The organism is Ochrobactrum sp. BTU2 (assembly GCF_024539785.1).
Taxonomy (GTDB): domain Bacteria; phylum Pseudomonadota; class Alphaproteobacteria; order Rhizobiales; family Rhizobiaceae; genus Brucella; species Brucella anthropi.
Window position 1 is genome coordinate 114,000 of record NZ_JAHWRG010000005.1, and the last position, 115,343, is coordinate 229,342.

Below are 115,343 nucleotides of genomic sequence, written 5' to 3' on the forward strand. Positions count from 1 at the left end.
TACTGAAAATGACCTGCTTTCCGCATTGATGCATTTCGCATCGTCGGCGTCACCGGTCGTCATTCCCCGTTTGAAGCTGCATGCAATTGGCCCGTTCTTCGCGCTCGTGCCGGAAGAGCCGGTTGCTGAGCTGAACCAGCTCGCCAATGATGTTGTCGTTGCCTTCGACCGGTTTCGCGCACCGCTCACTGAGGCGGAAATTGCAAAGCGGCGGCCGGAGCGTCTCAGCGAGACACAGCGGCACAACATCGAACGCTGGGGCTATCCTTATGTTTTCGAGGAGTTCCGCTTTCACATGACCCTGACCGGCCCGGTTGAGGAGAAAGACCGCGCTCGCGTGGAGCGGACGCTGGACGAATTCTTTACGCCGCTGCTGGACGACGCCGTAGAGGTTGCGAATCTCGCGCTGTTCGTGGAACCTGAGAAAGGGGCTCCTTTCGAGATTCATTCGCTGCATCCTCTGACCGGTGGCAAGGTTGCGTCTGCTCGGGCCTCACGAGCGGTTGGGAGGCCGTAAGCAATGGGAAATGAAACGGTTCTGCGCAACGCCCGTATCGTGCTCTCCGACGATGTCGTTCTCGGTTCGCTGAAGCTCGTCGACGGCAAGATCGCCGATATCTCTACCGGCACCTCCAGTGTCGGCGAAGATATGGAAGGCGACTTCCTGACGCCGGGACTGGTGGAACTGCACACAGATCATCTCGAAGGACACTATGCTCCGCGCCCAAAGGTGCGCTGGAACCCTATTGCCGCCGTACAGGCGCATGATGCCCAGATTGCCGCCTCAGGGATTACCACCGTTTTCGACGCATTGCGCATTGGCTTTGATGACGACGCCGAAACGGGTATCGACGATATGCGCAAGCTATCGTCGGCAATTGCCGAAGGCCGCGATGCGGGCCGTTTGCGCGCCGACCATTTCCTGCATTTGCGTTGCGAGGTTTCCGCACCCGACTGCCTTCCTGCCTTCGAACAGTTTGGCAATCAGGCGCTGGTCAGGCTGGTGTCGCTGATGGATCACGCGCCGGGGCAGCGTCAGTTCACGGATATCGAAACCTACAAGACATATTTTATTCGCAAGCTGAAATTCTCGGAAGAAGAATTCCGGCTCTATTGCGAGCGGCGTATCGGGCAGTCCCAGCAATATTCCGCGCCGACACGCAAGGCGATTGCCGAATTGTGCCACCAGCGCGGGGTTATTCTGGCGAGCCACGATGACGCGACGACAGAGCATGTCGCGGAAGCACAGGCACAGGGAATACGCGTCGCGGAATTTCCCACGACACATACAGCTGCGAAAGCGTCAAAAGATTCCGGAATGTCGGTGCTTATGGGAGCGCCGAATGTCGTACGCGGCGGTTCGCATTCGGGAAATGTGTCTGCGCGCGAGCTGGTCGAAGCCGGGCATCTCGATATCATATCGTCGGATTATATCCCGGCCAGCATGATGCAGTCGGCTTTTTTTCTAGCTGATGTCGTCGAGAATATCTCGCTGCCGCAAGCCATTCGTCTGGTTTCCGCCAACCCCGCCAAAGCGGTAGGGCTGGATGATCGCGGCGAGATTGTTGCCGGCAAACGGGCTGATCTGGTTCGTGTGCAGATTGCCGATCACGTTCCGATCATCCGCACCGTCTGGCGAGAGGGACGGCGGGTTATTTAGAGCATCGATCTGATTGGATCAGACCGACGCTCTAAATATTTCTATTTCAAGCATAATCTTATCGATCCTCGTTTCACTCCGGTCGGATTATGCTCTAACCCACCGAGATGGGCGTGGTCGGTTCGAGCACCAGTCTGCCATCATCCAGAATATCGAGCCGCAGAGAGCGATAGCTTTCAATGCTCAGATGGGATGTCTTTGGGGAGTGCGGATGCGTTGCGGTGACCACGACAACGCTCGCACCGGCAGTTTCTCCGGCAACGATACCGGCTGGCGCATCCTCGAACACAAGGCAATTGTGCGGATCGAAACCAAGTCGTTTCGCGCCAAGCTGGAAACATTCGGGGCTCGGCTTGCCACGCTCTACATCTTCGGCGGAAACGATGGTCTTTGGCATCGGCAGTCCTGCCGCGGCGACGCGGCGGGTAGCAAGTTCAAGTGGCGCCGAGGTCACGATTGCCCAACGGTCTTGCGGCAATGAACTGAGAAAGTCATACGCGCCGTCGATAGGTGCAATGCCGTCCAGATCGGCCATCTCGGCCTGAAACAATATCTCTGCCTCGCGGATCGGGTCCACGCCCGGCAGAGCAAGGCGGCGGACGGTTTCGACTGCCCGGACACCATGGATCGTCGGCAGGAATGTGACTGGATCAATGCCATGACGTATCGCCCATTCGCTCCACACACGTTCGGTCGCTTCAATGGAACTCAATATCGTACCGTCCATGTCGAAAAGAAACGCATCGAATGATTTGCCGAAAGGGGAAAAGGAGGTCACGCTGAATGTCCTTTAACTACGCAGATGAGAATCGGGAGAATGCTTCCGTGATTGATCATAATGTTTATTGGGTGAGAAGACAGTCTTTGGAGCAGCCAGAGTCCCCACATCGGGTATGAAAATTCGCTTCGGCTCACTATATTGAGGAGCGACTGCAATATTGGCGAAACTTGATCATTTCGATCAATTGTGGCTTTTGGCACCCTTCCGAATTCAAATAAATGCCGAAAGCGCCGATTGCGACTGAATCGCATTCTCAGGATTGTTGTATAAATGACTGAAATAAAATCAAAAACACGCAACTATCCGGATGTGCGCTTTGCTGTTGCGCCCATGATTGACTGGTCGGACAGACATTGCCGCTACTTTCACCGGCTCTTTTCGAAGCAGGCATTGCTCTATACTGAAATGGTCGTGGCGGATGCCATCATTCACGGCCCACGCGACCGGTTGCTGGGTTTCGACACTGCTGAACATCCTGTGGCGCTGCAGTTAGGCGGTTCCGATCCGGTGAAGCTGAAAGAAGCTGCGAAGATCGGCGCCGATTACGGCTATGATGAAATCAATCTCAATGTCGGTTGCCCGTCGGATCGCGTGCAGTCAGGTACATTCGGAGCCTGCCTCATGCAGACCCCGGATGTGGTGGCGCGTTGCGTCTCTGCAATGAAAGAGGCCGTTTCCGTGCCCGTTACCGTCAAATGCCGTATTGGCGTTGACGATCAGGATGTGGAAGTTGCACTCGATACTTTGGCCGATCTGACACTTGATGCTGGTGCTGATGCGCTTTGGGTCCATGCCCGCAAGGCCTGGCTGAAAGGACTGTCGCCGAAGGAAAACCGCGAGATTCCACCGCTCGACTATGATCGCGTCTATCGCCTCAAGGCGCGGCTTGGTGATGTTTTCGTCGGCATCAACGGGGGGATCAATACACTGGACGAAGCAGAGCAGCACTTGCAGACGGTCGATGCGGTGATGCTCGGTCGCGCCGCTTACCATAACCCCGAGATTTTGGCGGAGGTGGATGCGCGCCTTTATGGCGGCGATCAGGCAGATACCTCGATCGCTGATATCATCGATGACATGTGCGCTTACACTGATCGCCATATCGCGACAGGCGGCAGGCTTTCGCATGTGAGCCGCCATATGGTCGGGCTTTTTACCGGACAGCCGGGCGCGCGGCGCTGGCGGCAAATCCTTTCGACAGACGCCACCAAGCCGGGCGCAAACAGCGACGTGCTGCGTCAGGCCTATGCCGTCGTGACTGAAGCGGCAGCAGAAGCTGCTTAGAATACGTTTCGATCTGATTGGATCAGATCGGCGCTCTCAGTATTTGTTTTGACGCGCATCTTATCCGAAAACCGTTTCACACTTTTCGGGATGCGCTCTAATCAATCAGAATAAGCTGGTCGCCGCGGACAGTGAACCCGCCGAGGGTTTGCAGGAAGTTCATGCCGAGCAGGCTGCCTGTCATCAGGCCTTCCTTCGTCACCATGGCGCGCACATTCTGGCGTTCGATATCGCCAATCTGCAATGTAGCAATATTGATGACTGCTGCACTTGCCGTGCCATTGGCCGTCATGATCGGAACGGAATAGTTGAGCGAGGCCGTGTCTATGCCCGCGCGCTCTGCATCTTGTTGGGACAGGACGACCGAAGATGCGCCGGTATCGACCAGAAAGTGAACGCGTTCGCCGTTTACGCGCCCGTTGACCTCGAAATGACCGTTTGCAGCCTTTGCAAGCGTGACAGTCAGGGCACCATCGGCATTGCGGCCTGAAATAGGACTGCCGGGGATTAGCCCGGCCGTGACCCGGCTCGCGACATCCTGCAGCTCATAACGATACTGGTAGCCAGCGACGAGACCGAGGATAATTACGGCCCACATGGCCATATTGCGCGCGAAGTCGGTCAGCTTGATGCCGGAGCCGAGCAAGCCAGCGGCAAGCACGACGCCCCAAATGCCCAGATAGGCTGCGCGGGCAAACACGTCATTGTCCATGCCAAGCGTTGAGCCGCTGTCATTGTTGGACATCAGCAGCAGGACAACAATCGCGACTGCCGCAATAATGAGCCAGAAAAAGCGCCCCATCAGCCAATTCTCTTTTCTACAATAATCTCATGCCTGTCGGCGAGAAGCGCCCAGACGGCCATTCGCTCTTCTGCACTCATGCTGGACCAGCGTGCGATTTCATCCAGCGTCCGGGCACAGCCGAGACAGAAGCCGGTTTCCGTATCTATCGTGCAAACCAATATGCACGGGGATTCGATGGTTGTCGTGTCCATGAATGCAATGTGGTTGCATCAAAGGGCCATGACAAGCCCGGCGAGGACGGCAACCGAACCGATCTGCTGCGCCGCGCCTAGCGTGTCACCCGTCTGCCCGCCGATTTTTGCGATGCAAAGTCTGGCAAAGCCGAAAAGCAGACCCGTCGCCAGCACAAGCGCATTGATGAGCGAGAGAAATCCGCCCGCTGGAATGAGCGTGAAGACAAGAAAGGCCAACCCAATCCCGAAACCGCAAACTACGGTCTCCCATTGTGGCTGGCCAACACTGTCAGACAGTCCACCGGGACGCGCGGAAGGAAGGGCGTGCCAGAATGCCAGCATGCCTGATCGGCTTGCCGCCTCGCAGCCGACCAGCGCAAGTGCTGCGTATCCCGCGCCTGCGCGGTCGATGATTGTCATCAGTAGAGCCGCTTTCAAACCGACGAAGACAATCAGCGTCAGCGCCGCGAAAGTCCCGATGCGGGAATCTTTCATGATATCCAGCCGACGATCAGGCGAAGAAGCACCGAAGAAACCGTCAGCAGTATCGCCCAGACCGTCTTCATGGAGCGCGCCGGTCATCGCCGCCAGAGCGCCAATTGCGAGCATCGCGCAGGCAAGGGGTGGCAGGTTCACTTTATAGGCCATGAAAAGCACCGCGCCTGCCAGCAGGCCCAGAACCGCTCCCGCGAGCGGAAAGGCACGGGCATTGCGCGGCAACGAATCATCGCCATCCTCGAACCATCTCTGCGGAAGCGGCAGGCGGCTTAGAAAGCCCAGACTCCGGATCGTGTCGCCAATGAGACTATTTCGCTGCAAGTGACTGTTCCACTTTGTTTCCCGAAATGGATTTCCGCGATAATTCGCCTCAATGTTGCTTCAACTCAAAGAGGTGATTTGAAAATTCGCGTCAGTGCTTATAGGACGAGCCCAACGAATTTACACCTCCCATCATTGATTGGACTGAACTTATGAGCGCCAGCGGCCTACCTTTTGACGATTTCCGAGAATTGATCCGAAATCTACCGGGGCCTGATCTCGGAGCGGAAAGGGCCGTTCGCGAGCGTGAGGCTACACTAACCAAGCCCGCCGGTTCGCTCGGACGCATGGAAGACATCGTGGCATGGCTTGCCGCATGGACTGGCAAGCGCACACCGCAGATCAATCGCCCGCTGGTCGCGGTGTTTGCTGGCAATCACGGGGTTACGGCCAAGAACATCACGCCATTTCCGCCAAGTGTCACGGCACAGATGGTCGAGAATTTCGCCGCCGGTGGCGCAGCCATCAACCAGATCTGCATTGCCAACGATCTTGGGCTAAAGGTTTTCGATCTGGCGCTGGAGCATCCAACCGGTGACATTACCGAAGAACCGGCCATGGATGAGCGCACCTGCGCCGCGACTATGGCTTTCGGCATGGAAGCGATTGCCGGTGGAACCGATCTCCTATGCATCGGCGAAATGGGTATCGGTAATACCACGATTGCCGCAGCGATCGCGCTGGCGCTCTTCGGTGGTACGGCGGAAGACTGGGTAGGGCCGGGCACGGGCTCAACGGGTGAACTGCTGCAGCGCAAGCTCGCCGCCGTTCGTCAGGCCGTAGCCCTCCATCAGGCACACCTGCAGGACCCGCTGGAAGTGCTGAGCCGTCTCGGCGGTCGTGAAATCGCAGCCATGGCCGGTGCAATTCTGGCGGCGCGCATGGAGAAAATTCCGGTCATCGTCGACGGTTTTGTGGCAAGCGCTGCCGCAGCTGTTCTCTATGCCGCCAATCCGGAAGCCATCGACCATTGCCTGTTTGGCCATGTTTCTGCCGAGCCGGGCCATCGCAAGCTTCTGGAGAAGATGGGCAAGCAGCCGCTTCTTGATATGGGAATGCGCCTTGGTGAAGGAACCGGTGCGGCGCTCGCAGCCAGTATCGTCAAGGCGGCAGCGCTGTGCCACAGCGGCATGGCCACGTTCGAACAGGCTGGAATATCCGGTTCGAAATAACGGTCACCGCATCGTCAAAAAGCCCGCCATTTGGCGGGCTTTTCTTTTAAATCAATAGCTTAAAAACATCAGTTGTTGTCTTTGTCGAGCACCATGTAGTCGAGCGGCAATTCGGTGGTGTACTTGATCTGCTCCATGGCGAAGGACGAAGACACGTCGCGAATTTCGATCTTGCTGATGAGGCGCTTGTAGAAAGCGTCATAAGCGCCGATGTCCGGCACGGCTACACGAAGCAGATAATCCACATCACCGCTCATGCGGTAGAATTCGATGACTTCAGGGAATTCCTGAACCACTTCAGAAAAGCGCTTCAGCCATTCATGGCTGTGGGAGCTTGTGCGCACCGATACGAACACCGTCACCCGCGCATTGACGCGGATCGGATCGAGAATGGCGACACGGCGCTTGATGACGCCATCTTCTTCAAGTTTCTGGATGCGGCGCCAGCATGGCGTCGTGGAAAGGCCAACTTTCTTGGCAACGTCTGCCACCGCAAGTGTCGCGTCTTCCTGCAATAAGCGCAGTATCTTCCTGTCGAGCCTGTCCATGCGTTTCCGTTCCCGGTTTTAGAAATCGTTTCCCGAACTGTGCGAATAGGTGAAACGTCATACCTTATGGTTCGCAATGATCCGAAGTTACAGGAAAAATATTCTGATGAAAACGAATGGAGTAAAAATTATTTATCGTCTTGGATGAGGTCTCGCACTTTTGCCTGAAGAACGGGCACAACTTCAGCATCGAACCATGGATTTCGCTTGAGCCAGCCGCTGTTGCGCCAGGATGGGTGCGGCAAGGGCAGGGCGATTCGACCCGCCGGATTGGGTGTCTCCAAGAAATACCGCCAGTTCCTGACGGTTTCAGTCAGATTGCGGCCCCGATAGTCGGGCAGATGATAGGCAAGAGCGTATTGTCCTACGACCAGAATGAATTCCAGCTGCGGCATTGCCGCGAAAACACGGTCATGCCAGGTCTGGCGGCATTCGCGGCGCGGCGGGAGATCACCGCCATGCTTGTCATAACCGGGAAAGCAGAAGCCCATCGGGACGATGGCAAAGCGTGACGGATCATAAAACTCTTCACGTGAGACGCCGAGCCATTGCCGCAGGCGATCGCCAGACGGGTCGTTGAACGGCAGGGAGGTGTTATGCACGCGAATGCCGGGAGCCTGACCGCAAATGGCAATTCTCGCTGTATCCGAGACGATGCAGACGGGATTGGGCTCGTGCGGTAGGGGCGGCGGAAACTGCGGTGTGTCGCGACAGATGCGGCAAGCCCGGATCGAGTGACTGAGTTCGTCCAGTTTTTCCATGAATACTATCAGTTTCGGGGCAGGATCATTTTGATGAAGGTTCGAATATGTTCCCTAATATAGGTAAAGCCATCGCCGATTACAGCCAGCAACGGTTCGCGGCCGGACGGCTGTTCAACTTCAAGATCGCGATGGTCCTTGCGCCATAGGGACGGTTGCTCAAACTGACCGGCCCAGATACCGCGCCGGTTGCGGCGGGCGTCGCGTTCCTCGCGCTGATAATCGCCGTAGGAGACGGCCCAGCCCTGTTCAACCATCCAGCGGTTGAGGTCGGTTTCCCCAAGATAACAGCGCGCCAGGTCGCGATTATACTGATCTCGTCCCTCTCTCTCACACCGAATCGAGGACTTCCCGATTCTGGCCCGCAAGATATTGCGGGCTTCCTTGCCGCAATCGTAAGGGGTTCTTGCCCGAACACACTGCTGTTGCATCTCCGGTGCGTCGATACCCTTGAGACGTATATGTTTCTTGCTGAGAACGACAGTATCGCCATCAATCACATAGACCGGCCCGTTCAATGCCGCTTTAGGCGCTGATTGGATTGGCAGATAGGCGATAAGCACGGCTAAAAAAGAAAATAGTAATATAGTCAATAAGATACTGCGAAAGCTTATGCTGTTGCTTTTGCGAGCCGGACGATAGGGACGTCTGTAAGGGCGACGGTATTTGCTCATAGATAGCTTCGCGACTCCCCGGCATCCTTCATTTTGCGCAGACTGCGAGCTCCTGTCGCTGACGTCAACAAGAGCAGATTGTTGATCGGAACAACAGTCAGTTTGTTGTCAATTAGCAACAGTCTTTACCGTTGCTTTAGGTTAGAAAGAGCTCAGGCACATTTTGCCCATTTCCCGCCACAAACTGGCGTCACCGATCATGGAAAGGCAGAAGCCACCAAAGTATTGAGAGCTGTCAGGCTCCAGCAGGATAGGCAGGAATGACGAAGGGCGCGTTGTTGCACAGCAAACGGATTGGGAACAGGATCACCCCTGTTCGCGCACCCTTTATTCTTTCCAATGATGGTAAGGCTTTTTTCGGCCAAGATCGGGTCTCAGTCTTGACGAAAACAGCGTGCATTCTGTCCTCTATGAATGTTTCCTCTGAATGTGAAAGACCAGCGTTGTGATGCGTATCCGCAGTTTTTCATATAGCGCCCTTGCTATGGCTCTCGGCTTGGCCATTGCCTGTAACAGCGCCTTTGCTTTCGACCTTAATGACGATTCCGAAAAGTCGAGAAGCCCGTTTGAACTCTTCAAGTTCGGCTTTTCCGCATACAAGAATGGTCACAAGGACGAAGCGATCAAGGCACTGCGTTATGCTGCGGATCGCGGCCATCAGGGTGCGAAGTGGAAACTGGCCCGCATGTATGCCGATGGCGACGGCGTGCCGGAAAATGACTATGAAGCCTATAAGATTTTCGAAAAGATCGTTCGCGAAGGTTCTGAACCGGGTTCGGAAAACGACTCTTATGTGGCTGACGCTCTCGTGGCGCTTGCAGGCTATGTGAAGCGCGGTATTCCGGGCTCGCCGGTCAATGCCAATCCGGGTATGGCACGCAATCTCTATGTGCAGGCCGCCTCGAATTTCGGTGATTCCGCTGCCCAGTTCGAGCTTGGCAAAATGCTGCTCGACGGCGACGGCGGAGAACGCAATTCCATTCAGGCCGCACGTTGGTTCCAGCTTGCCGCCAAGAAGGGTAATGCCGGTGCGCAAGCCATGCTCGGCAACATGCTGTTTCAGGCAGGCAAGACCGTTCGTGGCCTCGCTATGATGACCGCAGCTTTCGAACGCTGCCCGACCGAAGATTGCCCATGGATACGCGATATGCAGGAACAGGCATTCTCGATTGCCGGCGAAGCGGACCGTCGTAATGCGATTGCACTCTCCAGTGACTACGTCACCAAAGGCGACTTCTGATTTAACTGGAAACGCTATGGTCTTGATTTAGCGTCAGTTCTCAGACCGAAAGCGTTATCGTCACCGGCACATGGTCGGATGGCTTTTCCCACGCACGGACGTGCTTTTCCACATCACTCGATATGAAACGATTGGCCGCCTCCGGCGACAGCATGAGATGGTCGATACGGATGCCGTTGTTCTTCTGCCAGGCACCAGCCTGATAATCCCAGAACGAGTAAATCCCGCTATCGTCGGTTGACGCACGGATTGCATCGGTAAAGCCCAGATTTTCAAGCCTGCGGAATGCCTGGCGCGATTGTGGCTTGAAGAGCGCGTCGCCCACCCACTGCTCGGGATTCTTGGCATCGTCCGGCTCGGGAATGACGTTATAGTCACCGGCAAGCACTAAAGGTTCTTCAAGAGCAAGGCGATCTTTCGCCCAGAGCTCAAGCCGCTGCATCCACGAAAGCTTGTATGGAAATTTCTCCGTATCCACGGGATTGCCGTTCGGCAGGTAAAGTGAAACGACGCGGACAACGCCCTTGTCCGTCGAGTAGACACCTTCGATAAAGCGCGCCTGCTCATCGCCATCGTCGCCGGGAAGACCGCGATTGACCTCATCCGGTGATTTCTTGGACAGAAGTGCGACACCGTTGAAGCCCTTCTGGCCGTGTGTTTCCACATGATAGCCAAGCGCTTCAATCTCCAGACGCGGAAACTGGTCATCGACCGACTTGATTTCCTGCAGGCAGGCAATATCGGGCGAGGACTCCTTCAGCCAGTGTTGGAGGTTCTCGATACGGGCTTTGACGCCGTTGATGTTCCAGGTCGCGATTTTCATATCGCTATGATTATGCGCTTGGGGAGGTGAGGGCAAGCAGGGCGCAATCGCGCGTCACAGCTTTTCATCGGCCACAATTTCGGTATCCGGGGAAAAATCGGCTCAAGACTATTTGTATTGGCGGTTTTGCATTCCTATTTGCTCTGGACAGGAGCCAAACAGGAGATATTCGAATGTTCGACGCCAAGAAACTTCTCGAGCAGTTTCTGGGATCACAAGTACCCGGTACATCGGGAAGTGTCCGCGACAAGGCCGGGCAGGTGACAGACCTGGCAAAGAAGAACCCGCTTGCAACGGGAGCCATTGCCGCCGCCATTCTTGGCACGAAGACCGGGCGCAAGCTCGCAGGCAATGTGGCGACCGTCGGCGGCATCGCTGCCATCGCCGGATTGGGATATCTTGCCTACAAAAATTACAAGTCCGGTCAGGCACCGCAGACGGCTGAACAGCCGGTTGCGAAGGAGCCCGAGCTTCTTCCTCCGCCCCCAGCCGATTCTCCGTTTCACCCGCAATCTCCCGCTATGAGCAACAGTTTTGCGCTGACACTCGTGCAGGCGATGATTGCCGCCGCGAAAGCCGACGGTCATATTGATGATGCCGAGCGGGCTCGCATCATGGAGAAGGTGAAGATTTCCGGTCTTGATGACGAGGCGGAAGCCTTCCTTGAGAAGGAGCTTGCCGATCCCGTTGATCTCAATGTTCTGGTTTCAGCCGCGCAGACTGAGGAGCAGAAGGTCGAGCTTTATACGGCTTCGCGTCTTGCAATAGACCCCGATAACAGGGCTGAACGTGGATATCTGGATATGCTGGCTGGTCGTCTCGGCCTGCCGGATGCCTTGGTGGATCACATCGAAGCGACGGTCGCTTCGGTAAAGGTATGAGGCCGGTTGTTTTCCGGCAGCCATGAAAAAACCGGCCGCCACATGGCAGCCGGTTTTAAATCTTCTATTCGCGTATTCGCGCGCCCGTCAGATGGCGAAACTGGTTCCGCAGCCGCAGGCCGAAGTGGCGTTCGGATTGCGAATCTGGAACGACTGTCCCATCAGATCATCGACGAAATCGATTTCTGAACCATCCATATAGGGAACCGAAATGGAATCGATCAGCACCTTGGCGCCGAGCTTCTCGATGACGATGTCGTCGTCGGTCTGCTCATCAACCAGATCGTATTTATAGGAGAAGCCGGAACACCCGCCGCCCTCGACAGAAACGCGAAGGGCAGTCTTTCCCGGTTCCGATCCGAGAATCTTGGCGATCCGCTTTGCTGCGGAATCTGAAACGGTAATGCCTGTCATCTGCCTTGTTCCGTTTGCAATTGCGAATATCGAACCGGGTGATTTCTCCAGATTTCCGATAGCCGCATACTTGCCTTCATGATTAGCTGATAGCTATGAACGCGAACTGCGGAAGTCAATATTCGCACCAGTTTTGTGTAATCATATTACAGTGAAGGATGCATCGCAATGTCGCTGGAAGGAATAGGCTTCGGTTATCGCGAACGCGCGCCCTATGCCTGTGATCCTGCACGGAGCCGTGGTCGTCTGGTGCCAGAGCCGGAAAGCCCGACCCGCACGCCATTCCAGCGCGATCGCGACCGTATCATCCATTCCACAGCATTTCGTCGTCTGAAACATAAAACGCAGGTTTTCATCGCTCATGAAGGCGATCATTACCGCACGCGGCTTACGCATACGATAGAGGTCGCCCAGATTGCGCGTGCGTTGGCGCGCGCATTGCGGCTCGATGAAGATCTGGCCGAGGCGGTAGCGCTTGTCCACGATTTTGGCCACACACCCTTTGGCCATACGGGCGAGGAAGCGCTCAACGATCGCATGAAGGCGTTCGGCGGGTTCGACCATAATGCACAGTCGCTCCGGATCGTGACCAAGCTCGAACATCGATATGCCGATTTCGACGGGCTTAATCTCTCGTGGGAAACGCTGGAAGGGCTGGTCAAGCACAACGGGCCGCTGTTGGGCGCTCATGCAGCACATCCGGATGCCGCTGTTCCGTTGCCGATCCTCGACTTCAATGAACGCTATGATCTGGAGCTCACGCGGTTCGCCAGTCTCGAAGCGCAATGCGCGGCGATTGCCGACGATATTGCCTATAACGCTCATGACATCGATGACGGCTTGCGAGCAGGGCTTTTGAGCCTTGATGCGCTTGACGAAGTACCGTTGACAAAGCGGTTGCTCGATCTCGTGCGGACGCGTTATCCCGACCTTGATCCCGTGCGAACCGGACATGAGCTGGTGCGCAGGCAGATCACCATCATGGTGGAAGATGTGATCGAAGAGGCCCAGCGCCGTCTGGCAGCGGCAAAGCCGCAGAGCGTGGAAGATGTGCACGGCCAGTCGCATGCACTGGTGGCGTTTTCCGATACCATGCGCACCGACGAAAAAGTGCTGAAGCGATTTCTGTTCAAGAACCTCTATTTCCACGACAGCGTCGTGGTGCGCAGACATGCCGCCGACAAGATATTGCAGGACCTTTTTGATACCTGTTTCGCCAATCCGTCGATCATGCCGTCAGAGTGGCAATCGGGCTGCGAGACGCTGGATGAGGCGGCGCGGGCGCGGCGGGTCGCTGACTATCTTGCCGGGATGACTGACAATTATGCCGTGCGAGAACACCGACGATTGTTTGACCACACACCCGATTTAGCTTAATCGGGGGCCAAACGAAGCGGCATCTATCGGCAGTTTGACCGGATTCCGTACAGGATTAGAGCATTTCCAGCAAAAGTGCGAAGCGGTTTTGCGTAGGACAATGCGACAAAACAAAGCCCGGCGTAAGCCTGACAGGACAGACCATGAATATCTTTGCAGATTTCGACGCACGTATCAAAAAGACGTTGCAAGATATTGATCTGAAACCGAAAGACGGTGGCGATTTAGACCTTTCGCGCATCGGTGTCGAGCCACCGCGAGATTCTTCCCATGGTGATATCGCAACCAATGCTGCGATGGTGCTCTCCAAGGCTGTCGGTCAGAACCCGCGTGAACTTGCCGGTCGCATCGCCGAGGCTCTTGCCTCGGATGCCGACGTCGAAACGGTTGATGTCGCCGGTCCGGGCTTCATCAATCTGCGTCTGAAGGCCACTTACTGGCAACGCGAACTCTCGGCGATGCTGAATGAAGGTAAGGATTTCGGTCGCTCCAAACTTGGCGCAGGATCGAAGGTCAATGTCGAATATGTTTCGGCAAACCCGACGGGCCCGATGCATGTGGGCCATTGCCGCGGCGCAGTTGTGGGCGATGTTCTGGCCAATCTGCTGAAATTTGCAGGCTATGATGTGGTCAAGGAATACTACATCAACGATGCCGGTGCGCAGATCGATGTGTTGGCGCGGTCCGTCATGCTGCGCTACCGTGAAGCGCTCGGTGAAAATATCGGTGAAATTCCGTCTGGTCTTTATCCCGGCGACTATCTCGTTCCGGTCGGGCAGGAGCTTGCCAAGGAATTTGGTTCGAAGCTTCTGGAAATGCCGGAAGCCGAAGCGCTTGCTCTCGTAAAGGATCGCACGATCGATGCCATGATGGCGATGATCCGCGCCGATCTTGATGCGCTCAACGTGCACCATGACGTGTTCTTCTCCGAGCGCAAGCTGCATGTTGATCACGCACGGGCGATTCGCAATGCAATCAACGATCTGACGCTCAAGGGCCATGTCTACAAGGGCAAGCTGCCGCCCCCGAAGGGTCAGCTTCCGGAAGACTGGGAAGATCGCGAGCAGACATTGTTCCGTTCGACGGAAGTGGGTGACGATATCGACCGTCCTCTGATGAAGTCCGATGGCGCTTTTACCTACTTTGCAGGCGACGTGGCCTATTTCAAGGACAAGTACGACCGCGGCTTCAACGAGATGATCTATGTGCTGGGTGCCGATCATGGCGGCTACGTCAAGCGTCTGGAAGCGGTCGCAAGGGCTGTTTCCGACGGCAAGGCGAAGCTGACGGTGCTGCTCTGCCAGCTGGTCAAGCTGTTCCGCGATGGCGAGCCTGTGCGCATGTCGAAGCGGTCAGGCGAATTCATCACGCTGCGCGATGTGGTGGATGAAGTCGGCCGCGATCCGGTTCGTTTCATGATGCTTTACCGGAAGAACGATGCGCCGCTGGATTTCGATTTTGCCAAGGTGACGGAGCAGTCGAAGGATAATCCGGTCTTCTACGTGCAATATGCTTCCGCGCGTTGCCATTCGGTTTTCCGTCAGGCTGCCGATCAGCTTGGTCTCGCCGATCTCGACCGGGTCGGTATGGCTGCGCATTTCGACAAGCTGACCGATGAGAGCGAAATTGCACTCGTTCGCAAGCTCGCCGAATATCCGCGTCTGATCGAGGCTGCGGCCATTCATCAGGAGCCGCATCGGCTTGCTTTTTACCTCTATGATCTCGCCAGCGCGTTCCATTCGCAGTGGAATAGAGGCACAGAGAACCCGGACTTACGTTTTATTAAGGTTAACGATCCAGACTTGTCATTAGCCAGGCTAGGGCTGGTACAGGTTGTTTCCGATGTGCTGACTTCCGGATTGACGATAATCGGTGCGGATGCTCCAACGGAAATGCGCTAGAGTATAGTTCGAAGGTGAAAGCCTTTTGAGATGGATTATACTCGAAGAATGGTCTCCGCAGCTCACGGGCCGCACTATGTGGTTCGAGATGACTTCGGAGGTCAGGCGACTGTCACGAAGCTTTTCAGGTCGAAAGACTGATTGAAGGCAAAAGTTGGCAAGTCGAACAGGTGGAAGGCCATAATGAACGCAAGTCATTGGTCTTCCTTCTGGCGCAGGAAACTTCCGTCAACTTTTGCCCACATTGCCTCGCTACAAAGCAATGTATGGAGACGTCTTGCGACGTCCAGGGTTTGAGTTAGGAACACGCTATGACGGACAGCAGTGCAAATCCCCGTAATTACGGCGAGCGTCCGTTGCACGAAGACGATCCACTGATGGAACTGTCGCGGATCATGGACTTCGGCACGCCTGCTGATGACAACGTCGCTTGGAATGAGCGCCGACCTAGTTACTTTGAAGATAACCGGACAGAGCCGGGCTTCGATCCATCGCTGGATCTGGAGCGCGAATTGCTCGGTGACTTCAATGATTATTCTCAGCCTACGGACCCGTCACAGTTCGCAGCGACCCCTGCACAAGATGATTCTCATCTGTTGGATGAGCCTCTGATTCATGAGGAAGAACTTGCTTCGGCTCTGGAAGACGAGCTTGATCTTCAAATGGATGAAGATGAGCAGGCGCCCGAATTAGAAACGCCCTCATTCGAAGCACTTGAGTTCGAAGAAGCTGACCGCACTGAACCTGTGCCGCAATTCGACTACAGTGATTATTCGACTGCACGCGATTCGAACGAAGAGACCTATGCCGCATCGTCGTCGGTCTACGCTCGCCGGGAAACTGTCGAGCCGCTTCATGTCGATCAGACCGATTACGATCCGACCATCTATCAGCCAGCCATAGAGCCGCATCAAGAGGCTTATCAGCCTGCGCGCGATCATGACTGGAACGTTCAGGCTGTTGAGCCTGCCGAACAGTCCTATGCCACCGCTGCGCCGGTTTCGCTTGAGGACGAGCTGGAAAATCTCCTTTTCGGCGATGAGCCGCAGCCAGTGTCTCACGACGAGACCCGGTTTTCCCATGTCGCGTCCCATGTCGCGTCCCATGTCGCGCCTGCAGAGGAGCCCTACGTCCACCACGACGTGGTGCCGGTGCAGAATGTTGGATATCAAGACGAGACCGAGCTTGCAGATTTGCATTTCGATGATCTGCAGCTCGATGAGCCGGCTTACGATGCTGCACCACAGACGGCTGCACCCGTTGAAACCTATGCGCCTCAGCCTCAGGTCGTGCCTGCAGGATATCCGTACTATACGCGGAGCAATTTCTCCTCGGGCATCGCAGGGCAGGACGCAGTGGCGACAGCCCCGCAGGCCGACTATGCGCCGGTTACAGAAACTGCGCCTTCTCTTGGCGACGACGACGATTTCTCTTTCGACGACGATTTTTCGTTCAATGTTGAGGAAACAGCCGCTGCAATCGCTGCTGAAGGAACCGAAGACGACCTTTCGGAGCTGGATGAAATCAGCCTTTCGGAAGATGATTTCGGTTTCGAAATGTCCGGCGATGTTTCCAGCATTCAGGATGAGAACGCTTTCAGCGAAGATGATTTCTTCACGGAAGATGATCTCGATCTGAGCTCGGAACCTGAAGAAGAAGCCACCGCCTACGCACATGCGGTGCGTCCGGACGACGATTACCGTTCTTCATCGACTTCGTTCCAGCAGTTCGGCGGTGCTCATACGGCTGCGGTCAGCGCCCCGGCGCCCGAAGTCGAAACCTTGAGCGTGGCCGAAGAAAAGGTTGAGCAGACGCATTCCCTCGATTTGCCGGAAATCAACTACGGCGAAGAAGAAACCAACGCCGGTTTGACTGATCTCGAAGCCGAATTCGCCGAGGTCTTCAACACGGTTGGTGTGGATGAATCGGCAAAAACAGACGCACAGAGCGAAGCTGACAGGGCTTTTGAGGACATATTCCGCGAAAGCGCTTCGAGCTATCTGCCAAACTCCGGTGCCAGCCTTGGTGCTGCTGTCGGTGCTGCAGCAGTGGGTGTCGGCGCTGCCGCAGCTGCGGGAGCGTATGGCCGCTCACAGGCAACAGCCCAGGCGCCAGCACAGCCAAAAGCCTCCAATCCGTTGGGCAATGAAGACGACTTCTATAACCATTGGGCAGCCCAGGGTGCACAGACCCTTGAAGGAGGCGACTTTGGCGAACGCGCTGCGATGCAGGCGGACGATGATCTTGGCAGCGCTGCCGAAGCTTATCGTAATCGCCCGGTTCGTGGCCGTCGTGGTCTTATTCTGGCCAGCGTGGCCGGTGCGGCGGTGCTTCTTGGCGGGATCGGCTATCACTTCCTCGGAGGTAGCGGTTCCGGTGAGCCGGTCGTGATTCGTGCCGACAATCAGCCGATCAAAATGCAGCCGGAAAATCCGGGCGGTGCCACGGTACCGAACCAGGACAAGGCGGTTTATGACCGCGTTGCCGGTACGCTGCCGAACAATCCGGAACAAAAGTCTCTGATTACTTCCGGTGAAGAGCCAGTGGACATTTCCGGCACGGATGACAGCGAGAACATGGCGGACAATACGCCTGACGAGCCGCCAGTGACGAATAATGCTTCGGCCGAGAATCAGAACACGAACCACAATGCGCCATTGGTCCAGCCGCGCGAAGTGGAAACCATGATCGTTCGTCCAGACGGCTCTATTGTCCAGCCTTCTCCGGCTCCGCAGGAAACAGCCTCGCAGCTGCCACCAGCAAACACTGCTCAGCCGGCGGCTCCCGCCGGTGGTGATGAAATTGCTGCGCTGGCCGCTGGCAACGTACCGGCAGAACCGGCTGCGCAAACACCTGCACCGGCTCCTGTGACACAACAGCCTGAGCCGGCTGCGGAAGCGCCGCGTCTTCCTGTCCGTGCTCCGGTGGTGCCATCACGGCCTGCTGAACAACCGGTCAACATCGTCGGCAATGTTCCGCAGCGCACGCAGGCTCCGGCTGCAACCAATCCTGCTCCGGCAGCGTCGCAGGTTGCATCGGCAGCAGGTGCAGGCGGTTATTTCATCCAGATTGCTTCGCAGCCATCTGCCGAGCTGGCACAGAAGTCCTATGCCAATATGGCCCAGAAGTATGGCAGCGTAATCGGTGGCCGCAGCGTCGACATCAAGCGTGCCGACATTCCGGGCAAGGGCACCTACTATCGTGTCCGCGTTCAGGGTGGTTCCAAGGAAGATGCATCCGCACTTTGCGGACGCCTTAAGTCCGCTGGCGGCAGCTGCTTCGTAACGCAGTGATTTGTCGGACATTGAATATGGAAAGGGCGGCCTCGGTCGCCCTTTTTCATGGTCCACTACCAAGCCTTGTTCTTTTCGGTTAAACCGGGGCAGGGTTGTTTGAGTACAGCATTTCCAGACAATTTTGGGGAAGAGCGCATGAAAGAGTGCAAGGCATGGATTGCCGGTGTGTCGGGAACGAAACTGACTGAGGACGAAATCGCGTTTTTCCGCGATGAAAGACCTTGGGGCTTTATTCTTTTTGCACGCAATGTCGAAAGTCTGGAACAGGTTTCCGAGCTGACGGCGCACATGCGCGACCTGACGGGGCGGCACCAGACGCCGGTTTTCATTGATCAGGAAGGTGGACGCGTGCAGCGCCTTCGCCCGCCGCTCGTTCCAAACTATCCTTCGGCCTCGGAAGTCGGTGCGATCTATGCGCGTGATCGCGAAGCAGGTCTGCGAGCTGCGTGGCTTCATGCCCGCCTGCATGCATTCGATTTGCTGAAGGTTGGCGTCAATGTGGACTGCCTGCCGGTTCTGGACGTACCCGTCGAAGGCGCACATGATGTTATCGGCGCGCGAGCCTATTCCAAGAACCCGCAGGCGGTTGCAGAAATGGGGCGAGCTGCTGCTGAAGGCTTGCTTGCCGGTGGTCTGCTGCCTGTGGTCAAGCATATGCCGGGGCACGGCCGTGCGTTTGCCGACACCCACAAGGAGCTGGCGCGTGTCACGGTTCCCCTGAATGAGCTGGTTGCGCATGATTTCGTGCCGTTCAAGGCGCTCAATGACCTGCCAATGGCAATGACGGCGCATGTCGTATTCGATTGCATCGATCCGCAGCGCCCTTCGACATTGTCACCGACTGTCATCAACACGATCATTCGCGATGTCATCCAGTTCGATGGTCTTGTCATGAGCGACGACATTTCCATGAAGGCGCTTTCGGGCGAACTCGGTGACATTGCGGACGGCATCATCGGTGCCGGTTGTGATATGGTCCTCTATTGCGCAGGTGTGATGGAAGAACTGAAGCAGGTTGCAGCGCGTGTGCCGGTTCTTGAAGGCAAGGCGAAGCGCCGTGCCGATCTGGCCGAAGTTTATGCAGGCGATCCCGATCTTTCCGATGAGGACGAACTGCGTGCAGAATTCAACGCCATGTTCGAACTGATAGCGTAATCGTCAAAACTTGGTAAACTGACTTCACCGGCGGACTGATCCGCCGGTGGACCTTATCAGCAGGGAAACGGGTTTGGCGGCATCGGGAGCAGACACAGACGGCAAAGACGGCACGCTCGTGCCGATGGACGCGCTGTGGCAGGGCGATTCCGAGCGTAGCGAAAGTGAACCGTCGCTTCTCATCGATGTGCAGGGGTTTGAAGGCCCGCTTGATTTGCTGCTCCACCTTGCGCGGAGCCAGCGCGTCGATCTCGCCCGTATTTCCGTTCTTGCACTTGCAGAGCAGTATCTGGTGTTCGTGGAACAGGCACGCGCCTTGCGCCTCGAACTTGCAGCTGACTATCTCGTCATGGCTGCATGGCTTGCCTATCTCAAATCGAAGCTGCTGATCCCGAAGCAACAGGGCGATGATGGAGCGACCGGCGAAGAACTGGCTGCTTCGTTGCATTACCGTTTGAAGAGACTTGAAGCCATGCGCGATGCGGCGGCGAAACTCGTCAACCGCAACCGGCTGGGGCGGGATGTTTTTGCGCGCGGTATGCCGGAAATGGTCATGGTGGACAGGACCAGCCAGTTTTCTGGAACGCTGTACGATCTTCTTACCGCCTATGCTTCGCAGCGCCAGCGACAGGCCGTGTCGCAGGTGCAGATTGCCAAGCGCGCAGTCTGGTCATTGAAGGAAGCTCGTGTGGCGCTCGTGCGTTTGATGGGATCGGTGGGCGACTGGATTTCTCTCGATCGCTTCCTGATCGATTATACGCTTTCGCCCCGAGAAAGAGCTTCGGCGCTCGCGAGTTCCTTCGCCGCCAGTCTTGAGCTTGTGCGTGAAGGCAAACTGGAAGTCAGGCAAAACGCTCCTTTCGAGCCGATCTATATCCGGGCGACAGGAGATATCAGCGAATTGGATGAGGACGAGGATGTCTGAGGCGGAACGTCGAAATCTGGCTGAAATCGATAGTGACGACGATCAGATCGAAACGGAAGTTTCTGTCTTGACGCAGGGGCTTGCTGATCTTGCGCGCATTGTCGAGGCCATTGTTTTTGCGTCCTCTGAACCGGTTTCCGAACGCGCATTGGCCGAACGTCTGCCTGCCAATGTTGACGTCGCGCCAGTGTTGAAACATTTGCAGAAAATATATGAAACGCGCGGCGTGCACCTTGTTCAGGTTGGCAGTGCGTGGGCGTTCCGTACGGCACCCGATCTCGCCTTTCTTATGAGCCGCGAAGCTGTGCAGCAGCGCAAGCTGTCCCGCGCCGCGATGGAAGTGCTTGCCATCATCGCCTATCACCAGCCGGTCACGCGCGCCGAGCTGGAAGATATCCGCGGTGTGGAGACCTCAAAGGGCACACTGGATGTCCTCATGGAGACCGGCTGGATCAAATTGCGCGGACGCCGTCGTACGCCCGGTCGTCCGGTCACCTATGGCACGACCGACTCGTTTCTCGACCATTTCGGCCTTCCGGAAATCCGCGATTTGCCGGGACTGGAAGAGCTGCGCGGGGCAGGGCTGCTCTCGGCACGTATGCCATCGAGCTTTGCCGTTCCGGTGCCGAATATCGACCCGGATGAGCTGACAGAAGACGAAGAGCCGCTCGAAGATATCGATCTGGAAAGCCTTGGCTTGCTCGCCCCACGCGGTGAATAGTCTCAGTATGGCCTTTGGAGCCAATTTTATTTGTCGCAAAGCCGTTCACCGTCACACTTCTGTTTGAAAGATTTGTTGAAAGCGCTTAAATCGTAACTGGCATTGCAGGAACATGCCGCACGTTCGCGGCAATGAGAGGAATAAAATGGGTAGCTTTTCCATCTGGCACTGGCTGATCGTCCTGGCGGTTGTCCTTCTTCTGTTTGGCCGCGGCAAGATTCCCGAGCTGATGGGTGATGTTGCCAAGGGCATCAAGAACTTCAAGCAGGGCATGTCCGACGAAGACGCCAAGGATGACGCGCGGGATTCGGGTCGTACGATCGACGCCAAGGCTGACGAAACCGTCAACGACGTCAAGAAAACCACCAAGTCCTGATCTAACGGATAAAGCATGCTGCGCACGTGCAAGCGCGCGCAGCATATTTTGCCATTTACAAGTGCGGTTTTCCGCCGAAAGACGGGACGCGCGCGCGAATTGCGCGGGGTATCAAGAATATGTTCGACATCGGTTGGTCTGAACTTCTGATTATTGCGATCGTGATGATCGTGGTGGTCGGTCCCAAGGATTTGCCGAAAATGCTGCGTGCATTCGGCAAGGCGACAGCGCGCATGCGTGCCACCGCCAATGAGTTCAAGCAGCAGTTCGACGAAGCCTTGAAAGAGGCTGAGCTTGACGACGTCAAGAACATCATCGACGAGACCCGCAAGCTAGACCCGCGCTCGAAGATCACGCAGGTATTCGATCCGATTCGAAGTGCGGGCGAGGATCTGCGCTCGGGCCTTCAGTCCACGTCTTCCATGTCTCCGGCGACACCCGAAAAAGTTGCTGAAGTGACGACGCCGGTTGATGCCGGTGGCGCACCGGTTCCGCCTGCTGTGGAAAAAGCCGCAGCGCCCAAGAAGGCGACCCGAAAGACTGCACCGAAGGCGGAGAATAAAGCGACCGAAGTCACTGTAGCCAAAACGAAGGCTGCGCCGAAGGCGGCTTCCGTTGCAAAGCCTGCTCCCCGAAAGCCGGCAGCGGCGAAAGCGGAAACGGCAAAGGCTGGAACGGTCAAGGCTGCTGCCGCCACAACTGCCAAGAAGACCACGAAGAAGACAGGAACCAAAGCGTGACACGCGACGAGGACGAAATCGAACAGAGCGCAGCGCCTCTGCTTGAGCACCTGATCGAGCTGCGCCGCCGCCTGATCTGGGCAATTCTGGCATTTTTCGTGGCATTTATTTTCTGTTTCGCTTTTGCCAAACAGCTCTTCAACCTGCTTGTCGTGCCTTATCAATGGGCGCTCGACTGGGCGGGCATGGATCGCTCGAAAGCGGAACTGATCTATACCGCGCCGCAGGAGTTCTTCTTCACACAGGTGAAGGTGGCCATGTTCGGCGGCATCGTGCTGGCATTTCCGATCATTGCAGCACAGATTTACAAGTTTGTGGCGCCCGGCCTCTACAAGCATGAGCGCATGGCGTTTCTGCCGTTCCTGATTGCATCGCCGATCCTGTTTTTGACAGGCGGCGCGCTCGTCTACTTCTTCTTCACGCCGATGGTGATGTGGTTCTTCCTCGCAATGCAGCAGACTGGCGGCGCCGGTGAAGTGCAGATTTCTCTCCTGCCGAAGGTATCGGAATATCTGAGCCTTATCATGACGCTCATCTTTGCGTTCGGTCTGGTCTTTCAGCTGCCGGTGGTAACGAGCCTGATGGCCCGTGTCGGACTGGTGACGTCGGCTGGTCTGAAGGACAAGCGCAAATACGCAATTGTCATTGCTTTCGTCGTCGCTGCGGTCCTGACTCCGCCCGATCCGGCGAGCCAGATCGGCCTTGCCTTGCCAACAATCCTTCTCTACGAGATTTCAATCATCGTGGCTCGCATGATCGAGAAGAAGCGGGATGAGGCGCAGGAAGCTTCCGACGCTGAAAACAACGCTTCATCGTCCTGATTTGTCACGATAATTCTGTGAGGTTGCAGGTTGTGCGGCCTCGCTTCTGTTCAATTTCACGAAACGGCTTTTCCCATGCTCGACATCAAATGGATTCGCGAAAACCCTGAAACCCTCGACAAGGCGCTTGCCAAGCGTGGGGCTCAGTCGCTGTCGTCCGAATTGATGGCGCTGGACGAAAAACGCCGCGAATATGTCGGCAAGGTTCAGGCTGCGCAGGAGCGCCGCAATGCCGCTTCGAAGGAAATCGGCAAGGCCATGGCTGCGAAGGACGCAGCAACGGCTGACAAGCTGAAGGCCGAAGTCGCCGAGTTGAAGGATTTTCTTGCGCAGGCTGAGGACGAAGAGCGTCGCCTGACCAAGGAACTGAACGACGCTCTGTCGACCATTCCCAATATTCCGCTCGAAGACGTGCCACTTGGCAAGGACGAAAGCGACAATGTCGAAGTTCGTCGCGTCGGCAACCAGCGAAACTTTGCCTTTCAGCCGAAAGAACATTTCGAGTTGGGCGAGGCGCTCGGTTACATGGATTTTGAACGCGCTGCAAAGCTCGCAGGTTCGCGCTTTACCGTGTTGAAGGGGTCGCTTGCACGCCTCGAACGTGCGCTTGGCCAGTTCATGCTCGACCTGCACACCATGGAACATGGCTATACCGAAACGATGCCGCCGCTGATGGTGCGCGATGAAGCTGTCTATGGCACCGGCCAGCTGCCGAAATTTTCGGAAGATCTGTTCCGCACGACGGATGGTCGCTGGCTGATTCCAACCGCCGAAGTTCCGCTGACCAATCTGGTTGCAGATGAAATCGTCGATACCAAGTCGCTCCCCCAGCGCTACACGGCGCTGACCCCATGCTTCCGTTCGGAAGCGGGTTCTGCCGGTCGCGACACGCGCGGCATGCTGCGCCAGCACCAGTTCCTGAAAGTGGAAATGGTGTCGATCACCGATGCCGACAGCTCGATCGCAGAGCATGAGCGCATGACCGCCTGTGCGGAAGAAGTGCTGAAACGCCTTGGCCTACCGTTCCGTACCGTCGTGCTCTGCACCGGCGACATGGGCTTCGGCGCACAGAAGACTTACGACATCGAAGTATGGCTGCCCGGCCAGAACACTTATCGCGAAATTTCCAGCTGCTCGGTCTGCGGCGATTTCCAGGGCCGTCGCATGAACGCCCGCTATCGTCCGGAAGGCGAGAAGTCGACCCGTTTCGTGCATACGCTGAACGGTTCGGGTGTCGCCGTCGGACGCGCGCTGATCGCCGTCATGGAAAATTATCAGGAAGAAGATGGCAGCATTCATATTCCTGAAGCATTGCAGCCATACATGGGCGGCCTCACGCGGATAGAGAAAACTGCGTGAATCACATTTATTGATAAATGAAGGAGTGACGACGTGCGAATTCTGCTGACGAACGATGATGGTATCCACGCTGAAGGCCTCGCAGTTCTGGAGCGGATCGCACGCAAGCTCTCCGACGATGTCTGGGTTGTCGCTCCGGAAACCGACCAGAGCGGCCTCGCGCATTCGCTGACGTTGTCGGAACCGCTTCGCCTTCGCCAGATCGATGATCGTCATTTCGCATTGCGCGGCACGCCGACCGATTGCGTCATCATGGGTGTGCGCCACGTTCTGCCGGGTGCGCCTGATCTCATTCTTTCGGGCGTGAACTCCGGCGCGAATATTGCCGACGATGTCACCTATTCGGGTACGGTTGCCGGCGCCATGGAGGGCACGTTGCTCGGTGTGCGGTCTATCGCGCTGTCGCAGGAATATGAATATGAAGGCGATCGCCGCATCGTGCCGTGGGAAACGGCGGAAACGCACGCGCCTGACCTTATAAAAAAGTTGATGGAGGCAGGATGGCCGGAAGGCGTCCTGTTGAATCTCAACTTCCCGAATTGCGGTGCGGATGAAGTTAAGGGAACGCGCGTCACAGCTCAAGGCAAGCTCAGCCATGATGCCCGCCTCGATGAACGTCGCGACGGGCGTGGCTTCCCGTATTTCTGGTTGCATTTTGGTCGGGGCAAGGCGCCGGTCGCCGACGACAGCGACATTGCAGCCATTCGTTCTGATTGCATTTCTGTAACCCCGTTGCACCTCGATCTGACCGCGCATAAGGTTCGGGCAGAATTGAGCGCAGCACTTGGGGTTGTAGAACTTGGGGGTTGAAGCATGAGGCAGGCAGCGTCTGAGCGCCCACGGCTTTCGGACAGAGAAGGATTCGCATCCTTCGTTATGCGAATGCGCGGATACGGGATTGACGATCCGCGCCTTTTTGCAGCCATCGAGTCCACACCACGCCAGAGCTTTCTCGCGTCGTCATGGTCTCATCTTTCCTACAGCTCCCGTACTGCGCCGCTTGACTGCGGCGAGTACATGGAGGGCATTGATGATCAGGCTCGCGCCATCGCCGCGCTCAAGCTGGAACCCGGCCATCGTGTGCTGGAGATCGGAACCGGCTCCGGTTTCACGGCTGCTGTTATGTCTTCGCTCGCCGGTCGTGTCACAACGGTCGAACGTTATCGCAAGCTCTGCGACCACGCCTTGCAGCAATTCGTGTCGCTTAAGCGCGAAAACATCATGGTCAAACATGCCGATGGTCGCCATGGAATGCCGGGTGGCCCCTTTGACCGCATCCTGATCTGGCTTGCCTTCGACGAAGTGCCGCGTCATTTCGTTGATCTTCTGGCAACGCATGGCGTGCTGATCGCTCCGATCGGTCCGGGAGATGGCCGACAGATCATGACACGTATCGCCAAGGTCGGCAGCCGATTCGAGCAGGAGGACCTGATGGTGGTCCGCTATCAGCCTTTCATCGAGGGCGTTTCGTCCGTTCTGTGAACGGAGCGCGTATCGATTCGTCAAAATGATGGCTATCAGGCTCTCTTTGGCAGCGCCAGGGAGGGCTTTCGGTCGCTTTGTGCGCTTATGGTATTTAATTGGTGAATCTTTTTTCGAAGATTTGCCGTTCTTAACCAGAGAGTAACATTAACGCGTTTTAATCACCTTACTGAGTTTCGAGTATGGGCGAGTTGAACATGCGTTTACAAGTTTTGCAGCACACGTCTGAACGTCTCCTGCGGAATGTCGCGATCGTTCTGATTGCCGGTTTTGGTGCCGGGTGCAGTGCCGATACGATGCGCTTCACTGATGGTATCAGTACGGGCTCTACGTCCAGTCAGCGTGTCGCACAGCAGCCGGCTGGCGATCTTTATGCATCTGCGGCTCCCGTGGCTCCCGCATCGAGCGGTTCCGTTCAGCGCAATTCATTGCCTCCGGTGTCTTCGGCGCCGATGGCAGCACCGGTCGCGGCGGCACGGCAGTCGGTTCAGGCTCCGGTCGCAGCGGCATCCAATAACATTCAGAATCAGGTCGGGCAGGCGCAGGACATGGCCGCAAACCGTGTGAACAACACGGTCAATGCAGCAGAAACCAAAGTCGCCAGCGCGGCAACGTCTACGCGCAACACCGTAAATGGTGCGCAGGAAAAGGTTCTCGGGCAGCTTCCGGCGAACCCAGCCATGCCCCGGCCAACGGATAATAATATCGCGGTTGTCCCGCAGGCACCTGCCGTCAACGGCAAGAAGCCTTCGGCGAACGATATGGCTTCGGCAGGTGCAAATGCTACGACGCCGCCGGCGCCGAACGGTACTTACACGGTTAAGAGCGGCGATTCGCTCTTCTCCATCGCGCAGAAGCACAATGTTCCTGTCGAACAGTTGAAGAAGGCAAACGGTCTGTCGAACGGCGCTATCCGCGTCGGCCAGGCGCTCGTCATTCCTTCTGCTGCAGCGGGCAATGCAACGCAGGTCGCAGCGGTTTCACAGCCTCCGGAAAACCCGGCCAAGGCTGCCGCACCAGCCGCCAACGCCGATGTGAAGCCTTACACGCCGCCGCAGGCGAGCAACAAGGTGATCGAAGATGCCGAAAAGGATCAGGCGGCAGCGCCTTCTTCCACCGGTATTTCACAGATGCGCTGGCCGGTACGCGGCCGTATTCTCGCAAGCTTCGGCCAGCGTGACGGTACATCGGTAAGCGACGGTATCGACATCATGGTTCCGGAAGGCACATCGGTGAAAGCTGCTGAGAACGGCGTCGTCATCTATGCCGGTGACGGTCTCAAGGAGTTCGGACAGACCGTTCTGATCCGCCACGACAATGGCCTCGTCACCGTTTACGGTCACAACAGCCAGATACTGGTTCAGCGCGGACAGAAGGTTCGCCGCGGTGAAGAAGTTGCAAAATCGGGCATGAGCGGCAACGCGAAATCCCCGAAGCTGCATTTCGAAGTGCGCAAAAATTCGGCCCCGGTCAATCCTTCCAAGTATCTGGAATCGTGATCAAAATCTAACAACGAAAGAAGGCGGGCCAGAAGCCCGCCTTTCTTTTTTGGTTGGTTCCGTCTTCTTTACATTGCAATCCCGAGGCGACCTGCCAGATCCTGGATATATTGCCAGGCAACGCGCCCCGAACGGTTTCCGCGCGTGGTGGACCATTCCAGCGCTTCGGTATGCATCTTGGCCGGATCGTAAGCCAGCTTAAAATAGGCCGCATAGCCATCGACCATCGCGAGATAATCGTCCTGGCTGCATTTGTGGAAGCCGAGCCAGAGGCCGAAACGGTCCGACAGCGATACCTTTTCCTCAATCGCTTCCGAAGGATTGATCGCCGTCGAGCGCTCGTTGTCGATCATGTCGCGCGGCATCAGATGGCGCCGGTTCGAGGTTGCATAAAAGATCACATTGCCGGGGCGACCTTCTACGCCGCCTTCAAGCGCGGCCTTGAGCGATTTATAGGACGTATCGTCATGATCGAAGGAAAGGTCGTCGCAAAACAGGATGAAGCGATAGTCCGTATCCTTGATGAGGTTCATCAATGTCGGAAGACTATCGATATCCTCGCGATGAATTTCGATCAGCTTGAGCGGAGCGCGATCCGCCATTTCAGCGTTCACACTTGCCTGTGCAGCCTTGACGAGCGAGGATTTGCCCATGCCGCGCGCACCCCAGAGCAGAACATTGTTTGCCGGAAATCCTTTTGCGAAGCGCCGGGTATTGTCCACGAGCTGATCACGTACCAAATCTACGCCACGGATCAGTGCGATATCCACTCGGTTGACGCGCTTGATCGGATCCAGGGTCAGTCGTTCGGGAGCCCAGACAAAGCAGTCTGCGGCATCAAGATCGGGTGTTTTGGCTTCCGGCGGCGCAATGCGTTCCAGAGCGGCGATCAAACGGTCCAGTTTCTGGCTGAGTATGTCTTCGGTCGTCATTTCATGCCCCTGATGATAGGGCTAACGGCTTAACATGTCACAGCGGAGGCGAAAAGTGTGCGACCTTGGCGCAGGCGGGATCATCGCCGGTTGCATTTGGCGCGCTAACCATTGTAATGCCGATAATAATTTGTCTTCGAGACTTCAGAGGAGTTCCTAATGTTCGTAACACCGGCTTTCGCTCAGGCATCCGGCGGCGCTGTTGGACCAGATATGCTCATGAGCATTCTGCCGTTCATCCTGATCTTCGTGATCATGTACTTCCTTATCATCCGCCCGCAGCGGACCCAGATGAAGAAGCGTCAGGAAATGCTGACCCAGGTTCGTCGTGGCGATACCGTCGTGACCGGCGGCGGCATTGTCGGCAAGGTTCAGAAGGTTGTTGACGACAACGAACTTGAAGTCGAAATCGCTGAAGGCGTGCGCATCCGCGTTATGCGCAGCACGCTGATGGATGTTCGCGTCAAGGGCGAGCCCGTCGCCGACAACAAGAACAAGTAATTCTTTTTACGACACGCAGGCCGCGGTAAGGTTTCCATAACCGGGGCCTGCGCATTATTCGGTGCGCGCTAATATACGATGCGCGTGCCACGACGCCGGAGAGCGGTTCGCAACAGGTGAACTCCGGCATGCTCTATCCAAGCTGATACGGAATTGCTGCTCTATGCTCTATTTTTCACGCTGGAAATCTGCCCTGATCTGGCTCGCGGTTCTCGTGAGTTTCATCATCGCATCCCCTAACTTTTTCTCGCGTGAAACGCTGGCAAAACTGCCAAACTTCCTGCCGAAGCAGCAGATCGCCCTTGGGCTCGATCTCTCCGGCGGCTCACGTCTGGTCCTGCAGGTGCAGAATCCCGGACGAGGGGAGCTCGAGCGCACCGCAAATATCATGCGGCAGCGTCTGGAGGAGCTTGGTTATGGCAAACCTCTCGTCGAAGAGGAAAACCGCAATCAGATTCGGGTTGAAGTTCCCGGTGTCTATGACGCGCAGCTTCTGAAAGACATTCTCAGCGTTCGCGGCAATTTCTCTTTCCGCGCCGTCGACAGCACCATGTCACCGGATGATGCCATTCGCGGTACGCCGCCCGCTGACAGTGAAATCATCTATTCCTATGACGATCCGCCTGTCGGCTATCTCGTCAAGAAGCAACCGATCCTGACTGGCGCCAATGTGACGGATGCCAAGGCGACGCTGTCGGATGACGATAGTGAGCCTGTCATCACGCTGACATTGGACGATGCAGGCCGCAAAAATCTTGCCGAAGCAACATCGCATCTGGTTGGTGGTAGCTTTGCTATCGTCGTCGACAATCAGATCGTTTCCGCGCCTGCCGTCGATGAGAAGCTCGATACGAATGAGCTGCAGATTTCAGGTGCTTTCGATCTTCAGGCGGCCAACAATATGGCCGTTGTGCTGCGTTCCGGCGCGCTGCCGCAAGATGTAACGGTTCTGGAAGAACGCACGATTGCGTCGGCTCTGGGCGAGGACTATGCCAGCGCGGCCGCACTGGCAGCATTGCTTGCGGCACTGCTCGTCGGCCTGTTCATGGTCTTGTCCTACGGTATCCTCGGTGTGATCGCCATGGTCGCACTGGCCGTCAACATCATCATTCTGACAGCCATACTCTCGCTGATCGGCGCTTCGATCAGTCTCGCCAGCATTGCCGGTCTGGTACTGACCATAGGTTTGGCTGTTGACGCCCACATCCTGATTTACGAACGTGTGCGCGAAGATCGCCGCAAGGGCTATTCCGTTGTCCAGGCGATGGAATCCGGATTCTATCGCGCACTCTCGACCATCATCGACGCAAACCTCACCACACTTATTGCAGCGCTCGTTCTGTTTCTGCTCGGGTCGGGGACGGTTCATGGCTTCGCGCTGACGGTCGCGGTCGGCATCGGCACCACGCTCTTCACGACGCTCACCTTCACCCGCTTGCTGATCGCGCAGTGGGTGCGCACAGCCAAACCGAAGGAAGTGCCGAAGCGTCGTCTGAAACTGGTTCCGACTGTAACGCACATTCCGTTCATGCGTCTGCAATTCGTGACGCTCGGCATCTCGGTGCTGGCCTGCGCTATCGTGGTCGCGCTGTTCGTCAATATCGGCTTCAACTACGGCATTGATTTCCGTGGCGGTTCGATGGTTGAACTGCAGGCCCGCAGCGGTGACGCCAATATTGAAGACATCACCGAACGTCTTACCGAACTCAATATCGACAGCGCCCGCGTTCTGCCGGCAAAGTCTCCGCGCTCTGCCCTTGTCATTATCGGCAGTCAGGAAGTCGGCGACGATGCCGAACAAACCGTCGCGGTGAAACTGCGCGGAGAGTTCGAGCCGGACTACTCATTCCAGCGCGTTGAAGTCGTCGGGCCGACCGTTTCGGAACAGCTTTCGCGCGCCGGAGTTCTGGCGGTCATTCTGTCGCTGATCGGTATCTTCATTTACGTATGGGTCCGGTTCCGCTGGCAGCTCGCGCTTGGTGCGGTGCTTTCAACCTTGCACGACGTCATCATTCTCGCGGGCATGTTCATTGTCTTCCGCATGGAGTTCAATCTTTGGAGCGTTGCAGCAATTCTGACGATCATCGGCTATTCGCTGAACGATACGGTGGTGATCTACGACCGCGTGCGTGAGAACCTGCGCGTCTATAAAAGCGCACCACTGCCTGCCATCATCGATGCCTCGATCAACCAGACGCTGTCGCGTACCTTGCTGACGTCCTTTGTGACCTTTCTAGCGCATATTCCACTCTATGCCTTCGGTGGCGCGGATATTCGCAGCTTTGCACTGGCACTGAGCGTCGGTATCATTGTTGCAAGCTATTCATCGATCTTCATCGCCGCTCCATTGTTGGTTCAGTTCGGCCTCAAGCCGCGTGGGCCGGATGAATCCAGCGATCAAATGGATGATGAACTGGCGCAATCGCTGAATTTGGAAAGCTGAAAATGGCCAAAGGGATAGAGATACGCGAGGCCCATTTTCCGGGCCGTGCTCCCATTGACGCCTATGGCGACGGTGGATTCCGCTTTGCCGAAATGTCGCATCGCGGTTCCATTCTTTGCCTGCCTTCGGGCATTCATGGCTGGGAACCTGCGACGCCGCCGACACTGGCCAAAGCCGATCTCAAGATGATCCTTGAGCAGGCATCCGATATTGAAATTCTGCTGGTAGGCACGGGCATGGATCTGCGCCGTATTCCAGAAGACGTGCGCGCTATCCTGCGCGAACACCGCATTTCTTCCGATCCGATGAGTACAGGTGCCGCCGTTCGCACCTATAATGTGCTTCTGGCCGAAGATCGTGCGGTCGCAGCGGCGTTGATTGCTGTAGACTGACATCATGAACGAGAATGAGGCACATTGCCTGGCATTGCTTCGCCAAGCTGACCGGGACCGCTATCTGTCAGTGCTTTATGCGCCGGAGGATCATCGTGGCGGTCTGGCTGCATTATACGCATTCAACGCCGAAGTCGCGCGTATCCGTGATTTGGTTCACGAACCGCTGCCGGGCGAAGTCCGGCTGCAATGGTGGCGCGATCTCATCAACGGCGAGGCGAGGGGTAGTGCGGAAGCACATCCCGTTGCCGCAGCGCTGATCAACACCATTGAAAAATATGAGCTGCCTCGAACTGCTTTCGACAATTATTGCGAAGCGCGCATCTTCGATCTTTATGACGATCCGATGCCCAGCCGCAATGATCTGGAAGGTTATTGCGGGGAAACCGCATCGGCGATCATCCAGTTAGCCGGCTTTATACTGAACAGAGATGCCGCGCAGGCACAGACGGAAATAACCGGCCATGCTGGCGTGGCACAGGCCGTAACCGGCTTGCTTCGCCTTATGCCTATTCACCGGCGGCGTGGGCAACTCTATGTGCCTGCCGATATGTTGCAGGCAGTAGGTGTGACCCGCGAGACTTTCATTGCTGGCGAAGACAAGGCTGCTGTCGAGCGAGTGATCAGCATCATGCTGGCTTTCGCGCGTGAACATCTGGCGATTTTCGAGAAGAACAAGTCACAGCTGCCGAAGAGTCTTGTTCCGGCGTTTCTGCCTTTGGCGCTTGTTCCGGCCTATCTGCGAGCAATCGAACGCCTGGGCGCACAGGCTGCGGAAAAGGTGGCGGACATTTCAGCCATCCGGAAGCAATGGCTCATGTTCAGAGCCAACTTCTGAGTAGCCAGAACCGATGGGCTTCAGTTCAATCGAACCGAAGCCCATCGCAATATCACTCAGCCGGTTCTAGCCCCGAGCCCAGCCCCAACAAGCCCAGCCATTGACGGCAGTCAGCCAGAGCACGTGCGGAAAGCGCGCGTTTCTTGGCAACAGTCTTTTCCTTGCCGCGCAGACGCTTGCCTTCCGGCTTCGGAACATCGACGGGCGGGAAAAGCCCGAAATTCACATTCATCGGCTGGAACGAACGCTTGCCCGGTTCGTCGTCGGCAACGATGTGCCCACCCGTTATATGACCGAGCAGGGCACCGAACGCGGTTGTTCCGGGAGGTGGCGTCAACGTCTGCCCCAGCTTTTCTGCTGCAGTGAAACGACCTGCCAGCAATCCAATGGCTGACGATTCGACATAGCCTTCACAACCCGTCACCTGACCGGCAAAGCGCAGTGTTTCGCGTGATTTCAGGCGAAGCGTACCGTCGAGCAGCACGGGAGAATTCAGATAGGTGTTGCGGTGAAGGCCGCCGAGGCGGGCGAATTCCGCATTTTCGAGACCCGGAATCATCTTGAAGATGCCGGTCTGCGAGCCGTATTTCAGCTTCGTCTGGAAACCGACCATGTTGTAGAGCGTGCCGAGCGCATTGTCCTGACGGAGCTGCACGACGGCATAAGCCTTCACAGTCGGATTATGGGCGTTGGTAAGGCCCATCGGCTTCATCGGCCCATGACGCAAGGTTTCCGGCCCGCGTTCGGCCATCACCTCGATCGGCAGGCAACCGTCGAAATAGGGCGTGCCTTCCCATTCCTTGAAGTCGGTCTTGTCGCCTTCGACCAATGCGGCCACAAAAGCTTCATACTGCTCCTTGTCCATGGGGCAGTTGATATAGTCTTTTCCGGTGCCGCCGGGGCCAACCTTGTCATAGCGCGACTGGAACCAGCAGACATCCATATTGATCGAATCAAAATGGATAATCGGAGCAATGGCATCAAAGAAGGCCAAAGCATCCGCTCCTGTTTGCGCCTGAATGGCCTCAGCCAGTGAAGGCGCGGTCAGGGGCCCGGTGGCAACAATGGTCGTTCCCCATTCCTCAGGCGGCAGGCCGGTGACTTCTTCCCGAACGATTGTAATCAGCGGATGGGCTTCAAGCTTGGCAGTGACGGCCTGCGAAAAGCCTTCGCGGTCGACGGCCAGCGCACCACCTGCGGGAACTTGATGTGCATCGGCGCACGCCATGATGAGCGATCCCGCAAGGCGCATTTCGGCATGAAGAACGCCGACGGCATTGGTTTCGGCATCATCCGAGCGGAAAGAGTTGGAACAGACAAGCTCGGCCAGTTGCTCGGTCTTGTGGGCGTCGGTGCCGCGTACGGGGCGCATTTCGTGCAGTATGACGGGCACGCCCGCCTGCGCGAGCTGCCATGCAGCTTCAGAACCGGCAAGACCGCCGCCGACGACGTGAACGGGAGAAAGATCGGATGTGTTTGACATGGGCCATTCCCTTATCGCCTTTGCTGAACGCCTTCAATGGAGAAGGCTCGCTAAGGATGGGAATCGAGCCGCAAAAAGAAATGGCATCCGTCGCGGGAGGAGGAGCGACGGATGCCATTATGGTAAGACCGGCATTGGGAGGAGGAGAACCGGTCTTGTTATCGCAAAACCTGGGAGGAGGATGGTTCTGCGATGAACCAAGTCTGGTGGGAGGAGGATCCAGACTTGGAGAAACCCCTATCGGGAGAAACTGTGAGGCTCGTTAATTAACGGGCCTTGGTCTGGCGAGCCACGAACGGAATGTCCGCGCGGGAGATGCCAAGATCGTTCAGCTCACGGGTGGAGAGCTGGCTGAGTTCATTGACGGTGTCGCGGTAACGGCGCCAGTTGTTGTAAGAGCGGAGGAGGTTCATCGTGCTATTCCTTCATCGTTGAGGAACTGGATTTCTGTTCAATTCATCTCGTTTGTTGCCCATGATATAAGCTATTGTTTTCGCAGGTTGCAGACCCGAGTTTGCATAGCTGCTCTGCGGGTTCTGCACGACACGTTAAATCGATTAGACTGGTATGGCACAAAATTGCCGCAAAGCGATTTGATCCACTCTTTGCCGGCAGCGCAGTTTCCTATATGTTCTCAAACGCTTACGGTTGCGACAGCAACAACTGACAGAATGACCAGGAGCTAATTTGTCATTTTCCATTTCTGTTGAACGCCTGATCGAGAGATGGCAGCGGGACGGTCTGATCGATGCGGAAACAGCATCGAAACTGAATGCCGACCTTGAAAAGCGCGCTTCGGTCTTCAGCCTTGGTTCCGTTCTGGCCACGCTTGGCGGGCTGCTTCTTGGCGCAGCCGTTATCATGCTGGTTGCCGCGAACTGGCAGGAAATGCCGCGCCTCATGCGCATCGGCCTCATATTCGTTCTTATTTGGGTGAGTTATCTCGGTGGAGCCTGGCGGCAGTCTCGTGGTGACAAGCTGTTTCCGGCTACGCTCTATATTGTGGGTGCTGCATCGTTCGGGGCAGGGCTGGCGCTTGTGGGGCAAATGTATCATTTGTCCGGCGACATCCATTCCGCCGCAATCTATTGGTCCGTAGGCGTTCTGGTTTCGGCTTTTCTTCTGCGCGCGCCGGTACTGGCGGCTTTCGGCGCCGGTGTCGCCTGCTTTTATCTTTCGACCTACGTTTTTGATATGTCGTCCTATGATGACGTGACCTATCGCTGGATCGGACCGCTGCTTTTGCTGTTCGGCGCTGCAGCGGCCTTGTTCACGCGCTCGCGACATGCAGCCCATCTGTGGGCAATGTTCTCCATTGGCTGGGCTTTGCTCGTCTATGCGGAGCATGAGAGCAATACGGTGCTGGTGCTTATGCTGGTCGTGGGAATCGGTCTGATACTGGCTGACGGTTTTGCCCATGATACGGTGCAGAGACTGACCCGCTTCGCTCATCCGCTCGCGGCATACGGGCTGGCTCTCGCGCTGTTGGCGCTTGTCACGCTTCAGATCAACCAGATGTTCTCCTATTCCAGCGTTACCGCAAATCTGGATAGGGACATATTATATAGCATCTTCATACTGGCGCTCGCGATCGGGGCGATTGCTGTTGCCGGTCGAAATAATGGCGGCCTGCGTTCCATCGCCTATGCCGCATTTTCGATCCAGGTTCTCTATCTGGCTTTCGAGACGGTTGGCACCATGATCGGAACATCCGGCTTCTTCCTGACTGCGGGCATTCTCGTGCTGCTGCTGGCTGCTTTTGTGCGACGCATGGAGAACCGGTTCGGAAGGAAAAGCAGCGTGGAGGCCCGCCTATGACTATTCGGCTCAAATGGCTCTATGTCGGGGCAACCGTCACTGCATTGCTGCAAACCGGCATTCTTTATGCAGGCATAGAAAAGCGCGCCTCTGTCCTGCGTTCGGGTGCGGAAGTGACGCTGCAGACGGAGCCTTTCGACCCGCGCGATCTGATGCGTGGCGACTATGTCGTTCTGGGGTACGAGATTTCCAGTCTGTCCCGAAAGGATATTCAGGGCGAGCGTCCTGCCGGTTCGCGAACCGTCTATGTGGCCGTGAAGCCCGATACAAACGGGATAGCGCGGTTTTCACGCGCGTCATTCGTTCCGCTTTCAGACCTTACCTCCGGTGAGGAGCAGATTCGGGGCGAGGCTGCTTATTCCATATCCGATGATGCGGAATCGAATATTCGTCTCAATTTTGGCATTGAACGGTATTATGTACCCGAGGGGCAGGGACGTGCGATTGAAGACAGCCAGCGCGAGCGGCGGATTACTGCCGTTGTGGCGGTCGATCCGAACGGAACGCCGGTCATCAAAGCCCTGCAGGAAGACGGCCGGCAGCTTTATCAGGAGCCTCTTTATTGATCCTGTCATCACGCCCTGTTTCAAAAGGGTTGGCTGATGCGACAGGATCGCTATATAGAGACGGAAAGGGTAGGAAGAGCTCAGCCTGATCGAACCTTGTAAATCTATGCAAGGAAGGCGGCTTTTTTCCTTTGAACCGGGAAAATTGGATGATATAGAGACGCGCGCTTTCGAGGGGCGGTTCAATATCTGAGACGAATAATGGTGCGTTCTGAGGAATGTGCTTCGGTTCAGAAGCGGATGTGGCGAAATTGGTAGACGCACCAGATTTAGGTTCTGGCGGGAGACCGTGGGGGTTCGAGTCCCTCCATCCGCACCAACTGCCATAAGGCAAAAGAATTTCTCTCCCGCGACAAGGCAAACAAGCCGGTGACGGCGGGACAATGACAAGAAGTGAAGGTTTGAACATGCAGGTTACCGAAACGCTCAATGAAGGGCTGAAGCGCGAGATCAAAGTCGTGGTTCCGGCCAAGGACCTCGAAGCCAAGCTCGCAGAGCGGCTGGAAACTGCGCGTGACCGCGCCAAGATCAACGGCTTCCGTCCGGGCAAGGTGCCTGCGGCTCACCTCCGCAAGATGTACGGCAAGTCCTTCATGGCGGAAATCGTCAACGAAATCCTCAACGACTCGTCGCGTTCGCTTCTCGCTGAACGTAACGAAAAGTCGGCTACGCAGCCTGAAGTCATCATGTCGGAAGACGAAAAAGAGGCCGAACAGGTTCTCGACGGCAAGGCCGATTTCGTTTTCTCGCTGAACTACGAAGTTCTGCCGGCAATTGAAGTCAAGGACTTCTCGAAGATCGCCGTTACCCGTGAAGTCGTCGATATTTCCGATGAGGAAGTTGACGATCAGGTCAAGCGCATCGCTTCGTCGACCCGCGCCTTCGAAACCAAGAAGGGCAAGGCCGAAAACGAAGATCGCGTCACGATCGACTATCTGGGCAAGCTCGACGGCGAGCCGTTCGAAGGCGGCGCGGACAACGATGCGCAGCTCGTTCTCGGTTCGGGCCAGTTCATTCCGGGCTTCGAAGAGCAGCTCGTTGGTGTCAAGGCTGGCGACGAGAAGGTCATCACTGTGACGTTCCCGGCTGAATACGGCGCTGCCCATCTGGCTGGCAAGGAAGCTACCTTCGACATTACCGTCAAGGAAGTTGCCAAGCCGAACGAACTCGTTCTCGATGATGAAACTGCAAAGAAGCTCGGCATCGAATCGCTTGAGCGTCTGCGTCAGGTTGTTCGCGAACAGATCGAAAGCCAGTACGGCCAGATCACCCGCCAGAAGGTAAAGCGTCAGATTCTCGATGCTCTGGACGGCGACTACCAGTTCGCAACGCCGCAGAAGCTTGTTGACGCTGAATTCAACAACATCTGGCAGCAGATCAACTTCGACCTGCAGCAGGCTGGCCGCACGTTCGAAGACGAAGAAACCACCGAAGAAGCTGCTCGCGAAGAATATCGCAAGCTCGCTGAGCGTCGCGTACGCCTCGGTCTGGTTCTGTCGGAAATCGGCGAAAAGGCTGGCGTTGAAGTTTCTGAAGAAGAACTGCAGCGCGCTGTTTACGATCAGGTTCGTCGCTATCCGGGCCAGGAAAAGGAAATCTACGAATTCCTGCGCAAGACGCCGGATGCCGTTGCCAACCTTCGCGCCCCGATCTTTGAAGAAAAGGTCGTTGACCATCTGCTCGCCAACATCAACGTGACCGACAAGAAGGTCTCGAAGGAAGAGCTGACGGCTGAAGACGAAGATGCAGCTTCGGAAGCAAAGCCTGCCAAGAAGGCTGCTCCCAAGAAGAAGGCCGCTCCTAAGAAGAAGGCCGACGAAGGCAAGTCCGAAGAGGCTTGATCTTCACTTCCAGCATGAATTCGGAGAGGCCGCGCATAGCGCGGCCTTTTCGTTTTGCGATCATGGAAATGGTGGCTGAAAAGCTTGCATCCGGTGGGGCTTTGCTCTAGCCAATACAACAATCAGTTTCAGCCCAATCACAGTATTGTCGAGCCAGTAATGTCCCTAATCGATACGCGTATACCTGAACCCAAACGCTTTATCTCCGGCGCGACCGGCGACTGGGAAGTCGTCATCGGCATGGAAGTCCATGCGCAGGTCACGTCAGAATCGAAGCTTTTCTCCGGCGCTTCCACTTCGTTTGGCGCGGAGCCGAATTCGAATGTTTCTCTGGTTGATGCAGCCATGCCGGGCATGCTGCCGGTCATCAATCTGGAATGCGTCAAGCAGGCGGTTCGCACGGGAATCGGGCTCAATGCTCAGATCAATCTAAAGTCGGTTTTCGACCGCAAGAACTATTTCTATCCCGATCTGCCGCAGGGCTACCAGATCTCGCAGTTCAAGCAGCCTATCGTTGGCGAAGGCAAGATCATGATTTCGGTCGGCCCGGACAATAAGGGCCAGTTCGAAGACGTGGAAATCGGCATCGAGCGCCTGCATCTGGAACAGGATGCGGGCAAGTCCATGCACGACCAGCATCCGACCATGTCCTATGTGGACCTGAACCGTTCTGGTGTGGCGTTGATGGAAATCGTATCGAAGCCGGACCTGCGTTCCTCCGATGAAGCACGCGCTTATCTGACCAAGCTGCGCACGATTGTGCGTTATCTCGGCACTTGCGACGGCAATATGGACGAAGGCTCGATGCGCGCTGACGTAAACGTCTCCGTGCGCCGTCCGGGCGGTGAATTCGGCACGCGTTGCGAAATCAAGAACGTCAACTCGATCCGCTTCGTCGGTCAGGCGATTGAATATGAGGCTCGTCGCCAGATTGCTATTCTCGAGGACGGTGGCTCCATCGATCAGGAAACGCGTCTGTTCGATCCGGTAAAGGGTGAAACCCGGTCCATGCGCTCCAAGGAAGAAGCGCATGACTATCGCTATTTTCCTGATCCGGACCTTCTGCCGCTCGAGTTCGACCAGGCATTCGTGGATGCGCTGGCAGCAGATCTGCCGGAACTGCCGGACGTCAAGAAGCAGCGCCTCGTCGAGAAGCAGGGCATCTCGATCTACGATGCATCGATTCTCGTTACCGAGAAGGCCATTGCTGATTATTATGAATCCGTTGCTGCCGGTCGTGACGGCAAGGCCGCAGCGAACTGGGTCATCAACGATCTCCTCGGCGCGCTGAACAAGGCGGGCAAGGACATTGAGGAATCGCCGGTCAGCCCGGAACAGCTCGGTGCAGTCATCGATCTCATCAAGGAAGGCACGATTTCCGGCAAGATCGCCAAGGATCTTTTCGAGATCGTCTGGAATGAGGGCGGTGACCCGAAGAAGCTCGTTGAAGAACGTGGCATGAAGCAGGTTACGGACACCGGTGCCATCGAGAAGGCCGTGGACGATGTCATTGCCGCCAACCCGGAAAAGGTTGAGCAGGCGAAAGCCAAGCCGACGCTGGCTGGCTGGTTCGTTGGTCAGGTCATGAAGGCAACGGGCGGGAAGGCCAACCCGCAATCCGTGAATGAACTGGTCAAGGCCAAGCTCGGGATTGAAGAGTAATGTGGGTCAGAAGCGCGACAGAGGCTGATCTCAAGGCAGTGCATGAGCTGCTTGTATCGACCTGGCACGCGACCTTTGACGACATCCTCGGGCGGGAAACGGTGGATTCCGTTACCGCCCGGTGGCACGGCATCGCTGTTCTGAAGGCCAATCTGAAGAAGCCTTATTCGGAGTTCATTGTCGCCGATAACGGCAATGGTGGCATCGACGGAATGGCTTTTGCCAGCCAGTCCGAAGCAGGCAAGGCTTCGTTGCATCAGCTTTATGTTCGTCCCGACACGCAGGTTCAAGGCATTGGAACGATGCTTCTCGCCGAAATCGAGATGGCTTTTCCTGATGTTCGAACGATGAAGCTTGAAGTGATCGAACGAAACACCAAGGCGGTGAATTTCTACGAGCGCAAGGGCTATACCAAAGTCGGCCGGAACGAGGATTGGGGCGATCCCAATTGCAAGGAACCGGTACTGGTTATGGAAAAGTCGCTTGAAAGCTGGAATATGTAAAGCATGTCTTCCCAAAGTGGGATCCGGTTTGAGGATCAAGGCATGCTAGAATATAAAAGCCTGACGCGCGCGGCATTTTGGGCCCATCATACTCTTGTGACAGCGGCAACTTGACCCTTGCCATGGCCGGTCGATAGGGCCATAAGCAAGAAAACCCGGTGGTTTCGGTCACCTGTGGCAATAATGGATCTGGAATAGGTCATGAAGAAATTTATTACGCAAGTTTTCACCTGGTGGAACGGCCAGACGCTCGGCACGCGGTTTCATACGTGGCGCAAGGGCGAGCGCGTCGGTGAAGACGAGTTCGGCAATATCTATTATCAGGGCGGCAAGGACTCCGAAGGTCGCACACGTCGCTGGGTAATCTTCAATGGCTATGCGGAAGCAAGTGCTATTCCTCCCGGCTGGCATGGCTGGATGCATCATCGCGTTGACACGCCGCCTACCAAGGAAGACTACAAGCCGCGCGACTGGCAGAAGCCGCATCTGCAGAACCTGACCGGTTCTCCGCTGGCATATCGTCCGAAAGGCGCCATTGCCCGTCCGGGCACGGAACCTGCGGAACGTCCACGCGTGACCGGCGAATACGATGCCTGGACACCGGGCAACTGATAATCGGTTTTGATTTTTGTCCGGCGCGTTCATCCGCGCCGGATTTATTATGTGTCCGCCTTTTGACGCTATAGCGGAAAAGGTTTGAGGATAGACGGCTCGCTTAAGACCAGCGGCAGCATTGCGGCTTGCGACTGGGCAACGAATCGTCACATTTCATGCTTAGGAATTGTTCCGGCTTAATTTAAACCCTTTGGATGCGGATCTCCGTTTTGACGAAGCAATCTCACGGCGCGGCTGGCAACGGAAAAAACCCGATAAAAAGGGCTGTTCAGGTTGCCTTGATTTCGCTCATTGCGACCACCAGCAGCTTTCAAGCAGCAATGGCCGAACGCATCACCAATCCAGTTGCTGAGTTCTCGGGTCTCGATAAAATCACCGGGCGTATTACGACGTTCGACGTCTATATCAATGAGACAGTTCAGTTCGGCGCCCTTCAGGTAACGCCGAAAGTTTGTTATTCGCGCACAGAGAACGAAGCACCACGCACCGATGGTTTCGTTGAAGTCGAAGAGATCACGCTTGACCGAAAGATTCGCCGTATTTTTACCGGCTGGATGTTTGCCGATAGTCCGGGTCTCAATGCTGTCGAGCATCCGATCTATGACGTCTGGCTGAAGGACTGCAAGCAGAAGTCGGAAGTGCCTCCGCCGGATCAGCGCAATTAACCGCAGCTACTTAGAAACGCGCGATACCATCCAGCGCGTTTTCCAGCAGCTTCTCGTATTTTTTCCTTGGAACTTCCACAGCGCCGAATCTTTCAAGATGCGGTGTGGTGAACTGCGTGTCGAGCAGCACGAAGCCTTGCTTCACCAGATGCTGGACCAGATAGGCAAGACAGACCTTTGACGCGTCCCGTTTGCGTGTGAACATGCTCTCGCCGAAAAAGGCACGCCCAAGCGTTACCCCATAAAGTCCACCGACGAGCTGTTCGTCATGCCAGGCTTCGACCGTGTGGCAATGTCCTATCTCGAACAGATTCTTATAGGCTTCGCGGATAGGTCCATTGATCCATGTGCGCGCGCGTTCACCGGTTCCGCTGGCACAACCTTCGATCACACCATCAAAATCGTTATCGAGCTTTATGTCAAAAAGGCCCTGGCGGATGGTCTTCTGGAGGCTTTTCGGCATGTGGAAGCCATCAAGGGGTATGACACCGCGCCTCTCGGGACGAACCCAAAAGACTTCGGGATCGTCGGCTTCTTCGGCCATGGGAAATATTCCCGTGGCATAGGCCCGCAGGAGTAACTCCGGTTCGATTGAATAGTCGTCCGGGGACACTCCTGCGGTCACTTTCGTCAGGCGCTTTCGCTCTTGGTTTTCTTGGCCAGATACTTTTCAAGCCAATGAATGTCGTAATCGCCGTTAGCGATATCCTGATTGGCAATCAAGTCCTGGAAAAGCGGGAGGGTGGTTTTCACACCATCCACCACGAACTCGTCCAGCGCACGGCGCAGACGCATCATGCATTCGACGCGATTGCGACCATGCACGATGAGCTTGCCGATAAGGCTGTCGTAGTAAGGCGGAATGCGATAGCCGGAATAGACGCCCGAATCCACGCGGATGCCGAGGCCACCCGGCGTATGATAATGCGTGATCAGGCCCGGCGAAGGCGCAAAAGTCAGCGGGTCTTCAGCGTTGATACGGCATTCGATGGCATGGCCGGAGAAGCGGATATCCTTCTGCTTTACCGACAGGCCGAGGCCAGCTGCAACGCGAATCTGCTCGTGAACGAGATCGATACCCGTGATGGCTTCCGTAATCGGATGTTCCACCTGAAGACGCGTATTCATTTCGATGAAATAGAATTCGCCGTCTTCATAAAGGAACTCGATCGTTCCCGCACCGCGATAGCCCAGTTCCGCACAGGCGTTGGCGCAGACCATGCCGATCTTGTCGCGTGCTTCTGCATTGAGCGCCGGTGAATTGGCTTCTTCCCAAACCTTCTGGTGGCGGCGCTGCAACGAGCAGTCGCGTTCGCCCAGATGGATGGCATTGCCGGCACCGTCGCCCATGACCTGAACTTCGATGTGGCGCGGCTTTTCGAGATATTTCTCGATATAGACCGCGTCGTCACCAAAGGCTGCACCAGCTTCGGTCCGCGCGGTTGCAAGTGCTACCGAAAGATCTTCTTCGGTGCGGGCAACCTTCATGCCGCGTCCGCCACCACCGGCCGAAGCCTTGATGATGACCGGATAACCGATTTCCTTCGCGATGCGAGCGGCTTCGACGTCATCCGTCACACCGCCGTCAGAACCAGGAACAACCGGAATGCCGAGGCGCTTTGCAGTGCGCTTGGCTTCGATCTTGTCGCCCATGATGCGGATATGCGAAGCGGTGGGGCCAATGAAGGTGATGCCGTGCGCTTCAAGAATTTCCGCGAACTTGGCGTTCTCCGACAGGAAGCCATAACCCGGATGGATTGCGTCAGCGCCCGTGATCTCGCAAGCAGCAACGATCTGATGGATGTTCAGATAGCTGTCGCGCGATGGCGGCGGCCCGATGCAGACACTTTCGTCTGCCAGACGCACATGCATCGCGTCGGCGTCTGCCGTGGAGTGAACGGCGACGGTCTTGATGCCCAGTTCCTTACAAGCCCTGAGCACGCGAAGAGCGATTTCGCCACGATTGGCTATGAGTATCTTTTGAAACATTGCGCTTTGCTGCCCGTTCATTGAATAAGCCGTAATCTGTTGTCTTATTCGATTACGACGAGCGGCTCACCGAATTCAACCGGCTGAGCGTCTTCGATGAGGATGGCCTTGACCGTACCAGCCCGCGGGGCCGGAATCTGGTTCATGGTCTTCATGGCTTCGATGATGAGAAGCGTCTGACCTTCCTTCACCTGTGCGCCGACTTCGATGAAGTTGCGAGCACCCGGAGCCGGAGCGAGATAGGCAGTGCCAACCATCGGCGATGGAACGGCGTTCTTCGACAGATCGGCCTTGGTCGGTTCGGCGGCTGCAGCAGCTGGCGCGGCAGCAACAGCAACAGGGGCTGCGGCTGGCATAACGGTTGCTGCGGCCTGAACCGTGACCTTGCGCGAAACGCGGATACGCAGATCGCCATGTTCGACTTCGATATCGGTCAGGTCGGTTTCATTGAGAATGTCCGCCAGGTCGCGGATCGTTTCCTTGTCGATGACGGAATTTTTGCTGGACATATCAGGCCCCTTTAACGCTTTGCCCGTTGTTTTCTTCTTCTTTGGCAATTGCCGCAAGCGCGCGCAGACCGAGCAGATATCCTTCCGCGCCAAAGCCGCAAATAACGCCTTTGGCGACTGCGGATACATAGGAGTGATGCCGGAAAGCCTCACGCGCATGAATGTTCGAAAGATGCACTTCCACGACCGTTACATTGGCCGAGCGGATTGCATCATGAATAGCAACCGAAGTGTGGCTGTAAGCGGCTGGATTGATGAGGACATAGGCGTTTCTATCGCCAGCCTCCTGAATCCAGGTCACCAGATCGCCTTCGTAATTGGACTGACGGAAATCGACATCAAGTCCGAGTTGTTCAGCCTCACGCTTGCAGTCCGCCTCGATATTCTCGAGCGTTGCAACACCGTATATCCCCGGTTCTCGTTTACCGAGAAGGTTGAGATTGGGGCCGTTCAAAACAAAAACCGTTTTTGCCATATCCGTCCGCGACTGATAACGCGTTACCGCGAAATTTCGGTACACTTCGCATTTCATATAGAGGGCTTGGAAGCAAGCCGAAACCCTCTAAATCATTGCAGATGTTTTGCCGAACCGGTTTTTCCCGCTATTCTTTGCAAAATAAGCAGCCGATAAGGCAATTTCTCTTCACGCAACATAAACATTGGATGCCACGGCATAAACTGTTTCACAAAAGTGATCAGTCAAGCCATGGCCGATCAGCTTATTTTTTCGCTGTAGCGCGCGCTGCTGCGATTCTCTCAACCAGACCATCGACGCCGATTGCACCTGGAACCAGTTCATCGCCGATGATGTAGGATGGTGTGCCGGTAATGTTGAGCTGTTGCGCCAGCTGATAGGTCTGCTGGAATGCGCCGGTGATGGCCGGATCTTTCATCTTTTCGCGCAGCTGTGTTTCATCAGCGCCTAGCTTTACGGCATCGGCGATGGCGGAATCTTCCGTTGCACGCTCCTGCGCGCCGAGCAGTACTTGGTGGAATTCAGCATATTTTTCCGGCATCAGCGCTCTGAATGCCTGTGCCACGATATGCGCCTTGGCCGAATCCGGGCCAAGAATCGGGAATTCCTTCATGACAAAACGGACATTCTTGTCGGTTTTCAGGATCGCTTCCATGTCGGGCAGTGCCCGCTTGCAATACCCGCAATTGTAATCAAAGAACTCGTAGACCGTCACGTCGCCGTCCGGATTGCCGAAGACTGCATCATGCTTGGGGTCATAAAGGGCAGCGCGATTGGCAGTCAGCACCTGCTTGATCTGTTCCTGCGCCGCGTGTGCCTGCTTGGTTTCCAGCGCGCTTTGCACTTCCAGCATCAGTTCGGGATTCTGGATGAGATAGTTGCGCACGACGTTTTCAATGGCCTGCTGGTTCATCGCTGCCGGGGCTGCGGAAGCAGCAGGGCTTTCCACGGCAGCTGGAGCCTGCCGGGCAGTGCCTGCATAATAACCCGCTGCAAGAGCTGCGATGCCCACAATGCCGCTGGCAACTGTTATGGAAACTATGTTCTTCATTCCAAATTCCAATCTGTCTTTAATATCGCTATCAGGCGCAAACGGCCTTACTTGCTTTTCTTGGCATTAATGATGTCCTGCGCGCGAAGCCAATCGGGCGAACGGGGCTTCATCTGCTTTTGCGCGCGGATGGCGAAGATCTGGGCCTGCTGAAGCTTGCCAGAATAGTAGTTCATATCGGCAGTGGCGAGGTCGGCCAGCGCCATATCGCCTTGCTGGCCATATGCTTGCGCCAGATAACCATATCCGCCCGGAAACTCCGGATCGGAAGCTATACCTGCCTTGATCTCCTTGATCGCCGTCGGCATGTTTGCCTTGGCACCGGTGAGCATGAGCGCACGCCCATAGCTCATGCGCAGCAACGGCGATTTGCGCGGATCGAGCGAAACCGCCTTCTGGAAAGCCTTTGCCGCTCCCGCGGCATCATTGGCTTTCAGCAAGACTTCGCCACGCATTTCCTGGAAATACGGGTTTTTTGGCTGTTCCTTGATCAAGGCATCAAATTTCGGCAGCGCAGAGCGGGCAGAGCCGTTCAGGAATGTTGTGATGGCATTGCCATAGCGGGCAGGTAGTCCGCCGGGATTGCTGCGGAACATGCGCTGCAGCGCGCCCATATTGCCCGAATAAGCAGCAATCTTCGCGCGCGCCATATCGTGCCGCATTTGCAAGGCCGGAGAATCGGTTTTGTTGAAGTACGGGCTCTTTCGTGCAAGCTCTTCCAGATTGGCAATTCGCTCACGCGGGAGAGGGTGGCTGATACGATATTGGTCGATCTGGGTGCCCGTAAGCGACAGAGCCGATGCGAAACGCTCGAACGTATCGAGCATGCCCTTGGTCGACTGACCGGTGGCATTGAGATAGTTCACGGCAAGACGATCGGCGGTCATTTCTTCCGTGCGCTGATAGTTGAGTACGCTGCGCATGGCTATTTCGCTTGAGCCCATAGCAATACCAGCGCCAGCGCCCGCGGCGTTGCCGCTGCCGCTCGCAGCGCCTGCAACGCCGGCGCCAACGCCAAGCAGCATACCAATGATCGCCATGTTGCGGGCGCGGCTGAGCTGTTCACGCAAACGCTCCTGATGCCCGCCTGCAAGGTGTCCCGATTCGTGTGCGATCACGCCAATGATTTCATTGGGCGTTTCTGCCTGCATGATTGCGCCTGTATTTATGAAAATACGCCGTCCATCAACGAAGGCATTGAAGCTTTGCGAATTGACCAGAATAACGCGAACGCCGCGACCACCCAAACCTGCAGCCTTGAGGATCGGCGCAGCGTAATCGGCAACAAGTGCCTCGATTTCCGCGTCCCGGACGATAGGCACACCACCGCCACGCGACTGCGCGAATGCAGGGAGGGCACTGGTAACGGCTATGGACATTGCGGCCACTACCGCGACCGAACGGCGAACCAAACTATGGAAAGAAAATCTCCCAGCTGGGAAAGGTGCAGTCATCGTCCCCATCGTGTTGTTCTTCCTTCTTCAAACCGGCGCGAATCTTATAACCTTTGCATTCAATCATCGATAGGCAGGCGAGACATAATCTCCATCTCGGGATTTGGTCGTAATTTCTCGTAAAGTGCTGTTGCTTTACCAATCCGGCGATTATACGGCGGATGTAGAATGCGAAACTCGCAAGTTTCTGGAGGTAAAGTTGGTCACTCTTTCCAGCCGCAGTGCGGTCGATCCCTTTCACGCTATGGACGTTTTGGCTGAGGCAAACCGTCGTCGCGCAGCCGGGCACCCGATTATTTCCATGGCGGTAGGCCAGCCTGCGGATCCGGCACCGGTGGTCGTTCGAGAAGCCGCTGAACGTGCCTTGAAGGACGGTCGCATTGGTTACACTGACGCTCTGGGGCTGATTGAACTGAGAGAGGCCATTGCTGGGCATTATGCCGATCATTACGGTGTTTCGGTCTCACCGGAACGTGTTGCCGTCACGACTGGCTCGTCTGCTGCATTCAATCTGGCCTTTGTGGTCTATTTCGATCCGGGCGACAGGGTTGCTATTACCCGTCCCGGCTACCCCGCCTATCGCAATATATTGACGGCGCTAGGCCTTGAGGTTGTGGAAATACCGACCGGCAATGGAACATCGTCGTCACTGACTGCTGAAGCGCTTGCTGCGGCACATGCCGAGAAGCCCCTGAAAGGGGTATTGTTTGCAAGCCCGGCCAATCCGACCGGCGCGATCATCGACAAGCCGGAACTGAAAACGATCATCGAAACGGCGAATGAACTTGGCATTCGGGTCATTTCAGACGAAATCTATCATCGGCTTTCCTATGAAACGGACGATGTCACGGCGTTGGAGATTTCCGATGATGTGACGGTCATCAACTCGTTCTCCAAATATTACTGCATGACCGGCTGGCGTATTGGCTGGATGGTTCTGCCCGAAGACGATATCCGCGCAATCGAGCGACTGAGCCAGAGCCTTTATATCTCCGCACCGGAGCTTTCGCAGCGCGCTGCCATCGAAGCCTTCCATGCAACGGCGGAACTTGAGCGGGTAAAGGATCGCTATCGTCAGAACCGGCTGATCCTGCGGGATCATCTTCCACGCATGGGTCTCAGCCTGGCTGCACCGATGGATGGCGCATTCTATGCCTATTGCGACGTTTCGCGTTTCACCAATGACAGTATGGAATTTGCTCGCCGCATGATTGCCGAAATCAATATAGCAGCAACACCGGGACGCGATTTCGATCCGCTGGATGGACATCGCACAATGCGTTTTTCCTACGCTGGCAAGATCGAGGAAATGGAAGAGGCTGTCCGTCGCCTTGAAGGCTGGCTGCCACAACAGAAAGCCTGAGCCGGTTCTGGTTTCTTCCAACCATTTACCAATATCGAAAGATAAAGAAAACCGGCGTTTCCGCCGGTTTTTTCATTTCAATCATGAAACAGATCTCAGAAGAAACCCTTCTTCTGCCACCAGCCAGCACGCTTAGGCTTCTGGTCTTCGCTCTCGCTTGAAGTCACAACGGGCTCAGCGCTTTTCTGCGGTTCGGCAATCGTTGCTACTTCTGCTTCGACCGCTACTGTCTCTTCGACTTCGACAGCTGGCTTCGCAGCAGCTCTGCGGGTACGCCGCTTTGGCTTCTCCGCTTCTGCTTCTGGCTCCTCAGTGACCGCTACCGGTTCAGCAGGAGCTTCTTCGGCAACCTTCTTGCGGCTACGGGTCTTGCGCGCAGGCTTGGCGGGCTTTTCCTCCGCCTCCGCGACTACCACGTCCTCAGCCGCTTCTTCAGTCTTCGCAGACTTGCGAGCGCGGGGCTTGCGGGCAGTCTTGGCAGGCTTTTCCTCGACTGTTGCTTCAATAGCCGGAACAGCAACTTCAGCCGCTTGTTCCACCGCTACCGATGCAACTGCTTCGACAACAGCTTCCTCGGCTTTAACCGGCAGAACCGGCGTGTAACCGACGAACTCCGGATCTGGAACCTTGCGTACACGCGGTTCGTCGTCGCGACGATTCTTGCGTCCGCCCCGGCGACCACGGCGACGCTTCTTGCGGCGATCTTCTTCGCTCAGCGAAGCATTCGAAGATGATTCCTGCGCGTCATCGGCGTCATCGTCTTCGTCGGAGGCATCTTCCGAAACGGAATCGGTCTTTGCAGCCTGTTCCGGGTTCTCGCGATCACGACCGCCGCGACGACGACGACGGCGACGACGCTTGCGATCACCTTCGTCACCACGATCTTCGCGAGCCTGAACGTCAGCCGTCGCTTCTTCTTCGGCTTCGTCCTCATCGACCGGGATTTCCGGGTCTTCGATATCGTCTTCGATATAGGCCATCGGCTGAACCGGAGGCTGGGTGATAGGCCGTGTTGACGGCGCGCCCTTGTCGATAACGAAATGCTGATGGCCGACGCTTTCGTCGGCGTCGATGCTGATGGCAACGCCGAAGCGGCCTTCCAGATCCGCCAGCAACTGACGCTTGTGGTTCAGCACATAAAGCGCCGAAGCCGCTGGCGTGCGAACATTGATGTCAAAGCCCGAATGACGTAGCAGATAATCTTCGATGCCGCGAATGATATGCAGCGCCATCGACGAATCCGAGCGGACATGGCCGGTGCCGCCGCAATGCTGGCACACCTGCATCGTGCTTTCCAGCACCGATGCGCGGATACGCTGGCGCGACATTTCCAGTAGGCCGAAATGCGAGATGCGGCCAACCTGAATGCGGGCGCGGTCGTCCTTCAGGCAATCCTTCATTTTCTTTTCGACAGCGCGATTGTTGCGCTTTTCTTCCATGTCGATGAAGTCGACGACGATCAGACCGGCCAGGTCGCGCAGGCGCAGCTGGCGTGCAACCTCCTCGGCAGCTTCCAGATTGGTCTGGAGCGCCGTGTCCTCAATCGAATGTTCGCGCGTCGAGCGACCGGAGTTGACATCGATGGCAACCAGCGCTTCGGTCTGGTTGATGATCAGATAGCCGCCCGATTTCAGCGTCACCTGCGGCAGCAGCATGCGGTCGAGCTGGGCTTCGACGCCGTTGCGTGTGAAAATCGGCACTTGTTCACGATAAGGCTGGACCACCTTGGCATGGCTCGGCATGAGCATGCGCATGAAGTCCTTGGCCTCGCGATAGCCGTTCTCGCCGGAAACGAGGATTTCCGTGATGTCCTTGTTATAAAGGTCGCGGATCGAGCGCTTGATTAGGCTGCCTTCTTCATAGACGAGGGAAGGTGCCGTCGACTGCAAGGTCAGCGTGCGGACATTTTCCCAAAGGCGCATCAGATATTCGTAGTCGCGCTTGACTTCCGCCTTGGTGCGATTGGCGCCAGCGGTACGCAGGATCACGCCCATGCCCTGCGGCACTTCGAGTTCCTTGACGATTTCCTTCAGGCGCTTGCGATCCTGCGGTTGGGTGATCTTGCGGGAAATGCCGCCGCCACGCGCGGTGTTCGGCATCAAAACCGAATAGCGTCCGGCAAGCGACAGATAGGTCGTAAGAGCAGCGCCCTTGTTGCCGCGCTCTTCCTTGACCACCTGCACCAGAAGAATCTGGCGACGCTTGATCACTTCCTGAATGTTGTACTGGCGGCGATTGGTACGGGCAGGCGTCGGAAGCTCCTCAAGTGCATCTTCCGAACCAACAGATTCGACCATGTCCTCTTCATGTTCGATGTCGTCCTCGTCGCCGTTATCGAGGGCTTCGGAGATCACATCGCTTTTCTGCGAAAGAGCCATGGCCGGTGTGCCGGGCACGTAATTCTCAAAAGCCGGGCCGACGGGCTCGGCTGCAGGCAATCCCTTGTCGGCTGCATTGGCCTGCGCGTCGCCATTCTGGCCGTCACGACGACCGCGACGACGGTTGCGGCGCGAACGATCGTTCCGGTCGCTGCGCTCGCTTCGTTCACTTTTGGCGCGCGGTTCGTCCTCATCGTCTTCGGCACGTGCGGCCTTAGCTTCCGCTTCGAGCAGCGCAAGACGATCTGCTACCGGGATCTGGTAGTAGTCGGGGTGGATTTCCGAGAATGCGAGGAAGCCATGACGATTGCCGCCATATTCCACGAACGCAGCTTGAAGCGAAGGTTCGACGCGGGTGACGCGTGCGAGGTAGATATTGCCTTTCAGCTGCTTCTTGTGTTCCGACTCAAAGTCGAATTCTTCAATCTTGTTGCCCCGAGTGACGATAACCCGGGTCTCCTCCGGGTGGGAGGCATCTATAAGCATTTTGTTGGACATTATTGTCTTTCCTGCCGGCGCCAAGACGCAAAACGCGTGCGCCGGACGAAACCCTGAGGGCTGTCGTGCTCACTGCGTTGCATCTGCCGGATGGTTCTGGGTTCGCCGGAAAAAAAGCTGCTGCCTCCGCGCGCGACGGCCTCGTGGCGATCACGGTCTTCAGGCTTGCAGTGGTCAGTCTTGCTTGACCCATAGCTGTTCCGAACGAAACGACCTCATATATGACCCGGAAAAGCCGGGCCGACCTCTGTGCTCTTTTCGAGCGTTGGCGACAGCGCCTAAAGATGCGCAGTCGGCCGATAGAAACGGAGGGCGGGGGAGCCACATCTCCGCTGAATTCTGTACTGGTTATCGGGGGCGACGAATGAATATGCCGCTGTTTTCACTATCATTCCTTGCGGTTCATTTTGAGAACCGGCAAACGATTCTGATAGTTCACCCAAAACCTTTCATAGCTTTTATGGCGTCGTTTGAACGATGACAAGTGCGAATATCATTTGACATTCGCATCGCAATTTCGCCGAAAGCTGAGTATAGGCCCTGTTCAAGGTCTAAATACGGCTGGAAATCCTTCCTTAACTGTAGTTTTGTACGAGTGTTTTAATGGGTATTCGGGCGAGATGGTGCAGGGGCAAGCGTGCCGGTATCGCGATTATTGATACCAGTCATTCAATGATGTTCTTGATTGTGGCAGCCGATGCATTTTCGAAGCGCTGAAAACGCTATGACACGATTGGCGAGTTTGCGATGCCTTCTGGCATTGTTCGCTCTCTTGTCGATTTTGCTGTTGCAGGCTGTATCTGTTTCCGCTGCCGATCGCGTGACGTCTCCATTATCAGCACTGACTTTCCGGATGGCCGGCGACGATCTGCGAACGCGCATTGTTGTCATGTTCGATCAGGAGCCAAAGCTGTCGACCCTGCTTCTGGATAATCCACATCGTCTGGTTGTCGACCTGCCTGAGACGCGGTTTGGTTTTGATGAAAAAAGTCTCGAAGCCCGAGGACTGGTATCCCGAGTTCGTTACGGGCTGGTGGGCAAGGGTCGTTCACGCCTCATCCTGACATTACGCGGTCCGTTCAAGGTCGAGGATCTCCGTGTTCTGAAAAATGACAGCGCATCGGGCTATCGCCTTGTGGCCGATATCGTTGCGACTTCGGATCGCGAATTTGCAGATCAGCTCAAGGGGCACGAGGAAATAACAAGTTCCACGGATCGCAGTGAAAAGCCTGTTCAGGCCGCATCCCAGAGCACGCCCGCCACGCGTCCGTTTACCGTTATGATCGATCCTGGTCACGGCGGTATCGATAGCGGTGCAGAAAGCTTGAGCGGCATCAAGGAAAAAGACCTGACCCTCGCTTTCGGGCAGGAGCTCAGAGATCGTCTGGCGCAGGACAAGAATATCAAAGTTCTCATGACGCGTGATGACGACACTTATCTGAGACTTTCAGAACGCGTGCGAATTGCGCGCCAGCACGAAGCGGATTTGTTCATTTCCATCCACGCCGATACGATCAATCAGCATGATATTCGCGGTGCGACGGTCTACACAATTTCCGACAAGGCATCGGATTCCGTTGCGCGCGCCATGGCTGAGCGTGAGAACAAGTCTGACACCCTTGCAGGTGCGGCGCCTGAGGAGCAGCCCGAGGTCACCGACATTCTTCTCGATCTGACGAGACGCGAAACGCATACATTCTCGCTGAGCTTTGCCGAGAAGGTGATTCATTCGCTGCAAGGACAAGTGAATCTCATCAATAATCCGCATCGCTTTGCCGGTTTTCAGGTGCTGCGTGCGCCGGATGTGCCGTCCGTCTTGATCGAAATCGGATATTTGTCCAATGCCGAGGACGAAAAACTGATCAGCAATCCTGAATGGCGCAAGAAGCTTGCAGAGCGGCTGGCGATTGCGATCAGGGCTTTTGAAGCATTGAAGCATCCGGCAAGCGTGAGCAAAGGGTAGGGACCTGAAAAGTGGAGATGTCCCACTTGGAGTTACATGCACTTCAGCTTATAAGATGCATGCTTGCAACAGTTTTGTGGATTTTCGTCGTGCGGACGAAAGTGACCGCGTTAAATTGGTAAAAACACGTAAACCATCTTGCCTTTGACTCATTTGCTGGTCACTAAGCCAGTAGTTGCCATACGGCATAATTGGGTTAAAGGGTTGGCTGTTCGTGCTTTGACCCTTATCATGTGAATAATCTGAAGGCAGGATTCCGCATTTATGGTAAGGCTTATCGGATATTTCTTCGGGATCGGAACGGTGCTGATGCTCCTCGTGGCAGGTGGCGTCGCCCTTTACGTCGGAAGTCTCACGAAGGATTTGCCAGATTACGAGGTGCTCGCAAAATACGAGCCGCCCGTCATGACGCGTGTTCACGCCTCGGACGGTAGTCTGATGTCGGAATTCGCGCGCGAGCGCCGTCTTTATATTCCTATTCAGGCCGTGCCGAACCGTGTGAAAGCCGCTTTCGTTTCGGCTGAAGACAAGACCTTCTACGAACATCATGGTCTCGATTTTGCGGGTCTCGCCCGCGCCATGATAACGAACGTCAAGAATATGGGCTCTGGTCGTCGCCCGGTTGGCGCATCCACGATCACGCAGCAGGTTGCGAAGAACTTTCTTCTGACGTCCAAGCAGACCTATGATCGCAAGATCAAGGAAGCCATCCTGGCGATGCGCATCGAGCAGGCCTACTCGAAGGACCGCATTCTCGAGCTCTATCTCAACGAAATCTTCTTCGGTCTTGGTTCCTACGGTATTGCCAGCGCGGCTTTGACCTATTTCGACAAATCGGTCGGTGAACTTTCCATTGCAGAGAGCGCTTATCTCGCAGCCCTGCCGAAAGGTCCGAACAATTACCATCCTTTCCGCCAGCCCGAGCGCGCTATCGAGCGCCGCAACTGGGTGATCGACCGGATGAGCGAAAACGGCTACATCACCGCCGAAGAAGCGACGGAAGCCAAGAAGCAGCCACTCGGTGTGAAGGAACGTTCAGACGCCCATTATGTGTTCGCGTCGGAATATTTCACTGAGGAAGTGCGCCGTCAGATCATCCAGAAATACGGTGTCGATGCGCTTTACGAAGGCGGTCTTTCTGTTCGCACCACGCTGAACCCGACCTTGCAGGTCGAGGCTCGCAAGTCCCTGCAGGCGGCATTGCTTCGTTATGATGAGGCGCGTGGCTGGCGCGGTCCCATGAAGAATGTCGAGCTTGGCAATGACTGGGGTACGGCCTTCGGTGACATGCAGTCCTACGCGGACGTGCCGGAATGGCAGCTTGCGATCGTGCTCAATGTTTCTGCCGCTGGCGCAGATATTGGTCTGCAGCCGCCGCTTGAGGCATCAGGCTCGCGCAGCAAGGAGCGCAAGCGCGCATTCATCGCCGCTGACGATATGAAGTGGGCCATGCGTGTCGTGAATATTGGTGGCAAGCGCACTAGCGCCAAGTCGCCGGAAGGCGTTCTGAAGGCGGGAGACATTGTCTATGTCTCCAAGGAAGGTGATTCCCGTTTCCGTCTCCAGCAGCCGCCGAAGCTTGAAGGTGCGCTCGTTGCCATGGACCCGCATACCGGCCGTGTTCTGGCCATGGTTGGCGGTTTCTCCTATGCGGAATCGGAATTCAACCGCGCAACACAGGCCTATCGCCAGCCCGGTTCGTCATTTAAGCCGTTCGTTTATGCTGCGGCTCTCGACAATGGCTATACGCCTGCTTCCGTTGTTCTGGACGGTCCGCTGGAAGTCAATCAGGGTGGTACGCTCGGCGTCTGGGCGCCGAAGAATTATTCCGGCAAGTTCTCCGGTCCTTCTACGCTGCGCTATGGTATCGAACAGTCGCGTAACGTCATGACTGTGCGTCTTGCACAGGACATGGGCATGAAACTTGTAGCCGAATATGCCGAACGCTTCGGTATCTACGACAAGATGCTGCCGGTTCTTTCGATGGCGCTTGGTGCTGGCGAAACGACGGTTCTGCGCATGGTGACCGCATATTCCATCATTGCGAATGGCGGCCAGAGCATAACGCCGTCGATGATCGACCGCATTCAGGATCGCTACGGCAAGACGGTCTTCAAGCACGATGCCCGCCAGTGCGAGGGCTGCAATGCACAGGATTGGGCAAATCAGGATGAGCCGACACTGATCGACAATCGCGATCAGGTACTTGATCCGATGACCGCCTATCAGATCACGTCGATGATGGAAGGCGTCGTTCAGCGCGGTACAGCGCAGATCTTGAAGAGCCTCGACCGTCCGATGGCTGGCAAGACCGGTACGACAAACGACGAAAAGGATGCGTGGTTCGTCGGCTTCACGCCCGATCTCGTAGTCGGCGTCTTCATGGGTTACGATACGCCGACGCCGCTCGGTCGCGGCAATACCGGTGGTGGTCTGGCAGCGCCTGTGTTCAAGTCGTTCATGGAACAGGCTCTGGTCGGGACGCCGAAAGTCGATTTCCGCGTACCTGAAGGCATGACGGTCATCGCTATCAACCGCAAAACCGGCATGCGCGCCAATCAGGGCGATCCGAATGTGATCATGGAAGCGTTCAAACCGGGGACGGGTCCATCGGACAGCTATTCGGTTATCGGCATGGATTCCTTCCGCGAAGGTTCTCCGGTTGCACCACAGTCGCCGCAGGCAACACGTGCGATCAACTCGGGATCTGGCGGACTTTACTGACCGGGAAAGCAGGGCTTTGCCCTTTACACCGCGCCGCGTGCTGACTATGGTCCGCGGCGCTTGGGCTATTCGTCCATGCCCGAAAGTCTGGGCCTCGTAACGACCGGTTCAGCTTCTCAAATAAATAGAATGATAATGAAGGAACGATTTGCCCATGCGCGCGGAAATCGAGACGCTGGTTGACGAAATCCAGCAGGCCATAAGCCTGCTGAGGAGGCATCTTTGACTGGGATCAGGCGATAAAACGTCTCGGCTATCTCAATCAGAGAGCCGAAGATCCCACGCTTTGGAATGATGCTCAGGAAGCCCAAAAGCTGATGCGCGAGCGCCAGCAGCTGGAAGATAGCATCAATGGCATCAACCATCTGAAGCAGACGCTGAACGACAGCATCGAACTTATCGCCATGGGCGAAGAAGAGGACGACAAGTCGATCATTCAGGATGCGGAAAACACCATCCGCGAACTGAAGCAAGAGATCGACCGTCGCCAGATCGATATGCTGTTGTCGGGCGAAGCCGACGCGAACGACACCTATGTCGAAGTGCATGCCGGTGCCGGTGGTACGGAAAGCCAGGACTGGGCGTCGATGCTCCTGCGCATGTATACGCGCTGGGCCGAGCGCAACGGCCGCAAGGTCGAAGTGATGGAAGTGCACGAAGGCGAAGAAGCGGGCATCAAGTCCGCGACCATTCTCGTCAAGGGGCACAATTCATACGGCATGATGAAGACCGAATCGGGCGTCCATCGCCTGGTGCGAATTTCGCCCTACGATTCCAACGCCCGCCGTCATACGTCCTTTGCCAGCATCTGGGTTTATCCTGTCATCGATGACAATATCGATGTGCAGGTTACGGAGGCGGATGTTCGCATCGATACCTATCGCGCTTCGGGCGCGGGCGGCCAGCACGTCAACACCACCGATTCGGCAGTGCGTATCACACATATTGCGACCGGAATCGTGGTGCAGTGTCAGGCGGAACGCTCACAGCACAAGAACCGCGAAAAGGCTTGGTCGATGCTGCGCGCTCGCCTCTATGAAGAGGAACTGAAAAAGCGCGAAGCAGCGACGGATGCGGCGAATGCCACCAAGACCGAAATCGGTTGGGGACACCAGATTCGCTCCTACGTCCTGCAGCCTTATCAGCTCGTCAAGGATCTGCGTACCGGCGTTGAAAGCACCAACCCCCAGGAAGTGCTGGATGGCTCTGTTACGCCGTTCATGGAAGCCGCACTTGCCCACCGAATTCAGGGTGGCGGCGAAATGATCGACGATATCGACTGATCATTCGCAAACATGCGTACAGAAAGCGAAACCCGGCCTTTGGCCGGGTTTTCTCGTTTCAGAGGCTCAGAGCAATGGTTCTATCTGTTTGCCTGCCTTGAGGAAATTGACCGGATTGATCGCCCGGCCGTTTTCGCGGACTTCATAGTGCAGATGACTGCCGGTGGAACGTCCGGAACTTCCTGCCTCGCCGACAATGACTCCCGCGGCAACCTGTTGACCGTCGCGTACCAGAACGCGGCTCAGATGGGCAAAACGGGTCGAGAATCCATTACCATGATCAATTTCGACCATATTGCCATATCCGCCAAAGCGACCTGCCTTTACAACCTTGCCCGCTGCGGTGGACTTCACCGTCTGACCGTATGCCGCACGAAAGTCGATACCGGAATGAAACGCAGCCGTACCTAGAAATGGATCACGGCGCACGCCGAACAGGCTGGTAACGGGTTTGCCCGGAGCCGGATTGGCCAGGGGCAGGGCGCTTACGCGTTTGCGTACCTGATCAAGCCGATCAAGCGCGCTGTCGAGATTGCGCAATTGCATGTCGAAATCATTGACCACCATACCGGGCGACGAAACCGGGATAAGCGGCCCGCCCATTGCAACAGCCGCATCGGCAGGCGTTTCGATACGCAGCCCGGCGGCGTTCAAAGTATCGAGGATGCTGTCGGCCTTTTCATAGGCGGCGTCAGCCAGAACACGCACCTTGCCATTCTGCTCGCTTTCGATGCGATGAAGGTTCTGGGTGATCGTGGCCAATATCTTGTCGGAAGTCTCAAGTGTCGATTCACCCGAAAGTCCGCCAGAAAGACGCAGTCCTATGGAGCCGGCATCGGCGCGGCGATCAGGCTTTCCTGCAGGTGCCTTTCCTGGAACGGGACCGGTAATGATCGGGTCGATACCTGGAAACTCGCGTCCTGCCAGCGCTTCATCGGGGATAAGCTGGCTATGCTGCTCCTGATCAGGCACGCCTTCCGTCGGCATTTCCGGCATTGGCTGCAATTGCGAAGCTCGTTCCAGCAGAGGTGCGAGTTTTCCGTCGCGCGCATTCAGCGTTTGCTGGCGCTGCATCAGTTCGGCGACCTTGTTCTCCATCACCTGCTGATCGAGCATTTGACGGCTGGTGATGCGATCAACCTCGGTGCGAAGGGCTGAAATGCGGTCCTCATAGAGCTGCTGGTTGCGGGCATGGCGCGCAATACCGGCGCTCATCAGGTCGTCGCGAAGCACCAGATAGGCAGTTGCTCCCAGATATCCGGCCGAAAGCGCCAGAAAAGCAGCACCTCCAAGAGCGGCCATCCATGGACGAAATGTGAAATGGCTGATCTTTTCGCCGCGCGCAATAATCAGGACAGGCGGTTCCTTGCGCTCTCCGAACACCTTTTTCGTCGATGTTTTTGCCTGCTTCCCAGTCATGCCAGCCGCATGCCCCTTCTCGATTCCCTTGTTTGATTACAACTTATTAGGGTTAACAGACCTTTACATTCGAGGCTTGCGCGGGCCATGCGAGCAGTTTTGTTTTTACTGAAGAGTTTAAGGAAACGACTAGATGGATACTGGTGATAAAGAGCGGTAGAAAGACGGCGTCAGCCCAGCTTCGGCACGTGCCAGTTCATTGAACGGTGGTTTGAGTTCGCCACGGAAATTGGCGCGAACCAGTTCGCGAAATCGCGCTGCCGGATCGATTTTGTTTCGGGCGCAGAAGAAACGAAACCATTTAGCGCCAACAGCGACATGGGTTTTCTCGTCATTGTAGATGACGTCAAGAATTGCTGCAGTCTCGTGGTCGCCGGTTTCGATCATCTTCTCAAGCAGAGATGGCGTGACATCGAGCCCGCGCGCCTCGAGTATGAGCGGCACGACAGCGAGACGGGCCTCTAGATCGTTGCGGGTCTGGTGAGCAGACTGCCAAAGCCCATCGTGGGCAGGCATATCGCCATAGTCTGCGCCAAGTGATTTGAGACGATCACGCAGCAGCGTGAAATGCCGCGCTTCGTCGTCGGCGACTTTCATCCAGCCATCGAAGAAACTGCGCGGTATTGGTTTGGCCGCAAAACGGGCAACGATGTCGAGCGCAAGATCGATGGCGTTCAGTTCGATATGGGCGAGCGCGTGCATCAGCGCAATGCGCCCGTGTTCCGTGTTGAGCGACCGCTTTTTCAACATGCGGGGAGGCACGAGTTCCGGCTTTTCAGGGCGTCCGGGACGCTCAGGCAAAGGCGGATCGAGAGGGCTGCGAACCGACAGCGTGCGACCGAACCAGCGAGCAGCGGTATCTCGCGTCAGCCTGACCTTTTCGTCGAGATCGCTGGCGGATATGGCGCGGATGGCATTACCGCGCAGTGTCTGGTCGTATGATGGCTTGCGTGTCATCGCTCAAAGCGCGCGTGCGGCGTCCAGAACCGCCTCGGCATGGCCGTCGACTTTGACCTTGTTCCAGACTTGAGCGATGCGTCCTTCTGCATCGATCAGGAATGTCGTGCGTTCCACGCCCATATATTTGCGGCCATACATGCTTTTTTCAACCCACACGCCATAGGCTTCGAGCGCTACACGATCTTCATCGGCAGCAAGGTCGACGGTCAGATCGTGCTTCTTGCGAAATTTTGCATGTTTCGTCGCGCTATCGGGAGAAAGACCGATGACGCGAACGCCGACCTTGTCGAACTCCGGCTTCAGCAGCGAGAAAGCAATCGCTTCCTTGGTGCAGCCGGACGTGTCGTCTTTCGGATAGAAGTAGATGACAACCGGCTTGCCTTTGAGAGACGACAGGGAGATTTCGCCATTATCCGAAGGCAGAGTGAAATCGGGTGCCGGATCGCCAACTTGGGGATGAGCCATATCTGCGCCTTTCTTTTATGGATTAGGATGGAAACCACCTGTTACAGTCTGAGCTATCGCATTCAGGCAGGGCTTGTGCAACCATTGATGCTGGCGTCACCGCGATGTCGGTTGAAAGGCGCAAGGCTGCCTATGCATGTATGCGATGCGGACAGGAAGCAATTATAAAACAGATAATTACGATCACTTAATGAAGTAAACTCTGAAGGGTCGTATGGAATGGCACTCTTTTTCTGGCTGGGTTGTTGACAGAGAAACCGCAGAAGATCCGCTTCAGCAAGCGGGACATGAAAAGAATCGAGCGTCTCGCCGCTGACGGCGAGGGTGGCTTTTTGCCCGGCCCGGCCCGTCCGAGCCGTTCTTTTTTATCGCGCTGTTCCCATGCGATTTTGTCGATCTGTATCCTTCTGGTTCTCATAGTAGGTGCCGGTTTTGTCATCCTTCGCAGCGGTGTCGATAGCAATCTTCTGCGTGACGAAGCACAGAAAAGCCTGACGCATATTCTCGGTGAAGGTGCGTCCGCCTCCATCGGGAGTGCGGCGCTATCGCTGGATCAGGATAGTCACGTTGCGCTCGAAGCCCGTGACGTATCGATCGCTGATCCGAAGCAGGGCGTCGAAATCAGCGGAATCAAATCTGTGCGCCTGGGGCTGGCGCCGTTGCCGCTTTTGACCGGCAAGGTACGTGTTGCTCAGCTCGAGGTGGATGGCGTTTCCTTTGAAATGCCAGAAACGAAAGGTCCGGGATTCTGGAAGTCCTTGCCTTACGACGAACATGGCATTGTCGATTTCGATGCGGTTTCGGGTGAGCTTTTCGCCGCCATGCGCCGCAGTCTGGAGCTTTTGCGTGCGCAAGACACGCATGTCATAGGCATTTTCAACAGCACCGTTGCATTCAAGGTTGGCGATGAACAGCAGGTTCTGGATATCGAGCAGGCCCGTCTCATCGAAAATGGTGGGAAGATCGACATCGCCGGCAGCGTCATCTGGAAAGGCAAGAAAATTGCACTGGATGGCAAGATCGACCGGCATGCAGGTGACAACAGTCTGGCCGGCTTCGAGCTGAATGTCCGCGATATTCCCGTTGCATTGGGTTCCCCGCCAGAAGTTTCTCCCGTCATAAATGGCAATCGTGTCAATCCGGCCCATTTCGAACTGGAAGCATCGGCACGCTTGTCCTTGACAGGATCGGCTGCCGATGGCGATCGGCCGGAACGTCTTGCAACAGAACTCGCTGTCGACGGCATAGATATGCAGCTCGGCAAGGTTGAAGACGTGCGTGGTGGTATTCGCCTTAATCTTGAACATACGGTAGGAAGCCGCAAGATCGAGATCAAGTCGTCCCGGCTGCAGCTTGGCGGGATGCAGGCACAGTTCAATGGGGCATTTGGTCCGGAACCGGAAGCTGAAAACAATACGGGCGGTCCGACATATCGCTTCGAGGTTCTGACCACTTCGGCGACGAGTATGCCATCGGAATCGACCGATCCGCCGCTATCCTTCGCAACACGGATAGCTGGGCGCTATATGGCCGACCAGCAACGCATCCAGTTTGCCAATCTCGACGTACAGACGGAAACCGGGCAACTCTTTGGCCAGGGAAGCATGGGCTTCGGTGCCGGTTCGCCGGAGATGATCTTCCTGCTGCGCATTCCTCAAATGCCGGTTGCAGACGCCAAGCACCTATGGCCCATCGATGTTGCGGATGGTGCACGCGAATGGGTGCTTAAAAACCTCTTTGGCGGAACTCTCAAAGACAGCCGCATCGATATTTCGCTGGCAGGTGGTCGTTTTAACGGGCCCGGCCTTCCTCCACCGCTGACGGGCGATGAAATCAAAGCTGATTTCAAGGTTTTCGATACACGTTTTGATGTCGTTGGAGAACTGCCGCCCGTGCGCGATGCCGATGGTGAGATATCGGTTCGTGGCGCCTATACGACCATCAAGCTTTTGAAAGGCGTGGCCTACACGCCAAACAACCGTAAAGTTGATGTGTCTGACGGCACGCTCATCATTCCATGGGGGCCACAACGGCCGGTTATCGCGGAACTGGATCTCGGTGTTTCCGGTGAGGCATCGGCAATCGCTGAAATTGCCGGAAACAAGCCTATCGACGTTTTGAAGAATGTGCCGTTTCTGCCCGGCGACGTGACCGGTGATGTGAAGTCGCGCGTCAAGGTGAACTTTGCCGTTTCCAAGGATCCGCCGCCCGGCACGCTTCGCTGGAACGCTGACATTGGCTTCACCGGTCTCGACATTTCGAAGCCGATAGCCGGATCGTCCGTCAGTGATGCGACAGGCAGTATCAAAGTAGATCAGTCGGCGGCCATTATTACTGCCGATGCAAAACTGGATGGTGTTCCTGCAAAAATCAGCATGGTCGAGCCCGTCAATCGCTCGGGACCGGTCAAGCGCGAGCAGAAGGTCAAGCTGGATATCGACGACAAGACCCGTGATGCAGTCTTTCCCGGTTTGAATTCCATCTTCTCCGGCCCCATGTCTGTTGATCTTGGGATGGATGATGGCGGCAAGCGCCATGTTTCAGCCGATCTCGGCAAGACGCAGATCGATCTGCCATGGCTCGGATGGCGCAAAGGGGCAGGCATACCGGCGAAGGCAACCTTCGATCTGGTCCAGAGCGCGGACGACAAGAGCAAGATGGACATCAATAATCTTGTCTTCTCTGGCGATGCCTTTGGAGCGAAGGGCGATCTTTCCATTGCGAAAGGCGATTTTCAATCGGCGAGTTTCAGCGAGATACGCCTGAACCGAAACGATAATCTTGCAGTCAAAGCGACCAAGAGCGGCGGCGGCTATCGGGTTAATGTGCGTGGTTCGCAGTTCGATGCGCGGGCTCTGATCAAGCAGGTTTCCGACCTTGGCGAGAAGGGCAGCGGCGGCGGTAAAAGCAATAATCCGCGCGTGGTCGTGAGCGCTCAGATCGATGCAGTCAGCGGCTTTAACGGTGAAGCTTTAAGCAATGTCGCTGTCTCCTACGAGAGCGCGGGCAGCAAAGTATCGGGCGTATCGGTCAATGCTGTAACGTCGTCTGGCGAATCCTTTGTGGCAACGAACAATGACCAGGGCGATGCGCGCTCCATTTCGCTGCAATCGAATGATGCAGGAGCGGTTCTTCGGTTCTTCGATTTCTACGACAAAATGCGCGGTGGCAAGATCACGGTTGGTCTCGCCGCACAGGGCAACGGCCCATTGCGTGGTCAGATCGATGCGCGCAATTTTGCGATCATCAACGAACCGCGTCTTGCGAAAATCGTTTCCAGTTCGCCATCGAGCGGCGGCACAAGTCTCAATCAGGCAGTAAAACGGGATATCGACGTTTCGCGCGTTGATATCGAGCGCGGTTTTTCGTTGATTGAGAAGGGCAACGGTTATCTGAACCTGTCCAAGGGTGTCGTTCGCGGTCCGACCGTCGGCACGACCTTCCAGGGAACGCTCTATGACAAGCAGGGCAATATGTCGATCACCGGCACATTCATGCCCGCCTATGGTGTCAATCGGCTGTTCGGCGAGCTACCCATCTTTGGTGCGCTGCTCGGAAATGGTCGCGATCGCGGCTTGATCGGAATCACTTACAAGCTTACTGGCAGCGCCAAGCAGCCGCAGGTGATCGTCAATCCGATCTCCGTCATCGCGCCGGGCATATTCCGCTCAATCTTTGAGTTTTGATAAAAAAAACCGGGCGCGAGGCCCGGCTTTTCTTGGTTCAGTTGTCGCCCGTTTTATGCAGGGCGGATCAGTACATGGCGTTTCTTGCCAAGAGACAGCTTGATAACGCCCTGATCGTTCAGTGCACCAGCATCTACGGTCATGCGAGGATCGCTGACTGGTTCGTCATTGATACGTACGGCGCCACCTTCAACGTGACGGCGGGCTTCGCCATTAGTCGTGCAGAGTTCGGCCAGAACCATCAGCGCCAAAACCCCGATGCCGCTGTTCAGCGTTGCCTTGTGAACGCCGACTGTCGGAAGATTTTCCGACAGTTCGCCATCCTCAAAAGTCTTGCGGGCTGTTTCTGCGGATTCATCGGCCGCATCACGACCATGAAGCATGGCCGTTACTTCCGTCGCGAGGATTTTCTTCGCTTCGTTGATTTCGACGCCTTCGAGCGCTGCCAGCTTGGCGATTTCGTCCAGCGGAAGCGTCGTGTAGAGCTTCAGGAAGCGCTCGACATCGGCGTCCTCCGTGTTGCGCCAGTACTGCCAGAAATCATAGGCGCTCAGCATTTCAGCGTTCAGCCAGATTGCGCCGCCAAGCGATTTGCCCATCTTCTGGCCCGATGCTGTCGTCAGCAGTGGCGAGGTGAGGGCATAAAGCTGCGGGGTTCCCATACGGTGACCGAGATCGATACCGTTGATGATATTGCCCCACTGATCTGAACCGCCCATCTGCAGACGCAGATCGTAGCGTTTGCTCAGTTCCACGAAATCGTAGGCCTGAAGGATCATGTAGTTGAATTCGAGGAATGACAGCGACTGCTCGCGATCGAGGCGCGTCTTCACCGAATCGAACGAAAGCATGCGATTGACCGAGAAATGACGGCCCACATCGCGCAGGAATTCCAGGTAATTGATGTTGCGCAGCCAGTCGGCATTATTGACCATCAGGGCATCGGTGGCGCTGTCACCAAAGGTGAGGTAGTTGGCGAAGACGCGCTTGATGCCGGCAATGTTCTCGGCAATCGTATCTTCGGTCATCAGCTTGCGGGCTTCGTCCTTGAAGGACGGATCGCCGACCATGCCGGTGCCGCCGCCCATCAGCGCAACAGGCTTGTGCCCGGTCTGCTGGAGCCAGTGCAGCATCATGATCTGGATCAGACCGCCCGCATGAAGGCTTGGAGCCGTAGGATCGAAGCCGATATAGGCCGTCACGGTTTCCTTGGCCAACAATTCGTCGAGGCCACTTTCATCGGATATTTGATGAATGAAGCCACGCTCGGAAAGCGTGCGAAGAAAATCGGATTTGAAACCGGACATTCCTTTTCCCTGACTGATAAGGCGAAGTTGAAACTGGTCACAAGCGGCTGCTTGCATCCCTGTGATATGTCCGCCTTTAGCACCAATCAACCGCCAATAACAAGGAAACTCCCGAATTGATGGGTTGCGAACCAGTAATTTGGCTTCATTGCTCGTTGAGCGCATCCCCGAAAAGTGTGAAACGGTTTTCGGATAAGATGCGCGTCAGAAAACAGTTGGAGCGCAGATCTGATTCAATCAGATCGAAACGCGCTCTAGTGTTGTGCCGTGTTCGAAAACAGATTGAGCACAATGACACCGGCAATGATCAATCCCATGCCGAGCACTGCCGCGAGGTCGAGCTTCTGGCCGAACACCAGCCAGCCGATCAGGGCCACGAGCGTGACGCCGATCCCGGACCAGACCGCATAGGCAATCCCGACAGGAATGCTCTTCAAGGTCATGGAAAGAAAATAGAAAGCCAGACCGTAAGCGACGACAACGATCAAGGACGGCCCAAGCCGTGTGAAGCCTTCTGATGCCTTGAGGCTAAGCGTTCCGATGACTTCGGACACTATGGCGATAGCAAGAATGGCATAAACCGGCATGTCACGCTCATGAGATGGATTTGAGAAAACGAATCATTGGATCGCGATGGTAGCATCGCATAAAAAATCCGGCGGGAGACCCGCCGGATGAGACGCTGCAAATCTGGAAAACGACAGCTGAATTTCTTGTAAGCTTAACGCAAGCGCTTCGGACGTGCTTCGACCAGTTCGCCTGCAAGGCGGCGATCCAGATACTCTGCGCAATCCTCGATGAGCTCGTCACCCTGACCGGTGAAGAAGTGGTTCGCGCCCGGAATCGTCGTCTGGGTGATCGTGATACCCTTCTGGGTTTTCAGCTTGTCGACCAGAGCCTGCACATCCTTTGGCGGCGCCACCTTGTCCTGGTCGCCATGGATGATGAGACCCGACGAAGGGCAGGGGGCGAGGAAGGCGAAATCATATGTATTCGGCTGCGGTGCAACCGAAATGAAGCCTTCGATTTCCGGACGGCGCATCAGGAGCTGCATGCCGATCCATGAACCGAACGAGTAACCGGCGACCCAGCACGTCTTGGAATCCGGATGCAGCGCCTGCACCCAGTCGAGTGCGCTTGCAGCGTCCGAAAGCTCGCCCGCACCATGGTCGAATTCGCCCTGGCTGCGGCCAATGCCACGGAAATTGAAGCGCAACGTAGTGAAGCCGCGCTGCTGGAACATGTAGAAGAGGTCGTAGACGATCTTGTTGTTCATCGTTCCGCCGAACTGCGGATGTGGATGAAGGATAAGCGCGATTGGAGCATTCTTTTCTTTGGAAGGCTGATAGCGACCTTCGAGGCGTCCGGCAGGGCCGTTGAAAATGACTTCTGGCATGTGTACTCCGCTCGTAACGGGAAGACCGGACTGGGGCGGCGAAACTTGACGTCGTAGGACGCCGCTTCTAGAACCGGTTGGAAATTTCGACAGACTGAAAGCGAGTTTCAGTTCCTATGGGGGCTTAATAGGCTTTTCTTGATTGAAAATTCAAGAAAATTGCGCTTCCAGAATTTTGTTTAGGAGATAGGTACGGTGAACGGGAGCGGCAAGAGGCTCTATCTGGATTATAATGCCAGTGCTCCGTTGCTTGATGAAGCACGCGAAGCGGTTATCAATGCGCTCGGCATTACCGGCAATCCATCTTCCGTGCATCGTGAAGGCCGCGCCGCGCGTGCGCTCGTCGAAGCGGCGCGCCGCAGCGTTGCAGCGCTCGTCAATGCCAGACCAGACCATGTTTTCTTTACGTCGGGAGCAACGGAAGCCGCGTCGACGCTGCTGACACCCAACTATATGATGGGACGTTCGCCGGTCCGCCTGTCACATCTTTACGTGAGTGATACGGAACACCCTTGCATGCTGTCCGGAGGGCGGTTTGCAGCGCAGGACGTCACCGTTCTACCGGTTGATGGAAATGGCATTGTACAACTCGATGCCCTGAAAACTGCGCTTGCCGGTCACGACAAAAACCAGGGTCTGCCGCTCGTGGCCATACAGGCCGCCAACAATGAGACCGGCATCATCCAGCCGATTGCGGAAATTGCCACTATCGTGAAGGCTGCGGGCGGCATTTATATCGTCGACGCAGTCCAGGCGGCAGGTCGCATTAAGTTAGATATTTCAGATAATTGTGGTGATTATCTCATAATTTCCTCGCACAAGATTGGCGGCCCGAAAGGCGTCGGCGCGATTATCGCTATTTCCGACCTCATGATGCCGCGCGCGCTTGTTCGCGGCGGCGGTCAGGAAAAGGGGCATAGAGCGGGAACGGAAGCTCTGCCGCTGATCGCAGGTTTCGGTGCTGCGGCAGATACTGCTAAGACACGACTGGACGGCGAGGGCTGGTCCCCGGCGATGCGGGACAGGCTGGAGGCCGGGTTGGAGGCGATCGCCCCGGATGCGGTGATCTATGGCAAATCGGTCGGCAGATTGCCGAACACGACCTTCTTTTCCCTTGAGGAGCAAAAGGCGGAAACCGTACAGATAGCTTTTGATCTCGGCGGGATTGCGCTTTCGGCAGGCTCGGCCTGCTCGTCAGGGAAAGTAGGTCCCAGCCATGTGCTGTCGGCCATGGGACATGGAGACAGCCTCGGGGCGATCCGCGTGTCACTCGAACCAACGGCCACACCTGATCAGGTCGATGCGTTTCTCGACGTGTTCCGCAAAATTATCGAGCGTCGCGCCAAGAAGGCGTGATTGTGATTCAAAAATCGAGGCCGAGCTTCTGCTTTGCAGCGGCGATATAGCTCTCGTAGCGCGTTTTAAATTCTTCCCGCTTGGCGATATCGGCGGCGATATCGTCGGAAGCGCTGGCATTTGAAATGTTGAACTTGTCGTGGGCGTCCTGAAAAAACTTCAGCTGATTGATGGTGCGGCCTTCGTCGTTCACCTGTTGTTCGAGAAACTTTACATAGTCCTGCAGATTTTGGGTGTTCATTATGGTCTCCCTTTCCTTTGGCTATCTATGTTCCTACATGCACAAGGCAAGGGCGGGCATGATTCTGATAGGCTGCCCGGAAATTCCAATTCTTCAAAGAAAATCAAGGCGTCAAAGCCGGGATGTGTCGTCTGCGATCGCCGTTTCATCGGACTGTTTCATTAAGTTGATCGTTTTAATCGGCATTTTTAGGGGCAAATTTGAACCCGGTGCTTGAAATTCAGTTTAGAGAGGTTTTAAAGAAGGGCCACGCACACTATATTGAGGCGGTATTGTTCAAGACATATCACCTTGACGTTTGCAACTGTCGGGCCTTGACCCCGACGAGGATGGAGAACGCCAATGCCTGCAGTGCAGGAGACCATTGATCAGGTCCGCGGCCTTGACGTGGACCAGTACAAGTATGGCTTCGAGACGACGATCGAAGCCGAGAAGGCCCCCAAGGGCCTGAACGAAGATATCATTCGCTTCATTTCCGCCAAGAAGAACGAGCCGGAATGGATGCTGGAATGGCGTCTGAAGGCCTATGAACGCTGGCTCACCATGGAAGAGCCGACATGGGCTCGCGTCGATTATCCGAAGATCGATTTCCAGGACGCATATTATTATGCGGCGCCGAAAAACCAGTCTGGCCCGAAGTCGCTCGATGAAGTTGATCCGGAGCTGTTGAAGACCTACGAAAAGCTTGGCATTCCGCTGCGCGAGCAGGAAATCCTTGCTGGCGTTCGCAAGCAGGGCGAGCCGAGCGAAATCGATGGCAATCCTTCCGACAATGTCTATGCGTCCGGCCGCGTTGCTGTTGATGCCGTGTTCGACAGTGTGTCGGTGGTTACGACCTTCAAGGAAGAACTCGCCAAAGCTGGCGTAATCTTCTGTTCGATTTCGGAAGCGATCCGCGAACATCCCGAACTGGTGCAGAAGTATCTGGCTTCTGTGGTTCCTGTTTCGGACAACTATTACGCGACGCTGAATTCGGCTGTCTTCACGGATGGTTCGTTTGTTTACGTTCCGAAGGGCGTTCGCTGCCCGATGGAACTTTCGACCTATTTCCGCATCAACGAGAAGAACACCGGCCAGTTCGAACGTACGCTCATCATCGCTGATGAAGGCGCGTATGTTTCCTATCTGGAAGGTTGCACCGCACCGCAGCGCGATGAAAATCAGCTGCACGCGGCTGTCGTTGAGCTGATTGCGATGGAAAACGCCGAAATCAAATATTCGACGGTCCAGAACTGGTTCCCTGGCGACAAGGACGGCAAGGGCGGCATCTACAACTTCGTTACGAAGCGTGGCGATTGCCGTGGCGATAACTCCAAGATTTCGTGGACGCAGGTTGAAACCGGCTCTGCGATCACGTGGAAATACCCGTCCTGCATTCTGCGTGGCGATAATTCGCGCGGCGAGTTCTATTCAATCGCTGTTTCGAATGGCCATCAGCAGATCGACTCGGGCACCAAGATGCTGCACCTCGGCAAAAATACGTCGAGCCGCATCATTTCGAAGGGTATTTCGGCCGGTAAGTCGAACAACACCTATCGCGGACAGGTTTCTGCCCATCGCAAGGCCGAAAATGCCCGTAACTTTACCCAGTGCGACTCGCTCCTGATCGGTAACGATTGTGGCGCGCATACGGTGCCGTATATCGAGGCGAAAAACGCCACGGCGCAGTTCGAACACGAGGCAACCACCTCCAAGATTTCGGAAGACCAGCTGTTCTATGTGATGCAGCGCGGCATTCCGGAAGAGGAGGCAATCGCTCTCATCGTCAATGGCTTCGTGAAGGAAGTCATTCAGGAACTGCCGATGGAATTCGCCGTCGAAGCCCAGAAGCTTATCGGCATCTCGCTTGAAGGTAGTGTCGGTTAACCGATCGCCTCTTTCCCAGTGATTTTTCTGGCCAGCCTTTTCCTGGCATTAGAACAAGGTTTACATTCATGCTTGAGATCAAGAACCTCCATGCAAAGATCGCCGACACGGATACCGAGATCATCCGTGGCCTGAACCTCACCGTGAACAAGGGTGAAGTTGCTGCGATCATGGGTCCGAACGGTTCGGGCAAGTCCACGCTTTCCTATATCCTCGCCGGTCGCGAAGACTATGAAGTGACGGAAGGCGACATTCTCTACAACGGCGAGTCGATCCTCGAACTCGACCCGGCTGAACGCGCCGCCAAGGGCATCTTCCTCGCATTCCAGTATCCGATGGAAATTCCGGGCGTTGCCACGATGGAGTTCCTGAAGGTTGCGATGAACAGCCAGCGCAAGGCGCGTGGCGAGCCGGAACTGAAGATCCCGGAATTCATCAAGCGCGTGAAGGACGCTGCTGGCAAGCTCAGCATCGACATGGACATGCTGAAGCGTCCGCTGAATGTCGGCTTTTCTGGCGGTGAGAAGAAGCGTGCTGAAATTCTTCAGATGCAACTTCTGGAGCCGAGCCTCTGCGTCCTCGACGAAACCGACTCCGGCCTCGACATCGACGCGCTGAAGATCGTTTCGGAAGGCGTGAATGCCCTGCGTTCGCCGGACCGCGCCGTGATCGTCATCACGCACTACCAGCGTCTGCTCGAACACATCGTTCCGGATAGCGTGCACGTGCTTTACAAGGGCCAGGTCATCAAGTCCGGTGACAAGAACCTTGCGCTGCACCTTGAAGAAAATGGTTATGCCGACGTAATCGGCGAAGCTGCCTGAGGAGGGATGGATCATGAATATCCAGACCGCCCCGGCTACCAAGCCGCGAACGCCCGCTGAAAGCGCGCTGATCGACAGTTTTGCCGACCGCATGGGCGACCTGCCGGGTAATGGCGATGTTGTCGTTGCACGTGATGCGGCGCTTGAAACGCTCAAGGAGAACGGCATTCCGTCCCGCCGCGTCGAAAGCTGGCATTACACGGATTTCCGTACGCTTCTCAAGGGTGTGGCGCCATTCGATGCCGCTGCCGGAACACAGGCATTGCCTGCGCTCATCGCCGGTTCGTCCATCGCTGCCACAAGCAATGGCGTGGCTCTTGCCGCGAAAGCGCCTGAAGGTGTGTCGCTGACCCCGGTTCGCGAGGCGTTGGCCGACGGCTCGCTCGTCACCCAGCTTCGGTCGCGCGGCTTCGACGATACGATCGGCCAGATCAACGCTGCCTATGTCAGCGATGGCTGGATGGTTTCCATCGCCGATGACACCGAACTGGAAGCGCCATTGGAGCTTCAGAACATCCAGAAGGCCGGACAGGGACACACTCGTTTTCCTGTCCGCATTGGTGCAAATGTCAAGGGCACCATCGTGGAACGCCAGAATGGCGGCGAAGGCGATGCCTTCTCCACCTCTGTCAACCATGTGACCGTTGGCGACGGCGCTGAAATCCTTTGGATCATCCTGCGTGATTTCGGTCAGGCAACGCAGCTTTCGCAGTTCAATGCGACGATTGGCAAGGGCTCCAAGCTCACGCTCTATATCGTCAATGCGGGCGGCAAGCTGGTTCGTCAGGAAGTGCACGTCAATGTGACGGGTGAGGATTCCGACTTCGAGCTTCGCGGTCTCAATCTTCTGGCTGACGACACGCACACCGATGTCACCATGACGGTCGGCCATCTGGTGGAAAACACGCGTTCGACCCAGATCATTCGCAACGTGGTCAAGGACCGTGCGCGTGGCGTTTTCCAGGGCATGATCCGCGTTGCGCAGATCGCCCAGAAGACCGATGCCCGCATGGCGTGCAATACGCTGCTGCTTTCTGATGATGGCGAGTTCGATGCCAAGCCTGAACTCGAAATCTTTGCCGATGACGTGGCGTGTGGCCATGGTGCGACGGTTGCCGAATTGTCGAGGGACTATCTGTTTTATCTGATGGCACGCGGCATACCCGAAAACGAGGCACGTGGCCTGCTGATCAAGGCGTTCATCGCCGAGATTATCGAAGAGCTGGAAGACGAAACGCTGGTTGAGGCACTGGAAGAAGTGCTGTCCAACTGGCTCGCCACCCACGCCTGATTGATTGAGGCAGAGTGTGCAGGTGCACGCTCTGCCTTTTCCTGCCGAAACGGCAAGAGGAACGATCATGGACCAGAAGAATCCGCTTGTAGCGCGCTATGACGTCGAGGCGATCCGTCGCGACTTTCCGATCCTTTCGAGAGAAGTGCACGGCAAGCCGCTGATCTATCTCGACAATGGCGCATCGGCGCAAAAGCCTCAGAGCGTCATTGACGCTGTAACGCACGCCTATTCCAACGAATATGCCAATGTTCATCGCGGCCTGCATTTCTTGTCGAATGCGGCAACGGATGCCTATGAAAAGTCGCGTGAGACGGTACGGCGCTTTCTGAACGCCGGTTCTGTGGACGAAATTGTCTTTACGAAGAACGCGACCGAAGCGATCAACACGGTCGCCTATGGTTATGGCATGCCGAATATCGGCGAAGGTGATGAAATCCTTCTGTCGATCATGGAGCATCACTCCAATATTGTGCCATGGCATTTCATTCGTGAAAGACAGGGCGCAAAGCTGGTCTTCACGCCGGTGGACGATGAAGGCATCTTCCATATCGAAGAATTCGAAAAGCGTCTGACGGAGCGAACCAAGCTCGTCGCCATCACGCATATGTCGAATGCGCTTGGAACGGTGACGCCGATCAAGAAGATCGTCGAGCTTGCCCATGCGCGTGGTATTCCGGTTCTGGTCGATGGCAGCCAGGGCGCTGTGCACCTGCCTGTCGACGTGCAGGATCTCGGCTGCGACTGGTATGTCTTTACCGGCCACAAGGTTTACGGACCATCCGGCATAGGCGTCCTTTATGGCCGTTCGGAAATGCTTGAGAAGATGCGTCCCTTCCAGGGCGGCGGCGAAATGATTGAGGAAGTGACGGAAGAAAACGTCACCTATAACCATCCGCCGCACCGTTTCGAAGCCGGCACGCCGCCGATCGTTCAGGCTATCGGTCTTGGTGCGGCGCTTGAATATATGGAAAAGATCGGTCGTCATGCGATCCTCGCCCATGAGGAGGATCTGCGCGATTATGCTCATGAGCAGCTCGGCCGGATCAACTCGTTGCGCATTTTCGGCAATGCGCCGGACAAGGGAGCCATCATCTCGTTTGCGCTGGAGGGAATTCATGCGCACGACGTTTCGATGGTGATCGATCGGGCAGGGGTTGCGGTCCGTGCCGGAACACATTGCGCGCAGCCGCTCTTGAAACGCTTCGGCGTTACCTCTACATGCCGTGCATCCTTCGCCCTGTATAATACCCGTGCTGAAGTGGATGCATTGGCGGAAGCCTTGGAAAAGGCAAGGAAGTTTTTCGGATGACCGATATGGAACAGAAAGTTCAGGACAAAGCCGATACCGCGCCTGTCGAGGGCGGAGAAAAGGCCGAAGGCAATTCGGTGTTTTCCGCTTCTGCCATCCCGCAGGAAGACCTCCTGCGTATGACGGACGACATCATCGCGGCCTTGAAGACGGTTTATGATCCTGAGATCCCGGCGGATATCTACGAGCTTGGCCTCGTTTACAAGATTGACATCGAAGATGATCGCACCGTGAAAATCGAAATGACTCTAACTGCTCCCGGCTGCCCTGTGGCAGGCGAGATGCCGGGCTGGGTTGAGAACGCAGTCAGCGCCGTTGAGGGTGTTTCCATGGTGGAGGTCACGATGACATTCGATCCACCTTGGACGCCGGACCGTATGTCCGAAGAGGCCCAGGTGGCTGTCGGCTGGTACTGAAATCTGATCGAAGCAAACAAAATGCGGCTCTTGAGCCGCATTTTTATTTCGTGAACACCTAGACGAAAATTTTATCATTCATCTTCCATTCAATCGCCAGCGCCTATTTTCAATGAGGCGGGAGTGCTGACTATGGAGGATGTAACGATGTCAGTCAGAAGCAGCCTAACTGCTCTTCTCGTTTTCGGTGGTGTCATGTCTTTTTCGGTGCCGTCGTTCGCTTTGCCAATGCCACAACCCACGAATACGCATGATGCCGGTAGTCTTGCGGAGCAGGTCGGGTGGCGGTGTGGGCCTGGCTGGCACATGAATCGCTATGGACGCTGTGTTCCCAATCGGGCCAGAGCACGTTGCGCCCGTGGCTGGCACTTGAACAGAAATGGCGTTTGTGTGCGAAACCGCCCTGTCCAGAAGGTCTGCGCTCGCGGATATTATCTGACACCGCGTGGCTATTGCGTACGCAACTGGTAGTGTGCGTTTTCCTCCCGAAATCGAGACGCGACTTCGGGAGGAGGGCCCGGTGGATCAAGACGGATCTAATTGCGCCCGAAGGCAATGCAACTATGGACTAGCGTACCTCAAGCACTTCCCCGGTGCGACGATCAATGACTACACGCATATCGTTGTCTCGACGGTCTATTCCTCGGACAATATACGCGCCTCTGCGTCGTGAAACGCTTTCGACTTCATCCATTCCCTCGCTACGCGCAATCCTCGCAGCCCGGCGTTCGCTGATTTCATCCCGTTCAGAACGACGATCAGGAATAACCCGGCGGTCGCTGTCCGGGTTGACTTGAATACCATTGGGACCGATCTCGATACTTTGGGCCTGTGCGGGAACGGCTGAAACAAAAGCCGACATAATCACCATCGCCGCTGCCATTGCCGAAAATTTGTACATGGCACCTATCCATTTTTAGTTTCGCACCCGCCGTCGAAATGAACGAATTGGATCGATGCCGGTTCCCGTTCCGGCGGTCAACTCTCCTAACACGCTGAACATCCTGTGATTATGCCCATGTCGATCCGACCGTCGGTCAAAACGATCTAGTATTTATAGGAAGACATTATCGTGATGCGGGGGACGCTGATCCCAATTGGCCAACTGGCAGAACTGAATCTGGAAACCTGCATAGAGCGTCTTGAAACTGAAAATAGTGATGTGTGCGATCAAAATGATGCGCATCGAATCTACATTGCAGAATAAAACTGATTTGAGGTCGCAGGTGACAATAAAAAATATCAACTAACTTATGTAATTGTAATCACTGCATAAAAGCCAATTCAAAGGCGATGTGCTGGTGCCCCCAGAGAGACTCGAACTCCCGACCCCCTGATTACAAATCAGGTGCTCTACCAACTGAGCTATAAGGGCACTTGCGCCCGATTAGCACAAATGCAGCGCGTGTAAAACGAAAATTCATCGCTGGCAGGTCATGGCAACCGGGTTTTTCATGTGATAGCCAATAGCGGGTTGGGGAAACAGTGGCAAACTTGTCAGGGTTGGCCAGATTCGGGACTGTAAATATGGAAGATAAATCGCTCGCGCTGCATTTTCTGTCGTCGGGAACCGAAGAATCACTTGTCGCCCAAAAAGAACTCGTTGCCCGCTACGGTCATGTGGCTGCTGAAGATGCCGATATCATCGTTGCGCTTGGCGGCGATGGAACCATGCTTCAGGCGCTTCGCGATTTCATGAACAGCGGTACGCCGATCTATGGCATGAATCGCGGCTCTGTCGGCTTCCTGATGAACGAATTCAGCGTGGATGACCTGCCGGAGCGTATTCTGGCCGCGCAGATGGAAACCATTCGCCCGCTTGTCATGGTCGCCGAAACAGAATCCGGACAATCATTCGAGGCCTTGGCGATCAACGAAGTTTCCCTTTTCCGTCAGTCCTATCAGGCTGCGAAGATTCGGATAACGATCGACGGCAAGGTGCGTCTGGATGAACTCGTCTGCGATGGTGTGATGGTCGCGACGCCTGCAGGTTCCACCGCCTACAATCTTTCAGCACAAGGTCCCATTCTGCCACTTGAAGCGCCACTTCTGGCGCTCACCCCGGTGAGTCCCTTCCGTCCGCGCCGTTGGGGTGGGGCGCTATTGCCGAAGCACGTAACCGTTCGCATGGATTTGTTGGAAACCGAAAAACGCCCGGTCAATGCGGTCGCGGACAATAATGAGGTCAAATCGGTCAGGGCTGTTACCGTGCGGGAAGCACCGAACAGCCAGGTGGCCATCCTCTTTGATCGAAATCATTCCTGGGACGAGCGCATCTTGACAGAACAGTTCAGGCATTAGGTTCAGCGTATAAGTGGCGCGTAATTCAGCTACGCAAATGCTCTTTGGCTTTTGATAATTTGAGTAAATTTGTTCAAGTTCCGCATTGATTTCGATTGTCGCAACACAATTGAAGCAATTTGATATCTTTCGATGGTATTTTGGTTGACTTTTGCACGCTGTGGACGTACGCGATGCTGCAAGAAAACGCATATTGCGTTGCAGACGCCTTATTCTGCCTTCGTTCCTGCGCCCGATGACGCGGCTGCAATGACAGGATGGGTGGAAATCATTTCCAAACCAAGAGAGCTGCGCCTCCATTGACGACATTTGCCGAACTCGGTCTTTCCCCGAAAGTGCTCGCTGCTGTAGAAGCGGCGGGATATTCTGCGCCCACACCCATTCAGGCAGGAGCCATTCCTCCAGCCCTTGAACGCAAGGATGTTCTCGGTATCGCGCAGACGGGAACCGGAAAGACCGCGTCTTTCGTGCTTCCGATGCTCACGCTACTGGAAAAGGGTCGGGCGCGGGCGCGCATGCCGCGTACGCTCATTCTGGAGCCGACCCGCGAACTCGCAGCGCAGGTCGAGGAGAACTTCACCAAATACGGCGTCAATCATCGGCTGAACGTGGCCCTTCTGATTGGCGGCGTGTCGTTCGATGAACAGGAGCGTAAGCTGGAACGCGGTGCCGATGTTCTCATCGCGACACCCGGTCGCCTGCTCGATCATTTCGAGCGTGGCAAGCTGCTCCTGACCGGTGTTGAAATTCTCGTCATCGATGAAGCAGACCGTATGCTCGATATGGGCTTCATTCCGGACATCGAACGCATCTGCAAGCTCATTCCGTTTACGCGTCAGACCCTGTTCTTCTCGGCCACCATGCCGCCGGAAATCACCAAGCTGACCGAACAGTTCCTGCATTCGCCAACGCGCGTTGAAGTTGCAAAGGCTTCGTCTACGGCCAAAACCGTGACCCAACGCCTGGTGAAATCCAGCAAGAAGGATTGGGACAAGCGCGCGGTTCTGCGCGATCTCGTCCGTGCGGAAGGCGATACGCTCAAGAACGCGATCATCTTCTGTAATCGCAAGAAAGACGTATCCGAACTGTTCCGCTCGCTGACGCGGCACGAGTTCAACGCTGGTGCCTTGCATGGCGATATGGATCAGCGCGCGCGCATGACCATGTTGGCGAACTTCAAGGAAGGCAAACTGCAGCTGCTGGTGGCTTCCGATGTTGCCGCGCGCGGTCTCGACATTCCCGATGTGAGCCACGTTTTCAATTTCGACGTTCCGATTCACTCGGAAGACTATGTTCACCGCATCGGCCGTACCGGTCGCGCGGGGCGTTCTGGCAAGGCATTCACTATTGTGACGCCTTCCGATACAAAATATCTTGCAGCCATCGAAAATATGATCGGCGAGAAGATCGAATGGCTCGATGGTGATCTGTCCACCCTGCCAGCCTCTGATGAGGCAGACGATCCGCGCAAGAGCAAGAATGCACGCGGCAAAGGCAAGGATGCCAAGGGCAAGGACAAGCCGAAAGACAAGGCAAAGGCGAAGCCTGCCGAAGTTCTCGATCCTGCCGAACAGCCGCAACCAGTCATCGAAGCCAGCGAGCGCCGTGATGCGATCCGCGCTTCCAATGACGAGCGCCGCGGCAAGCCGCAGCACGAACAGAAACGCCGTCGTGATCGTGACGATGACGGCCCGACGCCTGTTGGTTTCGGCAATGACATTCCGGCCTTCATGCTGATTCCGACTGGAATCTGACCGAAGCAGTAAAAAAATGAATCAATCGGCTGCGAGGCTAGCGCTTCGCAGCCGATTTCTTTTTGGGCTTGGTTTTTTCGCTTCGTAGCGCTGCATCATAAGCAAGGCGCGCCCAATGCGTCATCACTTCCGGATCATCGAAAGCTTCACTTGGCACGCTCCAGTAAGGCATGGCGATTGGATCACCGCCCTTGCGACCTTCATAGGTCCATTGGGTGGCGCCTGCGTCAATGAAATCCGGGATGGTTATTTCGTCAGCCTTGAAGAGCAACTCGTCGCGAACGACGAGTGCAAAGATCAGGCCCTGATGATAGATGCCCTTGCCGCCAAACATGCGGCGGATGCTGATGGGGCCGAAGTCCTGCAACAGATCGCGAAGAGCTTCGTCATCCATTAGCTGACGGACCTTGTCTTGAGTTAGGCTGCGCCCTGCATCTGGCGGAGGCTTTCCGGGGAGGCCGCTTTGATTTCGACGGATTCGCCGCAGCCGCAAGCCGATGTCTGGTTCGGGTTGTTGAAGACAAACCCCGTCCGCAGCGTCGTTACTTCAAAATCCATCTGGGTGCCGAGCAGGAAAAGAACGGCTTCAGGCGCGATGAAGACTCTCGCGTCATCCTTCTCGATCACATCGTCGCCTGCCTTGGCTTCCGTGACGAGATCGATGGTGTATTCCATTCCGGCGCAGCCGCCTTTCTTCACACCCACCCGGATACCAAGAGCGCCGTCCCGCGATGCGATGATCTCGCGAACGCGATCAGCTGCCTTGTCAGTTAGCGTAATGACTGCGAAACGGCCCATTTTCTCTCTTCCGGTATCGTGCTGGCATATGGACGGAGAATCGTCCAATCATGTCGCAACAGGCTGAGTTTCCTCTGCGCCTGCCACGTTTTCACTATAGTTAGTGTTGTAACATCATTACTGCAATACACCAAATCGGGAGCGCCCTCGACGCGTTCCGCAAAAACTTTGCTAGGAAGAGGAGAAGCGAATGTCGAATGACCGGATGAAACCTCTGATGCTGGCTGCTGTGATCGGCCTTCTGGGCACGGGGCTTGCAGGCATTTCGGCTGACAGCGCTTTTGCGCAAAATCCGCCGAAGGCTGCGCCCGAAGAAACGCCGAGAAACGTTCAGGAAAAGCATGACAATGCTTCCAAGCCTGTGGAGGAAACCAAGCCTTCCGAGCAGACGCAGGATGCTGCCGGAGGCGTGACAGTTCCCGATTATCGCGACGATCGCTCGACGCCACAGGCCCTGATCGAATCCTATTACAATGCGATCAATCGCAAGGAATATACCCGAGCCTACGGTTATTATTCCGAGGAAGGGCGCGAGCCGGATTTCAAGACCTTTGTAAAAGGCTATGAGAATACCAAGAGCGTGAAAGTCGCGCTGCGCAAGACTGATCCTGATCCAGGCGCCGGACAGATCTACTGGAGCCAGCCACTGGCCATCGAAGCCGAAACGGCGGATGGCAAGAAGGAAGTCTTTACAGGCTGCTACACGATTCACCTCACAAATCCGGGCATGCAGGAAGAGCCGCCGTTCAAGCCGATGCAGATCATGACAGGGTCTTTGACCAAGTCACCGCTGGCATTGGAAAAGAGCGTGCCGGAGACCTGCGAAGCGCCATAAGAAGAATGGCAGAATAGCCCTTGACCTTACCACGATGGGAAGCCCCATCTTATGTTCAGTCCTAGTGGTCTGATTCCGACATTTGCATCCCTCGGATATGAGTGCTGAGCAAATGTCGGAGCAAAAAGACCACTAGTAACTTTGTGAATCTAGTGGGTTTTTCGAATTTGACGTTTGAAACGGGATTAATATCGGACGGATATCAAACGTCAAATTCAATCCACTATAAGGAGTGACTGAGTTGATGAAGTTTTCCATTCCCAAGATGAAGTGCGGCGGTTGCGCTGATAGCGTTACCGTCGCACTGCGCAAGCTCGATGCAACCGCACCAATTGAAATCGATCTCGACAAGAAAGAGGTCGAATTCGGCGGCAAGGTTTCGCAGGACGCCGTTCTTTCTGCACTGGCTGAGGCCGGTTATCCGGCATCGAACGCTCAATAATGTGATTTGAGGGCGCTTGTTTCAAAGTGCTGCGAACGATAGAGCCCATCCCGAAAAGCGTAAAACGGTTTCGGGCAGGCTGTGTGTCAAAACAGGCACCGAGATGCCGGGACGCGGAAGGCTTTCCGGCATCTTCATATCCAGATGCCGACAACTGTAGTGGGTATCAGTGAGCATAAATGCCGCAAATGCTGTGTTTCGTTGACTGGACCCCCGATTTTTGCCACATCAACGGCAAATCTCGTTTATGGTGCTCTTTGTGCGTCCAAAAGGATGCACGGCGCTCCAATGGCATGAAACATCGCATTCCGCGACAAGGAAGGGTTTAGGGCTATGGCAGCCGATTTCCAGGATCTTCGCACAAAGATGGTCGACAACCAGATCCGTACGACGGACGTAACCGATCTGGCAGTTATCGATGCTTTCCTGACCGTCCCGCGCGAGGCTTTTGTTTCCGCAGCCCGTCAGGTTCTCGCCTATATCGATGAAGACCAGCTTCTGGAAAGCGAAGGCAAGCAGCCTCGCTACCTTATGGAACCTTCGCCATTCGCCAAGCTCGTGCAGCTCGCCCGTATCAAGAACACCGACGTGGTTCTCGATGTCGGTTGCGGCACCGGATATTCGGCAGCCATCCTCTCCAAGCTTGCTGGCTCGGTGATCGGTCTGGAAAGTGATTCCGTATTGTCGGCTGCTGCGACTGCCCGTCTCGCTGAATTCGGCTATGACAATGTTGTGATCGTTTCAGGCGAACTGCAGGCAGGCTATCCGTCGGAAGCGCCTTACGATGTGATCGTCATTGAAGGCGCTGTCGATTTTGTTCCGGACGCACTTCTCAGCCAGTTGAAGGACGGCGGACGCCTCGTTGCCGTTGAAGGCCGGGGGAACGCCGGAGTTGCGCGGATTTACGTTAAAGAAAATGGTGTTGCATCGGGACGCGGTGTGTTCAACACTGCGGTTCGTCCGCTACCGGGATTCGAGCGCGTTCCGCAGTTCGAATTTTAATTTTAGTGGATGATACAATTCTGCAACGCTGCGGAATTTGTTTGTGCAAGCTCTGGCGGGGGCAATGGAAATAACCGAATTTAGAGGTTATTAGGATTTGCCCGAACCGATCGGTTCGATAGTTGGATTCGTTTGTTCTTAATATGAGGTACCCGGTGTTCAAAACGTGCAAAGGACTGGTAGCGGCCGCAGCATTGTTGTCTGGCACCATTTTAACGGGGCAGGCGGCGTTCTCGGAGACGTTAACCGGCGCTCTCGTGAAGGCCTACAAGAACAATGCTAACCTGAACTACTCCCGCGCAGGCGTCCGCGTCACGGATGAAGGCGTGGCCATTGCCAAGTCCGGTTATCGTCCGCAGATTACCGGTTCTTATAACGTAGGGCGTGGCAAGACACCTTCAAGTCAGGGTTATCGCACAACAGGCACGTTCGGCATCGAGCTGAACCAGATGCTGTTCGATGGGTTTCAAACCAAGAACAATGTCGCCGCCGCAGAAACACAGGTCTTCGCCCAGCGCGAAAATCTCCGCAACGAAGAGCAGAACAGACTCTATGAGGCGGTAACAGCCTATATGGATGTCTATCAGGCTCGCCAGATCGCTGTTCTGCGTGAACGCAACCTTGCAGCTTTGAACGAACAGGTTCGTGCGGCTCGTGCCCGTCTCGACGTGGGTGAAGGTACGCGTACCGACGTTGCGCAGGCAGATGCCAGCCGTTCGACCGCTGTAGCGGCGTTGAATTCCGCACGTGCGGATGTCAAGTCGGCAGAAGCAACCTATGTGCAGGTTATCGGCGTTCAGCCGGACAAGCTTGCGACCGCAGCCGCAGCCAAGAACCTGCCGAGCTCGCCAAATCAGGCTTTCTCCATTGCGACTGCCGGACACCCGGGCATTCTTGCGACCCAATATGCCGTTAATGCTGCTGGATATAACGTGAAGGCCAAGGAAGGTGCTCTGCTTCCGTCCGTCGGCCTTACGGCAAGCGCCAGCCACCTTGATACTTATTCCGGCGAGGGCGGCTCGCAGACCGATGGCAACTCGGCGTCCATCGGCGTCGGCGTCAGTATCCCAATCTATACCGGTGGCCGTAGTTCGGCTCAGGTTCGCCAGTCCAAGGAACAGCTCGGTCAGGCACGTATCGAAGTCGACGTCGTTCGCGATCAGGTTCGTCAGGCTATCGGCTCCGCATGGTCGCAGCTTGAAGCTGCCCGCGCATCGGTCAAGGCAAATCGTGACGGTATTTCCGCCGCACAGCTTGCTCTCGATGGCGTCATTGAAGAGCGCAAGGTTGGACAGCGCACGACGCTGGACGTTTTGAATTCGCAAAACGATCTGATCAATGCACAGATCGCTCTGGTCGAATCCGAGCGTAACGTTATTGTCGCCAGCTATGCTCTTCTTAATGCGACCGGTCGCATGACTGCCAGCCAGATGGGCTTGCAGGTCGCTCAGTACAAGCCGGAAGAGCATTACGAAGCCGTCAAGGACAAGTGGTTTGGTCTGCGCACACCGGACGGTCGGTGATTGCTTGCAAGCATAGTGAGAATTGAAAAGGCACCTTCGGGTGCCTTTTTGTTTGCTGCGATTCGATTTTGCAGCGCCCGCAATTCTTAACAAATCCATAAAGCTGTGAGTTTGATCCAGCTTGCCTTGGCCGGGGATTCTCAAACGGAGGATCGTCCGCTACCCTTAATCCATTGATTCTCTGTCTTTTGCAGACAATGTCGCAATACAGGAAAGCGGATAGTAGCCATGGCACAGACATCCAGCGCAGCGCGTGAACCGTCGATGGAGGAGATTCTCGCTTCCATCCGCAGGATCATTGAAGACAGCGATGTCACCCGTCAGCCAGCGCCGGTGGCAACGGCCTCTCCGGCTCGTGGAGAGGTTGCGGAGTTCCGTCGCCCGGTTGCCGAGCAACCTGTCGCACAGCCGGAAAAGCCAGCAATGATGCGCAACGTGTTCCAGGACGAACCGACATTGCGCGGCCCGATTGGCGAACCGGTGCAGGCAGCGCCGGAACCTGAAATCGAAGCCGATGACGAGGATGAAGTTGTTCTCAATGCCGAGAATGACGATCATTCTCACGCCAAGGCCGCGCAGTCTTTGGAACTGCCTGCCGACGCGGACATATCTCTGGAAGAAATCGACCTTTCCGTTGAGGCGGAAATCGCCGAAGCAGTCGACGCCTTGCTCGAACCGGAACTCGATGCGGACATGAAGCAGGAACCTGCAGCTATTGCCGAGCAGGAAACCCCGGTTCAGCCCGAGGCGGTAGCGCCAGTTACTGAGCTCGCTGCAAAGATGCAGCCTGCTGCTCATATGCTGTCGCAGATTGCCGAACGTCAGGTAGCTGCCGCATTTCAGGATTTGAACCATGTGGTTCGGGCCGAGCCACGCCGTTCGTTCGACGATATAGCTACGGAACTGTTACGTCCGATGCTGCAGGACTGGCTCGACAATAATCTGCCGACGCTTGTTGAGCGGCTTGTCCGGGAAGAAATCGAACGTGTGGTGCGTGGCGAGCGATAAACGGTATCAAGCCGATCCATTGAAATATTACCCGCCTGTGCAGCAGGCGGGTTTTCACTTTTAAAGTGACCGAAAGTGGTGCTGTCACTTTTAAAGTGATTTGTCTGCTGTTAGTTGCTATTGAGCCTTCAATCCATTCATCGCGCATAAAGACCGGATAATTCCATGCTTGAGAAGACCTATGACGCCGCGGCGATAGAGCCGAAAATTGCTGAACGCTGGGAAGAAGCGGGTGCATTCAAGGCGGGTGCAGGCGCGAAGCCGGGAGCCGATCCGTTCGCAGTGGTCATTCCTCCGCCGAACGTTACCGGATCGCTGCATATGGGCCACGCGCTCAACAACACGATCCAGGACATTATGGTTCGCTTCGAGCGTATGCGCGGCAAGAACGTGCTGTGGCAGCCCGGCATGGACCATGCGGGCATTGCAACGCAGATGGTTGTCGAACGCCAGCTGGCCGAACGGCAGGAGCCAAACCGCCATACCATGGGCCGCGAGAAGTTCATTGAACGCGTCTGGCAGTGGAAGGCCGAATCCGGCGGTATGATTTCCAACCAGCTGCGCCGTCTTGGTGCCTCGTGTGACTGGTCACGCGAGCGCTTCACCATGGACGAAGGACTGTCGCGCGCGGTTCTGGAAGTTTTTGTCTCGCTCTACAAGCAAGGTCTCATCTATCGCGATAAGCGTCTGGTCAACTGGGACCCGAAGTTGCTGACGGCAATTTCCGACATCGAAGTCGAGTCACGCGAAACGAAAGGTCATCTCTGGCATTTCCGTTACCCGCTTGAGAACGTTCCATTCGATCCAGAGAACCCGCATACCTACATCGTCGTTGCGACGACGCGCCCGGAAACCATGCTGGGCGATACCGGCGTTGCGGTTAATCCGAAGGACGAGCGTTACCACGCCCTGGTTGGCAACGATGTCGTGCTGCCGCTTGTCGGTCGCCATATCCCGATTGTTGCAGACGATTACGCTGATCCGGAAGCCGGTTCCGGCGCTGTCAAGATCACGCCCGCGCACGATTTCAACGATTTCGAAGTGGGCAAGCGGAATGAGCTGCGCGCTATCAACATTCTGACGACGAATGCGTCGATCACGATCAAAGACAATGTTGATTTCCTCGAAGGGCTGCAGCTGACACCGGAATTGAAGGCACTGATCCACGAACTCGAAGGGCAGGACCGCTTCGCAGCCCGCAAGCGCATCGTCGAGCTGATGGACGAGCGCGGTTATCTGGAAAAGGTCGAGGACCACACGCACGCTGTCCCACATGGTGATCGCGGCGGCGTTCCGATCGAGCCTTATCTGACTGACCAGTGGTATGTAAACGCCGGCGAACTGGCCAAGCCAGCAATGGCGGCGGTGCGCGAGGGCAAGACAAAGATCGTCCCGACGAATTGGGAAAAGACCTATTTCGACTGGATGGAAAACATTCAGCCATGGGCGGTTTCACGCCAGCTCTGGTGGGGACATCAGATACCGGCCTGGTACGGTCCAGATGGCCAGTATTTTGTCGAAAAGAGCGAAGAGGAAGCGAAAGCCGCCGCACGCGCTCACTATGGCGAAGACGTTGCACTTGAGCGCGACACCGACGTTCTCGATACGTGGTTCTCGTCGGCGCTTTGGCCGTTTTCGACGCTCGGCTGGCCGGACAAGACGCCGGAACTCGCAACCTATTATCCAACCAGTGTTCTGGTTACGGGTTTCGACATTCTGTTCTTCTGGGTTGCCCGCATGATGATGATGGGCCTCCATTTCATGGACGAAATCCCGTTCCATACGGTTTATCTGCATGCTCTCGTTCGTGACAAGCACGGCGCGAAGATGTCGAAGTCTAAGGGCAATGTCATCGATCCGCTGGAGCTGATGGATGAATATGGTGCTGACGCGCTGCGGTTCACCCTTGCCATCATGGCCGCTCAGGGTCGTGACGTTAAGCTCGACCCGGCGCGTATTGCCGGCTATCGCAATTTTGGCACCAAGCTCTGGAACGCAACGCGCTTTGCCCAGATGAATGGCGTGAAGCTTGATGCCGGCTTCAAACCGGAAAACGCCAAGCTTGCCGTCAATCGCTGGATTCTGACGGAACTGACCAAGGCAACGCGAGCCGTGACGGAAGGCATCGACACCTACCGCTTCAATGAAGCTGCGGGTGCTGCCTATCGCTTCGTGTGGAACCAGTTCTGCGATTGGTATCTGGAGCTGCTGAAGCCGATCTTCATGGGTGACGATGAAGCTGCGAAGGCAGAAGCACAAGCCACGGCAGCCTATTGTCTGGATCAGGTTTATAAGCTACTGCATCCGTTCATGCCTTTCATGACCGAAGAGCTTTGGACCCTGACCGCAGGTGAGGGACAGAAGCGCGATACGGTGCTGGCGCTTGCTGCCTGGCCGGAACTGTCGTTTGAGGACGAGGAAGCCGCGGCTGACATCAACTGGCTCGTTGATCTCGTCACTGGCATTCGTTCTGTCCGTGCGGAAATGAATGTGCCCGCCGGTGCGATTGCCCCGGTTGTCGTGCTGGATGCCAACGCGACAAGCGTAGAACGCTTCGCTCGTCACGATGCTGCCATCAAGCGCCTTGCCCGCGTGGAGAGTGTCTCGTTCGAGGCACAGGCTCCCAAGGGCTCAGCCCAGATGCTGCTTGATGAGGCGACAATCTGCATCCCGCTAGGCAATCTGATTGACCTCAAGGCTGAAGCAGCACGTCTCGCCAAGGAAGCCGGCAAGATTGCCGCTGAAATGGATCGTATCGAGAAGAAGCTCTCCAACGAAAAATTCGTTGCGAACGCGCGCGAGGAAGTCGTTGAGGCAGAGCGTGAGCGGTTGGCTGAGCTGAAGGAATCGGCGCAGCGTGTAGCAACTGCTGAATCACGCATCCGTGATGCAGGCTGATTTGACCTGACATCAGAAAACGACTCCCTATCGAATCAAACGCCCGACAGTGCATTTCACTGTCGGGCGTTTTTCATGCGGCTGGACGGAGTTTGGACCCGTTTCAAGGGTTGGACCGGCAGATCGAACTCTGGTTTCGATTGTTTTCGACCAATGTTGCGCTTTCGCAACAAGGCAAAAAAGAGGCGGAAAATTGGCCGATTTGGGCCTGATTTGCCATGTGTCGGGCGATTTTTGCTAATGAAGTGGCACGATATTTGATGTTTTAGCCATTTTTGACGAATGCTCCGAAAGTACGATGATGCTAATCCAAATTAATGCGACTTGCGGCCTGAATCCTTCCTGATTTACGTTTCCGTCAACGTTAATACCGTTGCTGTTTGGGAGGACATTATGAGTGTACAGCGCGTGAAAATGGCAGGAATGGTCGCAGCTCTCCTCGGAAGCGCGGTTGCTGCCAATGCAGGCGGCTTTGAGCGTAGCTCGCAGGATTTCGATATTCTCTTCGAAAAGGGAACAGCTGTCGAAGCTGGTGCGACGGTAGTTATGCCTCAGCGTAAACTGAAAAATATTCGTGCGAACCCCGGTGTTGCGACCCCGCCAGTCGTTCCTTATGGACCGGATCGGGGCAAGCCTTGGTCAACTTCAGTCGACGAAGCGAAGACTTACTGGGTACCAAAGGTATCTGCCAAGTTCGATTTGACCGACGATCTGGCTTGTGCCGCCCAATACCGGGAGCCATGGGGAATCGAGACCGATGTAGGCCTCAATACCCTTCGCTCCTTCACTGCGATTGAACAGAAAATTTCGTCGCGCGACTTTGGCTTAAACTGTTCGTACCGGTTTGCCGTCGGCGAAAAGTCGTATTTCAGAATTCTGGGCGGCGTTAGCTATCAGGAACTTAAGGGCTATCAAACTCGCCTGATCCCTCCGACGACCGCATTCAGAGGCAATTTCCGCGTCGCTACACTTGATGTAGAAGACGGCTCGGTTGGCTGGCGTCTGGGCGCGGCCTACGAAATCCCTGAATATGCGATGAGAGCGTCTCTCGTCTATCAGTCTGAGGTCAAGTACAACCTCGACGGTACGATTGACAATCTCATGCTGAACCCGCTCACAGGACAGGGCGTACCCTTGAATGTGACGAACGATATTGCTGCTCCACAGTCGGTTGAATTCAAGTTCCAGACGGGTATCGCACCAGATTGGCTAGCTTTTGGTTCGGTTAAATGGACCGACTGGAAGAGCATCCAACAGGCGACCTTCGTTTCGAATGGTAATCGCGGCCTGCCGGATGGAACCAAAATCACCTCGCTGGATCTGTACTATCAGGATGGCTGGACCGTTTCGGGCGGCGTGGGCCACAAGTTCAATGAACAATGGTCGGGTGCAGCAACCGTGACGTGGGATCGCGGCACCAGCACGGGATGGACGTCTCAGACCGACGTTTGGCTGTTTGGTTTGGGAGCCAACTACAAGCCGAATGACGTCGTTGATGTGCGTTTGGCTGGCGCTATCGGTTGGCTCGGCTCAGGCGAGTTGAGAGATTCGATCAGCACCGGCGATTTCGGTAATGATCTGGTCAGCGCTCTTTCGCTCACTGCAAAGGTCAAGTTCTAAGCTTGATGCATAGAAAACGAAAAGCCCGGCAATGCCGGGCTTTTTTGTTGAGGATCGTTTGTCTCAGGGCTGTTCCAGCCGCGCAAGCAATGAAGATGTGTCCCAGCGGCTGCCACCGATCTTCTGCACTTCCTTATAGAACTGGTCCACGAGGGCGGTCACAGGCAGAAGTGCGCCATTACGGTCAGCTTCCTCAAGGCAGATGCCAAGGTCTTTGCGCATCCAGTCGACGGCAAAGCCGAAATCATATTTGCCCTGGTTCATGGTGCCGGACCGGTTTTCCATCTGCCAGGAGCCAGCGGCGCCTTTCGAGATCACCGAGATCAGTTTTTCGATATCGAGACCAGCTTTCTTGCCGAAATGGATACCTTCGGCCAGTCCCTGAACGAGACCGGCAATGCAGATCTGGTTGACCATCTTGGCAAGCTGGCCCGAGCCGACCGGTCCCATGAGGCCGACCATACGCGCATAAGCATCGATAACTGGCCGGGCCCGCTCGAAAACGGCTTCCGGCGCGCCGACCATTACCGTGAGAATGCCGTTCTCGGCGCCGGCCTGACCACCGGAGACGGGGGCGTCGATGAAATGAAAGCCGCGCTTCTGTGCTTCGATATCCAGTTCACGAGCAACCTCCGCAGAGGCTGTTGTGTTGTCGATGAAGATCGCGTCCTTCTTCATGGTTGAGAAGGCGCCATCCGGGCCGATGGTTACGGAACGAAGGTCATCATCGTTGCCGACACAGGCAAAAACAAAATCTGCATCGCGCACGGCTTCGGCAGGTGTCGCGGCAAAGTTGCCCCCGAATTCCTTGGCCCATTTTTCGGCTTTTGCCGTCGTGCGGTTATAAACCGTGACGTCGTGACCGCCCTTGTTCTTGAGGTGAGCTGCCATGGGATAACCCATGACACCCAGGCCCAGAAAGGCGACTTTAGCGGATGTCGTCATTCGTTCATTCCTCTGGATATTTCTAGAAATCAGGTGAGAGGCGTCATAACGGCCGCCTGATAGGCCGGACGCTGTTTGAGGCGGCCATACCAGTCTTCAAGATGCGGAAGAGATGGGCGCTCAATTGGAAACTCAAACCAGGCATAGGCGTAGCATCCGGTGGGAATATCACCGATACCGAAGTTCTCGCCCGAGAACCAGGGAGCTTCCTTCAAGCCCTCGTTGGCAATCTGCATTGATTGCGCAAGGCCCTGAAGACCTTGTTCCAGAATGGCTGGATCGCGTTCAGCTTCCGGCAGCCGGATCAGATGCTTCATGACGTTGCTGAAATTGGTGTAGAAGGATGCGGAAGCCCAATCCATCCATTTTTCGGCCTGCGCGCGCTTGGCTGGATCTTCGATCCACAGTGTGCCTTTGCCGTAAGCTGCCGCGAGATACCGCGTGATGGTATTGGATTCCCACAGCACTGTGTCGCCGTCTTCCAGCAAGGGGATCAGCCCATTCGGATTGCGTGCGAGGTAAGCCGGATCTTTCAATCCACCGAACTGGCCACCGACATTGATCTGTTCATAGTCGAGATTGAGTTCGCGCGCTGTCCAGAGCGCCTTCTTCACATTCGTGGAATTGATACGACCCCAGATTTTCAGCATGACTCAACCTGTTACCTTACTGTTGGAAGCTGTATTCTAGAGCGCATCCCGAAAAGTGTGAAACGGTTTTCGGAAAAGATGCGCGTTAAAACAAATATTTAGAGCGCCGATCTGATCCAATCAGATCGAAATGCGCTCTAAACAGATCGCCCCCGGAAGCTGCAAGACTGCCGGGGGCGATATTTTGGTTTTATGCCGGTTTAGTGATCTCTAACGAATGAGATGGCGGGTCAGCCTTCGTTCGAGGAAATCCCAAACGTGCCGCAGGCATTCGACGATAAGCAGATAAATGACTGCAGCCCAGAGATAAGTCTGGAAATCGAATGTCCGCGAATAGGCGCGGCGCGTTTCACCCATCAGGTCAAGTACGGTGATGATAGCTACAATGGCCGAGCCCTTGATCATCAGGATGATTTCGTTGCCGTAAGGACGCAACGCCACGATGAGCGCCTGCGGAAGAATGACCTTCCAGAACGTCACACGCTTCGAAATGCCAAGCGCCGCAGCGCCTTCCCATTGGCCCAGCGCCACACTCTGGATAGCGCCGCGCAGGATTTCAGCCTGGTAGGCTGCCGTGTTGAGCGAAAACGCCAGAATGGCGCAATTCCACGCATCGCGGAAAAACACCCAGAGCCCGATGCTTTCCAGAAAAGGACGGAAGGTGCCGAAGCCATAATAGATAAGGAATGTCTGCGCCAGCAGCGGCGTGCCGCGGAAGAAATAGACATAGCCGAAAGCAATTCCGCGCAGCCAGCGATTGTTGGACATGCGCGCGGCCGTGATCGGTAGCGAGAGCAGGGCGCCTATGACAATCGATACGGCAACCAGTTTCAGCGTTATCAGAAGCCCGGACCAGTAGCGTGGCCCATAGGTTTCAAACAGATCGATACGCCATGCATTGTAGAGATAGATCGCAAGGCCAGCGAAAAGAAGGAACCAGAAGGCAACGATGATATGGCCGGCAATGCGCATCCGCGTCCATTGCTTGATGACGGGTGGCGGAGCCATCGCGGGAATTGTCGTAGTGGAAACAGTCTGGCTCATATCATGCACCTCGCGACCGGTTGGCGCCCGCATCAGCCCAGCGGGCAATGCGATTGATGAAGTAGGACGAGATGATTGCGAGAACCAGATAGAGCAGGCAGGCTATGCCGAAGAACAGAAATGGTTCCTTGGTCACGCGTGCCGCGATGGAGGTTTGCCGCAGAATATCGGACAATGTGATAACCGAAACCAGCGACGTATCCTTGAGCAGCACCAGCCAAAGATTGGCAAGGCCGGGCAGGGCGATGCGGATCAACTGCGGCAGGATGACCTTGCGCATGGTCTGCCAGTGCGACAGGCCAACTGCATAACCGCCTTCATACTGCCCGCGCGGAATTGCGCGAAACGCCGAAAGGAAGACTTCGCTCGAATAGGAAGAGAAGACGAAGCCTAGCGCAACCATACCGGCGCCGAACGCATTGATTTCCACATTCGCTTCGATGCCGAACAGACTGAGAAGCCGTTGCAACCCGAGAGAGGCGCCGAAATAAACGAGAAAGAGGGTTAGAAGCTCAGGCAAACCACGAAAGATCGTCGTGTAAATGTTTGAAGCGAGCCGGATCGATGGTTCGGTGGACTGCTTGCCGATAGCAACTAGAAATCCGAGTGCGAGACCAACGGGGAGTGTTGCGAGAGCCAGCGAGACGGTTACCAGAAGCCCCCAGGCAATACTGGCACCCCATCCGTCGGGGCCGAAACTCAACAAAGTGGCGTAGTGTTCCATGCGCCTATTCTTTTTCCTAAAGGCATTTGCCTATGTTTTTATCGCCTGCGAGGCTTTGCCCGGCAAGGCTTGTACGGCATGCCCATACAAATGTTTTGCGCCGATTTGCGGAAAGCAAACCGGCGCATAGGTGTCAGTTTTGATTAATTTTCGGCGCCATAAGCATCGAAGTCAAAGTACTTGTCGTTGACTTCCTTGTATTTGCCGTTTGCGCGGATCGCCTTGATGGCTGCGTTGAATTTTTCAACCAGCTCCGGACGGCCTTTCTTGAAGGCAACGCCAGCGCCCGGACCGTGGATCTCGATAACCGGCGGGAAAGTGCCGACCATCTTGCAGCAGGCGCCATCCGGCGACTTCAGCCATTCGGCCAGTGTCACGCTATCGTCGTTGACGGCGTCGAGACGGCCATTGGCGAGATCAAGACGGTATTCCTCAGCAGTCGGATAGGCCTTGATCGTGCTGTCGGTAAAAGTCTTTTCCGAGTAGTTGGAGTGTGTGGTGGAAACCTGAACGCCAATGGTCTTGCCAGCGAGGTCTTCCTTGGTCACACCCTTGATGTCGGTATCCTTGGGAGCTGCGATGCCGGGAGGTGTATTGTAATATTTGTTGGAGAAGTCGACCTGCTTCTTGCGCTCGTCCGTGATGGACATGGAGGCGATGAAGGCGTCGAACTTGCCAGCCTGAAGGGCAGGAATAGCGCCGTCCCATTCCTGGGTGACAAATTCGCACTGCGCTTTCATTTCTTCGCAGAGCGCCTTGGCGATATCGACGTCGAAGCCCGAGAGGGTGCCGTCTGGCTTGATGAAGTTGAATGGAGGATAGGCGCCTTCGGTGCCGATCTTGAGCTTGAGTGGCTCTTCTGCATTTGCAACACCGGCAGTCATGCTACCGATCGTAATTGCCAGCGCAGCAACAGATGCCGCAGCGGCGATACGCTTCAATACGCGCATTTTCAGTCCTCTCGTTTTGTTCTGGCTGGTTCCCTGATTATTTCTTCTGGTTCAGCCGCTTAAGGGGTAGTCACGACCGTGAAACTTTAAATTGCACGTTTGGTAGCGGATTCCCCCCGGCCACTACCAATAGATGGTTGAGCCGATCATGCGCAATATTTTTTCGCGCTTCCGTCCCCACCATCAGATCTGCAAACGATATTCCCACCATTTTGAGACGATTGGCAAGATGGTCTGCGTAATTAAATTGTGTGTCCAAGGGGGGAATTCCTCGGCGTTTTCTGCATGCCTTCACCGGAAAGCGGTGAATTGTGTTGTCAAAGAGGGGAATTATAGAGAGTCTCTCAGAGACCCATAACGCCTTCGATGAAATCGGCTATTTGCTCTATTTCATCGATGCCGAACACCGGCACTTTTTCGCCGGGTTGCTGCTGGTCGCTGGCAATGGCGACGATGGCGGGATCGTCAACGGAGAGAGCTGGCCCGGCATGGCCGCCTTCGCGACGCAGTTCGATTTTCTTGTGCGTTTCCCGCTTGTAGCCCTCGACCAGAATCAGATCGCAAGGCGCCAGCTTGGCCGCAATCTCCCATAGAGAAGGTTCTTCTTCGCCGAGACCTTCATGCATGATTGCGTAGCGCTGCGACGAGACGATAGCCACTTCCGCTGCTCCGGCCTTTCGATGACGCCAGGAATCGGTGCCTTCATGGTCGATATCGAAATTATGATGGGCGTGTTTGATGGTGGCGATACGGTATCCACGTGCCGTAAGGCATGCGACCAGACGTTCGGTCATTGTCGTCTTGCCGGAGTTTTTCCAGCCGGTAATGCCGAAAAGCTTCTGGTTCATTCCATTGCCTCAACCAGTTTTCGGGCGGCGACAAGATCGTCGGGCCGATTGATATTGAAGAACGGATCATATGTTTCCGGGCTATCACCAACGAAGGCAAGCGGAAAATCAACCGTTTCAAATCCGATATGTTCGGCGAATGCGAAGACGCTGGCCCTGCTGGTATTGGTAAGCCAGACGGTGAGTTCGTCAGCCAGTCCGGTTTCCCAAAGTCCGAAAATCGGATGGACCCGGTTAAGGGAACTGGCGAGAACGATCCGCGCCCCGGTTTGCTTCCGACGTGCAAGAAGGTGGTCCGCGAGGTCGCGAGGCAGGAATGGCGTATCGGCTGCTGTCGTTAGCAGTAATGAGGGCTCTTGTGCCTGCGTCAGCGCGGTCAGAATGCCGATCAGCGGGCCGCCATGTTCCGCCGGCAGGTCCTTGATCACCGGCACGCCGAGATCAGTCAGGCGGGGATCATCGCTATTCGCATTGATGACAAGCGCTTCGACCTGCGGTTTGATCCTTCTGACGACATGGGAAATGATAGTGCCGGTGCTGCCGAGCGGCTGAAGGAATTTGTCACCCGCAACGCCGCCTTGCTGCATGCGGCTGGAGAGCCCGCCAGCGATGATTGCGCCTGCAATCATGAGGGTTCCACGCCGGTCGGGATCGTCGCCAATGTGCTTTTGTTGCGTTCCCGCTTCTTCAACACGTTTTCACGATAGACCATATAGACGCCACTTCCGACCACCAGAACCGATCCCATGATCGTATATATGTCGGGCGCTTCGCCAAAAATCAAAGTGCTGAGGCCGATTGCCCACAGCAGGCTGGAATAGCGGAACGGCGAAACGAATGACACTTCGCCCTCACGCATGGCGAGAATGATGAAGTGATATCCGACGAGGAGAAGGACAGCGGCAATGGCCATGGCGCCGACTGCTGTAATTCCAACGGGCTGCCATCCGCCCATTGGAACGGTCAGCGCGCCGCCGGTCAATGTTATCGCGCCTGCGGTCAATGTCGAGAGATAGAGGGTCGGCACGTGAGCGGGCACACGGCGCGTGGCGATATCCCGCGTGGCGGCAAAACCTACGCTGGCAAGAAGTACAGCGACGGCAGCAAGGCTTGCAGCACCATCCGTTCCGGGCCGGATGATGATGAGGACCCCGACAAGACCGACAAGAATACAGGACCAGCGACGCCAGCCCACTTTTTCCTTCAGGAAGAGTGCCGCTCCAAGCGTCACGACAAGCGGCGTTGCCTGAAAGACCGCCGAACAGAACGCCTGCGAGAGATGGCCGAGCGAATAAATATAGGTGATGGTGGCGACAACTTCGCCTACGACGCGCAGGATCGTCATCTTTTCAAGCGACAGATTGCGCAATGCACCGTGGCGCCAGGCGAGCAAACCGATCAGCACCGTGGCGAATATGCCTCGGATCAGCATGTACTGTCCGCTGTTCATCTCGGTCAGGAGGTATTTTGTGATCGTATCGCCGATGGTGAAGGTGCCCATGGCGAGAAGCATGAAAATACTTGCGCGAAAATTTGCTGACTGCGGCACGATACAGAATCCAGTTTAAGATTGCATACCGTTTTAAAGTCGATCTCGCGACAATTATTTCGGGTTGTGTGCTTTTTTAAGTATAAATCGCTCAGCCGCCGGTAAGACTCATGTGGCGAGCAACCGCCGGGCGATTATGATCGCGGTCGATGATGAAATCATGGCCTTTCGGCTTGCGCGAAATAGCTTCATCAATGGCTTGGCTGAGCAGCAGGTCGCTTTCGCTTTCCCGCAAGGCCTTGCGCAGATCGGCGTCATCATTCTGGCCTAGGCACATATAAAGCATACCGGTGCAGGTAAGCCGGACGCGGTTGCAGCTTTCGCAGAAATTATGCGTCATCGGCGTGATGAAGCCGAGCCGTCCGCCTGTTTCCTCAATCGTAACATAGCGGGCAGGGCCGCCTGTGCGGTAAGGAATATCTGAAAGCGTGAATTGCTGCGACAGGTCCTCGCGCAGCTGCGAGAGCGGCAGATACTGGTCCGTACGGTCGAACTCGATCTCGCCCATCGGCATTGTTTCGATGAGCGTCATGTCCATGCCGCGGCCATGGGCCCAGCGGATCAGTTCGGGAATTTCGTGATCGTTGAAATCCTTCAACGCGACTGCATTGATCTTGACGCGGATACCGGCGCGTTGTGCGGCTTCAATACCCTCAAGAACCCGGGGAAGATCGCCCCAGCGGGTGATCTGGTGGAATTTTTCAGGATCGAGCGTATCCAGCGAGACATTGATACGGCGTATACCGCATTCTGCCAGTTCGTCGGCAAAGCGTGAGAGCTGCGATCCGTTCGTGGTCAGCGTCAATTCATCCAGCGCACCTGATTTCAGATGGCGCGACAGCTGCCGGATCAGGTGCATGATGTTTTTGCGCACCAAAGGCTCGCCACCGGTCAGGCGCAGTTTCCTGACACCCTTGTCGATAAAGGCGGTGCAAAGCCGGTCCAGTTCCTCAAGCGTCAGCAAATCCTTCTTGGGCAGGAACGTCATGTGTTCCGCCATGCAATAGGTGCAGCGGAAATCACAACGATCCGTCACTGAAACGCGAAGATAGGTAATGGCACGCCCGAAAGGATCAATCATGGGTCCAGTCGGGGAAACAAGTGGCTGGGCTTGGTTTGTGTACATCATTAAGCCGTTGTTTCCACAGGATGCGGAGGAATATCCGCGTCGTCTACCTAGAAATAGGATCTGCGAGCCTCAATGTCCAGTTTCACGCACGCGAAGCTCTTTCAATAATAACCGCGACTATTGCGATATTTTAACGCGGGGCCTATCAAAAGCTGGCGAAGAACCAAGCTGGAGAATGGTAATGAGTGAGGTCTGGCCGACTGAATTGCGTGTCTCACACGACCGCAAACTGCTGACTGTGGCGTTCGATGATGGCCAGAAATTCGAGCTGACCGCCGAGTTGCTGCGTGTCCTGTCGCCCTCGGCAGAAGTGCAGGGGCATTCGCCGGCACAGCGCATCACAGTTGGTGGCAAGCGGACCGTCGAAATCATGAAGATGGAGCCGGTCGGCAACTACGCCGTCCGCATAACGTTTGACGACATGCACGATACCGGCCTGTTTTCGTGGACCTATCTCCACAAGCTCGGCACCGAGAAGGACATGTTATGGCAAACTTATCTCGATGAGCTTGCCGAAAAAGGCCTGAAACGGGATCGTTGATCCCGCCTGCCGGTCAGTCTTTCTCCAGCATTTCGGATATGCGCCGCATCACATCGCCCATCGCGTTGCATTGCGCGTTCGTCGATTGCGCCATGACGCGGTCGATCAGGTCGGTATAGACTGTCAGCGCATGCCCCAGAAGCTTTTCGCCCTTGGCAGTTAGCGTCAGTCGTATCACACGCTTGTCTGCCGGGTCGCCCTCGCGCACCAGCAAGCCGCGCTTTTCAAGCTTTGGTAGCAGCATGGTGATGTTCGAACGCCCGACGAGAATGCGGCGCGCAAGATCATGCTGGGATTCGCCGGGGTGGCGATAAATATTCATCAGCACATCCAGATCGGCGATCTTGAGATCGAAGGCCGACAGTCCTTGGGCGAGGGCGCGTTCCACCGCTTTGCCGGCACGTGCAACGGCAATCCAGTTCTTGAAGCGCGGATTGTCCCACGGCAGTTTTTGAGTCTTGTCTTGCATTTTGTTCATTCTTGTACAATTATTTGTTCAGGATTGAACATAATTGAGGCCCTGTCATGACATCGATTTCTTTGCAGGTTACGCGATTCGGTCTGGGTGTGCTTGGCCGCATTGATGCCGACAAGGCAGGTCGCGCCGCGTTCAGGATTTTCTGTCGAACGCCAAGCCGCAAGCCGAAGACCAAGGCCTATGCCGCGCGGCTTGAACAGGCGAGCAATGAACTCCGTCAGGCAAAGCGGCTCGATCTGATTATCGATCGAGGGCTTATCGCAACCTATTTGTTCGAACCCGATATTTATGTGGGAAGAACGTCGCTTGTCGTTCATGGCTGGGGATCGCGCACAGCGGATATGATAGCGATCATTCGCGAGCTTGTTGCGCGTGGGGAACGAGTTGTCTCCATCGACCTGCCGGGGCATGGCGCATCGGCAGGCCGCACCCTCAACATGATACAGGCAATCGCCGCCGTTGATGTTGCGTGGCGCCAGTATGGTCCGTTCGATGCGATGATCGGTCACTCATTCGGCGGTGCGGTCATCGTCAATGCCGCAGCAGGTTCTCTCGGGTGCTACCAGTCACATCGCCCCGCAAAGCTGGTGACAATTGCTTCCCCGCACTCCATGGCAGGCGTCTTTGACGGTTTCGGCAAAGTGCTTGGGCTTGGTCGTGACGTGCGCAACGCAATGAAGGAGCAAGTCCGTCATCTCGCAGCGCGCCCGATCACGGATTTCGATACCGACGTTCATCTGCGCCGCATGACAATTCCGACGCTGGTCATCCACGCGCATGACGATAAGGAAGTTCCCGCCATCTGCGCGGAAATGGCCGGCAAGGCAGGCTCTCATGTCAGGGTGCACTGGGCGGATGGCCTTGGGCATCGCCGCATCATTGCGAGTGCTGAAGTGGCGTCCCTGGTAGCGGATTATCTTGATGACGGTCCGCGATTAAGGCTGGTTGCCTGATGATGTTTCGGTGAGAACAAGTTTCTCCCAACCTGCCATGGCGCCCAGTGCCGTTGCGGTGAGATCTTGCCGCGTTCCGCCATCGCGTGCGAGAATGGACATGCCGTTCTGGACTGTCGCGTAAAAGGTCGCAACCGCTTCGCAATTGACGGATGCGGGAATATGGCCGTCACGAATGCCGCGTTCGAGCCGCTTTTTCAGGATTTCGATATTGGTCTGGCGGTGATTGCGCAGCACGTCGCAGACTTTGTCGCTTGAATGCGTCCGATGAAGCGCATCCAGAGCAATCATGCAGCCCCGCGGCACGGATTCCTCGCAATAGGCATCTATCGTGGCAAGCAGAAAACGCTCGAAAGCCGCGCGAACATCCGGCGTTTCATCCAGTGTCGACCAGATTTCAATGCCCACTTCACCGGCATAAAGGGTGAGGGCTTCGAGATAGAGTTCTTCCTTGCTTCCGAATGCCGCATAGAGGCTTGGCGCATTGATGCCCATAGCCGTCGTCAGATCGGCCAGCGACGATCCGTCGAAGCCTTTTTCCCAAAATATCAACATTGCAGCACGAAGCGCTGTTTCGCGGTCGAAGCTACGGGGCCGTCCTTTTTCTGCCACGTGTGAACCTTTCTGTATCGATCATTAAATAAATCGCTTGACGGTTCTGTGCAAGCCTGTCAGCAATTATGTATCAATCGATACAGAAAGGAAATGGTATGTCAGCCGAAGCTTTGAACGGAAAGGTTGCCTTCATCACCGGCGGAAGTCGCGGCATCGGTGCAGCGATTGCACGACGGCTCGCGAAAGATGGCGCGACAGTTGTCGTCACTTATGTGAACGGCAAGGAAAAAGCTGAAGCTGTGGTTTCCGAAATCGTAGCCAATGGTGGCAAGGCTCTGGCGCTGAAGGCCGACAATCGCGACGCGAGCCAGATTGCGGCGGCAATCGAGAAAGCGGTCAAGGATTTCGGTCGTCTGGATATACTGGTCAACAGTGCTGGCATCTGGCATGCGGCCCCGCTGGAAGAGGTCACACTTGCCGACTTCGATGAGGTTATGGCTGTGAACTTCCGGGCTGTTTTTGCCGCCGTTTCAGCGGCCACACCACACCTTGGTGCTGGCGGACGCGTCATAACCATCGGCTCAAACCTCGCCGAAAGCGTGCCGTGGCCGGGCATCAGCCTTTATGCGGCAAGCAAGGCGGCGCTGATCGGTTTGACGAAAGGTCTGGCGCGCGACCTTGGTCCAAAGGGCGTCACGGTCAACGTCGTTCAGCCTGGCTCCACCGATACGGATATGAATCCGGCGGCTGGAGAACATGCCGAACAGCAGCGGGAGCTTATCGCAACCGGCAGTTTCGGTTCGCCTGACGATATTGCAAGTCTGGTGGCATGGCTTGCCAGCCCCGAAGGGCGTTTCGTGTCTGGAGCTACGCTCACGATCGATGGCGGCACAAATGCCTGAAACAAAAAGGGCGGCTTGCGCCGCCCTTTTTTTGCTTAGAGCTCTGATATGATTGAATCAGATTTGTGTTCTAAGCGTTTGTTTCGTCGCATTATCCTACGCAAAACCGCTTCGCACTTTTGCTGGAAATGCTTTAACCCAGATTGAGTTCCTTGAAGAAGTCATTGCCCTTGTCATCGATGACGATGAAGGCCGGGAAATCTTCCACTTCGATACGCCAGATCGCTTCCATGCCGAGTTCCGGATATTCGACAACCTCGACCTTCTTGATGCAATCCTGGGCCAGACGGGCAGCCGGGCCACCGATGGAGCCCAGATAGAACCCACGGTGCTGGCCGCAGGCTTCGCGCACCTGACGCGAACGGTTGCCCTTGGCGAGCATCACCATCGAGCCGCCAAAGGACTGGAACTGGTCCACATAGGAATCCATACGGCCTGCCGTGGTTGGCCCGAACGAGCCGGAAGCATAACCGGCAGGCGTCTTGGCCGGGCCAGCATAATAGATCGGGTGGTTCTTGAAATAATCCGGCATGGCTTCGCCGTTTTCAAGCCGCTCGCGAATTTTGGCATGGGCCAGATCGCGCGCCACGATGATTGGACCGGAGAGCGACAGGCGCGTCTTGACCGGGTGTTTCGACAATTCCTTGAGAATGTCCTGCATCGGCTGGTTGAGGTCAATCTTGACCACATGCGACGACAGTTTTTCCTCGTCGATATCCGGCATGTACTTGGCCGGGTTGGTTTCCAGCTTTTCCAGAAAGATGCCGTCCTTGGTGATCTTGCCCTTGGCCTGACGGTCGGCGGAGCAGGAAACACCAATGCCGATCGGCAACGAGGCGCCGTGGCGCGGCAGGCGAATGACACGGACGTCATGGCAGAAATATTTGCCGCCGAACTGAGCGCCGACGCCGAGAGACTGCGTCAGCTTATGGATTTCAGCTTCCATTTCGAGGTCGCGGAAAGCATGTCCGGTTTCGGAACCTTCGGTCGGCAAGCTGTCCAGATAGCGCGTTGAGGCAAGCTTGACCGTCTTGAGGTTCATCTCAGCCGAAGTGCCCCCGATGACAATTGCCAGATGGTAAGGCGGGCAGGCGGCTGTTCCCAGGCTCAGGATCTTGTCCTTGAGGAAGTCGATCATGCGGTCATGCGTCAGGAGCGACGGCGTTCCCTGATAGAGGAATGTCTTGTTCGCCGAACCGCCGCCCTTGGCAACGAAAAGGAACTTGTAGGCGTCTTCGCCTTCTTCATAGATATCGATCTGGGCAGGCAGATTGTTCTTGGTGTTCTTTTCCTCGAACATCGAAAGAGGCGCCAGCTGCGAATAACGCAGGTTCTTCTTGTTGTAGGCGTCGAGCACACCAGCGCCAAGCGCATCGGCATCACCGCCTTCGGTCCAGACGCGACGGCCCTTCTTGCCCATGATGATGGCCGTGCCGGTATCCTGACACATGGGAAGCACGCCGCCTGCTGCGATATTGGCGTTCTTCAGAAGATCGTAGGCGACAAAACGGTCGTTATCCGTTGCTTCCGGGTCTTCAAGAATATGGGCAAGCTGCTGCAGATGGCCGGGGCGCAGCAGATGGTTGATATCGGCAAAGGCCGCTTCCGAAAGTAGGCGAAGCCCTTCCGGATCAACAGTCAGGACTTCCTGTCCCTTGAACGTATCGACAGAGACATGATCGGAAGTCAGCTTGCGGTAAGGGGTGTCGTCTTCACCAAGAGGAAAAAGATCGGCGGCGCTTGCTTCTGCCATCGCGGTACCTCGCTTGCTTGCCAGCTGCGCCAGCCGGAGGTCGTCATCGTTTCCGGCTCGCGCGATATGTGTTGATCGAAGTTCCGAAGAAGAGCTTCGGAACCATAGTCTGTGGGGCTTTTAGCGCGATGCGGAGTGGATGCCACTGCGTCACTTTGTTCATTAAGGCATTCCGAGTTTGTCTCCCGAGAAGAAGCCTCAAACAATTGTGATGAACGCAAAACAGAAAATTGCTTCAGGAAACAATAGCGTTAAAAGTTTCTATACGAGATTGGTAAATTCTACGGGTGAGATTCGGACGGATTCGCTTTTGAGCGAACGCATTAACTTTGGCGGTTTGAAATGCAGTTTTCCAGACACTCGCAGATGGATGAAAAGAGCAGCGCCGCACGCGGACAAAATATCCGCCGCGCAGCCGCGATAGCTCTGGCAGCTTCGGTGTTTCTCCCTACGGCACAGGCTCAAGCCGCAAATTCGCTGATGGAACTTTTCCAACAGCGTCGCCAGCAGCAGGTGCAGCCAGCCCAGCCTGTTCAGCCGCAAGTCACTCCTCGCGCACCTGTAGCACCGAAGGCCGTTTCTGCTCCTCGTGCCGCTGTGCGCAGCCTTCCGCCAGTCCAGCGCGTGACCGTCAAAGGGCCGCAGATTTACGACTACAAGCCGGATACTCTGGTCAATATCGATTTCAGCGCGCTCGATATGCAGGTAACCGCAGCAACCGAACCAGTGACCGTCGATCCGCTGACATCGGGCATGTCGCCGATCCGTCCGCAGATTCGCGAAGAAACGCCGGGTCAGCGTGCCTTCGATGCAGCGACGAATTATCTGAAATCCGTGAATGTCAAAGCCGAGAAAGAGATCGCTCAGGCGATCGTCGACTATTATTCAAGTCAGCGCTCTTTCATGTGGTCGGCCGACGATAAAGTGCTCGACCGCGCCAAGAATGTTGCGGCTTTCTTTGCCCGTGCGGACGAAGATGGGCTCAACCCGGATGAATATGCAGTCACGATCCCCGCTGACAATTTCGATGGCGCTGCTGAATCTGAGCGCCAGCAGAAACTTGCAGAATTTGAAATTCGCATGTCTGCCCGCGCGCTGCGCTATGCCATCGATGCGGGTGAGGGACGTGTAATCGCGGACCGCCTCAGTGGTTTCCACGATCTACCGCGCAACCGCGTCGATCCGAAAGCCGTTCTCGAAAAGCTGGCATCGGAAAGCGATCCGGCTGCCTATCTGCATGGTTTCCAACCGAGCAATGAGCAATATGCGGCGTTGAAGCGCGAGCTTGCGAATACCGAGCCGCCATCTGCCGAGCCAATCCGCATCTCGCTGAATGGCATCATCAAGCCGGGCGATACCAATGACCAGCTCAGCAAGGTGGTTGCGCTGATTTCGAGACATGCGCCTGCTGGCTATCTGGCACAGCACAAGCAAGTGCTGGACACGCATGCGAGCGGCGACGTCTATGATCCGGAACTGGTTTCTGCAATCAAGGATTATCAGAAGCTTTCGGGCAGCACGCCGGACGGCGTCATCGGTCGCAATACGCTTTCCGCACTTCAAGGCGAGCAATCTTCCATCAAACGCGACCGTATCCTTTATTCCATGGAGCGCCTGCGCTGGCTGCCGCATGATTTCGGCACGCGTTACGTGATGGTCAATCAGCCGGCTTACCGTGCCGAATATTTCGAGGACGGAAAAGAGAAGCTGGCCATGAATGTGGTTATCGGCTCTCCAACCCATCAGACCTACTTCTTCTACAACAAGGTCCAGACGGTCGTTTTCAATCCGTCATGGGGCGTGCCGCGCTCGATCATCCTGAACGAGATGCTGCCCAAGGTCATGCGTGATACGAGCTATCTCGACCGCAATGGTTACGAGGTCTATGCAGGCGGCAAGAAGGTTTCCGCCAGTGCCGTCAACTGGAGTGCAGTTGCCGCGGGTAAAGCCCATGTCGGTATTCGCCAGAAGCCGAGCCTCGACAATGCGCTGGGCGAACTCAAAATTCTGTTCCCGAATGCGCATGATATCTACATGCACGACACTCCGGCCAAATCCTATTTCAGCCGCGATATGCGTGCCCTGAGCCATGGCTGCATTCGTCTGGAACGCCCACGTGACATGGCGGCGGCGGTTCTGGGGACATCGGTGACGGATCTGGAAAAATATTTCGGCAAGAATGAGCGCGGCATCAAGGTCAAGGAACCTGTGCCTGTCTTCATTTCCTATTTCACTGCATGGCCGGAAGCGGATGGAAAAATCCATTATTACGGCGATGTTTACGACCGTGATTCCGGATTGCAGAAAGCATTCGACAAGACGGCAGGTTCGCGCCTCGCAGCGCTCTGAAATCCCTCCCGTATCAAAACAGAACGGTAATCATTGATGGGTGATTGCCGTTTTTCTTTGCGATCAGAAGCTGTTGGGGAGAAGATCGAAATCTCTTTGGAAACAGGCTTGCGAGACGCTTGACTTATGCAGCCGCTGGCCAGTATATCCGCACCACCTTGATCGAGCTTGGCTCATCGGGCGTGTAGCTCAGCGGGAGAGCACTCCCTTCACACGGGAGGGGTCACAGGTTCAATCCCTGTCACGCCCACCATTCACCTCATTGAAATTAAAGAAAAATCCCTATCCATCAAATTTTCCAACTCGCCAATGGTTGGAAATCGATGCCGCCTGATTTTATCAAAGTGCCAATGGCACAAAAAAGAAGATGCCGAGGCAGCGGTTCTGAGGTAATGCTCCTCGTGATTGATAGCTGTATGGAAATATTCAGAAGATGGAATGGATTCCGATATTCTTCGTGGTGTTCAAGGTTCTCGTGTTAGGCGTGGCCATGTTCTTCGCCATCAAGTGGCATTACGACGAAGATAAAAAGAAAAAGAATAACGAAATGAGCGGGTCGTAAGAGCCCGCCTCATCACGTACAGCCACCGCACTTATTGCCTAAACAAAAACCCGCCGAAGCGGGGTAGTGACTGCTGACCCTGCGTCAGCAGCATTGGATCGGTTTTCTTCGGCGCCTCGATAACGATGTGTCTACGCCAAAACCAGTTGTGAAGGCGAATATCAGTTCCAGAACAGATAACGATCCTGCCAGACAACTCGGCACTGAGTTTCTATTTCGGCAGTGGATCGATGTGGGAATTCGTCGTGTAGTCGTTCGGCAATCGGATTTAGCGAAAGGGTCTTGGGTATAATCAATTCGGCCCGGTCGGCCTGGGCGCTAATAGCATTCAGCAACAGAGCGTCTTCTGATCTCATCATAGAGTATCCTTATGGTGATGGGCATAAGCCAGTCTTGAAAAATGCAAAGCAGGAAATGTTCGCAAAGGAATTGGCTGAAGGTCTGACAGCAGACGGGCATATCAGCGAGCCGGATTTGAGCCTAATCTTGGCAATAAAATGCGTCTGAAAGCAAATGAAAACATTTTGAAGCGAATTGATGAAATACGCGCCAGGGTGACTGAAAAAGTCGAGTGGAAGGCCGTGGGCAGGCTGCGCATGCTCGCTGACATTCCTGAAAAAGCGAAGACGGAAGCTCCACGCATCACCGTATCTGCAATCGCGGAAGCGAACAAAATGCAGGGCAATCAACCGAAGTAGGTCAGGCTGTTATTGGATTCGACTGTCGAAGTGGGCCAGTCGCCACGCTCACTCTTTCTGTGGGAAATTTCAGGGACGTTCATATCTCCAAAGCATGATGCACGCCGCAATTACCACCGCAGACGTCAGCACGCCTATGACAATAGAGAATAGAACCATTGCATTACCCCTGCTGCCTTCGTTTTCTTTATTGGGTCAGAGAATGACCGAGGAAATTCACTTCGTCAGGTCGACAATGACGAATCAACATTCCATGCATTTGAATTGACGAGTCGCGGTTTATGGCTTTCCAGCGTGAACTGGAAAACACGCGCAATTATCCGCCTCGCGACGTATATTTCTTGTTGCTGTTATAAAACTTTCACCGTTGCCGGATAGGCGAGGGCGTCCGCTCGTTACGCGGATTGGAAGGGCATAAGGGGCTGAATAAAATTATCGCTGATATGGTGGATTCGTTGCGTGGAGCGGCGATGAAAGGAATTACTTTATTTTTATTCTGAATATTTTTGTATTTATAAAATATATATGAAGTAACTTTTATATCACATATAAATAATTCACAAAACTTACATTGAATAAACATTGATCAAGTTATTGTGAATAAATATAGCGGTGGCGTCTAACTCATCTACTGGAGACGCATTTATGAATATCAGAAAAGTTCTTCTCGGTTCGGCAGCATCGCTTGTAGCGATTTCTGGTGCGCAAGCAGCCGATGCGATCGTGGCACCTGAGCCGGAAGCAGTCGAATATGTCCGCGTATGCGATGCATATGGTGCTGGCTATTTCTACATTCCGGGGACGGAAACCTGCCTTCGCATTCATGGTTATGTTCGCTACGACGCAAGCGGTGGCGACAACAATTATGCTCGTACCCCCGCACAGCTGGAGCGCGACACCTGGAACAAGCTGGCCCGCGTCAGCCTTCGTTTCTCGACCGCTTCCGAAACAGAACTCGGCACGCTCAAGACCTATAGCGAACTGCGTTACGACTGGAACGGCGACGGCAACGGCAAAGCCAACAATTACAATGGCGGCTCCACCAGCACCTCGCTGCGTTACGCCTATATCCAGCTTGGCGGTCTGCGTATTGGTCTGGATGAATCGGCTTTCGTCACCTTCACCGGTTACCTCGGCAACGTCATCAGCGACGACGTGATCCTCGCTGGCGGCTACCGCACCAACCTTATCAGCTACACCTTCAAGGGCGGGAACGGTTTCTCGGCCATTGTCTCCTTTGAAGAAGGTGGCAACACCGACTCGAACGTAGACGTCACCATCAAGGATTACATGCCGCATGTAGTCGGTGGCCTGAAATACGAGCAAAGCTGGGGCAAGATCGCCGGTGTCGTCGCCTATGACGCCCGTAACGAGGAATGGGCCGGAAAGGTCCGCGGCGATGTTAACATCACCGATCAGTTCTCGGTCTGGCTGCAGGGCGCTTACAAGTCCAACGACGATCATTACGGCACGTCGGGCGGTTATCGCGTCCGTATCATCGACTCGTTCTACGGTACCTGGGGCGGTGACTGGGCAGTCTGGGGCGGCGCGGCCTACAAGGCAACCAGCAAGGCCACTTTCAACGTACAGGCCGCTTATGACGACAGCGAAACCTTCGCTGCAACGGCAAACGTTGCCTACCAGCTCGTTCCTGGCTTCACCATCACGCCTGAAGTTTCCTACACCAAGTGGCAGGACAAGAACACGAGCATGGACGGCAAAGACGCCTGGCAGGGCAAGATCCGCTTCCAGCGCTCGTTCTGATATTCTGGCTGATACGCTGGCTAATAGTGCCCGCTTCAGCACACGCATTGTCGTAGAACTATGATGACCTCCAGTCCATGTTTCTAGCGACAGAGGCGGCGGCCCATTCGGTCGCCGCTTTTTTTGTTTTATAGTGAAATACCTGTTTCACCCTCTGGCTTCCGCCTGACAAAAAACTGTTCGAACTCTGTCTGTCCGGACAAGCTTGGCTTGCTGTCGAGGTTCTCATCACTATCTATATCCCAAAAGGGAGCATAGATGACGGTGAGAATGATGAGCATGGATGCCTATAGTTCGATGACGGAAAAGAAGCCTTTTTCGGTTCCTGCCAATGAAGTCGAGCGACTTGAAAGCGTCCGTAGCCTTGTTTCCGTGTCCAGCCTTGGACTGCCCGAACTGGATACCCTTGTATCGCTTGTGAAAGACGTTTTTGACGTCAGCACGTCTGCTCTCAACATCATCGACGAGGACTGGCAGCGTGTTGCTGCCAATGCTGGCGAAAAGGTCAGCAGTTGTCCCCGCGAGTTGACTGCCTGCACCTTCGTGGTGGAAAGCGGTGAGCTATTCGTGATTGAGGATATGGTCGAGAACGACCTCTTTTGCAGCATGCCTTATGTGACCGGCGAACCGCGTTTCCGCTTTTATGCTGGTGCACCGGTGTCTGTCGATGCCGGATTGACGGTCGGCTCCCTGTGCATTGTCGATAGCAGGCCGCGAAAGATTTCCGATACGGAACGTGCCAAGCTTGAGGATTTTGCCCGCATTGCGAGTGGATTGCTGCGGTTGCAAAAGACCAACAAATTCCTCACTGACGATTCCACCGCTCTCAAGCGCCTCGCACTGACCGACCGCCTGACCAAACTTTATAATCGCGGGGCTCTCACCGAACTTGCCATTCCGATGATCGAAAAAGCCTTGCAGCAGGGCAAGCCGATTGGTGCGCTGCTAATTGATCTCGATCGGTTCAAGGCGGTCAACGACACCTACGGTCACCTGATGGGCGACGCGCTTCTGATCGAAGCGGCTCAACGTTTGCGTTCCGCCTTAAGGGAAACAGATATTCCGGTGCGTGTGGGAGGTGACGAATTCGCCGTCATTCTTCCTGATGAAGATTGCATGGAAATCATCGAGACGGTGGCAGGAAGGGTGGTTGAAGCTTTTCGAGAACCTTTCCTCATCCACGGCGTCAATCTGGATGTTTCGGCAAGCGTCGGGGCAGTTCTCGCACCGCGCGACGGCACAACGCCGGACACGCTCGCCCGCAATGCGGACATTGCGCTCTATGAGGCAAAGGGCAAAGGTCGTAACTGCTATAGTATTTTCGGTGAAGCTGGAAACAAAGTATAATAAAAACAGTGTGATATGTATATTTTCGAGATTCTGCATTAACTAGATAGAAAAAGCCCGAACTGATCAGTCCGGGCTTCTATATTCTTACGTCCGGCTCTTAATCGAGTACGTAGCAGGCTTTAGCCTTACCGCGTGCGGGATCGCCGAAGGCGCGATTGTCACATTGGACGCCATTGCGGAAGACGCCTTCCGTGAACCGGCCATTTGCGCCGTAGCGGACGCGCTTGCGACCGTAAAAATCGCAGAACCCGCCTTCCTTCGCACAACGGCTCCAGTCGCGGTCGCGGTCATCATAGCGGTCATACGGATCATACCGATCCGGGCGTCCGGGGCGATCAGGGCGACCCGGACGGCCAGGCCTGTCTTCCCAGCGATCCTGAACCACGAAGGAGCAGCTTTTCTTTTTGCCCGGCGCCGGGTCACCGAAGACGCGGTTCGAACAGGTGACCTGTGGCCGATCAATGAAGCGCGACGTATTTTGTCCGCCGGTGCCATAGACCACTTCTGCCGGGTAGGGCAGCTGGCAGACTCCGTTCTCACTTGCGCAGCGCTGCAACTTGGCTGCGGACGCCGGCGTTACAAGGGGGGAGAGGACGGCCACCAGGCCGCCAAGGCATAGTGAAGCAACAGTCGTCTTGAGTGCAGGTGTCATGATGAGTCCCTCTGATATCGATGAAATATGCTTTAGTTCCGATATCTTGAACAGAGGATGAATGCGCAGTTCACAAAGAGCTGCAAGCTTGCAACGCCTGACAGGAATTTTGCGGGTGTCGAAGAGCTGGAACGAATGTGGGGTCGACAATCATTTCCTGCTCTGGTTTGCTTGGAGCTGGAGTGAGGACCAGAAATGCACCATCTGCCTTTCAGTTTCAAATCGATTGTCGTTATTCTGGCGGCCATGATTGCCACTGGCTTCTATGTCGGCCACAAGACCAAGGAAGTGCGCCAGACCTCGCTTGTTCAGCACGTTGCGCCTTCTGAAGCTGGAATATAATCCGGCGACCACTCCTGAACCGCTTCCTTTCCCGCAGCTTTCATGAAATGAGAGTGAAACACTCACGTTCAATCTTTGGAAGGCTGCCCATATGCACGGCGAATACAAAGTCCACGGCGGAAAACTTGTCGTTGTCGATCTGGATGTTCGTGACGGGCGTCTGAGCAATGTGCAGGTGGCGGGCGACTTCTTCCTGGAGCCGGACGAGGCTCTGGAGGATATCCGCAACGCTGTCGAAGGTCTCTCTGCCGACGCGTCGTCGGAGCAGATTGCGGACGCTGTGAGGGCAGGTCTGCGGCCCGAGGCCATGATGCTCGGCTTCAGCCCGGAAGCGGTTGCGATTGCCGTCCGGCGGGCTTTGGGTGTTGCCCGCACATGGCGGGATTTCGAATGGCAGATCGTTGAAATGCCTGCGGTTTCCCCTGCCATGCATCTTGCGCTTGACGAGGTTCTGGCGCAGGAGGTTGCCGCCGGACGCCGCGCGCCAACATTACGCTTCTGGGAATGGGAACGCCCCGCCATCATCATCGGCGCATTTCAATCACTGCGCAATGAAGTCGATATGGACGCAACGCGGGAATTCGGCGTCGAAACTGTCCGTCGCGTTACCGGTGGCGGCGCGATGTTTGTGGAACCCGGCAGTACCATCACCTATTCGCTTTATGCGCCGGGCGAACTCGTAGGGGATATGAGCTTCGCCGATTCCTACGCATTTCTGGATGATTGGGTGTTGAAAGCGCTCAACTCCCTCGGCATCGATGCTTTCTATAAACCGCTGAACGATATTTCGAGCTCCAAGGGCAAGATCGGCGGCGCGGCGCAGAAACGCTTTTCCAAGGGAACAGTTCTCCACCATGTCACCATGGCTTATGACATGGATGCCGAGAAGATGGTGAAGGTCCTGCGTATCGGGCGCGAGAAGTTGAGTGACAAGGGCACAGCCAGCGCAGTCAAGCGTGTCGACCCGGTGCGCAGCCAGACAGGACTGCCGCGCGAAGAAGTCATCAAGCGCATGAAGGATATGTTCGTGTCGCTGAATGGCGGCGTGAGCAGCAAGATTACGCCGGAAGAATATGCAGCTGCGGAAAAGCTTGCGGTCGAGAAATTCTCGACCCAGCAATGGTTACGTAATATTCCCTGAGCTTTCCATCCGACACTTGATCGCGAAGCGGGGTGACTTGCCCGTGCTGTCATGGCATAGGGAGGCCGCAACGCGACAACCTTACGCTCCATTCCACTCAACAAAGTCCTCCCGTTCCATGATCCGCATCGACAATATCAGCAAGTCCAACAGCCATCGCATTCTCTATATCGAGGCTTCCGCCGCTTTGAACCGTGGCGAAAAGATCGGCCTTGTCGGTCCAAACGGTGCAGGCAAGACAACCCTGTTTCGCATGATCACCGGCGATGAACTGCCGGACGAAGGCCAGGTTTCCGTCGAAAAAGGCGTGACGGTAGGTTATTTCGACCAGAATGTCGGCGACATGGGCGGTCGATCAGCCGTTGCGGAAGTGATGGAAGGTGCGGGGCCCGTCAGCGTGGTTGCGGCTGAACTTCGCGAGCTGGAAGCCGCGATGGTCGATCCGGACCGTATGGACGAGATGGATGCGATCATTGAGCGCTACGGTGAAGTGCAGGCGCGCTACGAAGAGCTGGATGGTTATGGTCTGGATGGCCGTGCGCGTGAGGTTCTGGCAGGGCTCAGCTTTACGCAGGAAATGATGGATGGCGATGTCGGCAAGCTCTCCGGCGGTTGGAAAATGCGTGTTGCGCTGGCGCGCATTCTGCTGATGCGCCCGGATGTGATGCTGCTCGACGAACCGAGCAACCATCTTGATCTCGAAAGCCTCATCTGGCTGGAAGCATTCCTCAAGAACTACGACGGCGCGTTGCTGATGACTTCGCACGACCGTGAATTCATGAACCGCATCGTGACCAAGATCATTGAAATCGATGGTGGTTCGCTCACGACCTATTCCGGCGACTATGGCTTCTATGAGGGCCAGCGGGCGCTGAACGAAAAGCAGCAGCAGGCACAGTTTGAGCGCCAGCAGGCCATGCTTGCCAAAGAAATCAAGTTTATCGAGCGCTTCAAGGCGCGCGCGTCCCACGCTTCGCAGGTTCAAAGCCGCGTAAAGAAGCTGGAGAAGATTGACCGCGTGGAGCCGCCACGCCGCCGCCAGACGGTCGCTTTCGACTTTGCCCCGGCCCCGCGCTCGGGTGAGGACGTTGTGAGCCTGAAGGGTGTGCACAAGACCTATGGCAGCCGCACAATTTATGACGGTTTTGATTTCATGGTTCGCCGCCGCGAACGGTGGTGCATCATGGGCATCAATGGTGCAGGAAAATCGACGCTGCTAAAACTGGTTGCAGGCGCTGCCGAACCGGACAAGGGCAACGTCAATGTTGGCGCTAGCGTCAAGCTCGGCTATTTCGCGCAGCATGCGATGGATGTGCTCGACGGCGATGCAACGATACTGGAATGGCTGGAAGAGCGCTTCCCGAAGGCAGGGCAGGCCCCACTTCGCGCACTGGCTGGCTGCTTCGGATTCTCCGGTGACGATATCGAAAAGAAGTGCCGGGTGCTTTCGGGCGGTGAAAAGGCGCGTCTGGTCATGGCGGCCATGCTGTTCGATCCGCCGAATTTCCTGGTCCTGGACGAGCCGACCAACCACCTTGATCTCGATACGAAGGAAATGCTCATCAAGGCACTTGCTGCCTATGAGGGAACGATGCTGTTCGTATCGCACGACCGGCATTTCCTCGGCGCTTTGTCGAACCGGGTTCTGGAACTGACACCGAATGGCATCCAGCAATATGGCGGCGGCTATACGGAATATGTGGAACGCACGGGGCAGGAGGCTCCGGGGTTGCGTTCATAGGGCGCTTCAACTGTCTGTTCTGGCGCGCATCTCATCCGAAAACCGTTTCACACTTTTCGGGATGCGCTCTAACGGCAAAATTTGCGCCGCTTAATCAAAATAAGCCATTGATGCATATGCGCGGTTCAGTTAGAAACGCGCATGTAAAGGCTTCGAGCCTTCCGGCAATGCACCCGTAGCTCAGCTGGATAGAGTGCTGCCCTCCGAAGGCAGAGGTCACAGGTTCGAATCCTGTCGGGTGCGCCATTTTTCTCCAAAAATCCGTTAAGTATCAATGGTTTCTATGATTTCTCGGCCTTTCCGGTCCATAAACGGGTCTACGGAAGGTGCGCAATGGGCTTGCATTGAAGCACATCGTCATTACCCAAGCAGGGACATATCACTATCGCCGTCGATTCCTGCGAGACGTTGCACAGGTATGCGCCCGAAGGGTCGTCATACGACTGTCGCTCCTCCTGGCGCTAATTGGATTGATTGGGTCGCTGGCCCCTGTGTTTCAAGCATCTGAAATTCACTGTGGAATTTCTGCGGGACAAGCTCCATTCTTGTGGCGACTGGCTATCTCGCCGGCATGAAGGTCGTCAACTGCGCGACCGAATGAAGAAAACGAACAAGCCTCTCGATCGGGTACGGGCAGCATCACGTTCTTAAAGAGTTTTTTCCGTCCTGGCCAAGCTGCCTGCGAACAAACTCAACAACATTTCGAAGCGGAGCTGTGAGCTTCCAACAAGTTGAATTGCGGAGTTGGTCTATTTCATTCGTATATTTTACTACATCTTGTTGGGATTTTGAAAGCGCTTCCAAATGGACGTTGCTTTCCGCCTTTTGATTGGCAAGCTGCTCGGAAAGTACGTTATTGCGTTCAGTTAGTGTGCGTAATTCTTCAGATAGTACCTCGATCCTCCTAGCATCGTCGTGTAAAAATCTAATGTTGTCCCAGGCAATCCTATTAATTAAATCGGTTGCGGCACGACGTATTTTTGCCGGCCACAAGACTGGCTCTTCAAACAGCATTGATGCGAATACACTCTGCTCGTTCATTGAAGCTGGTACGTTGGGCCTGAGAGCGGTGGGCCACCAATCAGCGCTGTCGGCGATATCAAGAAAATTGGCGAGTTGAGGCATGCCTGAACTTCGTGACTGTTTCCAGTGTGCCGAAAAATGAAGTACTGTCGGCAAGCGCCGATAAGTCAATGGATCGTCAGGGTTCTTTTGGATAATTTCGTGCCATAGCCGCCAGTCGCCGGCGGAAGAAACATCTTCTGGCCAAACATCCCTTTGCGACAGCGCGTCTGCCCGGTAAGCGAAGCAACTGGCTGGTATCGAGTTTTGATGCAGTATAAAGAATTCACGTTCATCTTCGAACTCAAGATTTGTCAAAAATGGTGCCGCAATTCCATCTGTCGAAATCCAAATTGCCTGAGTATACGCGAGCGCGCTTCCTCCGCTTAATGCCTCCTCCAATACCTCCAGATGATCTGGCAATATTAGGTCATCGTCCGCCATGAAGGCGATGAATTTACCGCGCGATTCTTTCAATGCAATATTACGATTTGCATAGCCAAAATGCGGCGCCTTAGGCAGGTCAAAAAAGCGAATCCGAGGGTCGTTGAAGCCTTGCAAAATTGTACGCGTTTCGGGCGGGCATCCGTCCCCGACAACGAGTAGTTCAAAATCCTTAACTGTCTGATTTAATACTGATTGCACCGCATAGCCGATTACATCGACCCGGCTATGGGTAGGAAGCAATATCGAGAACAGAGGATCGCTTACCATCCCTTTGCTGCTCCGAAGTCATAAGGTATCAGATCCGTATCGAGAGGGAGGCGGTATTTATCTGGTTTTGAATGATCATATTGTATCGTTGGGAAATTCAGCACTACGAGTTCGGAGTTACCTATGTTGTGATCTGCATGCCAAACAAACTTCGGCACATTTACAAGCCTTGGCTGGCTTCCGGATAAATATACTTTGCAAATTTTATTGTAAGTGCTCGATTCCGGCCTTGGATCAAATAAGACAAGCTCTAATTCGCCGCTGATCACAAAGTATCTATCTTCGTGCTCCTTATGTAGTCCCCAGCCTTTTACCATGCCGGGGCGTATCGTGAACATATAGGAAAACACCATCGGATCTGGATGCCAGTTCCAGCGCGGGTCATATATTTCCGTTACGCTGCCACGGTCATCACTATGACGGATACTTTCATAGAAAGACATCCCGTCCAGCAGAGGTGCAACGCTGCGGCGATTATCGTCAACTGTTCTCTGGTCTTGTTTTGCTGCGTCAAGAGTCACATCAAGTAGGCTATTCATTGCACACCTTTGGCAATATTTGCGTGTTATGTTTAATGTATTCTATTATTTTCCATAATTTCGCGCCAATGTTTGGAACGATTTATGTTTATTTTAGTTAGCCCTCCCGCTGGGAACATCAACTCGTTAGCTTTATCCTAATCGCTTATCATGATTACTTTTTTATCGTTGAAAAGGTCTATTTTGTTTCGATCTTATCTATTGTCGGCGGTAGCTGTACGGTAGTTTGCAAAGTAGGTTTTAGTGCTTGCCTAATTGATGAAGACACCGAAGGCAGAGGGCACAGGTTCGCATCGTGTCGGGTGCGCCATTTACTTGATGAGCTTGATGAACAGCGTTTGTGCGTGCAATCGGGACAGAATCGAGAACTATTTCCGTAATCAAAAAGACATTGTGCAAGCTCCATCGAACCATCTATTGATAGCGGCGGGGGAGAAATCATGACGAGTCGGCAATTTGGCATTGCCTGCTTGAACCTCCCCTTGCCAGGGGCTTAACCAGAAGTTCAATTCTGGAAAAGCCAAAATGAAATGGGAGGGATCTGAATGCGCGTATTAAAGCGTATCGCTGTGGCAGCTTCGATTGTGGGGATCGCGGCAACGGCAAGTGGTTTGGTGATCGGCGCGGCAACTGCCGAAGAGCCATTGAAACTTGTAATCGGAACGGAAGGCGCCTATCCGCCGTTCAATTTCACCAATCCGGATGGCTCGCTGTCGGGCTTTGATGTCGATATTGCAAGGGCGCTCTGCGAGGAAATGAAAGCCGAGTGTACATTCATCACGCAGGAGTGGGATGGCACTATTCCGGCACTTCAGGCCGGAAAGTTTGACGCTTATGTATCCTCCATGTCGATCACGGATGAGCGCAAGAAGCAGGTCGACTTCTCCAATAAGTATTACAACACGCCTCCCGGCATCGCGGTACCCAAGGACAGCGACATCAAGGGTGTGACCAAGGAAGACCTTGCCGGCAAGACAATTGGCGTTCAGGTGTCAACGACGCACGCCAACTATGCCGAACACGCCTTCACCGACAGCACGATCAAGGCTTATCCG

107 protein-coding genes and 4 tRNA genes (2 of these 111 cut by a window edge) are annotated in these 115,343 nt (G+C 55.5%); 66 read left to right on the forward strand and 45 right to left on the reverse strand.

The window, feature by feature from the left end; translation table 11 throughout:
- Both KWJ32_RS16410 and KWJ32_RS16415 read left to right on the forward strand, forming a co-directional pair.
- Positions 1-517, forward strand: the 3' portion of a protein-coding gene (locus KWJ32_RS16410) for a DUF1045 domain-containing protein (protein WP_010661223.1). It extends 215 nt beyond the left edge of the window; the window shows 517 of its 732 coding nt (coding positions 216-732); its start codon lies beyond the left edge, outside the window; it ends in the stop codon at positions 515-517.
- A gap of 3 nt (positions 518-520) precedes the next feature.
- Entirely contained in the window at positions 521-1,660 is a 1,140-nt protein-coding gene (locus KWJ32_RS16415) for an alpha-D-ribose 1-methylphosphonate 5-triphosphate diphosphatase (RefSeq protein ID WP_151609813.1), read from the forward strand.
- A gap of 94 nt (positions 1,661-1,754) precedes the next feature.
- Here the strand turns inward: KWJ32_RS16415 and KWJ32_RS16420 are convergent, their stop codons facing one another.
- A complete protein-coding gene (locus tag KWJ32_RS16420; protein WP_012092226.1) occupies positions 1,755-2,438 on the reverse strand; it encodes an HAD family hydrolase in 684 nt (227 codons plus the stop codon).
- A 273-nt stretch (positions 2,439-2,711) separates the two neighbouring features.
- On the opposite strand from KWJ32_RS16420, the gene dusA reads away from it, so the two are divergent.
- Positions 2,712-3,725 (forward strand): tRNA dihydrouridine(20/20a) synthase DusA, encoded by a 1,014-nt coding sequence (gene dusA, locus KWJ32_RS16425; RefSeq protein WP_012092225.1) that lies wholly within the window; start codon positions 2,712-2,714, stop codon positions 3,723-3,725.
- 97 nt (positions 3,726-3,822) lie between these two features.
- On the opposite strand, the gene KWJ32_RS16430 is transcribed toward dusA, so the two are convergent.
- The 3 genes from KWJ32_RS16430 to KWJ32_RS16440 are packed head-to-tail and all read right to left on the reverse strand — an operon-like array spanning position 3,823 to position 5,522.
- Entirely contained in the window at positions 3,823-4,527 is a 705-nt protein-coding gene (locus KWJ32_RS16430; RefSeq protein WP_010661227.1) for a TIGR02281 family clan AA aspartic protease, read from the reverse strand.
- Complete coding sequence (locus tag KWJ32_RS16435) at positions 4,527-4,721, reverse strand: DUF1289 domain-containing protein (protein ID WP_012092224.1); 195 nt, start codon at positions 4,719-4,721, stop codon at positions 4,527-4,529. Before KWJ32_RS16435 ends, KWJ32_RS16430 begins: the two co-directional genes overlap by 1 nt.
- Positions 4,722-4,739: 18 nt before the next feature.
- Positions 4,740-5,522: an adenosylcobinamide-GDP ribazoletransferase gene (locus tag KWJ32_RS16440; protein WP_012092223.1), complete on the reverse strand. Its 783-nt coding sequence runs from the start codon at positions 5,520-5,522 to the stop codon at positions 4,740-4,742.
- Positions 5,523-5,674: 152 nt separating this feature from the next.
- Here KWJ32_RS16440 and cobT point away from each other — a divergent pair, with 152 nt between their 5' ends.
- Positions 5,675-6,694 (forward strand): nicotinate-nucleotide--dimethylbenzimidazole phosphoribosyltransferase, encoded by a 1,020-nt coding sequence (cobT, locus tag KWJ32_RS16445; protein ID WP_012092222.1) that lies wholly within the window; start codon positions 5,675-5,677, stop codon positions 6,692-6,694.
- A 68-nt stretch (positions 6,695-6,762) separates the two neighbouring features.
- Here cobT and KWJ32_RS16450 read toward each other — a convergent pair whose 3' ends face one another.
- From KWJ32_RS16450 to KWJ32_RS16460, 3 genes are all read right to left on the reverse strand, one after another.
- Positions 6,763-7,242: an Lrp/AsnC family transcriptional regulator gene (locus KWJ32_RS16450; RefSeq protein ID WP_010661230.1), complete on the reverse strand. Its 480-nt coding sequence runs from the start codon at positions 7,240-7,242 to the stop codon at positions 6,763-6,765.
- Between the two features lie 128 nt (positions 7,243-7,370).
- Positions 7,371-8,012, reverse strand: coding sequence for a uracil-DNA glycosylase family protein (locus KWJ32_RS16455; RefSeq protein ID WP_029376248.1), 642 nt, complete (start codon positions 8,010-8,012; stop codon positions 7,371-7,373).
- Positions 8,012-8,677 (reverse strand): thermonuclease family protein, encoded by a 666-nt coding sequence (locus KWJ32_RS16460; RefSeq protein ID WP_151609903.1) that lies wholly within the window; start codon positions 8,675-8,677, stop codon positions 8,012-8,014. The genes KWJ32_RS16455 and KWJ32_RS16460 overlap by 1 nt, the downstream gene beginning before the upstream one ends.
- Before the next feature lie 448 nt (positions 8,678-9,125).
- Between KWJ32_RS16460 and KWJ32_RS16465 the strand changes: the two genes are divergently transcribed.
- A complete protein-coding gene (locus KWJ32_RS16465; RefSeq protein ID WP_010661233.1) occupies positions 9,126-9,917 on the forward strand; it encodes a tetratricopeptide repeat protein in 792 nt (263 codons plus the stop codon).
- Positions 9,918-9,957: 40 nt separating this feature from the next.
- Here the strand turns inward: KWJ32_RS16465 and xth are convergent, their stop codons facing one another.
- Positions 9,958-10,740 (reverse strand): exodeoxyribonuclease III, encoded by a 783-nt coding sequence (xth, locus tag KWJ32_RS16470; RefSeq protein WP_010661234.1) that lies wholly within the window; start codon positions 10,738-10,740, stop codon positions 9,958-9,960.
- Positions 10,741-10,913: 173 nt separating this feature from the next.
- Here xth and KWJ32_RS16475 point away from each other — a divergent pair, with 173 nt between their 5' ends.
- On the forward strand, positions 10,914-11,621 hold the full coding sequence (locus tag KWJ32_RS16475; protein ID WP_010661235.1) for a tellurite resistance TerB family protein: 708 nt from the start codon (positions 10,914-10,916) through the stop codon (positions 11,619-11,621).
- Between the two features lie 87 nt (positions 11,622-11,708).
- Here the strand turns inward: KWJ32_RS16475 and erpA are convergent, their stop codons facing one another.
- Positions 11,709-12,035 carry an iron-sulfur cluster insertion protein ErpA gene (gene erpA, locus KWJ32_RS16480; RefSeq protein ID WP_006471759.1) on the reverse strand — a complete coding sequence of 109 codons (327 nt, stop codon included), beginning with the start codon at positions 12,033-12,035 and terminating at the stop codon, positions 11,709-11,711.
- A gap of 168 nt (positions 12,036-12,203) precedes the next feature.
- On the opposite strand from erpA, the gene KWJ32_RS16485 reads away from it, so the two are divergent.
- From KWJ32_RS16485 to dipM, 13 genes are all read left to right on the forward strand, one after another.
- Complete coding sequence (locus KWJ32_RS16485) at positions 12,204-13,412, forward strand: deoxyguanosinetriphosphate triphosphohydrolase (protein WP_012092219.1); 1,209 nt, start codon at positions 12,204-12,206, stop codon at positions 13,410-13,412.
- A 143-nt stretch (positions 13,413-13,555) separates the two neighbouring features.
- Entirely contained in the window at positions 13,556-15,313 is a 1,758-nt protein-coding gene (gene argS, locus KWJ32_RS16490) for an arginine--tRNA ligase (RefSeq protein WP_012092218.1), read from the forward strand.
- 311 nt (positions 15,314-15,624) lie between these two features.
- Complete coding sequence (locus tag KWJ32_RS16495) at positions 15,625-18,606, forward strand: SPOR domain-containing protein (RefSeq protein ID WP_012092217.1); 2,982 nt, start codon at positions 15,625-15,627, stop codon at positions 18,604-18,606.
- A gap of 138 nt (positions 18,607-18,744) precedes the next feature.
- The gene (nagZ, locus tag KWJ32_RS16500) at positions 18,745-19,764 is read left to right on the forward strand and encodes a beta-N-acetylhexosaminidase (RefSeq protein WP_012092216.1); all 1,020 of its coding nucleotides are present in this window, start codon (positions 18,745-18,747) and stop codon (positions 19,762-19,764) included.
- 73 nt (positions 19,765-19,837) lie between these two features.
- A complete protein-coding gene (locus tag KWJ32_RS16505) occupies positions 19,838-20,689 on the forward strand; it encodes a ScpA family protein (protein WP_012092215.1) in 852 nt (283 codons plus the stop codon).
- Positions 20,682-21,410, forward strand: a complete 729-nt coding sequence (gene scpB, locus KWJ32_RS16510; RefSeq protein WP_012092214.1) for an SMC-Scp complex subunit ScpB — start codon at positions 20,682-20,684, stop codon at positions 21,408-21,410. The genes KWJ32_RS16505 and scpB overlap by 8 nt, the downstream gene beginning before the upstream one ends.
- Before the next feature lie 145 nt (positions 21,411-21,555).
- Positions 21,556-21,786, forward strand: coding sequence for a twin-arginine translocase TatA/TatE family subunit (locus KWJ32_RS16515; RefSeq protein WP_010661242.1), 231 nt, complete (start codon positions 21,556-21,558; stop codon positions 21,784-21,786).
- Between the two features lie 119 nt (positions 21,787-21,905).
- On the forward strand, positions 21,906-22,526 hold the full coding sequence (tatB, locus tag KWJ32_RS16520; RefSeq protein WP_094513747.1) for a Sec-independent protein translocase protein TatB: 621 nt from the start codon (positions 21,906-21,908) through the stop codon (positions 22,524-22,526).
- Positions 22,523-23,347, forward strand: coding sequence for a twin-arginine translocase subunit TatC (gene tatC, locus KWJ32_RS16525; protein ID WP_012092212.1), 825 nt, complete (start codon positions 22,523-22,525; stop codon positions 23,345-23,347). Before tatB ends, tatC begins: the two co-directional genes overlap by 4 nt.
- Before the next feature lie 75 nt (positions 23,348-23,422).
- Positions 23,423-24,706: a serine--tRNA ligase gene (gene serS, locus KWJ32_RS16530; RefSeq protein WP_040130146.1), complete on the forward strand. Its 1,284-nt coding sequence runs from the start codon at positions 23,423-23,425 to the stop codon at positions 24,704-24,706.
- Positions 24,707-24,739: 33 nt separating this feature from the next.
- The gene (surE, locus tag KWJ32_RS16535; protein WP_012092210.1) at positions 24,740-25,516 is read left to right on the forward strand and encodes a 5'/3'-nucleotidase SurE; all 777 of its coding nucleotides are present in this window, start codon (positions 24,740-24,742) and stop codon (positions 25,514-25,516) included.
- A gap of 3 nt (positions 25,517-25,519) precedes the next feature.
- Complete coding sequence (locus KWJ32_RS16540) at positions 25,520-26,188, forward strand: protein-L-isoaspartate(D-aspartate) O-methyltransferase (RefSeq protein WP_012092209.1); 669 nt, start codon at positions 25,520-25,522, stop codon at positions 26,186-26,188.
- Positions 26,189-26,370: 182 nt separating this feature from the next.
- A complete protein-coding gene (dipM, locus tag KWJ32_RS16545; RefSeq protein WP_012092208.1) occupies positions 26,371-27,687 on the forward strand; it encodes a cell division endopeptidase DipM in 1,317 nt (438 codons plus the stop codon).
- A gap of 68 nt (positions 27,688-27,755) precedes the next feature.
- Here the strand turns inward: dipM and KWJ32_RS16550 are convergent, their stop codons facing one another.
- Positions 27,756-28,619, reverse strand: coding sequence for an ATP-binding protein (locus KWJ32_RS16550; RefSeq protein ID WP_012092207.1), 864 nt, complete (start codon positions 28,617-28,619; stop codon positions 27,756-27,758).
- A 159-nt stretch (positions 28,620-28,778) separates the two neighbouring features.
- On the opposite strand from KWJ32_RS16550, the gene yajC reads away from it, so the two are divergent.
- The 4 genes from yajC (at position 28,779) to KWJ32_RS16570 (ending at position 32,793) form a co-directional block, all read left to right on the forward strand.
- On the forward strand, positions 28,779-29,120 hold the full coding sequence (yajC, locus tag KWJ32_RS16555; protein ID WP_010661250.1) for a preprotein translocase subunit YajC: 342 nt from the start codon (positions 28,779-28,781) through the stop codon (positions 29,118-29,120).
- A gap of 163 nt (positions 29,121-29,283) precedes the next feature.
- A complete protein-coding gene (gene secDF / locus KWJ32_RS16560; RefSeq protein WP_012092206.1) occupies positions 29,284-31,563 on the forward strand; it encodes a protein translocase subunit SecDF in 2,280 nt (759 codons plus the stop codon).
- Between the two features lie 2 nt (positions 31,564-31,565).
- Complete coding sequence (locus KWJ32_RS16565) at positions 31,566-31,955, forward strand: Mth938-like domain-containing protein (RefSeq protein WP_012092205.1); 390 nt, start codon at positions 31,566-31,568, stop codon at positions 31,953-31,955.
- 4 nt (positions 31,956-31,959) lie between these two features.
- On the forward strand, positions 31,960-32,793 hold the full coding sequence (locus KWJ32_RS16570; protein ID WP_012092204.1) for a phytoene/squalene synthase family protein: 834 nt from the start codon (positions 31,960-31,962) through the stop codon (positions 32,791-32,793).
- A 52-nt stretch (positions 32,794-32,845) separates the two neighbouring features.
- Here the strand turns inward: KWJ32_RS16570 and trmFO are convergent, their stop codons facing one another.
- Both trmFO and KWJ32_RS16580 read right to left on the reverse strand, forming a co-directional pair.
- Positions 32,846-34,276, reverse strand: coding sequence for a methylenetetrahydrofolate--tRNA-(uracil(54)-C(5))-methyltransferase (FADH(2)-oxidizing) TrmFO (gene trmFO, locus KWJ32_RS16575; RefSeq protein WP_012092203.1), 1,431 nt, complete (start codon positions 34,274-34,276; stop codon positions 32,846-32,848).
- A gap of 266 nt (positions 34,277-34,542) precedes the next feature.
- Entirely contained in the window at positions 34,543-34,689 is a 147-nt protein-coding gene (locus tag KWJ32_RS16580; RefSeq protein WP_006466676.1) for a DUF1127 domain-containing protein, read from the reverse strand.
- A 274-nt stretch (positions 34,690-34,963) separates the two neighbouring features.
- Here KWJ32_RS16580 and KWJ32_RS16585 point away from each other — a divergent pair, with 274 nt between their 5' ends.
- The 8 genes from KWJ32_RS16585 (at position 34,964) to KWJ32_RS16620 (ending at position 41,946) form a co-directional block, all read left to right on the forward strand.
- Complete coding sequence (locus tag KWJ32_RS16585) at positions 34,964-36,094, forward strand: DUF2157 domain-containing protein (RefSeq protein WP_012092202.1); 1,131 nt, start codon at positions 34,964-34,966, stop codon at positions 36,092-36,094.
- Positions 36,091-36,660, forward strand: coding sequence for a GDYXXLXY domain-containing protein (locus KWJ32_RS16590; protein WP_012092201.1), 570 nt, complete (start codon positions 36,091-36,093; stop codon positions 36,658-36,660). The genes KWJ32_RS16585 and KWJ32_RS16590 overlap by 4 nt, the downstream gene beginning before the upstream one ends.
- A 236-nt stretch (positions 36,661-36,896) precedes the next feature.
- Positions 36,897-36,979 (forward strand) — tRNA-Leu (locus KWJ32_RS16595).
- 88 nt (positions 36,980-37,067) lie between these two features.
- Positions 37,068-38,501 carry a trigger factor gene (gene tig / locus KWJ32_RS16600; protein WP_029376252.1) on the forward strand — a complete coding sequence of 478 codons (1,434 nt, stop codon included), beginning with the start codon at positions 37,068-37,070 and terminating at the stop codon, positions 38,499-38,501.
- Between the two features lie 159 nt (positions 38,502-38,660).
- Positions 38,661-40,163 carry an Asp-tRNA(Asn)/Glu-tRNA(Gln) amidotransferase subunit GatB gene (gene gatB, locus KWJ32_RS16605; protein ID WP_010661258.1) on the forward strand — a complete coding sequence of 501 codons (1,503 nt, stop codon included), beginning with the start codon at positions 38,661-38,663 and terminating at the stop codon, positions 40,161-40,163.
- Positions 40,163-40,666 carry a GNAT family N-acetyltransferase gene (locus KWJ32_RS16610; protein WP_105529020.1) on the forward strand — a complete coding sequence of 168 codons (504 nt, stop codon included), beginning with the start codon at positions 40,163-40,165 and terminating at the stop codon, positions 40,664-40,666. The genes gatB and KWJ32_RS16610 overlap by 1 nt, the downstream gene beginning before the upstream one ends.
- Positions 40,667-40,867: 201 nt before the next feature.
- Positions 40,868-41,278: an NADH:ubiquinone oxidoreductase subunit NDUFA12 gene (locus KWJ32_RS16615; protein WP_010661260.1), complete on the forward strand. Its 411-nt coding sequence runs from the start codon at positions 40,868-40,870 to the stop codon at positions 41,276-41,278.
- A gap of 197 nt (positions 41,279-41,475) precedes the next feature.
- Positions 41,476-41,946 (forward strand): DUF2155 domain-containing protein, encoded by a 471-nt coding sequence (locus tag KWJ32_RS16620; RefSeq protein ID WP_010661261.1) that lies wholly within the window; start codon positions 41,476-41,478, stop codon positions 41,944-41,946.
- A 10-nt stretch (positions 41,947-41,956) separates the two neighbouring features.
- Here the strand turns inward: KWJ32_RS16620 and aat are convergent, their stop codons facing one another.
- The 6 genes from aat to KWJ32_RS16650 form a co-directional block, all read right to left on the reverse strand.
- Positions 41,957-42,571: a leucyl/phenylalanyl-tRNA--protein transferase gene (aat, locus tag KWJ32_RS16625; protein ID WP_162998209.1), complete on the reverse strand. Its 615-nt coding sequence runs from the start codon at positions 42,569-42,571 to the stop codon at positions 41,957-41,959.
- A 5-nt stretch (positions 42,572-42,576) separates the two neighbouring features.
- On the reverse strand, positions 42,577-43,935 hold the full coding sequence (accC, locus tag KWJ32_RS16630; protein WP_010661263.1) for an acetyl-CoA carboxylase biotin carboxylase subunit: 1,359 nt from the start codon (positions 43,933-43,935) through the stop codon (positions 42,577-42,579).
- Between the two features lie 44 nt (positions 43,936-43,979).
- On the reverse strand, positions 43,980-44,444 hold the full coding sequence (gene accB, locus KWJ32_RS16635; protein ID WP_010661264.1) for an acetyl-CoA carboxylase biotin carboxyl carrier protein: 465 nt from the start codon (positions 44,442-44,444) through the stop codon (positions 43,980-43,982).
- A 1-nt stretch (position 44,445) separates the two neighbouring features.
- A complete protein-coding gene (gene aroQ, locus KWJ32_RS16640) occupies positions 44,446-44,919 on the reverse strand; it encodes a type II 3-dehydroquinate dehydratase (protein WP_256886156.1) in 474 nt (157 codons plus the stop codon).
- A 244-nt stretch (positions 44,920-45,163) separates the two neighbouring features.
- Complete coding sequence (locus KWJ32_RS16645) at positions 45,164-45,970, reverse strand: DsbA family protein (protein WP_256886157.1); 807 nt, start codon at positions 45,968-45,970, stop codon at positions 45,164-45,166.
- 47 nt (positions 45,971-46,017) lie between these two features.
- A complete protein-coding gene (locus KWJ32_RS16650) occupies positions 46,018-47,433 on the reverse strand; it encodes a M48 family metalloprotease (RefSeq protein WP_105529021.1) in 1,416 nt (471 codons plus the stop codon).
- Positions 47,434-47,623: 190 nt separating this feature from the next.
- Between KWJ32_RS16650 and KWJ32_RS16655 the strand changes: the two genes are divergently transcribed.
- Positions 47,624-48,787, forward strand: coding sequence for an aminotransferase class I/II-fold pyridoxal phosphate-dependent enzyme (locus KWJ32_RS16655; protein ID WP_256886158.1), 1,164 nt, complete (start codon positions 47,624-47,626; stop codon positions 48,785-48,787).
- 95 nt (positions 48,788-48,882) lie between these two features.
- Here the strand turns inward: KWJ32_RS16655 and KWJ32_RS16660 are convergent, their stop codons facing one another.
- Positions 48,883-51,663: a ribonuclease E/G gene (locus KWJ32_RS16660; RefSeq protein ID WP_125334271.1), complete on the reverse strand. Its 2,781-nt coding sequence runs from the start codon at positions 51,661-51,663 to the stop codon at positions 48,883-48,885.
- 2 nt (positions 51,664-51,665) lie between these two features.
- Between KWJ32_RS16660 and KWJ32_RS16665 the strand changes: the two genes are divergently transcribed.
- The 4 genes from KWJ32_RS16665 to prfB all read left to right on the forward strand — a co-directional run bounded on the left by KWJ32_RS16665 (position 51,666) and on the right by prfB (position 57,633).
- On the forward strand, positions 51,666-51,851 hold the full coding sequence (locus KWJ32_RS16665) for a hypothetical protein (RefSeq protein WP_036586815.1): 186 nt from the start codon (positions 51,666-51,668) through the stop codon (positions 51,849-51,851).
- Positions 51,852-52,387: 536 nt separating this feature from the next.
- Positions 52,388-53,626: an N-acetylmuramoyl-L-alanine amidase gene (locus tag KWJ32_RS16670; protein ID WP_094513712.1), complete on the forward strand. Its 1,239-nt coding sequence runs from the start codon at positions 52,388-52,390 to the stop codon at positions 53,624-53,626.
- 264 nt (positions 53,627-53,890) lie between these two features.
- Entirely contained in the window at positions 53,891-56,350 is a 2,460-nt protein-coding gene (locus KWJ32_RS16675) for a penicillin-binding protein 1A (protein ID WP_010661272.1), read from the forward strand.
- Between the two features lie 154 nt (positions 56,351-56,504).
- Positions 56,505-57,633, forward strand: a protein-coding gene (prfB, locus tag KWJ32_RS16680) for a peptide chain release factor 2 (RefSeq protein ID WP_105529024.1) whose coding sequence is annotated in 2 segments (ribosomal slippage) — positions 56,505-56,573 and positions 56,575-57,633 — 1,128 coding nt in all. Because the reading frame shifts where the segments join, the coding sequence is not laid out codon by codon here.
- 66 nt (positions 57,634-57,699) lie between these two features.
- Here the strand turns inward: prfB and KWJ32_RS16685 are convergent.
- From KWJ32_RS16685 to bcp, 3 genes are all read right to left on the reverse strand, one after another.
- On the reverse strand, positions 57,700-59,052 hold the full coding sequence (locus KWJ32_RS16685; RefSeq protein WP_256886159.1) for a M23 family metallopeptidase: 1,353 nt from the start codon (positions 59,050-59,052) through the stop codon (positions 57,700-57,702).
- A gap of 129 nt (positions 59,053-59,181) precedes the next feature.
- Positions 59,182-60,009, reverse strand: coding sequence for a ferritin-like domain-containing protein (locus tag KWJ32_RS16690; RefSeq protein WP_105529026.1), 828 nt, complete (start codon positions 60,007-60,009; stop codon positions 59,182-59,184).
- Between the two features lie 3 nt (positions 60,010-60,012).
- Positions 60,013-60,477 carry a thioredoxin-dependent thiol peroxidase gene (bcp, locus tag KWJ32_RS16695; protein WP_256886160.1) on the reverse strand — a complete coding sequence of 155 codons (465 nt, stop codon included), beginning with the start codon at positions 60,475-60,477 and terminating at the stop codon, positions 60,013-60,015.
- A gap of 287 nt (positions 60,478-60,764) precedes the next feature.
- Between bcp and KWJ32_RS16700 the strand changes: the two genes are divergently transcribed.
- The gene (locus KWJ32_RS16700; RefSeq protein ID WP_256886161.1) at positions 60,765-64,163 is read left to right on the forward strand and encodes an AsmA family protein; all 3,399 of its coding nucleotides are present in this window, start codon (positions 60,765-60,767) and stop codon (positions 64,161-64,163) included.
- 53 nt (positions 64,164-64,216) lie between these two features.
- Here the strand turns inward: KWJ32_RS16700 and tyrS are convergent, their stop codons facing one another.
- The 3 genes from tyrS to KWJ32_RS16715 form a co-directional block, all read right to left on the reverse strand.
- Complete coding sequence (gene tyrS / locus KWJ32_RS16705) at positions 64,217-65,470, reverse strand: tyrosine--tRNA ligase (RefSeq protein ID WP_012092136.1); 1,254 nt, start codon at positions 65,468-65,470, stop codon at positions 64,217-64,219.
- 254 nt (positions 65,471-65,724) lie between these two features.
- Positions 65,725-66,057, reverse strand: coding sequence for an SMR family transporter (locus KWJ32_RS16710; protein ID WP_010661279.1), 333 nt, complete (start codon positions 66,055-66,057; stop codon positions 65,725-65,727).
- A gap of 134 nt (positions 66,058-66,191) precedes the next feature.
- Positions 66,192-66,866, reverse strand: a complete 675-nt coding sequence (locus tag KWJ32_RS16715) for an alpha/beta hydrolase (protein WP_010661280.1) — start codon at positions 66,864-66,866, stop codon at positions 66,192-66,194.
- Between the two features lie 195 nt (positions 66,867-67,061).
- Between KWJ32_RS16715 and KWJ32_RS16720 the strand changes: the two genes are divergently transcribed.
- A complete protein-coding gene (locus KWJ32_RS16720; protein WP_151572483.1) occupies positions 67,062-68,222 on the forward strand; it encodes a cysteine desulfurase family protein in 1,161 nt (386 codons plus the stop codon).
- A gap of 7 nt (positions 68,223-68,229) precedes the next feature.
- Here KWJ32_RS16720 and KWJ32_RS16725 read toward each other — a convergent pair whose 3' ends face one another.
- Positions 68,230-68,463, reverse strand: a complete 234-nt coding sequence (locus KWJ32_RS16725) for a hypothetical protein (RefSeq protein ID WP_012092134.1) — start codon at positions 68,461-68,463, stop codon at positions 68,230-68,232.
- A gap of 342 nt (positions 68,464-68,805) precedes the next feature.
- Here KWJ32_RS16725 and sufB point away from each other — a divergent pair, with 342 nt between their 5' ends.
- From sufB to KWJ32_RS16750, 5 genes are all read left to right on the forward strand, one after another.
- A complete protein-coding gene (gene sufB, locus KWJ32_RS16730; RefSeq protein WP_012092133.1) occupies positions 68,806-70,329 on the forward strand; it encodes a Fe-S cluster assembly protein SufB in 1,524 nt (507 codons plus the stop codon).
- A 68-nt stretch (positions 70,330-70,397) separates the two neighbouring features.
- A complete protein-coding gene (sufC, locus tag KWJ32_RS16735) occupies positions 70,398-71,153 on the forward strand; it encodes a Fe-S cluster assembly ATPase SufC (RefSeq protein WP_012092132.1) in 756 nt (251 codons plus the stop codon).
- Positions 71,154-71,166: 13 nt separating this feature from the next.
- A complete protein-coding gene (gene sufD / locus KWJ32_RS16740; RefSeq protein WP_012092131.1) occupies positions 71,167-72,444 on the forward strand; it encodes a Fe-S cluster assembly protein SufD in 1,278 nt (425 codons plus the stop codon).
- A 67-nt stretch (positions 72,445-72,511) separates the two neighbouring features.
- Positions 72,512-73,756 carry a cysteine desulfurase gene (locus KWJ32_RS16745; protein ID WP_012092130.1) on the forward strand — a complete coding sequence of 415 codons (1,245 nt, stop codon included), beginning with the start codon at positions 72,512-72,514 and terminating at the stop codon, positions 73,754-73,756.
- Positions 73,753-74,172 (forward strand): SUF system Fe-S cluster assembly protein, encoded by a 420-nt coding sequence (locus KWJ32_RS16750; protein WP_010661287.1) that lies wholly within the window; start codon positions 73,753-73,755, stop codon positions 74,170-74,172. The genes KWJ32_RS16745 and KWJ32_RS16750 overlap by 4 nt, the downstream gene beginning before the upstream one ends.
- 568 nt (positions 74,173-74,740) lie before the next feature.
- Here the strand turns inward: KWJ32_RS16750 and KWJ32_RS16755 are convergent.
- Entirely contained in the window at positions 74,741-75,073 is a 333-nt protein-coding gene (locus KWJ32_RS16755; RefSeq protein ID WP_010661288.1) for a PepSY domain-containing protein, read from the reverse strand.
- Between the two features lie 398 nt (positions 75,074-75,471).
- Positions 75,472-75,547, reverse strand: a tRNA-Thr gene (locus KWJ32_RS16760).
- Between the two features lie 152 nt (positions 75,548-75,699).
- Here KWJ32_RS16760 and KWJ32_RS16765 point away from each other — a divergent pair.
- Entirely contained in the window at positions 75,700-76,473 is a 774-nt protein-coding gene (locus tag KWJ32_RS16765) for an NAD kinase (protein ID WP_012092129.1), read from the forward strand.
- A gap of 299 nt (positions 76,474-76,772) precedes the next feature.
- Positions 76,773-78,227 carry a DEAD/DEAH box helicase gene (locus tag KWJ32_RS16770; protein ID WP_040129327.1) on the forward strand — a complete coding sequence of 485 codons (1,455 nt, stop codon included), beginning with the start codon at positions 76,773-76,775 and terminating at the stop codon, positions 78,225-78,227.
- Between the two features lie 37 nt (positions 78,228-78,264).
- Here KWJ32_RS16770 and KWJ32_RS16775 read toward each other — a convergent pair whose 3' ends face one another.
- Complete coding sequence (locus KWJ32_RS16775; RefSeq protein WP_012092127.1) at positions 78,265-78,621, reverse strand: TfoX/Sxy family protein; 357 nt, start codon at positions 78,619-78,621, stop codon at positions 78,265-78,267.
- Between the two features lie 23 nt (positions 78,622-78,644).
- A complete protein-coding gene (sufA, locus tag KWJ32_RS16780; protein WP_012092126.1) occupies positions 78,645-79,025 on the reverse strand; it encodes a Fe-S cluster assembly scaffold SufA in 381 nt (126 codons plus the stop codon).
- A gap of 190 nt (positions 79,026-79,215) precedes the next feature.
- On the opposite strand from sufA, the gene KWJ32_RS16785 reads away from it, so the two are divergent.
- From KWJ32_RS16785 to KWJ32_RS16815, 7 genes are all read left to right on the forward strand, one after another.
- Positions 79,216-79,860, forward strand: coding sequence for a hypothetical protein (locus KWJ32_RS16785; protein WP_012092125.1), 645 nt, complete (start codon positions 79,216-79,218; stop codon positions 79,858-79,860).
- A gap of 241 nt (positions 79,861-80,101) precedes the next feature.
- The gene (locus KWJ32_RS16790) at positions 80,102-80,302 is read left to right on the forward strand and encodes a heavy-metal-associated domain-containing protein (protein WP_010661294.1); all 201 of its coding nucleotides are present in this window, start codon (positions 80,102-80,104) and stop codon (positions 80,300-80,302) included.
- 333 nt (positions 80,303-80,635) lie between these two features.
- A complete protein-coding gene (locus KWJ32_RS16795; RefSeq protein ID WP_012092123.1) occupies positions 80,636-81,304 on the forward strand; it encodes a protein-L-isoaspartate O-methyltransferase in 669 nt (222 codons plus the stop codon).
- A gap of 143 nt (positions 81,305-81,447) precedes the next feature.
- Positions 81,448-82,827: a TolC family outer membrane protein gene (locus KWJ32_RS16800; RefSeq protein ID WP_010661296.1), complete on the forward strand. Its 1,380-nt coding sequence runs from the start codon at positions 81,448-81,450 to the stop codon at positions 82,825-82,827.
- Positions 82,828-83,055: 228 nt separating this feature from the next.
- The gene (locus KWJ32_RS16805) at positions 83,056-83,835 is read left to right on the forward strand and encodes a PopZ family protein (protein ID WP_151609905.1); all 780 of its coding nucleotides are present in this window, start codon (positions 83,056-83,058) and stop codon (positions 83,833-83,835) included.
- A gap of 165 nt (positions 83,836-84,000) precedes the next feature.
- Positions 84,001-86,733: a valine--tRNA ligase gene (locus KWJ32_RS16810; protein ID WP_012092120.1), complete on the forward strand. Its 2,733-nt coding sequence runs from the start codon at positions 84,001-84,003 to the stop codon at positions 86,731-86,733.
- 546 nt (positions 86,734-87,279) lie between these two features.
- Positions 87,280-88,353 carry an OmpP1/FadL family transporter gene (locus KWJ32_RS16815; RefSeq protein ID WP_255412149.1) on the forward strand — a complete coding sequence of 358 codons (1,074 nt, stop codon included), beginning with the start codon at positions 87,280-87,282 and terminating at the stop codon, positions 88,351-88,353.
- A 63-nt stretch (positions 88,354-88,416) separates the two neighbouring features.
- Here the strand turns inward: KWJ32_RS16815 and KWJ32_RS16820 are convergent, their stop codons facing one another.
- The 9 genes from KWJ32_RS16820 to moaA all read right to left on the reverse strand — a co-directional run bounded on the left by KWJ32_RS16820 (position 88,417) and on the right by moaA (position 96,144).
- Positions 88,417-89,298 carry an NAD(P)-dependent oxidoreductase gene (locus KWJ32_RS16820; protein WP_012092118.1) on the reverse strand — a complete coding sequence of 294 codons (882 nt, stop codon included), beginning with the start codon at positions 89,296-89,298 and terminating at the stop codon, positions 88,417-88,419.
- Positions 89,299-89,327: 29 nt separating this feature from the next.
- Positions 89,328-89,948, reverse strand: coding sequence for a glutathione S-transferase (locus KWJ32_RS16825; RefSeq protein ID WP_012092117.1), 621 nt, complete (start codon positions 89,946-89,948; stop codon positions 89,328-89,330).
- A gap of 210 nt (positions 89,949-90,158) precedes the next feature.
- Positions 90,159-90,992: an ABC transporter permease gene (locus tag KWJ32_RS16830; RefSeq protein WP_012092116.1), complete on the reverse strand. Its 834-nt coding sequence runs from the start codon at positions 90,990-90,992 to the stop codon at positions 90,159-90,161.
- A gap of 1 nt (position 90,993) precedes the next feature.
- The gene (locus tag KWJ32_RS16835; RefSeq protein WP_010661303.1) at positions 90,994-91,716 is read right to left on the reverse strand and encodes an ABC transporter permease; all 723 of its coding nucleotides are present in this window, start codon (positions 91,714-91,716) and stop codon (positions 90,994-90,996) included.
- A 143-nt stretch (positions 91,717-91,859) separates the two neighbouring features.
- Positions 91,860-92,666: an ABC transporter substrate-binding protein gene (locus KWJ32_RS16840; RefSeq protein ID WP_010661304.1), complete on the reverse strand. Its 807-nt coding sequence runs from the start codon at positions 92,664-92,666 to the stop codon at positions 91,860-91,862.
- A 344-nt stretch (positions 92,667-93,010) separates the two neighbouring features.
- Positions 93,011-93,514: a molybdopterin-guanine dinucleotide biosynthesis protein B gene (gene mobB, locus KWJ32_RS16845; RefSeq protein ID WP_043062073.1), complete on the reverse strand. Its 504-nt coding sequence runs from the start codon at positions 93,512-93,514 to the stop codon at positions 93,011-93,013.
- Positions 93,511-94,143: a molybdenum cofactor guanylyltransferase gene (gene mobA, locus KWJ32_RS16850; protein WP_151609906.1), complete on the reverse strand. Its 633-nt coding sequence runs from the start codon at positions 94,141-94,143 to the stop codon at positions 93,511-93,513. Before mobA ends, mobB begins: the two co-directional genes overlap by 4 nt.
- Positions 94,140-95,027: a DMT family transporter gene (locus tag KWJ32_RS16855; RefSeq protein WP_012092113.1), complete on the reverse strand. Its 888-nt coding sequence runs from the start codon at positions 95,025-95,027 to the stop codon at positions 94,140-94,142. Before KWJ32_RS16855 ends, mobA begins: the two co-directional genes overlap by 4 nt.
- Positions 95,028-95,154: 127 nt before the next feature.
- Positions 95,155-96,144, reverse strand: coding sequence for a GTP 3',8-cyclase MoaA (gene moaA, locus KWJ32_RS16860; protein WP_029924909.1), 990 nt, complete (start codon positions 96,142-96,144; stop codon positions 95,155-95,157).
- A 229-nt stretch (positions 96,145-96,373) separates the two neighbouring features.
- Between moaA and KWJ32_RS16865 the strand changes: the two genes are divergently transcribed.
- Entirely contained in the window at positions 96,374-96,733 is a 360-nt protein-coding gene (locus KWJ32_RS16865) for a DUF971 domain-containing protein (RefSeq protein WP_012092111.1), read from the forward strand.
- 13 nt (positions 96,734-96,746) lie between these two features.
- Here KWJ32_RS16865 and KWJ32_RS16870 read toward each other — a convergent pair whose 3' ends face one another.
- Positions 96,747-97,211 carry a MarR family transcriptional regulator gene (locus KWJ32_RS16870; protein ID WP_151609908.1) on the reverse strand — a complete coding sequence of 155 codons (465 nt, stop codon included), beginning with the start codon at positions 97,209-97,211 and terminating at the stop codon, positions 96,747-96,749.
- Positions 97,212-97,258: 47 nt separating this feature from the next.
- On the opposite strand from KWJ32_RS16870, the gene KWJ32_RS16875 reads away from it, so the two are divergent.
- A complete protein-coding gene (locus tag KWJ32_RS16875) occupies positions 97,259-98,164 on the forward strand; it encodes an alpha/beta hydrolase (RefSeq protein ID WP_012092109.1) in 906 nt (301 codons plus the stop codon).
- Here KWJ32_RS16875 and KWJ32_RS16880 read toward each other — a convergent pair.
- Positions 98,147-98,776: a TetR/AcrR family transcriptional regulator gene (locus KWJ32_RS16880; protein WP_012092108.1), complete on the reverse strand. Its 630-nt coding sequence runs from the start codon at positions 98,774-98,776 to the stop codon at positions 98,147-98,149. The genes KWJ32_RS16875 and KWJ32_RS16880 overlap by 18 nt on opposite strands.
- Before the next feature lie 98 nt (positions 98,777-98,874).
- Here KWJ32_RS16880 and KWJ32_RS16885 point away from each other — a divergent pair, with 98 nt between their 5' ends.
- A complete protein-coding gene (locus KWJ32_RS16885; RefSeq protein WP_012092107.1) occupies positions 98,875-99,621 on the forward strand; it encodes a 3-oxoacyl-ACP reductase family protein in 747 nt (248 codons plus the stop codon).
- A 133-nt stretch (positions 99,622-99,754) separates the two neighbouring features.
- Here KWJ32_RS16885 and KWJ32_RS16890 read toward each other — a convergent pair whose 3' ends face one another.
- Complete coding sequence (locus KWJ32_RS16890; RefSeq protein WP_012092106.1) at positions 99,755-101,374, reverse strand: fumarate hydratase; 1,620 nt, start codon at positions 101,372-101,374, stop codon at positions 99,755-99,757.
- A 342-nt stretch (positions 101,375-101,716) separates the two neighbouring features.
- Here KWJ32_RS16890 and KWJ32_RS16895 point away from each other — a divergent pair, with 342 nt between their 5' ends.
- The 6 genes from KWJ32_RS16895 (at position 101,717) to KWJ32_RS16920 (ending at position 108,094) form a co-directional block, all read left to right on the forward strand.
- Entirely contained in the window at positions 101,717-103,723 is a 2,007-nt protein-coding gene (locus KWJ32_RS16895; protein ID WP_012092105.1) for a murein L,D-transpeptidase, read from the forward strand.
- Between the two features lie 178 nt (positions 103,724-103,901).
- Positions 103,902-103,976 (forward strand) — tRNA-Val (locus KWJ32_RS16900).
- A 180-nt stretch (positions 103,977-104,156) separates the two neighbouring features.
- On the forward strand, positions 104,157-104,285 hold the full coding sequence (locus KWJ32_RS16905) for a hypothetical protein (RefSeq protein WP_010660176.1): 129 nt from the start codon (positions 104,157-104,159) through the stop codon (positions 104,283-104,285).
- A gap of 497 nt (positions 104,286-104,782) precedes the next feature.
- A complete protein-coding gene (locus KWJ32_RS16910) occupies positions 104,783-104,983 on the forward strand; it encodes a hypothetical protein (RefSeq protein ID WP_125334260.1) in 201 nt (66 codons plus the stop codon).
- A gap of 645 nt (positions 104,984-105,628) precedes the next feature.
- Positions 105,629-106,747 (forward strand): porin, encoded by a 1,119-nt coding sequence (locus KWJ32_RS16915; protein ID WP_036586779.1) that lies wholly within the window; start codon positions 105,629-105,631, stop codon positions 106,745-106,747.
- Positions 106,748-107,005: 258 nt separating this feature from the next.
- Positions 107,006-108,094 carry a sensor domain-containing diguanylate cyclase gene (locus tag KWJ32_RS16920; protein WP_012092102.1) on the forward strand — a complete coding sequence of 363 codons (1,089 nt, stop codon included), beginning with the start codon at positions 107,006-107,008 and terminating at the stop codon, positions 108,092-108,094.
- A gap of 100 nt (positions 108,095-108,194) precedes the next feature.
- Here the strand turns inward: KWJ32_RS16920 and KWJ32_RS16925 are convergent, their stop codons facing one another.
- The gene (locus KWJ32_RS16925) at positions 108,195-108,749 is read right to left on the reverse strand and encodes a hypothetical protein (RefSeq protein ID WP_029376114.1); all 555 of its coding nucleotides are present in this window, start codon (positions 108,747-108,749) and stop codon (positions 108,195-108,197) included.
- Between the two features lie 195 nt (positions 108,750-108,944).
- On the opposite strand from KWJ32_RS16925, the gene KWJ32_RS16930 reads away from it, so the two are divergent.
- The 4 genes from KWJ32_RS16930 to KWJ32_RS16945 all read left to right on the forward strand — a co-directional run bounded on the left by KWJ32_RS16930 (position 108,945) and on the right by KWJ32_RS16945 (position 112,219).
- Positions 108,945-109,091, forward strand: coding sequence for a hypothetical protein (locus KWJ32_RS16930; protein WP_155269231.1), 147 nt, complete (start codon positions 108,945-108,947; stop codon positions 109,089-109,091).
- A 91-nt stretch (positions 109,092-109,182) separates the two neighbouring features.
- Positions 109,183-110,232 carry a biotin/lipoate A/B protein ligase family protein gene (locus KWJ32_RS16935; protein ID WP_012092100.1) on the forward strand — a complete coding sequence of 350 codons (1,050 nt, stop codon included), beginning with the start codon at positions 109,183-109,185 and terminating at the stop codon, positions 110,230-110,232.
- A gap of 118 nt (positions 110,233-110,350) precedes the next feature.
- The gene (locus KWJ32_RS16940; RefSeq protein WP_151609909.1) at positions 110,351-111,973 is read left to right on the forward strand and encodes an ABC-F family ATP-binding cassette domain-containing protein; all 1,623 of its coding nucleotides are present in this window, start codon (positions 110,351-110,353) and stop codon (positions 111,971-111,973) included.
- Between the two features lie 169 nt (positions 111,974-112,142).
- A tRNA-Arg gene (locus KWJ32_RS16945) sits at positions 112,143-112,219 on the forward strand.
- Between the two features lie 393 nt (positions 112,220-112,612).
- On the opposite strand, the gene KWJ32_RS16950 is transcribed toward KWJ32_RS16945, so the two are convergent.
- Together KWJ32_RS16950 and KWJ32_RS16955 are read right to left on the reverse strand one after the other, a co-directional pair.
- Positions 112,613-113,749 (reverse strand): glycosyltransferase family A protein, encoded by a 1,137-nt coding sequence (locus tag KWJ32_RS16950; RefSeq protein WP_012092098.1) that lies wholly within the window; start codon positions 113,747-113,749, stop codon positions 112,613-112,615.
- Entirely contained in the window at positions 113,743-114,288 is a 546-nt protein-coding gene (locus KWJ32_RS16955; protein WP_012092097.1) for a dTDP-4-dehydrorhamnose 3,5-epimerase family protein, read from the reverse strand. The genes KWJ32_RS16950 and KWJ32_RS16955 overlap by 7 nt, the downstream gene beginning before the upstream one ends.
- Positions 114,289-114,833: 545 nt before the next feature.
- On the opposite strand from KWJ32_RS16955, the gene KWJ32_RS16960 reads away from it, so the two are divergent.
- Positions 114,834-115,343 carry the 5' portion of an ABC transporter substrate-binding protein gene (locus KWJ32_RS16960; RefSeq protein WP_010660151.1) on the forward strand. The gene runs 297 nt beyond the window's last position, so only the first 510 of its 807 coding nucleotides appear in the window; the start codon lies at positions 114,834-114,836; the stop codon falls past the right edge of the window.

Coding starts and splice junctions, on each gene's coding strand:
- KWJ32_RS16415 (WP_151609813.1), top strand. CDS start 521: ATGGGAAATGAAACGGTTCTGCGCAACGCCCGTATCGTGCTCTCCGAC.
- dusA (WP_012092225.1), top strand. CDS start 2,712: ATGACTGAAATAAAATCAAAAACACGCAACTATCCGGATGTGCGCTTT.
- KWJ32_RS16430 (WP_010661227.1), bottom strand. CDS start 4,527: ATGGGGCGCTTTTTCTGGCTCATTATTGCGGCAGTCGCGATTGTTGTC.
- KWJ32_RS16435 (WP_012092224.1), bottom strand. CDS start 4,721: ATGGACACGACAACCATCGAATCCCCGTGCATATTGGTTTGCACGATA.
- cobT (WP_012092222.1), top strand. CDS start 5,675: ATGAGCGCCAGCGGCCTACCTTTTGACGATTTCCGAGAATTGATCCGA.
- KWJ32_RS16450 (WP_010661230.1), bottom strand. CDS start 7,242: ATGGACAGGCTCGACAGGAAGATACTGCGCTTATTGCAGGAAGACGCG.
- KWJ32_RS16460 (WP_151609903.1), bottom strand. CDS start 8,677: ATGAGCAAATACCGTCGCCCTTACAGACGTCCCTATCGTCCGGCTCGC.
- KWJ32_RS16465 (WP_010661233.1), top strand. CDS start 9,126: ATGCGTATCCGCAGTTTTTCATATAGCGCCCTTGCTATGGCTCTCGGC.
- xth (WP_010661234.1), bottom strand. CDS start 10,740: ATGAAAATCGCGACCTGGAACATCAACGGCGTCAAAGCCCGTATCGAG.
- KWJ32_RS16475 (WP_010661235.1), top strand. CDS start 10,914: ATGTTCGACGCCAAGAAACTTCTCGAGCAGTTTCTGGGATCACAAGTA.
- erpA (WP_006471759.1), bottom strand. CDS start 12,035: ATGACAGGCATTACCGTTTCAGATTCCGCAGCAAAGCGGATCGCCAAG.
- KWJ32_RS16485 (WP_012092219.1), top strand. CDS start 12,204: ATGTCGCTGGAAGGAATAGGCTTCGGTTATCGCGAACGCGCGCCCTAT.
- argS (WP_012092218.1), top strand. CDS start 13,556: ATGAATATCTTTGCAGATTTCGACGCACGTATCAAAAAGACGTTGCAA.
- KWJ32_RS16495 (WP_012092217.1), top strand. CDS start 15,625: ATGACGGACAGCAGTGCAAATCCCCGTAATTACGGCGAGCGTCCGTTG.
- nagZ (WP_012092216.1), top strand. CDS start 18,745: ATGAAAGAGTGCAAGGCATGGATTGCCGGTGTGTCGGGAACGAAACTG.
- scpB (WP_012092214.1), top strand. CDS start 20,682: ATGTCTGAGGCGGAACGTCGAAATCTGGCTGAAATCGATAGTGACGAC.
- KWJ32_RS16515 (WP_010661242.1), top strand. CDS start 21,556: ATGGGTAGCTTTTCCATCTGGCACTGGCTGATCGTCCTGGCGGTTGTC.
- tatB (WP_094513747.1), top strand. CDS start 21,906: ATGTTCGACATCGGTTGGTCTGAACTTCTGATTATTGCGATCGTGATG.
- serS (WP_040130146.1), top strand. CDS start 23,423: ATGCTCGACATCAAATGGATTCGCGAAAACCCTGAAACCCTCGACAAG.
- KWJ32_RS16540 (WP_012092209.1), top strand. CDS start 25,520: ATGAGGCAGGCAGCGTCTGAGCGCCCACGGCTTTCGGACAGAGAAGGA.
- dipM (WP_012092208.1), top strand. CDS start 26,371: ATGGGCGAGTTGAACATGCGTTTACAAGTTTTGCAGCACACGTCTGAA.
- KWJ32_RS16550 (WP_012092207.1), bottom strand. CDS start 28,619: ATGACGACCGAAGACATACTCAGCCAGAAACTGGACCGTTTGATCGCC.
- yajC (WP_010661250.1), top strand. CDS start 28,779: ATGTTCGTAACACCGGCTTTCGCTCAGGCATCCGGCGGCGCTGTTGGA.
- secDF (WP_012092206.1), top strand. CDS start 29,284: ATGCTCTATTTTTCACGCTGGAAATCTGCCCTGATCTGGCTCGCGGTT.
- KWJ32_RS16565 (WP_012092205.1), top strand. CDS start 31,566: ATGGCCAAAGGGATAGAGATACGCGAGGCCCATTTTCCGGGCCGTGCT.
- KWJ32_RS16570 (WP_012092204.1), top strand. CDS start 31,960: ATGAACGAGAATGAGGCACATTGCCTGGCATTGCTTCGCCAAGCTGAC.
- trmFO (WP_012092203.1), bottom strand. CDS start 34,276: ATGTCAAACACATCCGATCTTTCTCCCGTTCACGTCGTCGGCGGCGGT.
- KWJ32_RS16580 (WP_006466676.1), bottom strand. CDS start 34,689: ATGAACCTCCTCCGCTCTTACAACAACTGGCGCCGTTACCGCGACACC.
- KWJ32_RS16590 (WP_012092201.1), top strand. CDS start 36,091: ATGACTATTCGGCTCAAATGGCTCTATGTCGGGGCAACCGTCACTGCA.
- tig (WP_029376252.1), top strand. CDS start 37,068: ATGCAGGTTACCGAAACGCTCAATGAAGGGCTGAAGCGCGAGATCAAA.
- gatB (WP_010661258.1), top strand. CDS start 38,661: ATGTCCCTAATCGATACGCGTATACCTGAACCCAAACGCTTTATCTCC.
- KWJ32_RS16610 (WP_105529020.1), top strand. CDS start 40,163: ATGTGGGTCAGAAGCGCGACAGAGGCTGATCTCAAGGCAGTGCATGAG.
- KWJ32_RS16615 (WP_010661260.1), top strand. CDS start 40,868: ATGAAGAAATTTATTACGCAAGTTTTCACCTGGTGGAACGGCCAGACG.
- KWJ32_RS16620 (WP_010661261.1), top strand. CDS start 41,476: ATGCGGATCTCCGTTTTGACGAAGCAATCTCACGGCGCGGCTGGCAAC.
- accC (WP_010661263.1), bottom strand. CDS start 43,935: ATGTTTCAAAAGATACTCATAGCCAATCGTGGCGAAATCGCTCTTCGC.
- accB (WP_010661264.1), bottom strand. CDS start 44,444: ATGTCCAGCAAAAATTCCGTCATCGACAAGGAAACGATCCGCGACCTG.
- aroQ (WP_256886156.1), bottom strand. CDS start 44,919: ATGGCAAAAACGGTTTTTGTTTTGAACGGCCCCAATCTCAACCTTCTC.
- KWJ32_RS16645 (WP_256886157.1), bottom strand. CDS start 45,970: ATGAAGAACATAGTTTCCATAACAGTTGCCAGCGGCATTGTGGGCATC.
- KWJ32_RS16650 (WP_105529021.1), bottom strand. CDS start 47,433: ATGGGGACGATGACTGCACCTTTCCCAGCTGGGAGATTTTCTTTCCAT.
- KWJ32_RS16660 (WP_125334271.1), bottom strand. CDS start 51,663: ATGTCCAACAAAATGCTTATAGATGCCTCCCACCCGGAGGAGACCCGG.
- KWJ32_RS16670 (WP_094513712.1), top strand. CDS start 52,388: ATGACACGATTGGCGAGTTTGCGATGCCTTCTGGCATTGTTCGCTCTC.
- KWJ32_RS16675 (WP_010661272.1), top strand. CDS start 53,891: ATGGTAAGGCTTATCGGATATTTCTTCGGGATCGGAACGGTGCTGATG.
- KWJ32_RS16685 (WP_256886159.1), bottom strand. CDS start 59,052: ATGACTGGGAAGCAGGCAAAAACATCGACGAAAAAGGTGTTCGGAGAG.
- KWJ32_RS16690 (WP_105529026.1), bottom strand. CDS start 60,009: ATGACACGCAAGCCATCATACGACCAGACACTGCGCGGTAATGCCATC.
- bcp (WP_256886160.1), bottom strand. CDS start 60,477: ATGGCTCATCCCCAAGTTGGCGATCCGGCACCCGATTTCACTCTGCCT.
- KWJ32_RS16700 (WP_256886161.1), top strand. CDS start 60,765: ATGAAAAGAATCGAGCGTCTCGCCGCTGACGGCGAGGGTGGCTTTTTG.
- tyrS (WP_012092136.1), bottom strand. CDS start 65,470: ATGTCCGGTTTCAAATCCGATTTTCTTCGCACGCTTTCCGAGCGTGGC.
- KWJ32_RS16710 (WP_010661279.1), bottom strand. CDS start 66,057: ATGCCGGTTTATGCCATTCTTGCTATCGCCATAGTGTCCGAAGTCATC.
- KWJ32_RS16715 (WP_010661280.1), bottom strand. CDS start 66,866: ATGCCAGAAGTCATTTTCAACGGCCCTGCCGGACGCCTCGAAGGTCGC.
- KWJ32_RS16725 (WP_012092134.1), bottom strand. CDS start 68,463: ATGAACACCCAAAATCTGCAGGACTATGTAAAGTTTCTCGAACAACAG.
- sufB (WP_012092133.1), top strand. CDS start 68,806: ATGCCTGCAGTGCAGGAGACCATTGATCAGGTCCGCGGCCTTGACGTG.
- sufC (WP_012092132.1), top strand. CDS start 70,398: ATGCTTGAGATCAAGAACCTCCATGCAAAGATCGCCGACACGGATACC.
- sufD (WP_012092131.1), top strand. CDS start 71,167: ATGAATATCCAGACCGCCCCGGCTACCAAGCCGCGAACGCCCGCTGAA.
- KWJ32_RS16745 (WP_012092130.1), top strand. CDS start 72,512: ATGGACCAGAAGAATCCGCTTGTAGCGCGCTATGACGTCGAGGCGATC.
- KWJ32_RS16750 (WP_010661287.1), top strand. CDS start 73,753: ATGACCGATATGGAACAGAAAGTTCAGGACAAAGCCGATACCGCGCCT.
- KWJ32_RS16755 (WP_010661288.1), bottom strand. CDS start 75,073: ATGTACAAATTTTCGGCAATGGCAGCGGCGATGGTGATTATGTCGGCT.
- KWJ32_RS16765 (WP_012092129.1), top strand. CDS start 75,700: ATGGAAGATAAATCGCTCGCGCTGCATTTTCTGTCGTCGGGAACCGAA.
- KWJ32_RS16775 (WP_012092127.1), bottom strand. CDS start 78,621: ATGGATGACGAAGCTCTTCGCGATCTGTTGCAGGACTTCGGCCCCATC.
- sufA (WP_012092126.1), bottom strand. CDS start 79,025: ATGGGCCGTTTCGCAGTCATTACGCTAACTGACAAGGCAGCTGATCGC.
- KWJ32_RS16785 (WP_012092125.1), top strand. CDS start 79,216: ATGTCGAATGACCGGATGAAACCTCTGATGCTGGCTGCTGTGATCGGC.
- KWJ32_RS16795 (WP_012092123.1), top strand. CDS start 80,636: ATGGCAGCCGATTTCCAGGATCTTCGCACAAAGATGGTCGACAACCAG.
- KWJ32_RS16800 (WP_010661296.1), top strand. CDS start 81,448: ATGAGGTACCCGGTGTTCAAAACGTGCAAAGGACTGGTAGCGGCCGCA.
- KWJ32_RS16805 (WP_151609905.1), top strand. CDS start 83,056: ATGGCACAGACATCCAGCGCAGCGCGTGAACCGTCGATGGAGGAGATT.
- KWJ32_RS16810 (WP_012092120.1), top strand. CDS start 84,001: ATGCTTGAGAAGACCTATGACGCCGCGGCGATAGAGCCGAAAATTGCT.
- KWJ32_RS16815 (WP_255412149.1), top strand. CDS start 87,280: ATGCCTCAGCGTAAACTGAAAAATATTCGTGCGAACCCCGGTGTTGCG.
- KWJ32_RS16820 (WP_012092118.1), bottom strand. CDS start 89,298: ATGACGACATCCGCTAAAGTCGCCTTTCTGGGCCTGGGTGTCATGGGT.
- KWJ32_RS16825 (WP_012092117.1), bottom strand. CDS start 89,948: ATGCTGAAAATCTGGGGTCGTATCAATTCCACGAATGTGAAGAAGGCG.
- KWJ32_RS16830 (WP_012092116.1), bottom strand. CDS start 90,992: ATGAGCCAGACTGTTTCCACTACGACAATTCCCGCGATGGCTCCGCCA.
- KWJ32_RS16835 (WP_010661303.1), bottom strand. CDS start 91,716: ATGGAACACTACGCCACTTTGTTGAGTTTCGGCCCCGACGGATGGGGT.
- KWJ32_RS16840 (WP_010661304.1), bottom strand. CDS start 92,666: ATGCGCGTATTGAAGCGTATCGCCGCTGCGGCATCTGTTGCTGCGCTG.
- mobB (WP_043062073.1), bottom strand. CDS start 93,514: ATGAACCAGAAGCTTTTCGGCATTACCGGCTGGAAAAACTCCGGCAAG.
- mobA (WP_151609906.1), bottom strand. CDS start 94,143: ATGATTGCAGGCGCAATCATCGCTGGCGGGCTCTCCAGCCGCATGCAG.
- KWJ32_RS16855 (WP_012092113.1), bottom strand. CDS start 95,027: ATGCTTCTCGCCATGGGCACCTTCACCATCGGCGATACGATCACAAAA.
- moaA (WP_029924909.1), bottom strand. CDS start 96,144: ATGATTGATCCTTTCGGGCGTGCCATTACCTATCTTCGCGTTTCAGTG.
- KWJ32_RS16865 (WP_012092111.1), top strand. CDS start 96,374: ATGAGTGAGGTCTGGCCGACTGAATTGCGTGTCTCACACGACCGCAAA.
- KWJ32_RS16870 (WP_151609908.1), bottom strand. CDS start 97,211: ATGAACAAAATGCAAGACAAGACTCAAAAACTGCCGTGGGACAATCCG.
- KWJ32_RS16875 (WP_012092109.1), top strand. CDS start 97,259: ATGACATCGATTTCTTTGCAGGTTACGCGATTCGGTCTGGGTGTGCTT.
- KWJ32_RS16885 (WP_012092107.1), top strand. CDS start 98,875: ATGTCAGCCGAAGCTTTGAACGGAAAGGTTGCCTTCATCACCGGCGGA.
- KWJ32_RS16890 (WP_012092106.1), bottom strand. CDS start 101,374: ATGGCAGAAGCAAGCGCCGCCGATCTTTTTCCTCTTGGTGAAGACGAC.
- KWJ32_RS16895 (WP_012092105.1), top strand. CDS start 101,717: ATGCAGTTTTCCAGACACTCGCAGATGGATGAAAAGAGCAGCGCCGCA.
- KWJ32_RS16905 (WP_010660176.1), top strand. CDS start 104,157: ATGGAATGGATTCCGATATTCTTCGTGGTGTTCAAGGTTCTCGTGTTA.
- KWJ32_RS16910 (WP_125334260.1), top strand. CDS start 104,783: ATGCGTCTGAAAGCAAATGAAAACATTTTGAAGCGAATTGATGAAATA.
- KWJ32_RS16915 (WP_036586779.1), top strand. CDS start 105,629: ATGAATATCAGAAAAGTTCTTCTCGGTTCGGCAGCATCGCTTGTAGCG.
- KWJ32_RS16920 (WP_012092102.1), top strand. CDS start 107,006: ATGACGGTGAGAATGATGAGCATGGATGCCTATAGTTCGATGACGGAA.
- KWJ32_RS16925 (WP_029376114.1), bottom strand. CDS start 108,749: ATGACACCTGCACTCAAGACGACTGTTGCTTCACTATGCCTTGGCGGC.
- KWJ32_RS16930 (WP_155269231.1), top strand. CDS start 108,945: ATGCACCATCTGCCTTTCAGTTTCAAATCGATTGTCGTTATTCTGGCG.
- KWJ32_RS16935 (WP_012092100.1), top strand. CDS start 109,183: ATGCACGGCGAATACAAAGTCCACGGCGGAAAACTTGTCGTTGTCGAT.
- KWJ32_RS16940 (WP_151609909.1), top strand. CDS start 110,351: ATGATCCGCATCGACAATATCAGCAAGTCCAACAGCCATCGCATTCTC.
- KWJ32_RS16950 (WP_012092098.1), bottom strand. CDS start 113,749: ATGGTAAGCGATCCTCTGTTCTCGATATTGCTTCCTACCCATAGCCGG.
- KWJ32_RS16955 (WP_012092097.1), bottom strand. CDS start 114,288: ATGAATAGCCTACTTGATGTGACTCTTGACGCAGCAAAACAAGACCAG.